Source organism: Mycobacterium liflandii (assembly GCF_022354805.1).
Classification (GTDB): Bacteria; Actinomycetota; Actinomycetes; order Mycobacteriales; family Mycobacteriaceae; genus Mycobacterium; species Mycobacterium marinum.
In genome coordinates this window covers 5187885-5303227 of record NZ_CP023138.1, presented here as the reverse complement: position 1 = coordinate 5303227, position 115343 = coordinate 5187885, and the positions used below count along the sequence as shown (strand labels likewise).

91 protein-coding genes and 9 pseudogenes (1 of these 100 only partly in view) are annotated in these 115343 nt (G+C 65.6%); 52 read left to right on the top strand and 48 right to left on the bottom strand.

The window, feature by feature from the left end; translation table 11 throughout:
- Window positions 1-99: 99 nt before the first annotated feature.
- Window positions 100-903, bottom strand: coding sequence for a trehalose 2-sulfotransferase (gene stf0, locus CKW46_RS23500; RefSeq protein ID WP_482052470.1), 804 nt, complete (start codon window positions 901-903; stop codon window positions 100-102).
- Window positions 904-990: 87 nt separating this feature from the next.
- Window positions 991-2589 carry a PucR family transcriptional regulator gene (locus tag CKW46_RS23495; protein ID WP_482052469.1) on the bottom strand — a complete coding sequence of 533 codons (1599 nt, stop codon included), beginning with the start codon at window positions 2587-2589 and terminating at the stop codon, window positions 991-993.
- 84 nt (window positions 2590-2673) lie between these two features.
- Here CKW46_RS23495 and pruA point away from each other — a divergent pair, with 84 nt between their 5' ends.
- Together pruA and CKW46_RS23485 are read left to right on the top strand one after the other, a co-directional pair.
- The gene (pruA, locus tag CKW46_RS23490) at window positions 2674-4305 is read left to right on the top strand and encodes an L-glutamate gamma-semialdehyde dehydrogenase (protein WP_012395822.1); all 1632 of its coding nucleotides are present in this window, start codon (window positions 2674-2676) and stop codon (window positions 4303-4305) included.
- Window positions 4305-5264 carry a proline dehydrogenase family protein gene (locus CKW46_RS23485; protein WP_015356811.1) on the top strand — a complete coding sequence of 320 codons (960 nt, stop codon included), beginning with the start codon at window positions 4305-4307 and terminating at the stop codon, window positions 5262-5264. Before pruA ends, CKW46_RS23485 begins: the two co-directional genes overlap by 1 nt.
- Window positions 5265-5290: 26 nt before the next feature.
- On the opposite strand, the gene CKW46_RS23480 is transcribed toward CKW46_RS23485, so the two are convergent.
- Window positions 5291-5920: a TetR/AcrR family transcriptional regulator gene (locus CKW46_RS23480; protein ID WP_015356810.1), complete on the bottom strand. Its 630-nt coding sequence runs from the start codon at window positions 5918-5920 to the stop codon at window positions 5291-5293.
- A gap of 7 nt (window positions 5921-5927) precedes the next feature.
- A pseudogene (locus CKW46_RS23475) lies at window positions 5928-6218 on the bottom strand (thiolase C-terminal domain-containing protein); the annotation flags it as partial.
- 144 nt (window positions 6219-6362) lie between these two features.
- Here CKW46_RS23475 and CKW46_RS23470 point away from each other — a divergent pair.
- A pseudogene (locus CKW46_RS23470) lies at window positions 6363-7566 on the top strand (ISAs1-like element IS2404/ISMul1 family transposase).
- A 475-nt stretch (window positions 7567-8041) separates the two neighbouring features.
- A pseudogene (locus CKW46_RS23465) lies at window positions 8042-9245 on the top strand (ISAs1-like element IS2404/ISMul1 family transposase).
- A gap of 20 nt (window positions 9246-9265) precedes the next feature.
- Here CKW46_RS23465 and CKW46_RS23460 read toward each other — a convergent pair.
- The 4 genes and pseudogenes from CKW46_RS23460 to CKW46_RS23445 form a co-directional block, all read right to left on the bottom strand.
- Window positions 9266-10153: pseudogene (locus CKW46_RS23460) on the bottom strand (beta-ketoacyl-[acyl-carrier-protein] synthase family protein); the annotation flags it as partial.
- Window positions 10150-10605 (bottom strand): MaoC family dehydratase, encoded by a 456-nt coding sequence (locus CKW46_RS23455; protein WP_482052468.1) that lies wholly within the window; start codon window positions 10603-10605, stop codon window positions 10150-10152. The gene CKW46_RS23455 and the pseudogene CKW46_RS23460, both read right to left, overlap by 4 nt.
- Window positions 10602-11030, bottom strand: a complete 429-nt coding sequence (locus CKW46_RS23450; protein ID WP_015356809.1) for a Zn-ribbon domain-containing OB-fold protein — start codon at window positions 11028-11030, stop codon at window positions 10602-10604. Before CKW46_RS23450 ends, CKW46_RS23455 begins: the two co-directional genes overlap by 4 nt.
- The gene (locus tag CKW46_RS23445) at window positions 11030-11578 is read right to left on the bottom strand and encodes an FAS1-like dehydratase domain-containing protein (protein ID WP_015356808.1); all 549 of its coding nucleotides are present in this window, start codon (window positions 11576-11578) and stop codon (window positions 11030-11032) included. The genes CKW46_RS23450 and CKW46_RS23445 overlap by 1 nt, the downstream gene beginning before the upstream one ends.
- A 279-nt stretch (window positions 11579-11857) precedes the next feature.
- On the opposite strand from CKW46_RS23445, the pseudogene CKW46_RS23440 reads away from it, so the two are divergent.
- From CKW46_RS23440 to CKW46_RS23425, 4 genes and pseudogenes are all read left to right on the top strand, one after another.
- A pseudogene (locus CKW46_RS23440) lies at window positions 11858-13325 on the top strand (aldehyde dehydrogenase family protein).
- A 181-nt stretch (window positions 13326-13506) separates the two neighbouring features.
- Complete coding sequence (locus CKW46_RS23435; protein WP_012395814.1) at window positions 13507-14415, top strand: alpha/beta fold hydrolase; 909 nt, start codon at window positions 13507-13509, stop codon at window positions 14413-14415.
- A gap of 75 nt (window positions 14416-14490) precedes the next feature.
- Window positions 14491-15243 (top strand): esterase/lipase family protein, encoded by a 753-nt coding sequence (locus CKW46_RS23430; RefSeq protein ID WP_020726260.1) that lies wholly within the window; start codon window positions 14491-14493, stop codon window positions 15241-15243.
- A gap of 44 nt (window positions 15244-15287) precedes the next feature.
- A complete protein-coding gene (locus CKW46_RS23425; protein ID WP_482052467.1) occupies window positions 15288-16706 on the top strand; it encodes an acyl-CoA synthetase in 1419 nt (472 codons plus the stop codon).
- Between the two features lie 2 nt (window positions 16707-16708).
- Here the strand turns inward: CKW46_RS23425 and CKW46_RS23420 are convergent, their stop codons facing one another.
- Window positions 16709-17974 carry an Rv1453 family transcriptional regulator gene (locus tag CKW46_RS23420; RefSeq protein WP_117437523.1) on the bottom strand — a complete coding sequence of 422 codons (1266 nt, stop codon included), beginning with the start codon at window positions 17972-17974 and terminating at the stop codon, window positions 16709-16711.
- Between the two features lie 326 nt (window positions 17975-18300).
- On the opposite strand from CKW46_RS23420, the pseudogene CKW46_RS23415 reads away from it, so the two are divergent.
- The 3 genes and pseudogenes from CKW46_RS23415 (at window position 18301) to CKW46_RS23405 (ending at window position 21579) form a co-directional block, all read left to right on the top strand.
- Window positions 18301-19504, top strand: a pseudogene (locus tag CKW46_RS23415) (ISAs1-like element IS2404/ISMul1 family transposase).
- A 557-nt stretch (window positions 19505-20061) separates the two neighbouring features.
- Entirely contained in the window at window positions 20062-20358 is a 297-nt protein-coding gene (locus CKW46_RS23410) for a PE family protein (RefSeq protein ID WP_015356803.1), read from the top strand.
- Between the two features lie 39 nt (window positions 20359-20397).
- Window positions 20398-21579: a PPE family protein gene (locus tag CKW46_RS23405; protein ID WP_482052466.1), complete on the top strand. Its 1182-nt coding sequence runs from the start codon at window positions 20398-20400 to the stop codon at window positions 21577-21579.
- A 156-nt stretch (window positions 21580-21735) separates the two neighbouring features.
- Here the strand turns inward: CKW46_RS23405 and CKW46_RS23400 are convergent, their stop codons facing one another.
- Complete coding sequence (locus CKW46_RS23400; protein WP_252872300.1) at window positions 21736-22143, bottom strand: hypothetical protein; 408 nt, start codon at window positions 22141-22143, stop codon at window positions 21736-21738.
- A 655-nt stretch (window positions 22144-22798) separates the two neighbouring features.
- On the opposite strand from CKW46_RS23400, the gene CKW46_RS23395 reads away from it, so the two are divergent.
- Both CKW46_RS23395 and CKW46_RS23390 read left to right on the top strand, forming a co-directional pair.
- On the top strand, window positions 22799-24082 hold the full coding sequence (locus CKW46_RS23395) for an MFS transporter (RefSeq protein ID WP_015356800.1): 1284 nt from the start codon (window positions 22799-22801) through the stop codon (window positions 24080-24082).
- Window positions 24083-24952: 870 nt separating this feature from the next.
- Window positions 24953-25453: a MarR family winged helix-turn-helix transcriptional regulator gene (locus CKW46_RS23390; protein WP_015356798.1), complete on the top strand. Its 501-nt coding sequence runs from the start codon at window positions 24953-24955 to the stop codon at window positions 25451-25453.
- 54 nt (window positions 25454-25507) lie between these two features.
- Here CKW46_RS23390 and dapD read toward each other — a convergent pair whose 3' ends face one another.
- Window positions 25508-26452, bottom strand: a complete 945-nt coding sequence (dapD, locus tag CKW46_RS23385; RefSeq protein ID WP_020788272.1) for a 2,3,4,5-tetrahydropyridine-2,6-dicarboxylate N-succinyltransferase — start codon at window positions 26450-26452, stop codon at window positions 25508-25510.
- Window positions 26453-26574: 122 nt separating this feature from the next.
- On the opposite strand from dapD, the gene dapE reads away from it, so the two are divergent.
- Entirely contained in the window at window positions 26575-27639 is a 1065-nt protein-coding gene (dapE, locus tag CKW46_RS23380; RefSeq protein ID WP_015356796.1) for a succinyl-diaminopimelate desuccinylase, read from the top strand.
- Between the two features lie 27 nt (window positions 27640-27666).
- Here the strand turns inward: dapE and CKW46_RS23375 are convergent, their stop codons facing one another.
- The gene (locus tag CKW46_RS23375) at window positions 27667-29811 is read right to left on the bottom strand and encodes an AAA family ATPase (protein ID WP_482052465.1); all 2145 of its coding nucleotides are present in this window, start codon (window positions 29809-29811) and stop codon (window positions 27667-27669) included.
- An 87-nt stretch (window positions 29812-29898) separates the two neighbouring features.
- Here CKW46_RS23375 and log point away from each other — a divergent pair, with 87 nt between their 5' ends.
- The 7 genes from log (at window position 29899) to CKW46_RS23340 (ending at window position 35586) form a co-directional block, all read left to right on the top strand.
- Window positions 29899-30462: a cytokinin riboside 5'-monophosphate phosphoribohydrolase gene (log, locus tag CKW46_RS23370; RefSeq protein ID WP_011739201.1), complete on the top strand. Its 564-nt coding sequence runs from the start codon at window positions 29899-29901 to the stop codon at window positions 30460-30462.
- 70 nt (window positions 30463-30532) lie between these two features.
- On the top strand, window positions 30533-32314 hold the full coding sequence (gene fadD6, locus CKW46_RS23365) for a long-chain-acyl-CoA synthetase FadD6 (RefSeq protein WP_015356793.1): 1782 nt from the start codon (window positions 30533-30535) through the stop codon (window positions 32312-32314).
- Between the two features lie 140 nt (window positions 32315-32454).
- On the top strand, window positions 32455-33279 hold the full coding sequence (gene folP, locus CKW46_RS23360) for a dihydropteroate synthase (protein WP_223161203.1): 825 nt from the start codon (window positions 32455-32457) through the stop codon (window positions 33277-33279).
- Window positions 33276-34259 carry a glucosyl-3-phosphoglycerate synthase gene (locus CKW46_RS23355; protein WP_012395800.1) on the top strand — a complete coding sequence of 328 codons (984 nt, stop codon included), beginning with the start codon at window positions 33276-33278 and terminating at the stop codon, window positions 34257-34259. The genes folP and CKW46_RS23355 overlap by 4 nt, the downstream gene beginning before the upstream one ends.
- A gap of 48 nt (window positions 34260-34307) precedes the next feature.
- Complete coding sequence (locus CKW46_RS23350; RefSeq protein WP_011739205.1) at window positions 34308-34679, top strand: DivIVA domain-containing protein; 372 nt, start codon at window positions 34308-34310, stop codon at window positions 34677-34679.
- Window positions 34676-35254 (top strand): DNA-3-methyladenine glycosylase I, encoded by a 579-nt coding sequence (locus CKW46_RS23345; protein WP_011739206.1) that lies wholly within the window; start codon window positions 34676-34678, stop codon window positions 35252-35254. Before CKW46_RS23350 ends, CKW46_RS23345 begins: the two co-directional genes overlap by 4 nt.
- Window positions 35255-35418: 164 nt before the next feature.
- Window positions 35419-35586, top strand: a complete 168-nt coding sequence (locus CKW46_RS23340; RefSeq protein ID WP_003406247.1) for a DUF3117 domain-containing protein — start codon at window positions 35419-35421, stop codon at window positions 35584-35586.
- 22 nt (window positions 35587-35608) lie between these two features.
- On the opposite strand, the gene glgA is transcribed toward CKW46_RS23340, so the two are convergent.
- Window positions 35609-36772 carry a glycogen synthase gene (gene glgA / locus CKW46_RS23335; protein ID WP_482052463.1) on the bottom strand — a complete coding sequence of 388 codons (1164 nt, stop codon included), beginning with the start codon at window positions 36770-36772 and terminating at the stop codon, window positions 35609-35611.
- A gap of 225 nt (window positions 36773-36997) precedes the next feature.
- On the opposite strand from glgA, the gene glgC reads away from it, so the two are divergent.
- Window positions 36998-38212, top strand: a complete 1215-nt coding sequence (glgC, locus tag CKW46_RS23330) for a glucose-1-phosphate adenylyltransferase (RefSeq protein ID WP_012395797.1) — start codon at window positions 36998-37000, stop codon at window positions 38210-38212.
- A gap of 91 nt (window positions 38213-38303) precedes the next feature.
- Here glgC and CKW46_RS23325 read toward each other — a convergent pair whose 3' ends face one another.
- The 5 genes from CKW46_RS23325 to CKW46_RS23305 all read right to left on the bottom strand — a co-directional run bounded on the left by CKW46_RS23325 (window position 38304) and on the right by CKW46_RS23305 (window position 43595).
- The gene (locus CKW46_RS23325) at window positions 38304-39464 is read right to left on the bottom strand and encodes a PE family protein (protein WP_482052462.1); all 1161 of its coding nucleotides are present in this window, start codon (window positions 39462-39464) and stop codon (window positions 38304-38306) included.
- 212 nt (window positions 39465-39676) lie between these two features.
- Window positions 39677-40351 (bottom strand): methyltransferase family protein, encoded by a 675-nt coding sequence (locus CKW46_RS23320; protein WP_012395794.1) that lies wholly within the window; start codon window positions 40349-40351, stop codon window positions 39677-39679.
- A 28-nt stretch (window positions 40352-40379) separates the two neighbouring features.
- Window positions 40380-42023, bottom strand: a complete 1644-nt coding sequence (locus CKW46_RS23315; RefSeq protein ID WP_482052461.1) for an ABC transporter permease — start codon at window positions 42021-42023, stop codon at window positions 40380-40382.
- Window positions 42020-42967, bottom strand: coding sequence for an ABC transporter ATP-binding protein (locus CKW46_RS23310; protein WP_015356788.1), 948 nt, complete (start codon window positions 42965-42967; stop codon window positions 42020-42022). Before CKW46_RS23310 ends, CKW46_RS23315 begins: the two co-directional genes overlap by 4 nt.
- Window positions 42957-43595: a TetR/AcrR family transcriptional regulator gene (locus CKW46_RS23305; protein WP_020788260.1), complete on the bottom strand. Its 639-nt coding sequence runs from the start codon at window positions 43593-43595 to the stop codon at window positions 42957-42959. Before CKW46_RS23305 ends, CKW46_RS23310 begins: the two co-directional genes overlap by 11 nt.
- Window positions 43596-43801: 206 nt before the next feature.
- On the opposite strand from CKW46_RS23305, the gene CKW46_RS23300 reads away from it, so the two are divergent.
- Window positions 43802-45421 (top strand): PPE domain-containing protein, encoded by a 1620-nt coding sequence (locus tag CKW46_RS23300; protein ID WP_499018344.1) that lies wholly within the window; start codon window positions 43802-43804, stop codon window positions 45419-45421.
- Window positions 45418-45987: a PPE family protein gene (locus CKW46_RS23295; RefSeq protein ID WP_499018343.1), complete on the top strand. Its 570-nt coding sequence runs from the start codon at window positions 45418-45420 to the stop codon at window positions 45985-45987. Before CKW46_RS23300 ends, CKW46_RS23295 begins: the two co-directional genes overlap by 4 nt.
- A gap of 62 nt (window positions 45988-46049) precedes the next feature.
- Here the strand turns inward: CKW46_RS23295 and CKW46_RS23290 are convergent, their stop codons facing one another.
- On the bottom strand, window positions 46050-46724 hold the full coding sequence (locus tag CKW46_RS23290) for an O-methyltransferase (RefSeq protein WP_041300537.1): 675 nt from the start codon (window positions 46722-46724) through the stop codon (window positions 46050-46052).
- Between the two features lie 222 nt (window positions 46725-46946).
- Between CKW46_RS23290 and sigE the strand changes: the two genes are divergently transcribed.
- From sigE to tatB, 4 genes are all read left to right on the top strand, one after another.
- Entirely contained in the window at window positions 46947-47714 is a 768-nt protein-coding gene (gene sigE, locus CKW46_RS23285; protein WP_015356785.1) for an RNA polymerase sigma factor SigE, read from the top strand.
- Between the two features lie 145 nt (window positions 47715-47859).
- Entirely contained in the window at window positions 47860-48264 is a 405-nt protein-coding gene (gene rseA / locus CKW46_RS23280; RefSeq protein ID WP_011742080.1) for an anti-sigma E factor RseA, read from the top strand.
- Window positions 48265-48435: 171 nt separating this feature from the next.
- Window positions 48436-49950 (top strand): serine protease HtrA, encoded by a 1515-nt coding sequence (gene htrA, locus CKW46_RS23275; protein WP_012395787.1) that lies wholly within the window; start codon window positions 48436-48438, stop codon window positions 49948-49950.
- Window positions 49950-50342, top strand: a complete 393-nt coding sequence (gene tatB, locus CKW46_RS23270) for a Sec-independent protein translocase protein TatB (RefSeq protein WP_011742078.1) — start codon at window positions 49950-49952, stop codon at window positions 50340-50342. Before htrA ends, tatB begins: the two co-directional genes overlap by 1 nt.
- 15 nt (window positions 50343-50357) lie before the next feature.
- Here the strand turns inward: tatB and CKW46_RS23265 are convergent, their stop codons facing one another.
- The 5 genes from CKW46_RS23265 to CKW46_RS23245 all read right to left on the bottom strand — a co-directional run bounded on the left by CKW46_RS23265 (window position 50358) and on the right by CKW46_RS23245 (window position 55697).
- Entirely contained in the window at window positions 50358-51518 is a 1161-nt protein-coding gene (locus CKW46_RS23265; protein WP_117435273.1) for an Mrp/NBP35 family ATP-binding protein, read from the bottom strand.
- A gap of 51 nt (window positions 51519-51569) precedes the next feature.
- Entirely contained in the window at window positions 51570-52976 is a 1407-nt protein-coding gene (locus CKW46_RS23260) for a lytic transglycosylase domain-containing protein (RefSeq protein WP_482052459.1), read from the bottom strand.
- 118 nt (window positions 52977-53094) lie between these two features.
- Entirely contained in the window at window positions 53095-53625 is a 531-nt protein-coding gene (locus CKW46_RS23255) for a DUF1003 domain-containing protein (protein ID WP_015356783.1), read from the bottom strand.
- On the bottom strand, window positions 53622-54929 hold the full coding sequence (locus CKW46_RS23250) for a magnesium transporter MgtE N-terminal domain-containing protein (RefSeq protein WP_482052458.1): 1308 nt from the start codon (window positions 54927-54929) through the stop codon (window positions 53622-53624). Before CKW46_RS23250 ends, CKW46_RS23255 begins: the two co-directional genes overlap by 4 nt.
- A 99-nt stretch (window positions 54930-55028) precedes the next feature.
- On the bottom strand, window positions 55029-55697 hold the full coding sequence (locus CKW46_RS23245; protein ID WP_012395781.1) for a DUF4190 domain-containing protein: 669 nt from the start codon (window positions 55695-55697) through the stop codon (window positions 55029-55031).
- Between the two features lie 241 nt (window positions 55698-55938).
- Between CKW46_RS23245 and CKW46_RS23240 the strand changes: the two genes are divergently transcribed.
- The 8 genes from CKW46_RS23240 (at window position 55939) to CKW46_RS23205 (ending at window position 64554) form a co-directional block, all read left to right on the top strand.
- Window positions 55939-56466: a YflT domain-containing protein gene (locus CKW46_RS23240; protein ID WP_012395780.1), complete on the top strand. Its 528-nt coding sequence runs from the start codon at window positions 55939-55941 to the stop codon at window positions 56464-56466.
- Window positions 56467-56476: 10 nt separating this feature from the next.
- Window positions 56477-57913, top strand: a complete 1437-nt coding sequence (locus CKW46_RS23235) for an ABC transporter substrate-binding protein (protein WP_020726234.1) — start codon at window positions 56477-56479, stop codon at window positions 57911-57913.
- On the top strand, window positions 57910-58818 hold the full coding sequence (locus tag CKW46_RS23230; protein WP_015356780.1) for a carbohydrate ABC transporter permease: 909 nt from the start codon (window positions 57910-57912) through the stop codon (window positions 58816-58818). Before CKW46_RS23235 ends, CKW46_RS23230 begins: the two co-directional genes overlap by 4 nt.
- Window positions 58808-59659 carry a carbohydrate ABC transporter permease gene (locus CKW46_RS23225; RefSeq protein ID WP_015356779.1) on the top strand — a complete coding sequence of 284 codons (852 nt, stop codon included), beginning with the start codon at window positions 58808-58810 and terminating at the stop codon, window positions 59657-59659. The genes CKW46_RS23230 and CKW46_RS23225 overlap by 11 nt, the downstream gene beginning before the upstream one ends.
- Window positions 59660-59663: 4 nt before the next feature.
- Window positions 59664-60851 (top strand): ABC transporter ATP-binding protein, encoded by a 1188-nt coding sequence (locus CKW46_RS23220; RefSeq protein ID WP_015356778.1) that lies wholly within the window; start codon window positions 59664-59666, stop codon window positions 60849-60851.
- On the top strand, window positions 60848-61441 hold the full coding sequence (locus tag CKW46_RS23215; protein WP_015356777.1) for a suppressor of fused domain protein: 594 nt from the start codon (window positions 60848-60850) through the stop codon (window positions 61439-61441). Before CKW46_RS23220 ends, CKW46_RS23215 begins: the two co-directional genes overlap by 4 nt.
- A 280-nt stretch (window positions 61442-61721) precedes the next feature.
- Window positions 61722-63167 (top strand): amino acid permease, encoded by a 1446-nt coding sequence (locus CKW46_RS23210; protein WP_117435788.1) that lies wholly within the window; start codon window positions 61722-61724, stop codon window positions 63165-63167.
- A 241-nt stretch (window positions 63168-63408) separates the two neighbouring features.
- Complete coding sequence (locus tag CKW46_RS23205) at window positions 63409-64554, top strand: LLM class flavin-dependent oxidoreductase (protein WP_240274619.1); 1146 nt, start codon at window positions 63409-63411, stop codon at window positions 64552-64554.
- 4 nt (window positions 64555-64558) lie between these two features.
- Here CKW46_RS23205 and corA read toward each other — a convergent pair whose 3' ends face one another.
- Window positions 64559-65659 (bottom strand): magnesium/cobalt transporter CorA, encoded by a 1101-nt coding sequence (gene corA, locus CKW46_RS23200; protein ID WP_012395772.1) that lies wholly within the window; start codon window positions 65657-65659, stop codon window positions 64559-64561.
- Window positions 65660-65842: 183 nt separating this feature from the next.
- Between corA and CKW46_RS23195 the strand changes: the two genes are divergently transcribed.
- The 3 genes from CKW46_RS23195 to CKW46_RS23185 all read left to right on the top strand — a co-directional run bounded on the left by CKW46_RS23195 (window position 65843) and on the right by CKW46_RS23185 (window position 69068).
- Window positions 65843-66832, top strand: a complete 990-nt coding sequence (locus CKW46_RS23195) for a malate dehydrogenase (RefSeq protein ID WP_117435786.1) — start codon at window positions 65843-65845, stop codon at window positions 66830-66832.
- Window positions 66833-67032: 200 nt separating this feature from the next.
- Window positions 67033-68205 carry an NAD(P)-dependent malic enzyme gene (locus CKW46_RS23190; protein WP_117435793.1) on the top strand — a complete coding sequence of 391 codons (1173 nt, stop codon included), beginning with the start codon at window positions 67033-67035 and terminating at the stop codon, window positions 68203-68205.
- A gap of 11 nt (window positions 68206-68216) precedes the next feature.
- Window positions 68217-69068, top strand: coding sequence for a glycine betaine ABC transporter substrate-binding protein (locus tag CKW46_RS23185; protein WP_015356774.1), 852 nt, complete (start codon window positions 68217-68219; stop codon window positions 69066-69068).
- A gap of 36 nt (window positions 69069-69104) precedes the next feature.
- Here CKW46_RS23185 and CKW46_RS23180 read toward each other — a convergent pair whose 3' ends face one another.
- The 3 genes from CKW46_RS23180 to CKW46_RS23170 form a co-directional block, all read right to left on the bottom strand.
- Entirely contained in the window at window positions 69105-69938 is an 834-nt protein-coding gene (locus CKW46_RS23180; protein ID WP_482052457.1) for an SDR family NAD(P)-dependent oxidoreductase, read from the bottom strand.
- 156 nt (window positions 69939-70094) lie between these two features.
- Window positions 70095-73832, bottom strand: coding sequence for a multifunctional oxoglutarate decarboxylase/oxoglutarate dehydrogenase thiamine pyrophosphate-binding subunit/dihydrolipoyllysine-residue succinyltransferase subunit (locus tag CKW46_RS23175; RefSeq protein ID WP_482052456.1), 3738 nt, complete (start codon window positions 73830-73832; stop codon window positions 70095-70097).
- 180 nt (window positions 73833-74012) lie between these two features.
- Window positions 74013-74771: a hypothetical protein gene (locus CKW46_RS23170; RefSeq protein WP_015356771.1), complete on the bottom strand. Its 759-nt coding sequence runs from the start codon at window positions 74769-74771 to the stop codon at window positions 74013-74015.
- 212 nt (window positions 74772-74983) lie between these two features.
- Here CKW46_RS23170 and CKW46_RS23165 point away from each other — a divergent pair, with 212 nt between their 5' ends.
- Entirely contained in the window at window positions 74984-76864 is a 1881-nt protein-coding gene (locus CKW46_RS23165; protein ID WP_482052455.1) for an MFS transporter, read from the top strand.
- Window positions 76865-76872: 8 nt separating this feature from the next.
- Here CKW46_RS23165 and CKW46_RS23160 read toward each other — a convergent pair.
- Both CKW46_RS23160 and CKW46_RS23155 read right to left on the bottom strand, forming a co-directional pair.
- Window positions 76873-80280: pseudogene (locus CKW46_RS23160) on the bottom strand (TM0106 family RecB-like putative nuclease).
- An 82-nt stretch (window positions 80281-80362) separates the two neighbouring features.
- A complete protein-coding gene (locus CKW46_RS23155; protein WP_015356769.1) occupies window positions 80363-80959 on the bottom strand; it encodes an LppP/LprE family lipoprotein in 597 nt (198 codons plus the stop codon).
- A 343-nt stretch (window positions 80960-81302) separates the two neighbouring features.
- On the opposite strand from CKW46_RS23155, the gene CKW46_RS23150 reads away from it, so the two are divergent.
- Together CKW46_RS23150 and CKW46_RS23145 are read left to right on the top strand one after the other, a co-directional pair.
- The gene (locus tag CKW46_RS23150; RefSeq protein ID WP_482052454.1) at window positions 81303-83018 is read left to right on the top strand and encodes a DEAD/DEAH box helicase; all 1716 of its coding nucleotides are present in this window, start codon (window positions 81303-81305) and stop codon (window positions 83016-83018) included.
- Window positions 83015-84157 (top strand): acyltransferase family protein, encoded by a 1143-nt coding sequence (locus tag CKW46_RS23145; RefSeq protein WP_117435780.1) that lies wholly within the window; start codon window positions 83015-83017, stop codon window positions 84155-84157. Before CKW46_RS23150 ends, CKW46_RS23145 begins: the two co-directional genes overlap by 4 nt.
- A gap of 90 nt (window positions 84158-84247) precedes the next feature.
- Here the strand turns inward: CKW46_RS23145 and CKW46_RS23140 are convergent, their stop codons facing one another.
- The 7 genes and pseudogenes from CKW46_RS23140 to tap all read right to left on the bottom strand — a co-directional run bounded on the left by CKW46_RS23140 (window position 84248) and on the right by tap (window position 92917).
- Entirely contained in the window at window positions 84248-84997 is a 750-nt protein-coding gene (locus tag CKW46_RS23140) for a PPE family protein (protein ID WP_011742058.1), read from the bottom strand.
- A gap of 638 nt (window positions 84998-85635) precedes the next feature.
- A complete protein-coding gene (locus CKW46_RS23135) occupies window positions 85636-87696 on the bottom strand; it encodes a PE family protein (RefSeq protein ID WP_499018333.1) in 2061 nt (686 codons plus the stop codon).
- Window positions 87697-87789: 93 nt separating this feature from the next.
- Window positions 87790-88087: pseudogene (locus CKW46_RS23130) on the bottom strand (IS3-like element ISAar24 family transposase); the annotation flags it as partial.
- Between the two features lie 123 nt (window positions 88088-88210).
- Window positions 88211-88792, bottom strand: a complete 582-nt coding sequence (locus CKW46_RS23125) for a TetR/AcrR family transcriptional regulator (RefSeq protein WP_011742055.1) — start codon at window positions 88790-88792, stop codon at window positions 88211-88213.
- The gene (locus CKW46_RS23120; RefSeq protein ID WP_041299506.1) at window positions 88792-90033 is read right to left on the bottom strand and encodes a cytochrome P450; all 1242 of its coding nucleotides are present in this window, start codon (window positions 90031-90033) and stop codon (window positions 88792-88794) included. The genes CKW46_RS23125 and CKW46_RS23120 overlap by 1 nt, the downstream gene beginning before the upstream one ends.
- 205 nt (window positions 90034-90238) lie before the next feature.
- Window positions 90239-91606 carry an FAD-binding oxidoreductase gene (locus CKW46_RS23115; protein ID WP_482052452.1) on the bottom strand — a complete coding sequence of 456 codons (1368 nt, stop codon included), beginning with the start codon at window positions 91604-91606 and terminating at the stop codon, window positions 90239-90241.
- Between the two features lie 57 nt (window positions 91607-91663).
- Window positions 91664-92917, bottom strand: a complete 1254-nt coding sequence (gene tap / locus CKW46_RS23110) for a multidrug efflux MFS transporter Tap (protein WP_240274623.1) — start codon at window positions 92915-92917, stop codon at window positions 91664-91666.
- A gap of 95 nt (window positions 92918-93012) precedes the next feature.
- Between tap and CKW46_RS23105 the strand changes: the two genes are divergently transcribed.
- The 3 genes and pseudogenes from CKW46_RS23105 (at window position 93013) to CKW46_RS23095 (ending at window position 96070) form a co-directional block, all read left to right on the top strand.
- The gene (locus CKW46_RS23105; RefSeq protein WP_036426805.1) at window positions 93013-93840 is read left to right on the top strand and encodes a uracil-DNA glycosylase; all 828 of its coding nucleotides are present in this window, start codon (window positions 93013-93015) and stop codon (window positions 93838-93840) included.
- Between the two features lie 12 nt (window positions 93841-93852).
- A pseudogene (locus tag CKW46_RS23100) lies at window positions 93853-94980 on the top strand (FAD-binding protein).
- Between the two features lie 46 nt (window positions 94981-95026).
- Entirely contained in the window at window positions 95027-96070 is a 1044-nt protein-coding gene (locus tag CKW46_RS23095; protein ID WP_482053464.1) for an LLM class flavin-dependent oxidoreductase, read from the top strand.
- Window positions 96071-96078: 8 nt separating this feature from the next.
- Here CKW46_RS23095 and CKW46_RS23090 read toward each other — a convergent pair whose 3' ends face one another.
- Window positions 96079-96531, bottom strand: a complete 453-nt coding sequence (locus CKW46_RS23090; RefSeq protein ID WP_012395751.1) for a nitroreductase family deazaflavin-dependent oxidoreductase — start codon at window positions 96529-96531, stop codon at window positions 96079-96081.
- Window positions 96532-96541: 10 nt separating this feature from the next.
- Window positions 96542-96970: an HIT family protein gene (locus CKW46_RS23085; RefSeq protein WP_011742049.1), complete on the bottom strand. Its 429-nt coding sequence runs from the start codon at window positions 96968-96970 to the stop codon at window positions 96542-96544.
- 102 nt (window positions 96971-97072) lie between these two features.
- Between CKW46_RS23085 and CKW46_RS23080 the strand changes: the two genes are divergently transcribed.
- Window positions 97073-98461, top strand: a complete 1389-nt coding sequence (locus CKW46_RS23080) for an amidase (protein ID WP_020726214.1) — start codon at window positions 97073-97075, stop codon at window positions 98459-98461.
- A 13-nt stretch (window positions 98462-98474) separates the two neighbouring features.
- Here the strand turns inward: CKW46_RS23080 and CKW46_RS23075 are convergent, their stop codons facing one another.
- On the bottom strand, window positions 98475-99008 hold the full coding sequence (locus CKW46_RS23075; protein WP_117435890.1) for a hypothetical protein: 534 nt from the start codon (window positions 99006-99008) through the stop codon (window positions 98475-98477).
- Window positions 99005-100492, bottom strand: coding sequence for a serine/threonine-protein kinase (locus tag CKW46_RS23070; protein ID WP_482052451.1), 1488 nt, complete (start codon window positions 100490-100492; stop codon window positions 99005-99007). The genes CKW46_RS23075 and CKW46_RS23070 overlap by 4 nt, the downstream gene beginning before the upstream one ends.
- 99 nt (window positions 100493-100591) lie before the next feature.
- Between CKW46_RS23070 and CKW46_RS23065 the strand changes: the two genes are divergently transcribed.
- Both CKW46_RS23065 and abmR read left to right on the top strand, forming a co-directional pair.
- Window positions 100592-101773 carry an adenylate/guanylate cyclase domain-containing protein gene (locus CKW46_RS23065; protein ID WP_373142924.1) on the top strand — a complete coding sequence of 394 codons (1182 nt, stop codon included), beginning with the start codon at window positions 100592-100594 and terminating at the stop codon, window positions 101771-101773.
- 306 nt (window positions 101774-102079) lie between these two features.
- A complete protein-coding gene (gene abmR / locus CKW46_RS23060; RefSeq protein WP_036426801.1) occupies window positions 102080-102667 on the top strand; it encodes an ATP-binding transcription factor AbmR in 588 nt (195 codons plus the stop codon).
- An 11-nt stretch (window positions 102668-102678) separates the two neighbouring features.
- Here abmR and CKW46_RS23055 read toward each other — a convergent pair whose 3' ends face one another.
- From CKW46_RS23055 to CKW46_RS23030, 6 genes are all read right to left on the bottom strand, one after another.
- Complete coding sequence (locus CKW46_RS23055) at window positions 102679-104682, bottom strand: serine/threonine-protein kinase PknH/PknJ (RefSeq protein ID WP_482052450.1); 2004 nt, start codon at window positions 104680-104682, stop codon at window positions 102679-102681.
- Between the two features lie 434 nt (window positions 104683-105116).
- On the bottom strand, window positions 105117-107489 hold the full coding sequence (locus tag CKW46_RS23050) for an FHA domain-containing protein (protein ID WP_015356754.1): 2373 nt from the start codon (window positions 107487-107489) through the stop codon (window positions 105117-105119).
- Window positions 107490-107534: 45 nt separating this feature from the next.
- Window positions 107535-109388, bottom strand: coding sequence for a serine/threonine-protein kinase (locus tag CKW46_RS23045; RefSeq protein WP_015356753.1), 1854 nt, complete (start codon window positions 109386-109388; stop codon window positions 107535-107537).
- 181 nt (window positions 109389-109569) lie between these two features.
- Entirely contained in the window at window positions 109570-110133 is a 564-nt protein-coding gene (locus CKW46_RS23040) for a secretion protein EspD (protein WP_172607302.1), read from the bottom strand.
- Window positions 110134-110254: 121 nt separating this feature from the next.
- The gene (locus tag CKW46_RS23035; protein ID WP_015356752.1) at window positions 110255-110566 is read right to left on the bottom strand and encodes an ESX-1 secretion-associated protein; all 312 of its coding nucleotides are present in this window, start codon (window positions 110564-110566) and stop codon (window positions 110255-110257) included.
- Window positions 110567-110626: 60 nt separating this feature from the next.
- Window positions 110627-111805 (bottom strand): EspA/EspE family type VII secretion system effector, encoded by a 1179-nt coding sequence (locus CKW46_RS23030; RefSeq protein ID WP_015356751.1) that lies wholly within the window; start codon window positions 111803-111805, stop codon window positions 110627-110629.
- 1460 nt (window positions 111806-113265) lie between these two features.
- Here CKW46_RS23030 and CKW46_RS23025 point away from each other — a divergent pair.
- A complete protein-coding gene (locus CKW46_RS23025; RefSeq protein ID WP_015356750.1) occupies window positions 113266-113685 on the top strand; it encodes a VOC family protein in 420 nt (139 codons plus the stop codon).
- 68 nt (window positions 113686-113753) lie between these two features.
- On the opposite strand, the gene CKW46_RS23020 is transcribed toward CKW46_RS23025, so the two are convergent.
- Complete coding sequence (locus CKW46_RS23020) at window positions 113754-114386, bottom strand: LysE type translocator (RefSeq protein ID WP_015356749.1); 633 nt, start codon at window positions 114384-114386, stop codon at window positions 113754-113756.
- A 71-nt stretch (window positions 114387-114457) separates the two neighbouring features.
- Between CKW46_RS23020 and CKW46_RS23015 the strand changes: the two genes are divergently transcribed.
- The 3 genes from CKW46_RS23015 to CKW46_RS23005 all read left to right on the top strand — a co-directional run.
- Window positions 114458-114643: an Lrp/AsnC family transcriptional regulator gene (locus CKW46_RS23015; RefSeq protein ID WP_020788203.1), complete on the top strand. Its 186-nt coding sequence runs from the start codon at window positions 114458-114460 to the stop codon at window positions 114641-114643.
- 21 nt (window positions 114644-114664) lie between these two features.
- The gene (locus tag CKW46_RS23010) at window positions 114665-114883 is read left to right on the top strand and encodes an Lrp/AsnC ligand binding domain-containing protein (RefSeq protein ID WP_252872454.1); all 219 of its coding nucleotides are present in this window, start codon (window positions 114665-114667) and stop codon (window positions 114881-114883) included.
- Between the two features lie 192 nt (window positions 114884-115075).
- Window positions 115076-115343 carry the start of a glycerophosphodiester phosphodiesterase family protein gene (locus CKW46_RS23005; RefSeq protein ID WP_482052449.1) on the top strand. 641 nt of this gene lie beyond the right edge of the window, so the window shows 268 of its 909 coding nt (coding positions 1-268); the start codon lies at window positions 115076-115078; its stop codon lies off the right edge, out of view.

Here is a 115343-nt window from a genome sequence, read left to right as displayed (position 1 = left end):
GTAGCGCCCGCCATTGTGTGGGTGAAATGTGCTGCCGTACTTAATCAATTGCGGACGCGCTCAGGGGCCGAGGTGGCCGCTGAAGGTTGATGTCGGGGGCTACGTGGGTAGGCCCGCTCTTTCGGCATCTGCGCGATAGCGGTCCACCCACTCGTCGGAACGTTCGTTGGCTTGTCGAACCAGCGGTGCGGTGGGCGCCAGCCGTGCGTCGAGCCCCAACGCTTCCAGGATGTTGCCGACCAGCTCGGTTACATTGCGCCACAGCACCGGGTAGGAGATCTCCATCGGTGCAATGCCCTCTTCGGCGAACCAGCTTCGCCAACCCTGTTCCTGCGCGCGGAGCATGCTCACCACATGGGCGATCGCGCCGGCGTGATAGCTGGCACGAGCGTCGCGTGCCGGGTCGGGGTGGCCTCGCCAGACTCCGGTCTGTACCGCGCGCCAGAACGACACTGCCTGCGACACCACATCGGGACGGTAGACATAGACCAGGAGGGGGTTCTCGCCGATCACGTCGCGGATCGCGGCCGACCGCCCGTCGCCCGATCGATTCGGGAGCTGCCTTGCCCGGTTCAGCAGCAGGGGAGTCTGATTCCACATCAGTTTGCCGCCCCAGACCCCGTTGGGTGTTCGCCCTACGGTGCGGACGTAGTCACGCCAGATTTCGGGCGGCGCCAGATCCGGCTTACCTTCGTCCAGCGGATCGAGCAGGCGCAGGATCGAGGCGTCCTCGACGCCGGCGAACCACTCGCGCGGCTGTGGAGGCTGGCTGGTGGTGGGCAGATACTGAAAGAACTCCTGAGGCTCGCCGGCGACGCCGGTGGCGCGCAATGATTCGACCAACAGCGTGCTGCCGCTGCGCTGGGAGGCTAGAACCAGATACGACGACGGGCTATCTGCCACGAAGGAAGACTAACGCGTGGCAAATTCGCGGCAAGGGCGAAAATTGGTTTCACGCTGAAGATTACTCTTGTATGCGACCGCAGTTGGCTAACTGGAGCGGTCGGTAGCCCGTAAGCCCAGCGAAAAGACCAGCCGTACATCGGGATCGGCGAAGGAGGTTGACAACAGCTTCTCGACGCGCCGAATGCGGTAGCGAACGGTGTTGGGATGTACCTGCAGTGACTGCGCGGCTAGGCCGATATCGCCGAAGCTGTCGAGATAGACACGCAACGTGTCGGCCAGCACTGGATCCTTGGCGCGCAGGTCGGGTATCCGGGGATCTATCAGCCGTGCATCGTTGCCGACCAGGGTGACGATCTCGTCAAGCAGCACGGTGGTGCGTGCTTCGGCCAGTGAGGTCACCCGACCGATCGAAATGGGGTGGCGCTCGGCGCTGTCCAGCACGCGATCCACTTCGACACGCGCCGAGGCAAGTCCATCCAGGCCCGCAACCGGTGCGGCGATGGTTGCCCGCAACTCCACCCCCAGCTCGCTGCGCAGCGCGCTGATGGTGCCGCGAACCCAGGAGGTCAGTGAACGCGCGGTCGCGGTCTGCGGCAGCACGACGTAGATGCGCGATCCATTGGTGCCGACTTGGGCGTCACGCCGAAATGCGCTTGCACTCAGCGCTAGTACATCGGCGAGACGGGACTGGTTGTCGTCGGCTTCGATGGTGTCGAACCCGATCAGGGCGGCGTTTCCGTCAGCGGATAGACCGAGTTCGCGCGCGATGGCGGTGACGTCCGCGGGTGCCGCGGTGGGGTCAGGATCGGCTAGGCCCAGTAGCTGCTGCACTCGCCGGGCGTGCGTGGATGGGCGCGATGCCAGGCGTGTCATGATGCGGGCGCCCAGAACCGCCGCGCCGCGCAGCACTTCGTCGGCGTCCTCGGCCAGCGGCTGGGAGCCTTGTTGAACCCAGATGGATCCGGCGAACACCGGTGGGCGCCGTGCGGCGACCGGTGGCTGATGAATACCGATGGCCAATCGCGGACGCAGGCCTAGTACGGGGCGCTCGGCCACGCGCACCACCTCGCTGCCGGAGCGAAGCGCATCGAAGATGCCCCACTCGCCGATCCACTTGAGATGCTCGGGTGGACCCGCACGCCCCAGAATGGAGAGCCGGCGCAGCTCGTCGGCCTCGTCGCTGGAAGCCGAATAGGCGAGTACGTGAGACTGAGCGTCCTCGATGCTGACCATGCCGTGGATACGGTCGGCCAGCGACTGGGCCAGGCCGAACAAATCGGTGCCCGAGTCATCGGTGATCCGGTCCCCGTGGTGCTCGAGTACGTGGTTGACCAGACGGTACAGCCGCTCGCAGCGGGCCTGGGGCTCCACCGCCACCACCGCTGCCCCGGAGCGGACGGCCTTGGCCACCACCGCGTCCGACGGTTGCTTGACGAATATCGCCACCGGGGTCCCGGCCTGCCCGTCGATCCACCGCAACGCTTCGTGGTCGGTGACACCGAGCAGGAAAAAGATGTCGGCCGAGCCAGCCGCCGCCGCCAGACCCAGCCGCACATCGTCGGAATCGACCAAGGCTGCCGAGGCCACCGGAAGGTCTAGGCCACGCGGGGCTTCCACCAGGCTGACCAGCGTCGCATCCAGGGCGAGCAGTAGTTGGCCCAAGCCGACGCCAGCCACTCCCATGTTGTCCGATAGTACTAGTGCTGATCGTCAATCTTGTCCGATCGGCTAATCGATTCGAGCCTGCCGGCAGGGATGCTGGCAGGCATGGACGCGATTACCCAGGTGCCGATTCCCGCCAACGAGCCGGTCCACAGCTATGCGCCGCACTCACCCGAACGGTCTCGCCTGAAAAGCGAGTTGATCGCTTTGGCGCAACAGCCGATCGACCTGCCGCACGTGATCGGCGGTAAACACCGGATGGGCGACGGCGAACGTATCGACGTCGTGCAGCCACACCGGCACGCCGAACGGCTGGGCACCTTGACCAACGCCGTCCACGCTGACGCCACGGCGGCAATAGAGGCCGCCATGGCCGCCAAGAACGGCTGGGCCGCCATGCCGTTCGACGAGCGCGCCGGGGTTTTCCTGCGGGCGGCCGACCTGCTGGCCGGGCCATGGCGGGAAAAGATCGCGGCGGCAACGATGCTCGGCCAGTCGAAGTCGGCATACCAGGCCGAAATCGACGCACCGTGCGAGTTGGTCGACTTCTGGCGCTTCAACGTAGCTTTTGCTCGCCAGATCCTGGACCAGCAACCGGTCAGCGCCAAGGGGGAGTGGAACCGCACCGATCACCGCCCACTGGAAGGCTTCGTCTACGCGATCACGCCGTTCAACTTCACCGCGATCGCCGCGAACTTGCCGACCGCACCGGCACTGATGGGCAACACCGTGGTGTGGAAGCCGTCGGTTACCCAGACCTTGGCGGCCTATCTGACCATGCAGGCGCTCGAGGCCGCCGGACTGCCGCCCGGGGTGATCAACCTGGTCACCGGTGACGGACTGGCGGTTTCGGATGTCGCGCTGACCGATCCGCGGCTGGCCGGCATCCACTTCACCGGGTCGACGGCGACCTTCCAACACCTGTGGCAACAGGTCGGCGCCAACATCGCTTCCTACCAGAGCTACCCCCGGTTGGTCGGCGAGACCGGCGGCAAGGACTTTGTGGTCGCTCATTCCTCCGCGCGCCCGGAGGTGGTGGCTACGGCGCTGATCCGGGGTGCCTTCGAGTACCAGGGGCAGAAATGCTCGGCGGCATCGCGAGCATTCATCCCACACTCGGTCTGGCAACAGATGGGCGACACTTTCCTGGACACCGCCGCCGGGCTGAAATACGGCGACATCACCGACCTGTCCAACTTTGGTGGCGCACTCATCGATCGCCGCGCCTTCATCAAGAACGTCGACGCAATCGAACGAGCGAAGGGCGCAGCCGGCGTCACCATCGCCGTGGGGGGCGAATATGACGACAGCGTTGGATATTTCGTGCGACCAACCGTGCTGCTATCCGACGATCCGACCGATGAGTCCTTTGCGACCGAGTACTTCGGACCGGTGCTGTCGCTGCACGTATACCCCGACGACCAGTACGAACGGATCCTCGATGTCATCGACACCGGCTCCCGCTATGCGCTGACCGGCGCCGTCATCGCCGACGACCGCAATGCCGTGCTGACCGCTCAGAACCGGCTGAGGTTCGCGGCAGGAAACTTCTACATCAACGACAAGCCGACCGGTGCGGTCGTTGGCCGCCAGCCCTTCGGTGGCTCGCGCGGCTCGGGCACCAACGACAAGGCTGGATCGCCACAGAATCTGTTGCGCTGGACGTCGACACGCACCATCAAAGAGACATTCGTCCCGGCGACCGACCACACCTACCCGCACATGGAGTCGGACTGATGACCCGCCTATTCGCCCACACGGTCCGCCCCGCCATGCTCGCGGCCAGCCGGGCCGACCGGTTGCGGCGCACCCTGGAACACTCGTCGGTAACCCGTCGAGTGGTGCGCCGTTTTGTGCCCGGTGAGACCGTCGACAGTGTCCTTGACGTTGTTGGTGCGCTGCGTGATTCGGGCCGCTGCGTCAGCATCGACTATCTCGGCGAGAACGTCACCGATGTCGATGACGCGGCCGAGACGGTTCGGGCCTACCTGAACTTGCTCGACGTGATGGGGCGGCGCAACGATGCCGGGCGCGATGGATTGCGGCCGTTGGAGGTGTCGGTCAAGCTTTCGGCCCTGGGGCAGGCCCTGGAACGCGACGGGCAGAAGATCGCGTTGGACAACGCCCGCACCATCTGCGAGCGGGCCGAGCAGGTCGGTGTCTGGGTCACCGTGGATGCCGAAGACCACACGACCACCGAGTCGACGTTGTCCATCGCCGGCGACCTACGTGTCGACTTTGCTTGGCTGGGTACCGTTGTTCAGGCCTACCTGAGGCGCACGCTCGACGACTGTCAGGAGCTCGCGTCGGTGGGTGCCCGGGTCCGCTTGTGCAAGGGCGCTTATGACGAACCCGAATCGGTGGCATACCGCGACCGGGTCGAGGTCACCGACTCCTATCTGAGGTGCCTGCAGGTACTGATGGCAGGTTCCGGGTATCCCATGGTTGCGTCGCACGACCCGGAGATCATTGCCACTGTTGCCGGTATGGCCCACGAGTCAGGGCGCAGCGCAAACGATTTCGAATACCAAATGTTGTACGGCATTCGTGACGAGGAACAGTGGCGACTGGTCGGCGCCGGTAGCCAGGTGCGTGTGTACGTGCCGTTTGGTACCCAGTGGTACGGCTACTTCATGCGCAGGCTGGCCGAACGCCCGGCGAATCTCGGCTTCTTTCTGCGCGCACTGGTGAAATGACCTCGCGCTGAGGGTATTCGCAGCCGTCAGTGTACTTTCGAAACGCCGCGGGCCGGTCGCCAACGGCTATCGGAGAATCCGTCGACCACGTGCGCGCGGACGAACTCGGTGACGGCCTGGGCGTCATCCATGTCGCGTATCGGTGATGGCGTGCTGAACAGCGAGAACAAAATGCGCGCGAACCATTCGGCGGCCGCCTGGACGTCGAGGTCCTTACGGACCTCGCCGGTGAGCTTGGCCGCGGCGAGGTAAGGGGCGAAAAAGTCGATGCATTCGCGCAGCAGCACGGCGGAATCCTTGGTCAGCAACAGGCTGATCGCGTCCTGGTCGAAGTACTTGGCCGAAGCGATCGCCTGCCGGGACTGAGTCACGAATACGGCGGCTTGGCAGAGCTTTTCCTGCAGCGATCCACCTCGGTCCATCGCTTTGGACATTTCGCGATAGAACTGTTCGGAAGCGCGTTCGGCGCAGCCTTCCATGATGGCGGCCTTGTCGCGGAAGTACTCGTAGATGGTGCTTCGAGACACGTTCGCCAGTCTGGCGATGTCGACAATCGTGGTCTTCTGAAAGCCCTGCCGGCGAAAGCACACATACGCCGACCCGATGATGAGTTCGCGGGTGTCGGTTGCCTGAGGCAGGGCGGCGGACTGGGGCATCACGAGCTCATCCGGCGGGGGCAAGAATCAGTCCACTGGTCGGTACCCCGGTTCCCGAGGTGACCAGTACGTGTTCGACGTGGTCGACCTGGTTGTACGAAGTGCCACGCACCTGACGCACCGCCTCGGTTATGCCGTTCATGCCATGGATGTAGGCCTCGCCGAGCAGGCCGCCGTTGGTATTGATCGGCAGTAACCCACCCAGCGACAGGTTCTCCACTGTGGCGAACTCCTTGGCCTCACCGCGTCCGCAGAAGCCGAGTTCCTCGAGCTGGGTGAATACGAACGGGGTGAAATGGCAGGGCTCCGGCGTTGTTGATTAGCAGGCTTGTGAGCTGGGTTGATGATCTTTGGTGCCGCGCTATTGGGGCCGGAGTGTAGGCACGGGCTATCTGGAGAACGATCGAGTTGGTTACTGTTCGTCGTTGGTCTGGAGTTGCCCGTGCCTACCGTTTCAGTATTGCCTGTGTCGTCGGTTCCAGAGGTGTTCGACCGCTGGAGTCCTGGTGAGCGCAGCGAGCTCATCGGATCGGAGTTTCTCGATGTGTTGGCCTCGGTGCCAGACCCGAGGGACCCACGCGGTCGGAGGTATTCGCTGATGGCTTTGTTGGCGATCGCGGTTCTGGCCACTGCCGCGGGGATGCGCGGCTATGCTGGTTTTGCCACATGGGCGGCCACCGCTCCCGATGATGTGTTGGCCTAATTAGGGGTCCGGTTCCGGCGGCCCAGTGAGAAGACCTTCCGCGATGTTTTGTCTCGGCTAGACCCCGCCGACCTCAACGCCAGGATGGGCAGTTACTTCACTGCACACGTGGCCAGCAGCGACCCCAGTGGATTGGTGCCGATCGCGTTGGACGGCAAGATGCTGCGTGGTGCCTTTACGCGCCAAAGCGACAGCCACGCATCTCGTGTCGGTGTTCGCCCACCGTGCCCGATTGGTGCTCGGTCAACTCGCTGTCGCCGAGAAAAGCAATGAAATTCCCTGCGTACGTGCCCTGCTCACGCTGCTGCCGGGTAGCTTGCGGTGGCTGGTCACCGTGGATGCGATGCATACCCAGGTCGTCACCGCGAAGTTGATCTGCGCCACCTTGAAGTCGCACTACCTGATGATCGTCAAGTCCAACCAAGCCAAAATACTTGCGCGTATCACCGCGCTGCCCTGGGCCGAGGTGCCCACAGCCGCTACCGACGACTCCCGCGGCCACGGCCGTGTCGAGACCCGCACCCTGCAAATCATCACCGCTGCACGAGGAATCGGCTTCCCCTACGCAAAACAAATCATCCGGATCACTCGTGAACGCTTGATCACCGCCACCGACCAGCGCAGCGTGGAGGTGGTCTATGCCATCTGCAGCCTGCCGTTCGAGCACGCCCGCCCTACCGCGATCATGACCTGGATGCGTCAACACTGGGGAATCGAGAACAGCCTGCACTGGATACGCGACGTCACCTTCGACGAAGACCGTCAAAGGGCACATACCGGAAACGGCGCACAGGTCCTAGCAACGCTACGCAACACCGCGATCAATCTGCACCGCCTCAACGGCGCCGACAACATCGCCGAAGCCTGCCGGATCACCGCTTTGACCGCCAACCGCCGCCTAGACCTCCTCAATCCACAATTCCCCAGCTCACAAGCCTGCTAATCAACAACGCCGGAGCCCTGGGTGGCATGACCGAAAAATTCATCACAACATCCCCTTCCGGCCGCAACCATCGGCGACCGCCCGCCCAGTTATTGCGACGGAGTCTACATAGATGTCGATTATCGGGAATGACTTTGAGCCACTTGATAATTCATAGTTGAATGAGATATTCAACGACCTGCTAGAAGCGAAATAGATTGTCGCTTAGATTAGTTCATAACGCGATGAAATGTCGCCAACACTCCATTTGGTGAAATTAACCGGAGTTCTTGATAATTCATGGTGCGTTGAAATACGCACAAGGTGCGGACGCTACCGATTGCCAAGGCGGCCAGGGCTCCGGCGTTGTTGATTAGCAGGCTTGTGAGCTGGGTTGATGATCTTTGGTGCCGCGCTATTGGGGCCGGAGTGTAGGCACGGGCTATCTGGAGAACGATCGAGTTGGTTACTGTTCGTCGTTGGTCTGGAGTTGCCCGTGCCTACCGTTTCAGTATTGCCTGTGTCGTCGGTTCCAGAGGTGTTCGACCGCTGGAGTCCTGGTGAGCGTAGCGAGCTCATCGGATCGGAGTTTCTCGATGTGTTGGCCTCGGTGCCAGACCCGAGGGACCCACGCGGTCGGAGGTATTCGCTGATGGCTTTGTTGGCGATCGCGGTTCTGGCCACTGCCGCGGGGATGCGCGGCTATGCTGGTTTTGCTACATGGGCGGCCACCGCTCCCGATGATGTGTTGGCCTAATTAGGGGTCCGGTTCCGGCGGCCCAGTGAGAAGACCTTCCGCGCTGTTTTGTCTCGGCTAGACCCCGCCGACCTCAACGCCAGGATGGGCAGTTACTTCACTGCACACGTGGCCAGCAGCGACCCCAGTGGATTGGTGCCGATCGCGTTGGACGGCAAGATGCTGCGTGGTGCCTTTACGCGCCAAAGCGACAGCCACGCATCTCGTGTCGGTGTTCGCCCACCGTGCCCGATTGGTGCTCGGTCAACTCGCTGTCGCCGAGAAAAGCAATGAAATTCCCTGCGTACGTGCCCTGCTCACGCTGCTGCCGGGTAGCTTGCGGTGGCTGGTCACCGTGGATGCGATGCATACCCAGGTCGTCACCGCGAAGTTGATCTGCGCCACCTTGAAGTCGCACTACCTGATGATCGTCAAGTCCAACCAAGCCAAAATACTTGCGCGTATCACCGCGCTGCCCTGGGCCGAGGTGCCCACAGCCGCTACCGACGACTCCCGCGGCCACGGCCGTGTCGAGACCCGCACCCTGCAAATCATCACCGCTGCACGAGGAATCGGCTTCCCCTACGCAAAACAAATCATCCGGATCACTCGTGAACGTTTGATCACCGCCACCGACCAGCGCAGCGTGGAGGTGGTCTATGCCATCTGCAGCCTGCCGTTCGAGCACGCCCGCCCTACCGCGATCATGACCTGGATGCGTCAACACTGGGGAATCGAGAACAGCCTGCACTGGATACGCGACGTCACCTTCGACGAAGACCGTCAAAGGGCACATACCGGAAACGGCGCACAGGTCCTAGCAACGCTACGCAACACCGCGATCAATCTGCACCGCCTCAACGGCGCCGACAACATCGCCGAAGCCTGCCGGATCACCGCTTTGACCGCCAACCGCCGCCTAGACCTCCTCAATCCACAATTCCCCAGCTCACAAGCCTGCTAATCAACAACGCCGGAGCCCTGGGTGAAATGGTCGTAGATGAACGCGGTTTGAATGTCGGCAGGCTTGAGGCCCGAATCGCGCCACAGACGCTTGGCCACCACTCCCATCTCCGGTAGTCCGGTGATGTCCTCGCGGTAGTAGCTAGTCATCATCTCGCCCTCGGCGGCCGCCCCCTGGGCGGCCGCGGTGATGACCGCCGCCGGCTGGCGCAGATCCCGCGCCCGCTCGGTACTCGTCACGACCAGAGCGACGCCGCCATCGCTTTCCTGGTAGCAGTCCAGCAGGCGCAGTACGGGTTCGATGATCCAGCGCGAATTCTGATGGTCGGCCAGCGTGATCGGGCGCTGGTAGAACCAGGCGTCGGGGTTGCGTGCCGCATGGGCACGGTCGACGACGGCGATCCGGCCGAAGTCCTCGTTGGTGACTCCATAAGTCGACATGTAGCGCTGTGCGTGCAGCGCGACCCATGCTGCGGGAGTCAGCAGTCCAAAGGGCGCATAATGGGCCATGAAGAGCGGGGTTTCGGTGCTGGTGCGCCCGCTACCCCCGAACCGCATGCCGGAACGTTCGTTGAACGCGCGATAACACACCACCACCTCGGCGACCCCGGTGGCCACCGCCATCGCGGCGTGTGCCACGGTCCCGGCCGCGGCGCCGCCGCCGTGCGGTACCCGGCTGAAGAAGTTGAGGTCACCGATACCCACATTGCGTGCGACATCGATCTCGTCGCTGGCGTCCATCGTGAACGTGACCATGCCGTCGACCTCGCCGGGTGTCACCCCGGCATCGTCAAGGGCTGCGCTGACCGTCTCGCACGCCAGCTGCAACTCGCTGCGCCCGGACTCCTTGGAGAACTCGGTCTGGCCAATTCCCACGATCGCTGCGGCACCGGCCAGCGGGGCAGTCACGGCTGGGCCTCAGCGAGGAGGCTGAGCACCGCGGTTCCGGAAACGTGATTGCCAAGGCTGTTGGCGCCCTGGAAAGTGACTTCAACGAAGTTTTCCCCGTCTTTACCGGTCGACTTGCCGGTTACGCTGCCGGTGAAGTGCAGCGGGTCATCCGGAAAGCAGGGCACGCCAAGGCGAATCGACAGTTTCTTGACCATCGCTTCTGGTCCGGCCCAGTCGGTGAGGAAACGCACGCAAAGCCCGTTGGTGGTCAGGATGTTCATGAACAGATTCGGCGAGCCTTGCTTGTTGGCGTAGTCGCGGTCGTGATGTACCGGCATGAAATCCCGTGACGCGATTGCCCCCGCGACGATCACCGTTGTGGTGATCGGGATCTCCAACGCAGTCACCGCGTCGCCGACGGCGATGTCGTTCCATCCAAGGGTCTGGTAGCGGCCGGTGGTAGTGGTCATCGAACTGCCTCCGAGTCAAGGGCGACGGGCTGGAATTGATGCAGCACAAAGCTTCCGTCTGGCCCATCGAAGTCTTGGTAGAACACCTCGACCGCCATCCCGACCGTGACGTCAGCCGGATCGATGCCACACAGGTTCGAAACCAGCCGGACGCCCTCATCGAGTTCGACCAGCACGACGATGTAGGGGTAATCGAAGAACGGAAACCTCGGTTGGTGGGGCATCACGAAGCTGTAGACGGTGCCGAGGCCCCCAGACTCGACGGTATCCCAGTGCAGACAGCGGCATTTGGGGCACATGGGGCGTGGCGGGTGACGTAGTTCCCCGCATTCGGCGCAGCGTTGGATCAGCAGTTTGTGCTCGCGCAGCCCGTGCCAGAAGAACTCGGTGTCCGGGCTGATTGCCGGCGCCAGTCGGGAGGCCATCAGCGTTGGGGCCTGAATCGCAGCACCCGGAACCGCTGCCGCCCGAGCGCCTCCCCGTGCTGGTCGACATAGGTGGTGACCCAGGTGAGGAAGAAGCCGGTTCCCAGTGCCGTCTTCTTCTCCTCGGAGACCTCCTCATAGACCGTCGTCGCGCTGATCAGGTCGCCCAGGCGTGGGTAGCGCTCGATCTCGAACTCCGAGTTCACCGCCACCGTACTGGTGTAGCCGGCCTCGTCGAGGAACGCGGTTGGGTTGGTCTTGATCTCAACGGGGGCGCCGCCACGCTCCCGAATCCCTTCCAGCTTCGGTGCCGGCATTGTCCACGTCTGCAACATGACCGGCGGTGAAACGATGCCGCCAAACCTGGATGCGGCCGCGAATTCCGGATCGAGGTAGACGGGATTCATGTCGTCGAGCGCATGCGCCCAGTGCCGAATCATCGGCTGGTTCACCGGATCCGGTGCCACTGAGGGCCGTCCCGTTCCACCTGTCGGCTGTCCGACGAGTGAGCGCAGTCTGGCGAGAAACTCGGTTTCGGAGTCAGTCACCCGGTTGTCCTCCTGACTTGTTGACGCGTCAGAACGGCGTCTGGTCATCGGGCGGGTCGCCGTACCCACGCCACCCGGTACCTCCCTGATCGCCGCTGATCGGACACATCTGCGCAATATGTCTGCTGAGTCGTGTCTACTCCCGGGCCCGGCGGCGTGTCAATGCATCTGCAAATCATCGAATTTGGTGGCGATTCATCCTGGGAGGTCATTGACGCCTGAACGCCCGCGGTGTACACCAAGTGCGTATATGACCGACGCCTACGGGTTAGGAATCAGATGGCTGAGCGGGCACTTCCGGAATCCCTGGTCGATACGTATCAGCTCTATATCGACGGGCGTTGGGTCGAACCGGAAAACGGCCGCTACGACGATGTGTCACCGTCGACGGGGATGGTCATCGCGACCGCACCCGATGCGAGCGTCAGCCAGGTAGGCGATGCGGTTGATGCCGCGCGTCGCGCATTCGACGCGGGCCCGTGGCCGGCCATGTCCCACCAGGAGCGCGGCCATTGCCTTGCCCAGTTGGGCGCCGCGCTGCAGGACTACGCCGACGCGTATTTTGCGCTGTCTCAGGTCGAATGGGGCTGCACGGCCAACGAGCGGCGGTTGCAGATCGACGCTTCGGCCAGCGCGGCCCGGCGTGCGGGTCATCTTGCGGGCACACTTGGCGATCAGCCCATTCAGTCAGCGTCCGGCGCCGCGGTGCTGTGCCATGAGCCGCTCGGTGTCGTGTCGATCCTGACGCCTTGGAACTTCCCGCACAGCCTCAACGTCATGAAATTGAGCCGGGCGCTGGCCGGCGGCAATACCGTCGTGCTCAAACCGTCCCCGCTCACGCCGCTCGCGGGCCTGGCGCTGGCCCGAATCATCCACGAGCACACCGATATCCCACCCGGGGTGGTCAACGTCGTCACGCCCGGCGGCATCGAGGCCAGCAAGGTGCTGGCCGTCGACCCCCGTATCGACATGGTCAGTTTCACCGGGAGTTCGGCGGTCGGTCGCGAGGTGATGGCCGCGGCGGCCGGCACGATGAAACGCGTCTTGCTCGAGTGTGGCGGGAAGTCGGCCAGCATTGTCTTGGACGACGCCGAGTGCAGTGACGAACTCCTGGCGCGAATGTTGTTCGAATCCTGCTTGCTGCATGCCGGGCAGGCCTGCATCTTGCACAGTCGGCTGCTGCTACCCGAGGCGATGCACGATGAGATCGTTGACCGGCTCGTCGCGCTGGCCCGTGCGGTCCGGGTGGGTGATCCCGCCGATCCGGATGTGCAGATGGGGCCGCTGATCAGCGCCGCTCAGCGCAGCCGGGTCGAGGACCAGGTAGCCCGCGCGCTGCGGGATGGGGCCACGCTGGCCGCCGGTGGCAGGCGACCGGCCACGCCGGAGGCAGGTTTCTACTACGAGCCGACGATCCTTACCAGGCGTCACACCAGACGCCCACATCGCCCAAAACGAAGTTTTCGGGCCGGTGTTGAGCGTGCTGCGCTACCGCGACGACGACGACGCCGTGGCGATCGCCAACAATTCGCAGTATGGCCTGTCTGGCGCCGTGTGGGGTGGCGACGCTGACCGCGCCGTCAGGGTCGCCCGCCGGATCCGGACCGGCCAGATCGCGGTCAACGGCTTCGGTCCTGGTGACGCGCCGTTCGGCGGCTTCAAGCAGAGCGGCCTGGGGCGGGAGGGCGGCGGAATTGCCGGGCTGCACCAGTACATGGAGCCCAAGGCCATCGGCATGCCTGGCTGACCTGCGGCGGCCAGCGTCACGCCAGCGTGGCCGTGGGAAACGACCGCCACGCTGGCGTGACGCTCGGACAAGGGGGCTCGGTGCTCAGCGTCAGCGCGCTTGATAGGCATTCGTTATCGAATTGTTGCATGCCCTACCAAAAAGGTGCATCGGCGCGTCATCGCATGCGATGCTGCTGGGCATGGCCGTCGCTATCGCCCGACCCAAGCTCGAGGGAAACATCGCCGTCGGCGAAGACCGTCAGATCGGATTTGCCGAGTTCGGAGCGCCGCAAGGGCGTGCGGTGTTCTGGTTCCACGGCACTCCGGGCGCCCGCCGGCAGATACCAACCGAGGCGCGGGTCTACGCCGAACACCACGACGTGCGCCTGATCGGCGTCGATCGTCCCGGCATCGGCTCGTCCACACCCCACCAGTACGGGACCGTCTCGGCCTTTGCCGACGACCTGCGGACCATCGCCGACACGCTGGGGATCGACAAAATGGCGGTCGTCGGCTTGTCCGGGGGCGGCCCCTACACCCTAGCCTGTGCTGCCGGTCTGCCGGACCGGGTAGTGGCAGCGGGGGTGCTCGGCGGGGTGGCGCCGACCCGCGGACCGGATGCGATCAGTGGCGGCCTGATGGACCTGGGTCGACGAGTGGCGCCGCTACTGAGAGTCGGTGGGAGCCCGCTACGGCTGAGCGCCAGCGTGCTGATCCGGATGGCTCGCCCGGTGGCTTCCCCGGCCCTGGATGTCTATGGGCTGATGTCGCCGCAAGCGGACCGGCATCTACTCGCCCGGCCGGAGTTCAAGGCCATGTTTCTTGACGATCTGCTCAACGGAAGCCGCAAACAGCTGGCCGCACCGTTCAACGACGTGATCGTTTTCGCCCGCGACTGGGGATTCCGGCTCGAGGACGTGTCGGTACCGGTCCGTTGGTGGCACGGTGACCACGATCACATCATCCCGTTCTCCCATGGTGAGCACGTCGTTTCGCGACTGCCCAATGCAGAGTTGTTCCACTTACCGGGCGAAAGTCATCTCGCCGGGCTGGGGCGCGGCGAGGAAATCCTGGCTACGCTAATGAAGATTTGGGATGAGGAGGCTTGATCGATGTCTGTGGCTGCTGAGGCTGTGGAATTCCCCACTGCCGCCCCCCACGTTGTCTCCGCGGGCGCCCCGAAAATGGGGCTCTATCTCAGCGACATCCCCCGCGCGGTGGCCGAGTACGGGCAGCTGGTTTCGCTGTTCCCACTGCAGAAGGCGTTGCCGGTCGGTGACGGGCACCCGGTCTTGGTGTTGCCCGGCTTGTTGGCCGGTGACGGCTCCACCTGGACACTGCGGTGGCTGCTGGGCCGCCTCGGTTACCGGGCGTATGGCTGGCGGCTGGGCCTCAACATCGGCCCAACCAGCAAGGTTGTGGACGGGATGAGCGCGCGCCTGGAGGCGCTGCACACCCGCTACAACACACCCGTCAGTCTGGTCGGTTGGAGTCTGGGCGGGATCTTCGCGCGCACCCTGGCGCGGCGTCACCCCGAGGCGGTACGTCAAGTGATCACCCTTGGCAGCCCGTTCCGGATGCAAGACGAATCCCAATCTCGGGCCGCGCGGCACTTCAGGATCTTCCAGCGCCTGCACGCCGAGCGACACGAGTTGCCGTTGCCGGCCGAAGCCGAACCGCTTCCGGTGCCCAGCACCGCGATCTATTCGCGCTACGACGGCATGGTCGCCTGGCAGACCTGCCTCGACACGCCGTCGGAACGTGCGGAAAACATCGCCGTGCTGAGCAGCCACATCGGCTACGGTCATCACCCGGCCACGGTCTGGGCCATCGCGGATCGGTTGGCCCAGCCGGTGGATACCTGGGCCCCGTTCCGGCCCCCGACGGTGTTGCGGCCGCTGTTTCCCCGGCCACATACTCTGCACGCCGCGAGCTAGCCTGCGTTGAGACCGCGGCCGGTGCCACGGGTAGCCTCGCTGACGTGCTGCTGGCCTCACTGAACCCCGCCGCCGTATCGGCTGACGACATCGCCGACGCGGTTCGTATCGACGGCGTCGACCTCAACCGCAGCGATCTGCTCGGCGCCGCAACAGCGGTGGCGGAGCGTATCGCTGGCGCGCATCGGGTTGCCGTACTGGCAACGCCCACCGTATCGACGGTGCTGGCGGTCACCGGATGCTTGATCGCCGGGGTGCCCGTGGTCCCGGTGCCGGCCGATGTCGGTGTGGCCGAACGCCGCCACATGCTGGCCGACTCCGGCGCCGTGGCCTGGCTGGGCCCGGCGCCCGCCCAGGACGCGGAGCCCGACGGACTGCCGCAGATACCGGTGCGTCTGCACGCACGATCATGGCACCGCTACCCCGAGCCGCCGCCGGACTCGGTTGCGATGGTGATCTACACCTCGGGCACCACGGGGCTGCCCAAGGGCGTGCAGCTGAGCCGGCGGGCGATTGCAGCCGACTTGGACGCGCTGGCCCAGGCCTGGCAATGGAATGCAGAAGACGTCTTGGTGCATGGCTTGCCGCTCTACCATGTGCACGGTCTGGTACTCGGCTTGCTGGGATCGCTGCGAGTTGGAAATCGCTTCGTGCACACCGGAAAGCCGACGGCGGCGGGATACGCGCAAGCAGGCGGAACCCTGTATTTCGGGGTGCCCACGGTCTGGTCGCGGGTGGCTGCGGACCGGGCGGCCGCCGAGGCGCTACGGCCGGCTCGGCTATTGGTTTCTGGCAGCGCGGCCTTGCCGGTCCCGGTGTTCGATCAGCTGGTGCACCTCGCCGGGCACCGCCCTATCGAGCGCTATGGCTCTTCGGAATCGCTGATCACCCTGTCTACCCGGGCTGACGGCGAGCGCCGCGCGGGCTGGGTGGGCCTGCCGCTGGCCGGAGTGCAGACCCGGCTGGTCGATGATCACGGCAACCCGGTCCCGCATGACGGGGAAACCGTTGGGAAGCTGCAGGTTCGGGGCTCGACACTGTTCGATGGCTACCTGAATCGGCCTGAGGCCACGGCTGAGGCGTTCGATGCCGACGGCTGGTATCGCACCGGCGACGTTGCGGTCGTTGACGACGGTGGCATGCATCGCATCGTCGGCCGTGAGTCGGTTGATTTGATCAAGTCTGGTGGCTACCGTATCGGCGCCGGGGAGATCGAGACGGTGCTACTGGGGCATCCGGAGGTTCAAGAGGCAGCTGTCGTCGGATTGCCTGACGAGGATTTGGGCCAGCGGATCGTGGCCTACATCGTGGGTTCGGACCGTATCGATCCCGACGTATTGATCGATTTTGTCGCGCAACAGCTTTCGGTCCACAAACGGCCACGCGAGGTGCGGATTGTGGAGTCGTTGCCGCGCAACGCGCTGGGCAAGGTGCTCAAGAAGCAGCTGTTGTCAGAGGGCTGAGCCTAGGCCGGCACTTCGTCGTCTTGGCTGGTGGGGGTGGGGAGCTTGGCGATGTTGTCGCCACGCCACTGCAGTGCTTCCAGAGCGACAGCGACGTGGACGGAGGTATGGGCCAGCGGTCGCGGCAAGAGTCGTTGTGCGGCTTCAATTCTGCGCAATAGCGTGTTGCGGTGGGTGTAGAGGCGCTTTGCGGCGCGGGAAGCGTTGCATTGCTCGTTGATGAACATCAGCAACGTGGCCTGAAGTTCGGGAGCCGCCGATTCCAGTTCACCGAGCGTGCTCGTGATGAATTCGTCAGCGGCTTGCGGATTTTGGGTGATCAGGGCGACGATCTGGACGTCCGAGAAAAAGGCCACCCGTTGGTCGGATTTCAGTCGCGCCAGGGTGCGTTGTGTGGTGAGCGCCTCGAGGTGGCTGCGCCGAAAGCCCTCGATTCCACTTGCCTTGGTGCCGATGGCAATTCGGGCATCCGATGCGTTGTCCACCGCCTGCTCGATCGTATCGATGTCGAGGTTGGTGGCCTCGGCCAACCACACCCAACGGGTAGCCGCGTTGGCGACCACGGTCAGATCTTGCGACGATCCCACGGCGTGACAAAACGCGTCGGCAGCTCTATCCAGATTGCTGTGGTCGCCGTCGAAGTCGTCGCTCCAGATGATGGCGGCGGTGTGGGCTCGAATAAGGGAGTAGCCCAACCGTGTCTCGGCGCGCTCGCGGCTGATAGGGGCGCCTTCTAGCAGGTGGCCCACCACTTCCAGGCGGTCGGCATGGTTGCCGCGGGTCAGCTCGTCGTGTTCCAGTTGCACTTGTGCGGCGATGCCGGCCATCGTGGCCTCGATGAACTCATTGACAGACTTGGCGGAAACGTCGAGCAGCTCGCGCAGTTCCTGCGGATCGGAAGTGAGATCGAAAGCGATGTTGATCCAGAGCCGCCAGGCGATGTATTGGCCGATCCGATATATGTCCAGCGTCAGGGTCTCCAGCCCGCGACGCACTAGATCGCGGGCCATGCGCAACGGCTCCCCGCCGAGATTGGCCGGCACCGGTGCGCCGGGATGACGCACGTTGGCCGCCGCCCAGTGCACCAGATTGGCGCGGTTGGCTCGTTTGACCACCTTTGCCAGCACCGGATCGTTGGCGATGGTCGGGTTGGCCGATACCGTTTCCCGGTCCAGTTCCTCGATCCATTCCGGTCCCGCGTTGAGTGCCCTGCGGGCTCCCTCCCGGATCAGTTCGCGTATCCGGGACGAGGGTCGTTGCCAGGGCACGTGCCGATCCTAGTCACGGCGGCGGTGGGGCGCACTGCATGTCCTCGAGTGTTCGAGTGGAATTAACGCGTTGCGTCCCAAGCGCACTCAGGCCGGTGAGGGCGCGGTCACAGCAGAGGGTCTGATGTTAGCTGTCTCACTGACTGGGGCGGGTCGCCACCGCGGTCGGCTTTGGGCCGGGGGCAGGGCTCCGGCGTTGTTGATTAGCAGGCTTGTGAGCTGGGTTGATGATCTTTGGTGCCGCGCTATTGGGGCCGGAGTGTAGGCACGGGCTATCTGGAGAACGATCGAGTTGGTTACTGTTCGTCGTTGGTCTGGAGTTGCCCGTGCCTACCGTTTCAGTATTGCCTGTGTCGTCGGTTCCAGAGGTGTTCGACCGCTGGAGTCCTGGTGAGCGCAGCGAGCTCATCGGATCGGAGTTTCTCGATGTGTTGGCCTCGGTGCCAGACCCGAGGGACCCACGCGGTCGGAGGTATTCGCTGATGGCTTTGTTGGCGATCGCGGTTCTGGCCACTGCCGCGGGGATGTGCGGCTATGCTGGTTTTGCTACATGGGCGGCCACCGCTCCCGATGATGTGTTGGCCTAATTAGGGGTCCGGTTCCGGCGGCCCAGTGAGAAGACCTTCCGCGCTGTTTTGTCTCGGCTAGACCCCGCCGACCTCAACGCCAGGATGGGCAGTTACTTCACTGCACACGTGGCCAGCAGCGACCCCAGTGGATTGGTGCCGATCGCGTTGGACGGCAAGATGCTGCGTGGTGCCTTTACGCGCCAAAGCGACAGCCACGCATCTCGTGTCGGTGTTCGCCCACCGTGCCCGATTGGTGCTCGGTCAACTCGCTGTCGCCGAGAAAAGCAATGAAATTCCCTGCGTACGTGCCCTGCTCACGCTGCTGCCGGGTAGCTTGCGGTGGCTGGTCACCGTGGATGCGATGCATACCCAGGTCGTCACCGCGAAGTTGATCTGCGCCACCTTGAAGTCGCACTACCTGATGATCGTCAAGTCCAACCAAGCCAAAATACTTGCGCGTATCACCGCGCTGCCCTGGGCCGAGGTGCCCACAGCCGCTACCGACGACTCCCGCGGCCACGGCCGTGTCGAGACCCGCACCCTGCAAATCATCACCGCTGCACGAGGAATCGGCTTCCCCTACGCAAAACAAATCATCCGGATCACTCGTGAACGCTTGATCACCGCCACCGACCAGCGCAGCGTGGAGGTGGTCTATGCCATCTGCAGCCTGCCGTTCGAGCACGCCCGCCCTACCGCGATCATGACCTGGATGCGTCAACACTGGGGAATCGAGAACAGCCTGCACTGGATACGCGACGTCACCTTCGACGAAGACCGTCAAAGGGCACATACCGGAAACGGCGCACAGGTCCTAGCAACGCTACGCAACACCGCGATCAATCTGCACCGCCTCAACGGCGCCGACAACATCGCCGAAGCCTGCCGGATCACCGCTTTGACCGCCAACCGCCGCCTAGACCTCCTCAATCCACAATTCCCCAGCTCACAAGCCTGCTAATCAACAACGCCGGAGCCCTGCTACGTGAATGATATGGAAACAATTGGTGAACAAATAGAAACCTGGTCGGGTTGGTGCGTTTGAGTTGAGCGTCTGGGACGTAATTCCTTTTGCTGGTTGGGCTGTTGCTGCAATCGCGGCGCCTGGCGAGCGCTGGTAGACCCCGCCGTCGCCGCGGGCTAGTGGCCAACGGGGCAGCCCGGTACACCCCCGAATTCTTGTTCGTCGACCTGATAGACCCCTGCGTGGTGCGCAACCTCGTTGCGCCGGCCGAACCCCTGGTGTGACCTTCCACTCGATAGCTGTGTGCAATTTGCACCGCGCGCAACGGTGAATTGAGAACAATTCACCTCCGGCCCGACGGGCGGGTGCATTGTGCACCTTCGGTCCGCACTGTTCGGGGGAATGTACCTATTCCGGGCGCCGCAAGTTGGCAAGCATTGTCGTCAGTTCGTTACCGCCAACCCCCATCCAGTGGCGGAGGACGGGAGCCAACGCCGGCTCAGCGATAACCCGTACCGCCGGGCCAACACCCGGCTCCACGAGGAGGTAAGCACGTGTCTTCTGTTACGGCTCGACCCGAAGCGTTGGCTGCGGCGGCAGGCACCTTGGGGTCTATCGGAGCGGCATTGAGCGCCGGGAATGCCGCCGCCGCTCCAATGACCGGGGTGTTGCCGCCGGCCGCCGATGAGGTTTCCGAACTGCTTGCGACGCAGTTTGCGACGCATGCGGCGATGTACCAGATGGTGAGCGCGAAGGCGGCCGCGATTCACGAGCATTTCGCGGCCACGTTGGCGACCAGTGCCGCCTCGTACCTGAGCACCGAAACCGCCAACGCCGTGGCATCTCAATAGACCTGACCTGACGACATTCGAGGAGAGGGACAGACATTGATGGATTTCGGTTCGCTACCACCGGAGATCAATTCCGCCAAGATGTGGGCCGGCGCGGGTTCGGGCTCGATCCTGGTCGCCGCTGAGGCGTGGGACAGCGTGGCCGTCGATCTGTACAGCGCCGCGTCCTCCTGCCAATCGGTGATCTGGGGGCTGGCGTTTGGGCAGTGGGTGGGCGCGTCGGCAAGTTTGATGGGGGCCGCCGCCGCGCCATATGTCGCGTGGCTCGGTGCCACCGCCACGCAGGCCGAACTCGCGGCCAACCAGGCCAGGGGAGCGGCGGTGGCCTACGAGTCCGCGTTCGCGGCCACGGTGCCCCCGGCGTTGATCCTCGAAAACCGCCTTCAATTGGTCACGCTGATCGCAACCAATATCTTCGGCCAGAACACCCCGGCGATCGCGACTACCGAGGCTGAGTACGGCGAGATGTGGGCCCAGGACGCCGCCGCGATGTATGGCTACGCGGGTTCGGCCGCGATGCTAGCCGAGACGCTGACGCCGTTTGAAGAGGCTCCGGAAGTTGCCAACGCTGGTGGGCTCGTCAACCAGACCGCCGCCGTCGGTCAGGCCATCGATTCCGCCGCGGCCGGCCAGCTGATGTCCAACGTTCCCCAAGCCCTGCAACAGCTCGCCGCGCCTGCTCCGCAAGGGGCGTCGACCGCGACCGCACCGAAGTCGCTGCTTCAAAGCGTTACTTCGAGCTTTTCCTTGTCGAACCTCAGCACCATCGTGGGGATGGAAAACACCCACTTGTCGATGGCGAACTCAGGCGCATCGATCTTCAAGACCATGGGCGATAGCGTCAAGGGTTTCATTCCTTCGGCTAGCAAGGCTGCCGAAACCGCGGTCGAACACGCGGCTAGGAACGCGGTGTCGATGGTTGGCGGGGGAGGTCCCGCGGGGATCGGGGGTTGGGCGCCACAGGGCGGCGTAGGCCAGGCGCTGTCGGTTGGCGGACTGAAGGTGCCGCAGGCATGGGCCGAAGCAAACCAGTCGGTTGTCCCGGCGGCCCGGGCGTTGCCGATCTCGCCGGTAACCGGTGCTGTTGAGGGCGCTCACGGGGCCCCGCTGCCCGGCATGCCATTTGGGCAGTTGGCCGGCAACGGGGGCAACGGCGTTAGCGGTGTGCTGCGAGGCACGCCCAAGGCCTATGTGATGCCACGCCCTCCAGCCGCGGGATAGTGCCGATGGCGGGTTCGTGATGTGCCGGCTGCCGGCGAACATTGCGGCCCTGCCGGCTTGGCGGCCTATGTCGGGATGGTCACCCGGCCGGCCAACGGGGTCTGCCCCCGGCCATTAAGCGATGGTCGGGGGCAGTGTGCCAGTTAGATCAAAGGACTAGGGGGCAAGCGCCCAGACCGGGTGGGCGGCAGACCAAACGGGGTGGGTCACGTCATTGCCGTAGTGGTAGATCGGGTGGTTCTGCGGCGACAACTCGCGCCACTGGCCTTCGCCTTCGCGCCAGGGTCCTTCGCCTTCGCGCCAGGGGCCTTCACCCAGTCGCCACGGGCCTTCGCCAGGGCGTAGCGGGCCTTCGCCCGGGCGCAGCGGGCCTTCGCCGGGACACAGCGGGCCCTCGCCCGGGTGCACGAGACTCGCGCCGGGGTGGATTTGTCCTCCGCCGGGGTGTATCGGCCCCAGGTTCCCGGGGGCAGCGGAGGCGATGGCCGGTCCCACCAGTACCCCTGCAAAAGAGAGGCCCAGGGCGCACAGGACACCCGCCGACAGGGTGCGAATTCTCAACATTTCCCACTCCTTTCCGGGCTGGGGTGTTTGGCTCAACGGAGCCCGTGTTGTCGACACCGAAGAACTCGGGCCCAATGGCTGCATCGCCGTGTTGAGGTCACCGCCAACCCGATGATCGTCATATGTGGTTGACAATCTGAGAGTAAGACCGTTTTCCATCATTGTCAACTGTGATTGACAAGGTGGTTGGTCGGTCGGCGAATCATGCGGCGTCGGGTGTCGCCGACGGTGTGGTGGCGGACCCGCCCGCGTCATTTGGATTCGAGTCGTAACAGGCTAGGGGGCAACGGAATTCCGGAGGGTCGGGAAGTTTGCGGGTGGCGCTTGGTGCGGCTCGAGCCGCCGGTTGGCGGACGCCCGGGTGTGGAATCGGGCGCGAGCACACCCGCTGATCGACCGGGATTCGAATCTTGGTGAGCGCAGCTAATTAACAAGGGGGGTAGGGCATTTCGGGTCGGGATGCGTGACGAGCTGCGGCGCGAGCTGGTGTCGCGGGCGCATACCGTCCAGCATGTTGGCAGTAAACTCACGGCGTGAGAACGGATTAAGCCCCTAGTCGCGGCATATCGTCGTCGCTGTGTACGCAACTGTGGATGCAGCTGGCCTCGCGACGGCCGGCGGCGGGACCGGTGACCCCAGCTCGGGAGCAACACCCATGAGTCGGGTCGCCCTCGCCTGTGTCGTCGGTTCAACAGTCGAGTACTACGACTTCTGCATTTACGGCACGGCTGCGGCGCTGGTCTTTCCGGCGGTCTTCTACCCCGGTCTCAGTCCAGCCCTGGCGACCATCGCATCGATGGGGACTTTTGCCACGGCGTTTCTGTCCCGGCCGCTCGGCGCGGCCGTCTTCGGGCATTTTGGGGACCGGCTGGGGCGTAAGAAGACTCTCGTTGCCACCCTTTTGATCATGGCCCTATCGACGGTGACGGTGGGGGTGGTGCCCAGCACGGCAACCATCGGGGTGTCCGCCCCGCTGATCCTGGTCGCCTTACGGTTGCTCCAGGGTTTTGCCGTCGGCGGCGAATGGGCTGGTTCGGCGCTGCTGAGTATCGAGTCCGCGCCAGCGCACAAGCGCGGGTACTACGGCATGTTCACCGTGCTCGGTGGCGGTGTTGCGCTTGTGGTGAGCGGTCTGACCTTTCTCGGGGTGAACTACACCATCGGAGAGAGCAGTTCGGCGTTTCTGCAGTGGGGCTGGCGTGTCCCTTTTCTGTTGAGCGCGCTACTGATCGCCTTCGCCCTGTACGTCCGCTTGGAGATCAACGAGACCCCGGTATTCGCTCGTGCGATGGCGCAGGCCGATGATCAGGAATCAACCGCCGCCGCGCGGGCACCGCTGGCGGCGGTGTTGTGCCGGCAACGCCGTGAGATGGTGCTGGCCGCGGGCGCCATGCTGGCGGCCTTCGGGTGCCTGTATCTGGCCAGCACCTTCCTGCCTTCCTACGCGCAACTGCACCTGGGGTATTCGCGAAACCTCGTCTTGCTGATCGGTGTGCTGGGCGGGCTGGTCTGCATCGGTTTTGTCGCACTTTCTGCCATTCTGTGCGATCGCTTCGGGCGCCGGCGCGTCATGCTGGTCGGCTGGGCAGTGGGCCTTTTCTGGTCGCCGCTGGTAATGCCGCTGATCGGCTCTGGCGATACCGTCGGGTTCACGGTGGCGCTGCTGGGGCTGTATGCCGTGGCCGCCAGTGGATTTGGGCCTGCAGCCTCGCTTATCCCGGAACTGTTCGCTACCCGCTACCGCTACACCGGCACGGCCCTGGCGCTCAACGTGGCGGGCATCGTTGGGGGCGCCGCGCCGCCATTGATCGCCGGTACCCTGCTGGCCAGCTATGGCAGCTCCGCGGTCGGCCTGATGATGACCGCACTGGTGGCCGCCAGCCTGCTGTGCACCTATCTGCTCCCCGAGACCGCCGGCGCCCCACTGACCGCCGCCTAGTTGCGGCGCCCGTCCCGGCGGCGCGGCGGGTGCTGGCCGTTGCCAAACACAACCCGGACCTTGGCGTGGACCACGGGATCGCGGGCCCGCCGGGCGCCGGTCTCCACTTCAATGAATTCGCCTGCAGGGTAAGCAGTTCGGTGGATCCGAGCGCCCCATGATGGTCGGCCGGCGCCAGTTCGAGTGGAGGTTGGAATGTCATGATGCCGTACGGGGTCATTTCACCGGCGGGGGAGGTGTCCGGAATCGGAATTGACGCTGATTAGCAAGCCCGCCAACGTCTTCACCATTCGCGGCAAAAGGTTCTGCCCCGGCCACTGGGGCTAGCAGTGACCGGGGCAGAACATCGATGCCGACTAGGCGGCAATTAGGGGGCCAGCGCCCAGACCGGGTGCGTGACAGACCAGACCGGGTGGGTCATGTCATCGCCGTAGTGGTAGATCGGGTGAGTGGGGGGAGGGACGGGATGCATCGGAACTCCCGGTTCCGGATGCATCGGGTCTCCCGGGGCGCCCGGACCTGGATGGGGCGCGGCGGCCGGCCCCGGGTGGACGGGGGCCGGGAGCGGGGCCTGGGCCCGGGTCCGCGAACGCCACTGCGGGTGCCACCACGGCTCCCGTCAGCGCTAAGCCAACTGCACACAGAACACCTGCCGACAAGGTGCGAATCTTTGACATTTCACTTTCCTTTCTGGGTGGCAGGGGCTTCCCCAACAAAGCTCGCGCTGTCGACGCTGAAGAACTCGGGCTTGTTGACATGGGTGGCCGGGAGAGCCGGTCGTTGCATGCCAGGTTGTGGAATCCTCACCACCTAACTGTCATCTATGGTTGACAATTTGAAGACTAGAGCCAATCGGCTAGATTGTCAACCATGGCTGACAGAAATGGCTACCGGTCGCCGCAAACACCGCTCTGCCAGGCGCTGCGGATTGCGTGGTGGAGCTACGTTCATCGGGTTGACACCGACATGGAGGCCGCGGGTTTCGAGCGGCGGCGCTTCTCCATGAACTATGTGTTCGCCCTTTATGCGCTGCCGGGACCTATGACGATATCGCAGATGGGCAGGCAGTTCGGCGTCAGCCGCCAGGCGGCCAGCAAGCTCGTCGCCGAGCTGCGCGATCGCGGCTACGTGCAGACCGCCCCGTCGCCGACGGACCAGCGTGAGAAGGTCGTGGAGCTGACGCCAAAGGCGATGGAGTACTTGGCCGCGCGTCAGCGTGCGGCTGCCGCACTCGACCGGGCGATCCAACAGCGTGTCGGTGCCGACGGAGTCGAGCAGTTGCACCAGATCCTCGACGCCGTCGGTGAAGCTGCCCGCGGGGCGGTGGAATTCGATCCCGCCAACCTCTATCGCGAGCCGGACCTGTGGTGATGGTGCGCAACCGCGCACCGCAACGGCATGCGCCTACCGGCCCATGCGGCCCCACTAATTGGCGTGCAGAACCTCGTTGAGTGCGATGCCCTGACCGTCGCGGGCCACCACCTCGACCGCGCCCGTCACCGAGTTGCGGCGGAACAGCAGGTTGCTGCTGCCGGACAGTTCGCGTGCCCTGACGGTGATGCCATCGGGTGTGGTGACCTTGGTGCCGGCCGTGACGTACAAGCCGGCTTCCACCACACAGTCGTCGCCCAGGGAGATGCCCAGCCCGGCGTTGGCGCCGAGCAGGCAGCGCTTGCCCATGGAAATGATTTGGGTCCCCCCACCGGAGAGCGTGCCCATGATCGAGGCCCCACCGCCGATATCGGAGCCGTCGCCGACCACCACGCCCGCGGAGATTCGGCCCTCGACCATGGAGGCGCCCAGGGTTCCGGCGTTGTAGTTGACGAAACCCTCATGCATCACGGTGGTGCCCGGCGCCAGGTGGGCGCCCAGTCGCACCCGGTCGGCATCGGCGATGCGCACGCCGCTGGGCATCACGTAGTCGACCATCCGGGGAAACTTGTCCACGCCGTAGACCGTCACCGCTCCGTGGCGGCGCAACCGTGCCCGCACTGCCTCGAAACCTTCGATTGCGCATGGTCCGCGATTAGTCCACACGACATTGGTCAATACGCCGAACAAGCCGCCGGCGTTCAGCCCGTGCGGCGCCACCAGACGATGCGACAACAGGTGCAGGCGAAGGTAGGCGTCGTACGCGTCGGCGGCGACATCGTCTAGCGAGCCGATGACGGTCCGGACCGCCACCACCTCGGTGCCGCGGTCGTCGTCGCCGCCTACCAATGCGGCCAGCTCCGCGGGAACGTCGGACAACGCCAGGCGTGATGTCGCGCTGGTACCTGACTCGGTCAACTCCGGCGCGGGAAACCAGGTGTCCAGGATCGATCCGTCGGAAGCCAGGGTTGCCAGTCCGATGCCTGCTGCTCCAGTCACGCCTCGACACGCTACTAGATGTGCTGACGCCCGCGAGCAGACGCAGAGTCGCACGCCGGCGCGGCCGCCGCGTGCGACTCTGCGTCTGCTCGGCGCGACGGCGGACCCACTAGGCTTGGTTCGTGCTGGACTTGCGCGGGGACCCGATCGACCTGACCGCTGCACTGATCGACATCCCCAGCGAATCTCGGGATGAGGCGCGCATCGCCGATGAGGTAGAGGCGGCGTTGCGTGCGCAGACATCGGGCTTCGAGATCATCCGCAACGGCAACGCGGTGCTTGCCCGGACCCGGCTGAACCGGCCCTCGCGGGTGCTGCTGGCCGGACATTTGGACACCGTGCCGGTGGCCGACAACTTGCCCAGCCGTCGCGCCGACGGGCAGCTGCACGGCTGTGGCGCGGCCGATATGAAGTCCGGTGACGCGGTGTTTCTGCATCTGGCGGCCACGGTGGCCGAACCGGTGCACGACCTGACGCTGGTGTTCTACGACTGTGAGGAAATCGAGGCGGCGGCAAACGGTTTGGGGCGCATCGAGCGGGAGCTCCCGGAGTGGCTGTCCGCAGATGTCGCCATCCTGGGAGAGCCCACGTCGGGCTACATAGAAGCCGGTTGCCAGGGCACGTTACGAGTGGTCATCAGCGCGACCGGGGCCCGCGCGCACTCGGCGCGTTCTTGGTTGGGGGACAACGCAATCCACAAGCTCAGTGCCGTGCTGGACCGGCTGGCGCGCTACCCGGCGCGCAGCGTCGACATCGACGGTTGCACATACCGAGAGGGTTTGTCGGCGGTACGCGTGGACGGTGGCGTGGCGGGCAACGTGATTCCGGACGCGGCTTCGGTAACGGTCAACTATCGCTTTGCCCCCGACCGGTCGGTTCCGGCCGCCCTGCAGCACGTGCGTGAGGTATTCGACGGGCTCGACGTGCAGATCGAGCAGACCGACGCGGCGGCGGGCGCGCTGCCGGGTCTGGCGCAACCCGCCGCCAAAGCACTGGTTGAGGCTGCCGGTGGGCAGGTCCGAGCGAAATACGGCTGGACGGATGTGTCCCGCTTCGCGGCTCTGGGCATCCCCGCGGTCAATTACGGCCCCGGGGACCCCAATCTGGCGCATTGCCGCGACGAGCGAGTGCCGGTCGCCACGATCACCACTGTGGCGGACACGTTGCGCCGCTACCTGAGCACCTAGCTCATCGAAGCCGCGTCCACCGTGCCGCTATCGGCCGCCGGCACGCTCGGCCTGCGCGGCGGCGTCGGCCGCCGCGGCGTGCATGCCGATCGCGGCCAACTCATCGGCCACCGACGCCAGCGCCCCAGCGTCGTTGTCGGCCAGCGCGCGGGCATGCCGAACAACGATATTGCCTACCTTGCAATCGATCTCGGCGGCCAGCCTGGTTACCGGAGCTAGCGCGCGAGTGTCGCCAAGCCGGACCGCGTCATGCCACACGCACAACGCCACCGTCGACTGCTTGCCCCGCTCAGCTGCCCTTGCCGCCTCGCGAGTATCGAACAGGGCACCGGCTTGGTCCCGGACGGTCGCCTTGGCCCAGGCGCGGGCCAGGCTCAGCTCGGGGGCAAACAACGCAGACTTCGTTGCGTGCCGAGTTTCAGCTCGCCGCAACGCTTTCGCTGTCTCGGCGATGTTGCCTTGCTGGGCGATGGCCGTCGCCAACAACATCAGCGACAGCGGGCCCCAGGAATAGCCGGTGCGTTCGAGTTCGGCCGCGGCGGGCTCGAGCATCGCAGCCGCAGCGCCGAATTCCCCCTTGACGATCAGCACGTGCGCGAGCAACACCTCGCCGATGGCGCGGCCCGGTTGTTGCAGCTCGGCGAAGTCGGTGAATCGCTGGGCCAGCTCCTGCGCCTGGGCCACCTCGCCCGCCATCAGCAGTGTGGTGATCTGGGCCAGTCCCACGGTGAACCGCAGCAAACCGGGATGTTCGGCCTCCGAAGCTCGTTGCGCCAGCTGCGGGACGTCGGCGAAGCGGCCCATCCGGGCCGAGGCCAATGCGGCGGCGCTGGCCGCCCAAGCGATCGCTGTGTCGTCGGCCGAAGGTTCGGCGAGCACCTCGGTGGCCAGCGTGATGGCCCGCGGCACGTTTCCGGAGTTCATGGCAAAGGTTGCCGTCAATGCATCGAGGGTGGTGCGCGCGGTCAGATCGGTGACTCGGTTGCGCGTCGTTTGCAGGAAGGCGGTGGCCCGCTCCGGCTCGCCGAGCATCCAGAACTGATTCGCCGCCTGCGGCACCGCCCAGGCCATCAGCTCCGCCTCGCTCAGCTGGCCGGGGTCCACGGCGGTGAGTACCTGGCCGGCCTCTCGGCCGCGGCCACGCCAGGCCAGCGCCTGGCCCAGCACCAGTCGGGCCTGAAGTCCCCCCGAACGATCCAGCGCGGCCTGGGCCAACCGCTCGGCCAGTGTCAGATCGCCGAGCCGTAAGGCCTGCTCGGCGGACTCGACGACGTCATCCACCGGCTGCAAAGCGTCGGTGTCCAAAGCCAGCGACGCCAGCCGGAGCCGATCGCTGAGGTGCTCGTTGGGGTGCTGAGACAGCAGGGTCACCAATTCGGTGCGGCGTTGTCGCGCACCGTCGTCGCCCAAAGCGACGCGAGCTCGTTTGGCGAACAAAGGATGTGCCGTGTAGACCACCGCAGGCTCGTCGGGTTCTCCGCGCACGCGGGTTTCCGCCGCGCCCAACTCCACTGCCTGCTGCACCGCCCCCTCTCCGGCCAGCACGGTGAGATCGGCCAGCGACAACGGCTCCTCGACGGTGAGATAGTCCAGCACCGCTCGGGCCGGCGCGGGCAGCTCGGCGATGAACTCGTCGACGTCGGCGGGCTCGGATTGCTTGGTCTTGCCGTCCGGCGGTGCGACATCGATCCGATCCAGCAGGTTGTCGGTCCACAGGGCCGCGATGGCTTCGGGCGCGACCTCGGCGCGGGCGGTGACGATCATCCGCGCCGCGCCGGCCAGCGCCAGCTGGTACACCAGCGTGGCCGACAGGATGTCCAGATCGTGGGCATCGTCGACGATGAGAAGGAGCTCGCCCTGGCGCACCTTGCGGCCCAACGACGCTCGGGCCGCTCGCAACAACGCGGCCGGCTTGCCCAGCTCGGCGATCTCCACCAAGTGGCTGAAGGCGCCGAACGGGACCGTGCGTTCGGTCGGGGTTCCGGTTACCCAGCGGATGACGGTGGCCGGGTGCCGTTGGGCGAAGTGCTCGGCGGCCAATCGCGCCAGGGTGGATTTTCCGACGCCGTCAGGTCCGAGGATGACGGCGCCGGGGCGCGCCAGGTCGCTCAACGCAACGTCCAACTGCTCCAAGGCTGCCGCGTGTTGGGGGACGTTCCATCGAATTGGCATTGCCCGGAGTTTATGGCGTCAAGGGTGCGCGTGGCGATAGGGCCCAAAGTTGTCCGGGGTGGGGGACGCTGGTCTACGTTTCGGTATGTGACCGCGAAAAGCGACGAACCCGGCCGTTGGACAGTGGCGGTGTACTGTGCAGCCGCGCCGACACATCCTGAGTTGTTGGAGCTCGCCGCCGCCGTCGGTGCGGCGATCGCCGCCCGGGGCTGGACGTTGGTGTGGGGCGGGGGCCACGTTTCGGCGATGGGGGCGGTCTCCTCGGCGGCGCGGGCGCACGGCGGCTGGACGGTCGGAGTGATTCCCAAGATGCTGGTGCATCGCGAGTTGGCTGACCATGACGCCGACGAGTTGGTCGTCACCGAAACGATGTGGGAGCGCAAGCAGGTCATGGAGGACCGCGCAAACGCGTTCATCACCCTGCCGGGCGGCGTCGGGACCCTCGACGAGCTGTTGGACGTGTGGACCGAGGGATACCTGGGCATGCACGACAAGAGCATCGTCGTGCTGGATCCCTGGGGCCACTTCGATGGGCTGCGCGCCTGGCTGTCCGAATTGGCCGATACCGGCTACGTCTCGCGGACAGCGATGGAGCGGTTGATCGTGGTGGATAACCTCGATGACGCGTTGCAGGCGTGCGCACCCGGCTGAGGCCTATTGACGACCATTCGCTCCCGATTAGGCTGGCCGCCGAACTCTGAGAACGAATCGAGGGATCAGGTTGTCCGATCGCCAAAGTCATGTCCGCACGCGAGTCAAGCTCACCGACGTCGCTGCGCGGGTGCCCGGTCTACTGATCGACGCGCCGTCGATCATGCGGGGGGCGGTGACCGGCCTGTTGCCCCGGCCCAAGTCCAAGGCGTCGATCGGCACCGTGTTCCAGGACCGGGCCGCTCGCTTCGGGGACCGGGTTTTCTTGAAGTTCGGCGACCAACAGATGACCTACGGCGAAGCCAACGCGACCGCCAACCGCTATGCGGCGGTGCTGGCCGCGCGTGGCGTCGGCCCCGGCGACGTCGTGGGAATCATGCTGCGCAACTCGCCCAACACGGTGGTGGCGATGCTGGCTGTCGTCAAGTGTGGCGCTATCGCCGGCATGCTCAACTACCACCAGCGCGGCGAGGTACTGGCGCACAGTCTGGGACTGCTCGATGCCAAGGTGCTGGTGGCGGAGTCCGATCTGGTCAGCGCCGTCAGCGAAAGCGGTGGCGCGGCCGGTGAGGTGGTCACCATCGAAGACCTGGAGCGCTTCGCCGCGACCGCCCCGGCCAACAACCCGGCGTCGGCGTCGGCCGTGCAGGCTCAGGACACGGCGTTTTACATCTTCACGTCGGGCACCACCGGATTCCCCAAAGCCAGTGTGATGACCCACCACCGGTGGCTTCGGGCCCTGGCGGTCTTCGGTGGGCTGGGACTACGGCTGAAGAGCTCCGACACGCTCTACAGCTGTCTGCCGCTGTATCACAACAACGCGCTCACGGTGGCGGTGTCCTCGGTGATCAATTCCGGGGCGACGTTGGCGCTGGGCAAGTCGTTCTCGGCGTCGCGCTTCTGGGACGAGGTGATCGCCAGCAACGCCACCGCCTTCATCTACATCGGCGAGGTCTGCCGCTACCTACTCAACCAGCCGACCAAACCGACCGATCGCAAGCACAAGGTGCGGGTGATCGCCGGCAACGGGTTGCGGCCCGAGATCTGGGGTGAGTTCACCAAACGGTTCGACATTGACCGGGTGTGTGAGTTCTATGCCGCCAGCGAGGGCAACTCGGCCTTCATCAACATCTTCAACGTGCCCAAAAGCACCGGGATCTCGCCGATGCCGCTGGCCTACGTGGCCTACGACCCGGACACCGGCGCCCCGCTGCGCGACGAGTCCGGTCGGGTCCGTCGGGTGCCTGCCGGTGAACCCGGACTGTTGCTGAGCCGGGTCAACAGGCTGCAGCCGTTCGACGGCTACACCGACCCGGCCGCCAGTGAGAAAAAGCTGGTCCGTGATGCCTTCCGGAAGGGAGACTGCTGGTTCAACACCGGTGACGTGATGAGCCCGCAGGGGATGGGGCACGCGGCGTTTGTCGACCGGCTCGGTGACACCTTCCGTTGGAAGGGCGAGAACGTGGCCACCACTCAGGTGGAGGCGGCGCTGGTGTCTGACCCCTCCGTCGAGGAGTGCACGGTCTACGGGGTTGAGGTGCCCAACACCGGAGGTCGCGCCGGGATGGCTGCGGTCAAGCTACGCGACGGCGCCGAGTTCGACGGTCAGTCCCTGGCCCGCGCCGTCTACGATCAGCTGCCCGCCTACGCACTGCCGCTGTTCGTGCGGCTGGTGCAGGCGATGGCGCACACCACGACGTTCAAGAGCCGCAAGGTTGAGCTGCGCGAGCAGGCCTACGGCGCCGACGTCGATGATCCGCTGTACGTATTGGCCGGCCGCAGCGAGGGCTACGTGCCCTATTACGACGCGTATCCCGACGAGGTAGCGGCAGGTAAGCGGCCCCAGGGCTAGCGTGATTCGGCGCGCCGAGGCCGGGCCAGACCGCGGCTAGCCGTGGACGCAGGCTCGATGGCTCTTCGTGCACCAGGCACTATGTAGGCGTGCAGGCAACGCTGTGTGGCCGCCCGGTGGCAGGGGACCGCCCGCTGATCATGGCGATCGTGAACCGCACCCCGGACTCGTTCTATGACAAGGGCGCGACCTTTTCTGACGCGGCCGCTCGCGACGCGGTACATCGAGCGGTCGCCGAAGGCGCCGACGTCATCGACGTCGGAGGTGTCAAGGCCGGGCCCGGCCAGGACGTCGACCCCGACACCGAGATCGGTCGGTTGGTGCCGTTTGTCGAGTGGCTCCGTGACGCCTACCCCGAGCAGGTGATCAGCGTCGACACCTGGCGCTCGGAGGTGGCCCGGCGGGCCTGTGCGGCAGGTGCGGACCTGATCAACGACACCTGGGCCGGGGTTGACCCCGCGATAGTGGAGGTGGCCGCCGAATTCGGTGCGGGCCTGGTATGCGCGCACACCGGGGGAGCGCGACCACGCACGCGTCCCTTCCGGGTGAGTTACGGTACGACTACCCGCGGCGTGGTGGACGACGTGATTCGCGAGGTCACAGCGGCCGCCGAGCGGGCGGTTGCGGCCGGAGTTGCCCGCGACCGCGTGTTGATCGACCCGGCTCACGATTTCGGCAAGAACACCTGGCACGGGTTGCTGCTGTTGCGGCACGTGGCCGATCTTGTTAAGACCGGGTGGCCGGTACTCATGGCGTTGAGCAACAAGGACTTTGTCGGAGAGACTCTGGGCGTGGATCTGACCGAACGGCTCGAGGGAACGCTGGCGGCCACCGCATTGGCGGCGGCCGCCGGTGCGCGCATGTTTCGGGTGCATGAGGTCGCAGCGACCCGCCGGGTCCTGGAAATGGTGGCGTCGATCCAGGGGACCCGCCCGCCGACACGCACGGTGAGGGGACTCGCATGACCGCATCGGATCTGGTCACCGGGGACCTCACCAGTGAGGGAGTCCTCATCCCGGCCCGGCCGGGGGACACCTGGTTATGCGACCGCAGCTGGAACCGTCCGCGCTGGAAGATCGACGAATTGGTCGAGGCCAAGGCCGGGCGCTCGATCTCGGTGGTGCTGCCGGCTCTCGATGAGGAAGAAACCATCCAATCGGTGATCGACAGCATCTCACCGCTGGTGGATGGCTTGGTCGACGAACTGATCGTGCTCGATTCCGGCTCTACCGACGACACCGAGATCCGAGCGATTGCCGCCGGGGCTCGAGTGGTGAGCCGCGAACAGGCGTTGCCGGAGGTGCCGCCCCAGCCCGGTAAGGGCGAGGCGCTGTGGCGCTCGTTGGCGGCCACCAGCGGCGACATCGTGGTATTCATCGACTCGGATCTGGTCAACCCCAACCCGATGTTCGTGCCGTGGCTGGTCGGCCCGCTGCTCACCGGCGAGGGGATCCACCTGGTCAAGAGCTTTTACCGACGCCCGCTCAGTGTCGGTGACGCTAGCGGCGCCGCGGGCGCTACCGGCGGCGGGCGCGTCACCGAACTGGTGGCGCGGCCCCTGTTGGCGGCGCTGCGACCCGAGCTGGGCTGTGTATTGCAGCCGCTGAGCGGTGAGTATGCGGCCAGCCGCGAGCTGTTGACGTCGCTGCCCTTCGCTCCGGGATACGGGGTGGAAATCGGCCTGTTGGTCGACACCTTCGACCGGCTGGGGCTGGACGCGATCGCGCAGGTCAACCTGGGTGTGCGGGCGCACCGTAACCGGCCCCTGGCCGAGCTGGGTGTGATGAGTCGCCAGGTCATCGCCACGCTGCTGTCCCGGTGCGGGATCCCCGATTCTGGGGTGGGGTTGACCCAGTTCTTCGCGGAGGGCGACGGCTACACCGAATGCACCTCGCCGGTGTCGCTGGCCGACCGGCCCCCCATGAGTGTGCTCCGCCCCCGGTGAGCCCCGGCCTACGCTGACCTGTCGGTCCGGTAGGGCAAGATCGACGGTGTGGCGTTGGTGTTGCTGTACCTGGTGGTACTTGTCTTGGTGGCGGTCGTGTTGTTCGGCGTGGCAAGCCTGCTGTTCGGGCGTGGTGAGCAGCTGCCGCCGCTGCCCAGGGCGACGACCTCGACCGTGCTGCCCGCCTATGGCGTTACTCGCGCCGACGTCGACGCGGTCAAGTTCACCCAGGTGCTGCGCGGCTACAAGACCAGCGAGGTCGACTGGGTGCTGGATCGATTGGGGCGTGAGCTGGAGGAATTACGCGAGCAGCTCGCCGCGGTGCACACCTCGTCGACCAGCGAAAGTCCGGCCGGGCCCGAAGACAGCGACGCGCCGGGCAGCCAACCCGCGGTTTCGAATGGAGCCGATTCCACGTGAACGATGGCCTGCGGCGCTGTGACTGGGCCGAGATTCGTCCGGGACCCGACGCGCAGACCTACCGTGACTATCACGACCAGGAGTGGGGACGCCCGCTATATGGCCAGGTCGCGCTGTTTGAACGGATGAGCCTGGAGGCCTTCCAGAGCGGCCTGTCGTGGTTGATCATCTTGCGCAAGCGGGAGAATTTCCGGCGGGCGTTCTGCGGATTCGACATTGAGAAGGTGGCCGGCTACACCGACGCCGACGTGCAGCGGCTGCTCGCTGACGAGGGGATTGTGCGCAACCGGGCAAAAATTGAGGCCACGATTTCCAACGCGCGCGCCGTGATCGGCCTCGGATCGGAGCAAGACCTGTCGGAGTTGTTGTGGTCGTTCGCGCCCCCGGCGCGGCCGCGGCCCGCCACACTGGCTGAAATACCCTCGGCCACTGCCGAATCGAAAGCGATGGCGCGCGAGTTGAAACGCCGCGGGTTCCGGTTTGTGGGCCCCACCACCGCATATGCGCTGATGCAGGCGACCGGAATGGTCGACGATCACCTCCGTGGTTGCTGGGTCCCGCCGATAGTCCGGTGACGCCACAAGTCGGGTCTTGTGCACCTTGTGACCTGGATAGGGAACAATGGGGGGGTGATTTGGCAGTTCAATGTCGGGTATGGCTGGAAATCCATTCATGGGGCATGCTCGGCGCCGGCCAGGTCTGCCACGGCAGGCCAGCTCGAATCTGGAGGGAGCACTCGATGGCGGCGATGAAGCCCCGGACCGGCGACGGTCCTCTGGAGGCAACAAAAGAGGGGCGCGGCATCGTGATGCGGGTACCACTTGAGGGAGGTGGCCGGTTGGTCGTCGAGCTGACACCCGATGAAGCCGCGGCGCTGGGTGACGAGCTCAAGGGTGTGACGAGCTAGCTCAGATCGCGAAAAGTGTGCCCTATCGGCACACTTTTCGATAGATATCCAGCGTCTGCTCGGCAATCTGTGTCCAGGAGAATTCCTCGATACAACGCTGCCGTCCGGCTTGGCCGTAGCGTTCGGCTTTGGCTGGGTCCGCGACCAGTGCATTTACCGCCTGTGCCAGCCTGGATTGATAACCGGCGGGGTCGTCGGCCGCGTAATGCACCAGCGTGCCGGTGATTCCGTCGGCGACCACCTCGGGGATGCCGCCGACATCGGAGGCCACCACCGCGGTCGCGCAGGCCATTGCTTCGAGGTTCACGATGCCCAATGGCTCGTATATCGATGCGCAAACAAAAACTGTTGCGGCCGAAAGTATTTCGCGAAGCTTCTGCACGGGCAGGATGTCGCGGATCCAGAACACCCCGCTACGAGTGCTGGCCAGTTGAGCCACCGCGGACTGCACTTCATTGGCGATTTCCGGGGTGTCGGGAGCACCCGCGCACAGCACCAACTGGACGTCCGGGCTGAACTGGTGTGCCGCTGCCAGCAAGTGCGGTACGCCCTTTTGCCGGGTGATCCGCCCGACGAACGCCACAATGGGGCGGTTCGGGTCGACCCGGAGTTCGGCGAGCACCGAAGCGGTACCAACCGGTCCGGCCGGAAACCACACTTCGGTGTCGATGCCGTTGCGGACGACATGCACCATCCCTGGATCCAGCCCGGGGTACAGGCGCAGGACGTCATCACGCATTCCGGAGCTGACCGCGATTACCGCGTCGGCGGCCAGGACGGCGGTCTTTTCCACCCAGGACGAGATCTGATAGCCGCCGCCGAGCTGCTCGGTTTTCCAGGGCCGCATCGGTTCGAGCGAGTGGGCGGTCAAGACGTGCGGAATGCCGTAGAGCAGGGCGGCCAGATGCCCCGCCAGGCCGGTGTACCAGGTATGTGAGTGCACCACGCTGGCTGCGTCGGCGGCATTGGTCATCACCAGATCCGCGGACAATGTGGCCAGTGCCGGGTTGGCGTTCGCCAGCCGCGGATCGGGCTGATGGGCCGACGCGTCGGGGCGGGGTGCGCCCATGCAATGCACGTCGACGGTGCACAGGCGCTGTAATCGAGCCACCAGCTCGGTGACATGTACCCCAGCTCCGCCATAGACCTCCGGTGGGTACTCCCGAGTCAACATCGCCACCCGCATACCCGGCACCGTAGTGCGGTGGCCGCACCGCTCGCACCTCGGGCCGACCCGCGGTCGGCGGCTTTGCGGGAAAGAGCGACAAAATGCGCCTAATCGGCTGGATTCATACCCGTCGAAGTGGTCAATTGGCCTGACGGACAGCCGGACAGCCGGACAGCCGGACAGAACGGGCACAGGCCGGGGATCCGCTGGCAGCGCTTCGCGGGTGCCGTTAGGTTTGAGGCCATGAGGGAAGCACCACACGTGCTTGGCATCGTCTTGGCCGGCGGTGAGGGCAAGCGGCTTTATCCGCTGACTGCCGACCGCGCCAAGCCCGCGGTTCCCTTCGGCGGCGCCTACCGACTGATCGATTTCGTGCTCTCCAACCTGGTCAATGCTCGGTATTTGCGGATCTGTGTTCTCACCCAATACAAGTCGCACTCGCTGGACCGGCACATATCGCAGAACTGGCGGTTGTCGGGTTTGGCCGGTGAATACATCACCCCGGTTCCGGCTCAGCAGCGACTCGGTCCGCGCTGGTACACCGGCTCCGCCGACGCGATCTACCAGTCACTCAATCTGATCTACGACGAAGATCCGGACTACATAGTGGTTTTCGGGGCCGATCACGTTTACCGGATGGATCCCGAACAGATGGTTCGGTTTCACATCGACAGCGGGGCCGGGGTCACGGTGGCCGGTATCCGGGTGCCGCGTGCTGATGCGAGCGCGTTCGGCTGTATCGACGCTGACGATGCGGGGACCATCCGCGATTTCGTGGAGAAGCCGCTGGAGCCGCCCGGCACACCCGACGACCCCACCAGCACGTTCGTCTCGATGGGCAATTATGTCTTCACTACCAAGGTGCTGATCGATGCGATTCGGGCCGACGCCGACGACGACCATTCCGACCACGACATGGGTGGGGACATCATCCCGAGACTGGTCGCCGACGGGATGGCGGCGGTCTACGACTTTTCCAACAACGAAGTACCGGGCGCTACCGACCGCGACCGGGCATATTGGCGTGACGTCGGGACCCTGGACGCTTTCTACGACGCGCATATGGACCTGGTGTCGGTGCATCCGGTGTTCAACCTGTACAACAAGCGCTGGCCGATCCGCGGTGAGTCGGAGAACCTGGCGCCCGCGAAGTTCGTTAACGGCGGCTCTGCGCAGGAGTCGGTGGTGGGTGCGGGCAGCATCATTTCGGCCGCCTCGGTACGCAATTCGGTGTTGTCGTCCAACGTCGTGGTCGAGGACGGCGCGATCGTGGAGGGCAGTGTGATCATGCCGGGCGCGCGGGTTGGCCGCGGCGCGGTGGTGCGGCACGCGATCCTGGACAAGAACGTCGTCGTCGGGCCCGGCGAGATGGTCGGCGTGGACTTGGACAAGGACCGGGAAAGGTTCGCGATCAGCGCCGGCGGCGTGGTGGCCGTGGGCAAGGGCGTCTGGATCTAGGTCACCTTTCCCGCGCGAGCAGACACAAAATCGCGCCTTTTCGAACTCAACAGGGCGATTTTGCGTCTGCTCGCGACGCGGATCTGCTGGCTCAGGCCCCCAGCGCCGCGGACAACAACCCATCGGCGCCGCTGTGTCCGTCGGCACCGGGGGGTGCGCCGGTTCCGCCGGCGCCGTTCTGAACGCCTGATCCACCGAAACCGCCATTGCCGCCAGCACCGCCGGCCCCGCCGTCTCCGTAAAGCCAGCCGCCGTTGCCGCCGTCGCCGCCGTCGCCGCCGCGGCTGCCGCTGCCAAGCAGTAGGCCGCCGTTGCCGGCGGCGCCGCCAGCTCCGCCCATGCCGCCATTTCCGCCTTGGCCGCCCGTTTGGTCGCCGTAGCCGCTGTCGCCGCCAGCTCCGCCCATGCCGCCATTGCCGCCGTTGCCGCCAATGCCGATGAGCCCGGCGTTGCCGCCACCGGCACCGATGCCGCCGGTGCCGCCGGCCCCGCCGGGTCTTCCGGCCGAGACATTGTCGGCTCCCGTCCCGCCGGCGAAACCGGCTCCGCCCTGGCCTCCGGTCCCGCCGTTGCCAATCAGCCAGCCCCCGTTGCCGGCGGTGCCGCCATTGCCGCCGACACCGCCTGCCCCGCCGTTGCCGAACAATCCGGCGGCCCCGCCGATCCCACCGGCCCCGCCTGCCCCACCGCCCCCACCGATGCCCGGTGTCGCGCCGCCGGCTCCACCGGCCCCGCCATTGCCGAAGAGCCACCCGCCGGCCCCGCCGTTGCCGCCGACGGCGCCGGCCCCGCCCGCGGTGGTGCTGGTGCCGCCGTTACCGCCGTTGCCGTAGAGCAATCCGCCATCCCCGCCGGCTTGTCCGGGGGCCCCGTCGGCACCGTTGCCGATCAGCGGGCGCCCCAGCAACGCCTGGGTGGGCGTATTGATCACCGCAAGCAGCTCCTGTGCCGCGGTCTGCAATGGCGAGGCGTTGGCCGCTTCGGCGGCCGCATACGCGCTTCCCGATCCGGTCAAGGCCTGGATGAACTGGGAATGAAAAGCCCCGGCCTGGGCACCCAGCCATTGGTAGGCCTGCGCGTGCCCGGTGAATAGCGCCGCGACCGCCGCGGATATCTCGTCGGCCCCGGCCGCCAGCACCGCAGTGGTCGGCGCCGCTGCCGCCGCATTGGCCGCGGTGATCGTCGAACCGATGTTGTCTAGATCCAACGCCGCCGAGGCCAACATCTCGGGCACCGCCACCAGGTACGACATCGTTGACCTCCACCGAACGGTCCGCAACGGACCAGCTACGAGCAACAACGTAGCGCGACCCGCAACGGTGGTCTGGTGATTCCGCCAGACTCATATCCGCTGCGCCGGGTGTGGGTGGGTGCTTCGTCAACGTCGTTGCGTGCTGGGGGAGGGGTGTGCCCGTTAGGCGCTGTCGGCAGGCAAGCGGCTTTCCTGGCGCTGATCCCAGTTCGCTACCACACCCGCGGCAGTAATCGATACCGCACCTGTTGCATGTAGTCGCGATACCCGTCCAGTTGGTCAACCAGTGCGCTCTCCTCGTCGAGGATGCGAAAGGCCAGAACCAGCACGCTCGGCGGGACAATCACCAGACCCCAGTAGGAACCCAGTGCCAGGGGTATGCCCAGCATCAGGATCACATTCCCGACATACATTGGGTGTCGCACCAGGCTGTAGAGGCCGGTGGATACCACCTTTTGATCGGATTCGACGGTGATGGTCGCCGCCGCATAGCCGTTCTGGATGACCACCAGCATCGCGATCCCTAGCCCGGTCGCGATCAGCAGGTCGCCGATCAGGCACACCGCCGTCGGGACCGACGACCAGCCGAATCGATGGTCGAGCGCGCTGAGCGCCACCATCGCGAACAGCGCAACAAATGCCGCCGTGATGATGACCTTTTGGATACCTCGACTTTCCGCTCGAGGTCCGGCGTGCATACGTCGCTGCAGCGCAGCGGGATTCGTTCGTCCCAGGTAGATGCTGGGTACCAACGTTGCGACGGCGAAGACTGCCATGAAGACCCAGGCCTGCCAATAGTCGAATGTGCCGGCCGGGATGAACACGATGAGGCCGAACGCGACCAGGCCGACGATTGATGACAGCGCCACTCGAACAACGGTTTTCATCTTGCTCCCAGTCAGGTCGGCCGTTATTTCAGCAACGTAGATCGCGCCGCCGCAAAGCCAGGGCGCCCAGCAAGATCAGCGTGATATCGATGGCCAGCAGCCACAGCAGCGGTACGGCGGTGAAATCACGGCCGATTCGCGGAACGTGGGCGAACGGCTCCAGGTCGAGCAGCCACTGTGGAACTCCCGCGAGTGAACCAAGTAGGTACAGTGCGACGAATCCGATCAGCACGCCCCACACGACCGGCGTGAATCGTGGAGCCAGACCGAATAGCCCAACGGCTACCGCCGCCAGCAGCCACACGGCGGGAAGCTGTACCGCAGCGGCGCCGACAACGGTCGCTAGTTTGGCGCCGACATCGCCTGCCGCGATGCCATAGGCGATTCCGGCGACCAAACCGGAGAGCACGGTGGCCACGGCCGACCCGGCCAGTGCCATCACCAGATGGCTTGATAGCCAACGAGTCCGGGAAACCGATCCGGCCAGCAGCGGCTCGGCGCGCTGGCCGGTCTCTTCCTGATGCAAGCGCAGGGTCAGCGAAATGGTAAATGCGGCGGCAACCATGCCGACGAGGGTGAAGGCCAGCGTGACGAAGGCTTCCTCGAGCGCAGCGGTGCCACCCATCCGGGTGACGATCTCACGCACCGCGGTGTTGTCGCCCAGTTGATCGCCGATTCCGTGCACCACGCTGCCCATCACCAGGCCGTTCAGGCACAGCCCGATGGTCCACAGCAGCAGTGCGCCGCGGTCGAGCCGCCAGGCCAGCCCGAACGTGTTGCTCAGCATGGGCGCGGCGGCTCCGGCGCCGGCGCGCTCGGCGATGAGCCCGGCGCCGACGTCGCGGCCGGCGCGCAGCCGATAGGCCAGCACGGTCAGCGCCGCCGTTGTCGCCAAGGGCAACAGCAACACCCACCACCGCTCACCTGCATAGGGTCTGACCAGCAGGGACCACCCCAGCGGGGAGAACCAGGACAGCGCGCCGGAACCGGCATCACCGATCGCCCGCAAGGTGAATGCGGTGCCCAGCACGGCGAACGCGGCGCTGCGGCAGGACCGGGCACTTGGCGACAGCTGTGCGCAAACCGCGGCAACGGAGGTGAAGACCAGCCCGGAGGCGGCCAGGGCGGCACCGAACGCCAGTGACCCGGCCGCGGGCACGTCGGTGGTGAGTAGGCCCGCCGCGCCGATCGCACCGGTGGCGACCGACGCGCCGAACGACAGCAGCAGTGCGGCAGTGAGATTCGCATACCGGCCCACCGCGGTGGACTCGACCAGTTCGGCACGGCCGGTTTCTTCGTCGGCTCGGGTGTGACGAATCATCGTGAGGATGACGGCCACCGCGATCAGGGTGTGGAACATCCCGGCTTTCCAGACCCCGACGGCACCGAGGCTGTCGTTGTAGACGGGGCCGTAGAGCGCGCGCTGGGCGGGGCTGGCCATGATGGCGGCCGCGGCGACGGCGCGGGCCGCCTGGTCGGGGTAGACCGCTTGAATACTGCCGACGCTGACTGTGGCCAGCGGCACCGACAGCAGCATCACCCACAGCGGCAACCCAACTCGGTCGCGGCGCAGGTACAGGCGCAATAGCCGGAGCGTCCCGGCGAGCCCCGATGCGCGTTGCGGTCCGCGATGTGCGGGCCGGCTTGGCCGGTCCAGGACCGTGGTGCTCATCGCGCTGCGACTCCGGTGCCGCTGCGGTGTTGGGCCTCGCCATCGGGGCCAACGCTGTAGTGACGCAGAAACAGCTCTTCCAGAGTCGGTGGCTGGCTGACGAGACTGCGTACGCCGGCTTCGCCCAGTACCCGCACCAGCTCGCCCAGGCTCTCGCTGTCGACCTGGACATGTAGCGTGTTGCCGTCGACGGTGACGTCTTCGACTCCTTGGATCCTGGTGAGATCTCCTGGATCGCCGATCATTTCAGCCTTGATCGAGGTGCGGCTGAGGTGGCGCATGGAGGCCAGCGAACCGCTCTCCACGGTTCTTCCGGCCCGGATGATGGTTATCCGCTCACACAGCGCCTCGGTTTCGGCCAGGATGTGGCTGGACAGCAGCACCGTCACCCCCCTGCCGCGCGCTTCGTCGACGCACTGCTGAAACACGTTTTCCATCAATGGGTCCAAGCCGCTGGAGGGTTCGTCCAACAACAGCAGCCGGGCCCGTGAGGAAAAGGCGGAGATCAGCGAAACCTTCTGCCGGTTGCCCTTCGAGTACGTTCGGGACTTCTTGTGTGGGTCCAGGCCGAAGCGCTCGATCAACTCCGCACGACGATCTTGATCGATACCTCCGCGCATCCGGGCGAGCAGATCAATGATCTCGCCGCCGGTCAGCGACGGCCACAGTGTGACATCACCGGGCACGTAGGCGATCTGGCGATGCAGCTCGACTGCGTCGGTCCACGGATTGCCGCCCAACAGGCGCACACTTCCGCTATCCGCCTTCACCAGGCCCAGCAGGATGCGGATGGTCGTCGACTTCCCGGCGCCGTTGGGGCCCAAGAAGCCGTGAACCTCTCCCTCGCGCACCGTCAAGTCCAGTTCATCGAGTGCGCGCAACGAACCGAAGTTCTTGGTTAGACCCCGGATCTCGATGGGTGTCGAGCCGATGTCAGTGGCCATGAGATTCTCCTTGGTTGTCCTGCGCGAGGAAGGCGTCGTACATGGTGCTGTCGGCCATCAGGCCTTCGGTATAAATCTCGAGCGATGGCAGCAGCATGTCCCGCGCGTAGTCACGCAATACCGCACGCAAATCGGTTGGCGTCTGGTGCATTTGCAGATACAGCAGAAACCCCCCAGCCCCGGTGATGGCCAGAAACTTCGCCCTGGCTTTCGGGTCGCGGCTGGCTTTGATGGTGCCGGCTCGAACGCCCTCCGCAAGGTATTCCTCGGCGTTGTCGATCATCTGCTGCCACAGCATCATGGCCAGCTCGCTGCCGGACTGCATGCTGCGTACCAGGTAGGCCATCAGCGGTGCGTATGACTCGACTTGGGCAAGTTGGCCGAGCCAGGTGGCCGGGTCGTTGGACTGCATCGCCGTCAACTTCTCGCTGCGGATCTCTTCGGCGACGTAGTTGTCACAGGCCTTGCGCAGGCCCTCCTTGGAGCCGAAGTGGTGGATGACCAGCGCCGCGCTCACTCCCGCACCTTCGGCGATGGCGCGCAGGCTGACACCGAAGCCGTGCTGACCGAACTGCTCGATCGCCGCATCCCTGATGCGCGCCGCCGCAGTCAAGTCGACTGAACGCATGTTCAACACACTAAACCTACGTTCAGGGCATCGTCAAGGACTGGCTACCTGGTGGAAATCGCCGGCGTCGCAATAGCCCGAATGCGGCTGGTGAACTTTGATCAAACGCGGCCAAAGCTCGCCCCGAGCGGGGTACGGTAACTCGCGTTACCGATCTTGATATCGCCAATATCGGCGAAGGCCGGTCTACGAAGTTCGGGGGAGCGGTGAACTTTTCGATATTGCCGCCGGAGATCAACTCGGCGCGAATCTTTGCCGGGGCGGGATCCGGCCCGATGCTGCAGGCCGCGGCCGCCTGGGATGGGCTGGCGGCGGAACTGAGTTCGGCCGCCGACTCTTTTGGGTCGGTGACATCGGGCCTCGTCGGCGGATCCTGGCAGGGGCCGGCGGCAGCTGCGATGACCGCCGCCGCGGCCCCGTATTCGGCTTGGCTATCGGTGGCGGCGGCCCGCGCCCAGTCCGCGGCTGGTCAGGCCAAGACCGTGGCGTCGACATTCGAGGCCGCCTGGGCGGCGATGATTCATCCAGTCGCGGTGGGACAAAACCGATCTCAGTTCGTGTCGCTGGTGCGCTCGAATCTGTTCGGCTTCAATGCGCCGGCGATCGCGGCGGTCGAAGCCCAGTACGAGCAGATGTGGGCGCAGGACGTGGCTGCGATGTCCGGCTACCACGCGGGGGTTTCGGCCTCAGCGGCAGCGCTGGCGCCGTGGCAAACAGTGCTGCAAAACCTGCCGGGTCTGTCGGGTGTCAATCTCGGCATCGGCAACATCGGGAACTTCAACGTCGGTAGCGGCAACTTCGGCAGCTACAACTTCGGTGGCGGCAACAGCGGTCCCAGCTCCACCAGTGGGGGCATCGGCAACATCGGTTTCGGCAACTACGGCAACTCAAACGTGGGCGCGGGTAACGGAAATGCGGCTCTGGGCGTCCCCGGCTCGTCCTACCCAGGGGCGTCCTCCTACAACGTGGGTGCCGGCAACATCGGACAGTTCAACATCGGTCTGGGCAACTTCGGCAGCGGCAACATCGGCTTCGGTAACGGGAATCTGGTCACCGCCGTGGCCGGGAACCCGTCTGCGTCCAACGTGGGTGCCGCCAACATCGGCAGCCATAACTGGGGCATTGGCAACATCGGTATCAACAACATTGGCCTCGGCAACGTCGGCAACAACAACATCGGTATCGGGCTTTCCGGCGACAATCAGATCGGTATCGGCGGGTTCAACGCCAACGGCGCCGGCTGGAATCTCGGGTTCGGGAACGACGGCAGCTTCAACATCGGTCTCGGCAACACCGGCAACGGCAACATCGGCCTGGCGAACACGGGCGACGGCAATATCGGTATCGGGCTGACCGGGGACAACCAAATCGGTTTCGGGGGCTGGAACTCCGGCGCCGGCAACACTGGCTTGTTCAATTCGGGCGCCGGTAACAGTGGCTTTTTCAACTCGGGCTCTGACAACTGGGGCCTTGCCAACACGGGCAGCACCAACTGGGGCGCAGTGAACTCGGGCAGCCTCAACACCGGCATCGGCAACACCGGCAGCACCAATACCGGCTGGTGGAACGCGGGCAGTGTCAACGACGGCCTATTCAATGCGGGCAACGCCAACCTCGGCTTGGCGAACTCGGGGAACGGCAATCTGGGCGGCTTCAACTCCGGCGGCGGCATCTCCGCGCTCTTCGGTCATGACATCGGCTTTTTCAACGCGGGCAACCACAACGTAGGCATGTTCAACGCGGGCTTCGCCAACGTGGGTTGGGCCAACGCGGGTATCGGCAACACGGGCGCTTTCAACGTCGGGGCAACGGCGCAAACCCGGTGACTGGGGCCGGAACCATCGGACAGGCCGGCAACACTGGCTTCTTCAATGCCGGCTACGCCAACACCGGACTTTTCAATGCGGGCGACAGTAATACCGGTCTGTGGAACACGGGCAACGTCAACACGGGTGTGGGCGGCACAGGCACCCACAGCGGCAATTCCGGCTTCGGTAACTCGGGAACCGGAAACTCCGGCTTCTTCAACTCCGGTAGCTACAACTCGGGCCTGATCAACTCGTCGGCCGGGGGGTACAGCTCCGGTGTCGGAAACTCAGGCGGCGGTGGATACAACGTGGGTTTCTTCAATTCCAGCGCCGGTGGCACCGACACCGGCTTCTTCAACTACGGCGACGGCGGCCTACACGTCGGCTGGCTGAGCTCCGGGGACCACGTCGTGGGCTTGGCCAGCACCGGCTACTACAACACCGGTCTTTTCAACTCGGGTGACCACAACACGGGCGTGGGCAACCAGGGCGGCAATAGCTCGGGCTTCGGCAATTCGGGCCACTACAACTCGGGCGGATTCAACGCGGGCGACTACCAGTCGGGCTTCTTCGGCCGCTCGTGACGTCCTAGTCGGTGCGACCGTCGATCGCCGCGCTCACGGCGAGATCCGCAAGCCCGCCTCAACTAGTCGCGGACCGCGGCCAGCACACCGTCACCTAGCGGCACCAGCGCCGGGGTGAGCCGTTCATCCTCGGCGATCAGGCGTGCCGCCTCCCGTACCGCGGTCACCTCGGCGTCGCGCGCGGCCGGATCGCCGGCCCGGCCGCCAAGAGCGGCCCGATGCACCACGATCACCCCGCCGGAGCGCAGCAACCGCACGCCCTCGACCACATAGTCGGGCTGATCGATCGGGTCGGCGTCAACGAACACCAGGTCATAAGAGTCATCGGCGAGTCGCGTCAGCACCTCTTGAGCGCGGCCGCTGATGAGCCGGGTGCGCGAGGGTCCGATACCGGCTTCGGTGAACGCCTGCTTGGCGACCCGCAGATGCTCGGGCTCGATGTCGATCGTGGTCAACACCCCGTCATCGCTCATGCCGGATAGCAACCACAAGCCGCTGACACCGGCGCCGGTGCCTACTTCCGCCACCGCCTTGCCGCCACTGAGCTTGGCCAGCATGCTCAAGAGCGCGCCGACCGCGGGTGTTACCGCCCCAACGCCGATGTCGACAGTCCGGTCCCGGGCGGTCTTGAGGATCGTGTCTTCCGAGATCGATCCCTCAGCGTGGGCAGACAGCAATTCGGCTCGACTCGGGGCCGGCTGGCCTGGGGTGTCTGAGCTGCTATCGGTGCCATGCATGCCCGCAGCGTATGTCGGATTGGCGACGCAGTCGGGCAGGCGCGCCCGTTGCCAGGAGTGGCGTCGCGACATCGCGCAAGCCGACACGCCCAAGGCTGACGATGCAATCGAGCTTCATAACGAGTGTATAATTGCAGGATAACGCAGGTAACGAATTGGTTTCTCAGCTAAACCTCAGTTTGCTCATATGCCGCCCATACGCCGGTACGCGACGGTAACGGCATGGAACGTGGAGGACGCGGGCTCGGGAATACAGAATGGCAACTGCGCGTTGCCGCCGGTGACGAACTGCCGATTTCTGATGGCAGGGAAAAGCCGGAGGAACACACCATCACCACCTTGAGCACCACGACCATGTCTCACCCCCAACTGGTCCGCGACGACGAGTGGGCCGAAACCTCTGATGGGTTGCTGGGCACCGCGGTATTCGATGCGACCGGTGACAAGGCTGCGATGCCGTCGTGGGATGAGTTGGTGCGCCAGCACGCCGACCGGGTGTACCGGCTGGCCTCTCGCCTGTCGGGCAATCAACAGGACGCTGAGGATCTCACTCAGGAAACGTTCATCAGGGTGTTCCGGTCCGTCCAGAACTACCAGCCGGGCACCTTCGAGGGCTGGTTGCACCGCATCACTACCAACCTCTTTCTCGACATGGTCCGCCGCCGGTCGCGCATCCGGATGGAAGCGTTGCCCGAGGACTACGACCGGGTGCCTGCCGACGACCCCAACCCCGAGCAGATCTACCACGACTCACGGCTGGGACCCGACTTGCAGGCGGCGCTCGATTCACTGCCGCCGGAGTTCCGCGCCGCGGTCGTCCTGTGTGACATCGAAGGTCTGTCCTACGAGGAAATCGGCGCCACCCTGGGCGTGAAGCTGGGCACCGTGCGTAGCCGGATTCACCGCGGACGGCAGGCGTTGCGTGACTACCTCGCCGCGCATCCCGAACACAGCGAACTGAGCCCGAGGCTTGTCGGTACCGCCCGATAGCTCGTCGAACGTGCGTCGAACCATCGGTTTGGCTTCCGCATGGTTGCCAACTGATCCCAAATCCTGGGGTTCTACTGGCCAATAATGGTTATCAGGCACCGGACCGCGCTACATTCGACATATCGATGGCGGGAAGGAGCTGGTGATGGCCGACCGGGGGCATGTGTTTCGGCGCGCGTTCTCCTGGCTTCCTGCTCAGTTCGCTTCTCAAAGCGATGCGCCGGTAGGTGCGCCTCGTCGCTTCCGCTCTACCGAGCACCTGTCCATCGAGGCGATTGCGGCGTTTGTCGACGGTGAGCTGCGGATGAACGCACACCTGCGGGCCGCGCATCATTTGTCGATGTGTCCGCAATGCGCGGCCGAGGTAGAGGACCACACCCGGGCGCGGGCGGCGCTGCGTGACTCCCACCCCATCCGCATCCCAACCGCGCTGCTGGGAATGCTGTCGGAGATTCCGCATCATCCTTCGGAGGGCGCCCCCGAGGACACCACCGGGCTCGCCGACTCGTTCGCCGAGCGCCAGGCCCGTGATCAGCGGAAGCGGCGCTAGCTTGGCAGCTGCGCGCCGATACGCACGGCCCGGGAGTTGCTGCGTGCGGGTTCATGCCGACTAGCCGGGATCCATGGATACTAGGGTGGACACCGACAACGCCGTGCCAATAGGACGGCTCGTGTTGACTCCCGTCTCGAACGCTCAATTGAGGATGTAGAAGAGGATCACGTGACCTCCGACCAAGGCAACAACAGTGGCCAAGACGGCGGCCCCCGCCTGGCGCCCCGTCCCATCTCCCGGCCACCAGTCGATTCCGCGGCGCGGCAAACGTTCGGGCGTCCATCGGGGGTCCAGGGATCGTTTGTGGCCGAGCGGGTGCGCCCGCAGCGGTATCGCGACCAGTCCGAGTACGAGCCCCACGATCAACCGGCGGACCCGGTATTGGAGGAGGCCTTCAGCCGTCCCGTCGGCGGTGCCGACTCGCTGCAGCGCCACCCCATCGACGCCGGCGCCTTGGATGCCGAGAAAGACGGTGGCCAGGCGGACGAGGCTGATGACCCATGGCGCGATCCGGGTGCTGCGGCAGCATTGGGTACCCCCGCGGTAGCCGCGCCGTTACCGCAGGGCGCGCTGGGCCGAACCGGCAAGCTCGGCGTTCGTGACGTGTTGTTCGGCGGCCAGGTTTCCTACCTGGCGCTGATTGTGCTGGCCGTGATCGCGCTGGTGATTGGGGCGCTCGGCGGTGTCATCGGCCGCAAGACGGCCGAAGTCGTCGAGGCGTTCACAACGTCGAAGGTGACCTTGTCCACCAACGGCAACGCCCAAGAGCCGGCGGGCCGGTTCACCAAGGTGGCGGCCGCGGTCGCCGACTCGGTGGTAACTATCGAGACCAAGAGCGACCAGGAGGGCATGCAGGGTTCCGGTGTCATCGTCGATGGGCGTGGCTACATCGTCACCAACAACCACGTGATCTCCGAGGCCGCCAACAACCCCAGCCAGTTCAAGACGACCGTGGTGTTCAACGACGGCAAGGAGGTGCCGGCCAGCCTGGTGGGCCGCGACCCCAAGACCGACCTGGCGGTACTCAAGGTCGACAACGTCGACAATCTGACCGTGGCCCGCCTCGGCAATTCCGACAAGGTCCGGGTTGGCGATGAGGTGCTGGCGGTCGGTGCGCCGCTGGGCTTGCGCAGCACGGTGACCGAAGGCATTGTCAGTGCGCTGCATCGCCCGGTCCCGCTGTCGGGGGAGGGCTCCGACACCGACACGGTCATCGACGCCATCCAGACCGATGCCTCGATCAACCACGGCAACTCCGGCGGTCCGCTGATCGACATGGACTCCCAGGTGATCGGCATCAATACCGCCGGCAAGTCGCTGTCGGACAGTGCCAGCGGGCTGGGTTTCGCAATCCCGGTCAATGAGATGAAGTTCGTCGCCGAAACCCTGATCAAAGACGGGAAGATCGTGCACCCGACGATCGGGATCACGACGCGCTCGGTGAGCAACGCGATTGCCTCGGGTGCGCAGGTGGCCAACGTGAAGGCCGGAAGCCCCGCGCAGAAGGCCGGAATCCTGGAAAACGACGTGATCGTAAAGATCGGCAACCGCAGTGTTGCCGACTCCGATGAATTCGTCGTCGCCGTGCGTCAGCTGACCATCGGGCAAGACGCCCCGGTGGAGGTCGTCCGCGATGGTCGCCATGTCACGCTGACCGTCAAACCCGACCCCGATTCCAGCTAGTGTTCGCCAACATCGGCTGGGGGGAAATGCTCGTGCTCGTCGTGGTCGGGCTGGTCGTGCTTGGGCCGGAACGGCTCCCGGGCGCCATCCGCTGGAGTTCGGGCGCGTTGCGTCAGGCGCGTGACTATCTCAGCGGGGTCACCAGCCAACTCCGCGACGACATGGGGCCTGAGTTCGATGATCTGCGCGGGCAGCTCGGCGAGTTACAGAAGCTGCGGGGGATGACGCCGCGTGCGGCGCTGACCAAACACCTGCTCGACGGCGACGACTCGATCTTCACCGGGAACTTCGACAAGGCGGCGTCTGCAACTCCGGCCGTGGATGCGGTGGCATCCGCCCAGGAGGCGCCGGATGAGCCGGTTCGCCCGCCGTTTGATTCCGACGCAACCTAGACCGTAAGCGAGCGCTCAGCGCCGCTTCGGGTCCAATCGCAGCGACATGCCGGTCAGCCCACGGCGTCGCGAGGCCAGGCTGTCGGCGATGCTGAGCAGCTCCTTGCCCACCGCGGAGTCGGGTGCGCGCAGCACCATCGGCATTCCCGAATCCCCGGCGTCCACCAGTGCCGGGTCCAGCGGGATCTGTCCGAGCAGCGGCACGTCGGCGCCGACCGCGCGGGTCAGCCTTTCTGCCACTTGCCGGCCACCGCCCTCACCGAATACGTGCATCGTGGTGCCATCGGGCAGCGTCAGTCCAGACATGTTCTCCACCACGCCGACAATCCGCTGGCGGGTTTGTAGCGCGATGCTGCCGGCGCGTTCGGCCACCTCGGCAGCGGCCAGCTGCGGCGTCGTGATGACCAGGATCTCAGCATTGGGGATCAGCTGAGCCACCGAAATGGCGATATCGCCCGTACCGGGCGGCAGATCGAGCAGCAGCACATCCAGGTCGCCCCAGTACACGTCGGCCAGGAACTGCTGCAGGGCCCGGTGCAGCATCGGTCCCCGCCACACCACCGGTGTGTTTTCCTGGGTGAACTGGGCGATCGAGATCACCCGCACCTCATGGGCGATGGGCGGCAGGATCATCGACTCGACCTGGGTGGGCCGGTCGGTGGTGCCCATCATCCGCGGAATGGAGTGGCCGTGGATATCGGCATCGAGGACGCCCACCGACAGGCCGCGGGCGGCCATTGCGGCCGCCAGGTTGACGGTGACGGTGGACTTCCCCACGCCGCCCTTGCCCGAGGCGACCGCATATACCCGCGTCAATGAGCTGGGTTGGGCGAACGGGATGACCGGTTCGCGCGCGTCCCCGCGTAGCAGCTTGCGCAACTCGGTGCGCTGCTCGTCGCTCATCACATCCAGACTGACCCGCACGTCCCCGGTACCGGGCACGTCGGCCACCGCTTGGGTGACGCGCTCGCTGATTTCGGTCTTTTTCGGACACGCACCGGTGGTGAGGTAGATCTCGACGTGCACCGCGCCGTCGGGGGCGACCTCGACGCTCTTGACCATTCCGAGTTCGGTGACGGGGCGGCGCAGCTCGGGATCAACCACCTTGGCCAGTGCGGCCCGGATAGCTTGGGTTGTCGAGGACTGATCGGCGGCGTTATCTGGGGTTCCGGACATCACTGCCGAGTCTATGCGGCTGCGGCTACGGCCCTGCGGCCAGCCAAGTGGTCAGTGGACCGGGGTGAGTACCGGTTCGCCGGGAGCCGGCCCGCTGGGTGTGGGGGTGGGAGCAGGCCCAGCCGGCGCCGGTGCGCCGGGTGCCGGTGCCGGGCCAGCGGGTGCAGGTGCCGGGCCGGCCGGTGCCGGACCACCGGGTACCGGCGGGCCAGCCGGTGCGGGTGCGGGAGCCGCCGGCGGACCGCCGACCGGGGGAGCGCCCAGTGGAGCCAGTGGATCTGGCGGTGGCGGCGCGGCGGGGGCAGGCGGTGGCGGCATGAGTCCGAACGGCATCGGAGCGGGTGGCGGGACCGCCTCGGGCGGGTTGGTGACGCAGATCAGGGTGCACCCGGGCTGTGGCGCCAACGGCTGCGGCGTGGGCTGCATCCACGGGAACATCGGCGGGGGAGGCGCCGGCATCTGCGGCGGGGCAAAGTCGATCAACGGCATGTGGGAGAGCGGGTCGGCGGGCCCCAAGCCGTTGGCGTTCAACGGCAAATTCGGGCCGAGGCCTTCCGGATGCTCCAGGTGAGCGTCGCCAATCGGTGGGGGCGGCCCGGTAATCGGCGGCAGGTCGACGGGCAGCACGCCGGTGGCGTACGCCGCGGCCCAGCCCAGCACGTTTTGCGCGTAGGGCATCGAGTTGTTGTATCGCAAGATTGCGGCCATGACCTGACCTGGATCCCGTAGGTTCAGCCCGCCGCTGCACAGGTACCGGGCGGCGGCCAGCGTGGAGTCGAAGATGTTTTGTGGGTCGGGCACCCCGTCGCTGTCGCCGTCGGAGGCATAGCGCGCCCAGGTGCCGGGCAGGAACTGCATTGGGCCCATTGCCCGGGCGTAGGTGACCCGGTTGCCGACCTTGCTTTGGATGATCACTTCGTTGCCGGGCAGGGTGCCATCCAGGGCGGGCCCATAGATCGGGTTCACCGCGGTGCCGCGTTCGTCAACGGCCCCGCCGTTGGCGTGCATCGATTCGATGCGGCCGATGCCGGCCAGCAGGTTCCAGCTGATGCCACAGGCCGGAGCGGCGGTGGCCATTTTCTGCTCGGCATTTCGATAGGCGGTCAGCGCCATGATGGGAATGCCCAGGGCTCCGGGGGCATTCACGACTCTCGCCGGCGGTGGGGCCGCGGTGGTGCCCGCAGCGATGTGGAAGTTGGTCGGAGGGCGCTCGACGGTGACGATGCTCGGGCCGGACAGGTCGATGGCGGGCGACGGTGCCACCGCCGCCACCGGCGTGATGGCAGCCCGAACGGCCGGTGTCTTCCCGTATGACGCGGGAGCCGTGGCGCCGACCGCGCCCGCGAATACCAATGGGGTGATCATGGCGATGCCGAATACCGGCGTTTTGGCACGGAGTGCTCGTTGCCGCACCGATGCGACGGCCGGGTGAGCAACCCAGCGGCCCCCTATGCGCACCTCGACCGTCCTCGATGTTTATGTATAGCGTCGGGAAACTTACATATCGATAACTTCGTGAACTAGATCACCATACATAACTCCTGTGACGCGAGTGGCGCAATGAGATACTCGGATCTCAGTAGGTTTTCTTGGCCCGCCGCTCAGTCCCGTCGGTTTCCGTATCGGGTTGGTCCGACTGCAGTTCCGCGACCAGGTCCCGCAGACTCTCCAGCTCGTGGCGCAGGTAATCCCGAGTCGGTACCGCGCCGATGGCCAGGCGCAAGGCGGCCAGCTCGCGGGCCAGATACTCGGTGTCGGCCTTGGTCTGCGCGGCGCGGCGGCGATCACCGTCGAGCAGGACACGGTCGCGGTTCTCCTGCCGGTTCTGGGCCAGCAGAATCAGCGGTGCCGCATAGGAGGCCTGAGTGGAGAAAGCCAGATTCAGCAGGATGAAAGGGTACGGATCCCAGCGCAGCTTGACCGCGAACAGGTTCAGCGATATCCAGATCACCACGATCAGCGTCTGCACCAGCAGGTAGCGCCCGGTTCCGAAGAAGCGTGCGATGGACTCGGTCGTTCGCCCGACCGCCTCGGGATCCAGTCGCGGTGCAAAGGCGCGTGATGTCCGAGGGGTGTACAGCCGTCGTGCCGCTGGGGTCTTGCTCACAAGGCTCCTCCGGATCTGGCAGGTCTGCCGGCGGGGTCGAGCTGCTGGACGTCCACCCGCCAGTCATGGGGCAGCAAGTGGTCGAGCAGGTCGTCGACCGTGACGGCTCCCAACAGGTGGTTCTGGTCGTCGACCACAGGCCCGCACACCAGGTTGTAGGCGGCGAAGTAGCGGGTCACGGCGGCCAAGGGGGTCTCTGGTGTCAGGGTCAGTAGGTCGGTATCCACGATTCCGCCGACCAGCTCGGCCGGTGGTTCGCGAGGTAGTCGCTGCAGATGCACGTAGCCCACGTAGTGGCCGGTGGGCGTCGCCGTGGGCGGGCGCGCCACGAAAACCATGGATGACAACGCTGGGGTCAGGTCCGGATCACGCACCCGGGCCAGCGCCTCGGCAACCGAGGTGTCTGGGGTCAGCACCACCGGATTCGAGGTCATCAGCCCACCCGCGGTGTCGGGAGAGTGCTGCAGCAGGCGGCGCACCGAATCGGAGTCGTCGGGGTCCATCCGAGTCAGCAAGACCTCGGCATCGGTTGGATTCAGCACACCGAGCAGGTCCGCGGCGTCGTCGGGATCCATCTCCTCGAGCACATCTGCGGCGCGCTCGGTACCCAGCTGGGAGAGCACCTCGGCCTGATCCAGCTCGGGCAGCTCCTGCAAGATGTCGGCCAACCGCTCGTCGTCGAGAGCCTTGAACACCTCGTAGCGGCGCTTCGACGGAAGCCCGCGGATGGCGTCGGCGACGTCGACCGCCCGCCGCCCCTCGAACTGGTCGAGCAGCTGAGCCACGTCCTGATCGGGCATCGCTAGGGCCGATGGAGTCAGCCCGCGCACGTTCTGCCAGTCGACGACGTGTAGCGGCCCGCGGCGTCCCAGCCGTCGCGGGCTGCGGACGGCGACTCTGGTGACCATCCAGTCGCGTGTTCGGGTTTGCTCGATCCCCAGGTCAGTGATCACGATGTCGGCGTTGGCCAGCTCCGGCAGGTCGGGGTCGTTCACCCGCACCGGCGTGACAAGCACCTGGCCAATCGCCAGCACTTCGCCCGGCCGCTGCTCGAAGTGGCGCAGCGACACGCTCGCGGTGCTCAGTGTCACCGCGTTCGGCTCAATTGCGGCAACCCGCAGCATCGGTATGAAGATGCTGCGACGGGTGGCCAAATCGACGACCAGCCCCAGCACTCGCGGTTGCTGGCGCACGATGCTGATGCTGATGACGACGTCGCGGACCCGCCCGAAGGTTTCCCCGAATGGCCTCAGCACCATCATTCGTGAAAGCCGTGCCACGTACACCCTGTTGACCGATCCCATGGTGGAAAGCGTAGGCAGCCCCCCTCGGCGGGGTACCGAGCCGGGTTGCCGATTGCCGCGAACGTGTCGCTAGTTGACCGCTGTCGCGCCGATGAACCGCTAGTGAGAGGGAATGCTGAAGATTCCGACTACCAGGTAGATCAACAGCGTCGCGACCGCGATCACGATGCCGGCCACCGCCAGGCCGTAGCCATCTTCGCGGGTTTGCTTGATCTGGTTGATTGCGATGGTGCCGACCACGATCGCCACGACCGAGCCGATGCAGCAGAACACACCGACCAACGAGGACACCAGCGCGACGATCGCCATGGTGTTCATGCCGGGCAGCGCCGGTCCATAACCCGCCATCGGATCCGGTGGCGGGTAGTACCCGCCGGGGTAGGACGGCGGCGGGTAGTTGGGTGGCGGCGCGCCGTAAGGTGCCGCCATGGGCGCGGGGGGCGGCGGGGGCGGAGGGTACGGGGTGCCCCCGTACTCGCCCGCGGCTGCGCCGTAAGGCGGGTACCCGGGCGGTGGGTAGCCGGGCGGGGGTGGGTACCCGGTCGCGTAGTCGGGTGGGTATCCGCCCGGTCCGACCGGCTCCGGCGGGTAGGCGGGCGGCGGATAGGACGGCGCTGGGTAGTCGTCGGCTGGTGATGCCGCTTCCGGGGCAGCCCAGGGGGCGTCGGGCGGTGGGGAAAAGGGTTGTTCGGAAGGCTGCTCACCGGGTGGGGGTGAGGCAGCGCCGTCGTGGGCACCCTCGTCGAAGGAGCCGCCGGGTGCTGTCATGGTGACAACCTAACCTATATGTACGCCGTGGGTTGTGTCCGTCAAGCGACCTCCCGCGCGGCCGGCCCGGGGCCCTATCCAGGCATGATGCGCCAGGTCCAGGCGGTTTACCGGTTACTCGGGGTCACGCGATGCGTGCACGGACATCCCGAAGGTGAAACGATGGCCAAGGCATACAAAAATGAGGACTAATACGGACCGATAAGGACCGACAAGAACCAATGAGGACCAATGAGGACCGATGACTAGCCCCTTCCAGCCCGGACAGGTTCCCGGCTCAACGTCGCCCGCCGGCGCTGCGGGCCGGCGCGGTGTGCCTGGATTGCCCACCCCGCCAAAGGGCTGGCCGGTGGGGTCCTATCCCACCTATGCCGAGGCGCAACGCGCGGTCGACTATCTGTCTGAACAGGACTTCCCGGTCCACCAAGTGACGATCGTCGGCGTCGATCTCATGCAGGTGGAGCGGGTCACCGGTCGGCTGACTTGGCCCAAGGTGCTCGGCGGTGGGGTGCTCAGCGGAGCGTGGCTGGGTCTGTTCATCGGCCTGGTACTCGGTTTCTTCAGTCCCAACCCATGGGGTGCTCTGGTCACCGGCTTGGTTGCCGGGGTGTTCTTCGGCTTGATTACCTCAGCGGTTCCGTACGCAATGGCGCGCGGGACCAGAGACTTCAGCTCCACCATGCAATTGGTGGCCGGCCGCTATGACGTGCTCTGCGATCCGCAGAATGCTGAGAAGGCGCGAGATCTGCTGGCCCGCCTGGCAATCTGACACCCGCCGGATGCGCGCAGGTCAACCGCGCAGCCATCGCGGGCGGGTGTGGCCGCCGGGCACGGCCGTGTTGGCGGCGCTGACCATCGCATCGGCGCTGTTGGCGCTGCCTGCCTGCCGGTCCGGCAACAGTGGCCTGGTAATCGGCTTCTACACGCCGTCCGCCGATGCGACCACGTTCGCCGCGGTCGCGCAGCGCTGTAGCGAACGAGCCGCCGGCAGGTACACCATCGCGTACGTCGGCTTGCCCAGATCTCCCGATGAGCAGCGGCTGCAACTCGCTCGGCGGCTGGCCGGAAACGACCGCACCCTCGACGTGATGGGCTTGGACGTGATGTGGACCGCGGAGTTCGCCGAAGCGGGGTGGGCGCTGCCGCTGTCGGAGGATCCGGCGGGACTCGCCGAGACGGACGCGACGATCGATACCTTGCCGGGTCCATTGAAGACCGCCACCTGGAAGCATCGGCTATACGCCGCTCCGGTCACCACCAATACCCAATTACTCTGGTATAGACCAGATTTGGTTGCTCAACCGCCGGAGACCTGGAACGCGGTGGTGGCGGAAGCGGGTCGGCTGCGTGCGGCCGGTCAGCCAACCTGGATCGCGGTGCAGGCCAACCAGGGCGAGGGTTTGATGGTCTGGTTCAACACCGTGCTGAGCAGCGTTGGTGGCCAAGTGCTTTCCGACGACGGCACCCGGGTCACCCTGACCGATACCCCCGCGCATCGCGCCGCAACCGTTGCGGCCCTGCGGGTCCTCAAATCGGTGGCGACGGCGCCCGGAGCCGACCCGTCGATCACGCGCGCCGAGGCGGGAACGGCCCGGTTGGCTTTCGAACAGGGTAAGGCGGCCCTCGAGCTCAACTGGCCCTATGTGTTCGCCTCGATGCTCGAGAACGCGGTGAAGGGGGGCGTGCCATTCCTGCCGCTTGACCGGCTTCCCGAACTGGCCGGCAGCATCAACGACGTCGGGACGTTTGTGCCTACCGACGAGCAGTTCCGCATCGCATATCTGGCCAGCCAGAAGGTGTTTGGCTTTGCGCCCTATCCCGCGGTATTACCGGGACAGCCGGCCAGGGTGACCATCGGCGGGCTGAACCTGGCGGTGGCCAGCACGAGTCGCCACAAAGCGGAAGCGTTCGAAGCCGTCAGGTGCTTGCGTGACCCGCAGAGCCAGAAACGTCTCGCCATCGAAGGCGGTCTGCCGGCGGTGCGGACGTCTTTGTACGCCGATCCACAGTTTCAGGCGAAGTATCCGATGTACCGGATCATTCGTCAGCAGCTCACCGAGGCCGCAGTGCGGCCCGCGACGCCGGTCTATCAGGCCGTGTCGCTGCGGTTGTCGGCGGAACTGAGTCCGGTCACCGAGATCGACCCGGAACGGACGGCCGACAAGCTCGCCGCGCAGGTCCAGCAGGCCATTGACGGCAAGGGCCTGCTTCCGTGACCGCCTTCCTGCGCTCCAGGGGACGCCGTGCGGAACGGCGCCTGGCGTTCGCCCTGGTGGCGCCCGCGACGATATTGATGCTGCTGGTGATCGGCTATCCCATCGGCTACGCGATGTGGCTGAGTCTGCAGCGCAACAACTTGGCCACCCCGAACGAAACCCGGTTCATCGGCTTGGGCAATTACCAGACCATCTTGGTCGACCGCTATTGGTGGACGGCTCTTGCGGTGACCGCCGCCATCACGGTGGTCTCGGTAGCGTGCGAATTCGTGCTGGGCCTGGCTCTGGCACTGGTGATGCACCGCAGCCTGGTGGCCAAAGGATTGGTGCGTACGGCGGTGCTGGTTCCCTACGGAATCGTCACGGTGGTCGCGTCATACAGCTGGTACTACGCGTGGACGCCGGGCACCGGCTATCTGGCGAACTTGCTGCCGCAGGGGATTGCGCCACTGACCCAGCAGATTCCGTCGCTGGGCATCGTCGTGATCGCCGAGGTATGGAAGACCACGCCGTTCATGTCGCTGCTGCTTCTGGCCGGGTTGGCCATGGTTCCCGAAGACCTTTTGCAGGCGGCGCAGGTCGACGGTGCGGGAGCCTGGCGACGACTGACCAAGATCATTCTGCCGCTCATCAAACCGGCTGTGCTGGTGGCGCTGTTGTTCCGCACCCTGGACGCTTTCCGGATTTTCGACAACATCTACGTGCTAACCGGGGGCGACAACGACACCGCGTCGGTATCGATTCTGGGCTACGACAACCTGTTCAAGGGATTCAATGTGGGCCTCGGCTCGGCGATCAGCGTGTTGATCTTCGGTTGTGTCACTCTCATTGCGGTTGTCTTCATCACGCTGTTCGGCGCCCATCAATTCCATTCTGCGCCAGGTGGTGTCACCGATGCGCGCTGAGACTGGGACCGTGTCGACGGGTAGCGGGCGGCGAACGTTCTGGGTGGCCATCGACACCATGGTCGTGGTTTACGCCCTGCTCCCGGTGCTGTGGATCTTGAGCCTGTCGCTCAAGCCGACATCAACGGTCAAGGACGGCAGACTGATTCCGTCGTCGGTCACCCTCGACAACTATCGCGGCGTCTTCGGCGGAGACCTGTTCAGCTCGGCGCTGATCAACTCGATCGGGATCGGATTGACCACCACCGTGATAGCGGTGCTGCTCGGTGCCATGGCGGCCTATGCCGTCGCGCGGCTCGATTTTCCGGGCAAACGACTGCTCGTCGGGGTCACACTGCTGATCACCATGTTTCCGGCGATCTCGCTGGTGACCCCGTTGTTCAACATCGAACGCCGGATCGGGCTGTTTGACACCTGGCCCGGACTGATCCTGCCCTACATCACTTTCGCACTGCCGCTGGCCATTTACACGCTGTCGGCGTTCTTCCGGGAGATTCCATGGGACCTGGAGAAGGCCGCGCAAATGGACGGGGCGACACCGTATCAGGCGTTTCGTAAGGTGATTGTGCCGCTGGCCGCGCCCGGGCTGGTGACGGCCGCGATTCTGGTGTTCATCTTCGCCTGGAACGATCTGCTGCTGGCGCTGTCGCTGACCGCGACCAAAGCATCGATCACCGCACCGGTTGCGATCGCCAATTTCGCCGGTAGCTCTCAATTCGAGGAACCGACCGGATCGATCGCGGCGGGCGCGATGGTGATCACGGTGCCGATTATCGTCTTCGTACTGATCTTCCAACGACGGATTGTCGCCGGGTTGACCTCTGGCGCTGTGAAGGGGTAGCGCAATGGCCGAGATAGTGCTCGAGCACGTCAACAAGAGCTACCCCGACGGCCACACGGCGGTAAGAGACCTCAACATCACCATCTCCGATGGCGAATTCCTGATCCTGGTAGGACCTTCCGGCTGCGGTAAGACCACGACGCTGAACATGATTGCCGGCCTTGAGGATATCTCTTCGGGGGAACTGCGGATCGGCGGCGAGCGGGTCAACGAGAAGGCGCCCAAGGACCGCGACATCGCCATGGTTTTTCAGTCTTATGCGCTGTATCCGCATATGACGGTGCGACAAAACATCGCCTTTCCCCTCACGCTGGCCAAGATGAAGAAGGCGGCGATTGCGCAGAAAGTGGAAGAGACGGCGAAGATCCTCGATCTGACCAGCTTTCTCGATCGCAAACCGTCGCAGCTGTCCGGCGGCCAGCGCCAGCGCGTCGCCATGGGCAGGGCAATCGTGCGCCATCCCAAGGCGTTCCTGATGGACGAACCGCTGTCGAACCTGGATGCCAAGTTGCGGGTCCAGATGCGTGGGGAGATCGCCCGGCTGCAGAAGCGGCTGGGCACCACCACGGTCTATGTCACCCATGATCAGACCGAGGCCATGACATTGGGCGATCGGGTTGTGGTCATGCACGCCGGCGCGGCACAACAGATCGGCACTCCCCAAGAGCTGTACGAACGGCCGGCCAATCTGTTCGTAGCCGGGTTCATCGGCTCACCGGCCATGAATTTCTTCCCAGCGGTTCTGACGCCGACGGGGCTGACCCTGCCATTTGGCGAGGTGACCTTGGATCCGCAAGTCCAGCAAGTGATTGCCCAGCATCCTCGACCCGCGAACATCATCGTCGGAATCCGGCCCGAGCAGATCCAAGACGCCGCATTGATCGATGCCTACCAACGTATTCGGGCGCTGACTTTCGAGGTCAACACGGACTTGGTGGAGTCACTGGGCTCGGACAAGTACGTGTACTTTTCGACCGCGGGTTGTGATGTGCACTCGGCTCAGCTCGACGAGCTGGCAGGCCTGGAGGGAGACTCGGAAGTGATCGAAAATCGTTTCGTGGCACGGGTTTCTGCCGAATCCAGAGCGACCTTGGGGAGGCCGATCGAGTTGGCATTCGACACCACCAGGCTCACCGTTTTCGATGCCGACACGGGTGCCAACCTGACCAACCCGATCGCTGCGGTCCAGTGACCCAGATTCTGGACCAGGTGCGCACTCACCTGCACGGCTACTTCGAGTCCGAGCCCGACACGGCGAGTGTGACGTTTCTGGGCGCTGATCCGATCGAGGTACTTCGGTTCCGCTCCGCGGCGAGCGGATTGGTCCACTATGTGTCGCTAGGGTGTTCGCGTCAGTCGATGAACGATCCGACCCAGCTGGTCGCCGATCCCCACCGTGGACCACGCGCCGAAGTTGTGCTGAGCCTGCGCAATCCGGAGCCGGCCAGCGGTCTGGCGCGCAGCATCGCGATACTGGCTGCGACCCCCGCGGTCGACGGCGTGGTGCTGGTCGCGGACGCGTTGATCGATCTCGGCACCCCGTTGTGGGCACGCCCATCGGAGCGGGTCGCTTTCACCGCGGTCTTGCTGGGCCGCAGCGACATCCCGGATCTGCCGCAGCAGCAACCGCGCGACCCGGTGCAGTTTCTCTGCGCGACGCCCATCACCGCGACCGAGGCGGCCTGGGTGCGGCTCAAGGGCGCTGAGGCCATGCGCCAGGCGTGGCGCAACGATGGGGTGGATGTGCTGGACCCGCACCGCAAGGCCGCCCAACCCGGCTGACCCTGCCGGGCGCGGACCCGGAATTCGGCGCTGATCAGCAGTTAGATCCGCCACAGGAGGCTGCCGCGGGTCGGCGATGCCCGACGCGGGTCAACGGGCCCTGACCCGCGCTGAACTGCCAAAACGCCAGCACCCGGGCGCCTGGCCGGCAGGTCCGGCGGTCGCGGAGTTTCGCGCGACATGAGCCGATGGGTTGTCTAGCCCGGCCAATCTTGACAGCTTTCCTCAAAACCTGGCCGCGTGGATTCGTTCCGTGCGCAGGGGATCCGATGGAGGCAACATGGCAGGTGCGGATACCGAGCACGAGATCGCGTTGGGCAAGGGCCTGCGCCAGCGTCATCTGAGCTTGATAGCACTGGGTGGGGTCATCGGAGCGGGCTTGTTCGTCGGAAGCGGGGTGGTGATTGCCGGCACCGGACCCGCGGCGGTCATCTCCTTCCTCATCGCCGGTCTGATCACGATGTTGATCATGCGGATGCTGGCCGAGATGGCGGCGTCTCAGCCTGTGGTCGGGTCCTTCTACGTCTATGCGCGCCAAGCGTTAGGCCCGCGCGGGGGCTTCGTGACCGGCTGGATGTATTGGTACTTCTTCGTTGTCGTGGTCGCGGTGGAAACCGTCGCGGGCGGCCGCATCCTGCAACTGTGGGTGCCGCAGATTCCGCTATGGGTGCTCAGCCTTGGCTTGCTGTTGGCGTTGACCGCAACGAATCTGGTGTCGGCCAGGTCTTTTGGCGAATTCGAATATTGGTTCTCGTCCATCAAGGTGATCGCGGTAGTTGTCTTTCTGGGTCTGGGGTTGTTGTGGACCATGGGATTATGGCCCTCTGCCACACCCGGATTGGGCAAGCTGGTCGACTTCGGTGGTTTCGCGCCACTGGGTTGGGGCGCGATGCTGGCCGCCGTGGTGCCGTGCGTCGCGTTCTATACCGGTGCCGAGATCGTCACGGTGGCCGCCGCGGAGTCCGCCGAGCCGGAGCGCGCGGTTTCGCGAGCGATGAAATCGATCGTCGCGCGCATCATCGCCTTCTATGTCGGGTCCATATTGGTCGTAGTCGCCGTGGTGCCGTGGAACACCAAAAGCGTTGGGGTGAGCCCGTATGCGTCCGCGCTCGCGGTCATCGGCATTCCCGGGGTTACCACGGTCATGAACGCGATCGTTCTGACTGCGGTCCTGTCCTGCCTGAATTCGGCGTTGTACACCACTTCGCGGATGGCGTTTGCCCTGACCATCCACGGTGACGGACCACGGTTTTTCACCAAGCTTTCCCGCAGCGGCGTGCCGCGGCGAGCGATCATCTTGGGTACCACCGTCGGCTATGCGTCGGTCGTTGCGACCTACGTCTGGGGCGATGTGGTATTCGAGTTCTTGGTCAACTCCTACGGTGCGGTAGCGCTTTTCGTCTACCTGATCATCGCGATCTCGCAGGTGATCCTGCGCCGCCGCGCCGAACGTGAAGACCCCGGGGGGTTGCGGCTGAAGATGTGGCTTTTCCCGTGGTTGAGTTACGCCACCATCGCCCTGATGGCCAGCGTGATCCTGGCGATGGCGGCGTTGTCGGCCACCCGGTCACAGTTCCTGATGAGCGGGGTAACCCTGGTGCTCATTCTGGCCACCTACGAGGTCCGTCGCCGGCGCCGGGTTGCGGTCGCCAGGAACGCGACCGTCGCGGCGCGGGCGTTCCAACCGGGCGTGCCGATGCCTGCCTGTGCGCAAAGATGCGGGTAACCGGCGTGCCAGACGAAGTGATCCACCCTGATGTCGGCGCGGGCGCGGCGCCGGCGTTACCGGCCGCAGGGCTTGGCATCTCAGACAACCCGATGCGCCGGGTCGAGCAAACCGTGCCGAATATCCCGTGCCGGCGGCATCGCTGACGCCCATTCGGATTGCATCCGTACAGATTTGAAATCGTGACGACGCCGGCTGGCTAAGCCAGCATGGGTCGATCGAAGTTAGGAGAACTAGGTACATGGCACTGTCATTTCATTGGTTCCTGCCCACCTACGGCGATTCACGCGGGCTTGTCGCCGGCGGGCATGGTCTGCCGATGTCGGGCAATCGGCCTGCGACCCTGCGGTATTTGAATCAGATTGCGGGCGCGGCGGAGAGCAACGGTTTCGAGGCGGTCCTGACGCCGGCCGGATTGTGGTGCGAGGACGCCTGGTTGACCACGGCGATGCTGGTTGGGACCACCGAAACGTTGAAATTCCTGGTAGCACTGCGGCCCGGACTGGTCAGCCCGACCTTGGCCGCGCAGATGGCCACGACCTTTCAGCAGCAGTCGGGGGGACGGCTGCTGCTCAATGTCGTCACCGGCGGGGAGGCACACGAGCAGCGCGCTTACGGCGACTTCCTGGACAAGCAACAGCGCTACCGCCGCACCGGGGAGTTCCTGCACGTGGTTCGCCAACTCTGGGCTTCCGGTCAACCGGTCACCTTCGAAGGCGAGCACATCCACGTGCACCAGGCTCAGTTGGGGCGCCTGCCCGACCCGCCGCCGCCCGTGTTCTTCGGCGGCTCGTCGGAAAGCGCCGGGGCAGTGGCGGCCCGCTACGCCGACACCTATCTCACCTGGGGTGAGCCCCTCAGCGCGGTAGGCAAGAAGATCGATTGGATCCGGGGTCTGGCCGCCGACCATGGTCGGGCGCTGTCGTACGGACTGCGCATCCATGTGATCACCCGAGATACCGCCGAAGAGGCGTGGCGAGTGGCAGACCGGCTGCTGGCCGGAATCGATCCCGCCGACATCGAACGGATGCAGGCCAATCTGGCGCGCAGTGAGTCCGAGGGACAGCGACGGATGGCCGAGCTACATGGGGGCGTCCTCGATCAACTCGAGATCGCGCCCAACCTCTGGGCCGGTGTGGGATTGGTGCGTGGGGGAGCCGGGACGGCCCTGGTCGGCTCGCACCAAGAGGTCGCCGAACGCATCATCGAGTACGCCCGGCTCGGAATCAGCCACTTCATCTTGTCCGGATATCCGCATCTGGAAGAGGCCTACTGGTTCGGTGAGGGCGTGCTGCCGATCCTCGAACGCAAACGACTATGGCATCGGCCGCACGGGTCATCGCCGCATTCGGCTGCGCTGCCGGTGGCTCACTCGTCGGTCAACTGAGCGTTCACAGCCAGTTTCGGTGCCGGAAGCTGCGGTAGAGGATCAGACAGATGATGGCCATGGTGCCGATCACTGCGGGGTAGCCCCACCATGCATCCAGCTCTGGCATGAAATGGAAGTTCATCCCGTAGATGCCGGCGATCATGGTGGGCACCGCGATAATGCCCGCGTAGGCCGAGATCTTGCGCATGTCCATGTTCTGCTGCATGCCGACCCGTGCCAGTGCGGCCTGCACCAGCGAGTTGAGCATCTCGTCGTAGCTGGAAACTTGCTCGGCGGCCTCGGTCTGGTGGTCGGCGACGTCGCGCAGATAGCGCCGGACCTCTTTGGAGATCAGATCTTTGTTGTCGGTCTGCATGCGCCCGAAGGCGACCGACAGCGGGTGCACGCACCGGCGCAGTTCCACCACTTCGCGTTTTAGTAGGTAGATCGGTTCTACGTCGAGTTTGCGGCCCGGCTGGAAGGCCACTACCTCGATGCTGTCGATGTCGGTTTCCATCAAAGACGTGACCGACAAGTAGTGGTCGACGACGTAGTCGGCGATGGCGTGCATCACCACGAAGGGCCCCAGCTTCAGATGTTCGGGGTCAGCGTCCATTCGTTTGCGCACTTCCGACAGGCCGCCGTGTTCACCGTGGCGCACGGTGATCACAAAATCCTTCCCGACGAAGATCATGATTTCGCCGGTCTCGACGATCTCGCGGGCCAGCACCACCGATTCGTGCGGAACGTAGTTCACGGTCTTCAAGACCAGGAACAGCGTCTCGTCATAGCGTTCCAGCTTGGGCCGCTGGTGGGCGTGCACGGCGTCCTCGACCGCCAGCGGGTGCAAACCGAAAACATCGGCCACGTCTTGCATCTGTTTCTCGTCGGGCTCGTGCAGCCCAATCCAGACGAATGCTTCCTGGCCCGCCAGTTCGATCTCGCGCACCTCGTTCAAGGCATCGGCGTACTCATACTTGCCGGGTATTCGCCGACCTTCGACGTAGACGCCACAGTCGACCAATGTCTGGGCCCGCGGCGCGGGCTCGGCATCAGTCTGTTGTGGTCGAGGTCGTGCGACGGTCCTAAGCGATTCGGGCAGCGCGTCAAATCCCTGGAACATGTCACCTCCGATCGCAGTGCAGGTTTGACCGGGCGGTGCTCCATGCTACGCCGTTTCGGCACGTCAACGTGGGACCGGAGGTATCGGCATGGGTCTGGATACTCCGGGTCGGTGCGGGTGCGCTAGTTTCGACCCGAAACCCAAACCCCAATATGCAGACTTCTCCATAAGGAGTACCCCGACGTGAGCGCAAGTCCCCTCAAGGTTGCCGTCACCGGTGCCGCCGGCCAGATCGGCTACAGCCTGTTGTTCCGCCTGGCCAGCGGCTCGCTGCTGGGCCCGGATCGTCCGATCGAGCTCCGCCTGCTCGAGATCGAGCCGGCGCTCAAGGCGCTCGAGGGCGTCGTGATGGAACTTGACGACTGTGCGTTCCCGCTGCTGTCCGGCGTGGAGATCGGCTCGGACGCGAACAAGATTTTCGACGGTGCGAATCTGGCCCTGCTCGTCGGCGCGCGTCCGCGCGGTCCGGGCATGGAGCGCAGCGACCTGCTCGAGGCCAACGGCGCGATCTTCACCGCTCAGGGTAAGGCGCTCAACGAGGTCGCCGCGGACGACATCCGCGTGGGAGTGACCGGTAACCCGGCCAACACCAACGCCCTGATCGCGATGACCAACGCCCCCGACATCCCCCGGGAGCGGTTCTCGGCGCTGACCCGCCTGGACCACAACCGCGCGATCTCGCAGCTGGCCGCCAAGACCGGTGTCGCGGTCACCGACATCAAGCAGATGACCATCTGGGGCAACCACTCGGCCACCCAGTACCCCGACCTTTTCCACGCCGAAGTCAAGGGCAAGAACGCGGCCGAGGTGGTCAATGACCAGGCGTGGATCGAGGAGTACTTCATCCCGACCGTCGCCAAGCGTGGTGCGGCGATCATCGACGCGCGCGGCGCATCCTCGGCCGCTTCGGCCGCGTCGGCGACCGTCGACGCAGCCCGTTCCTGGTTGCTCGGCACCCCCGCCGACGACTGGGTTTCGATGGCTGTCCTCTCCGACGGTTCCTACGGTGTGCCCGAGGGCCTGATCTCCTCGTTCCCGGTCACCACCAAGGACGGCAACTGGAGCATCGTCAAGGGCCTGGAGATCGACGAATTCTCCCGCGGTCGCATCGACAAGACGACCGCTGAACTGGCCGACGAGCGCAAGGCGGTCACCGAGCTCGGCCTGATCTAGTTCTTCGCGCAGCACCGGCCATGACGGGGTAGGCATCACCCGACGTGGCCGGTGTTGCCGTTTCGGCCCCGCGCGCCGGCTCTCCCGACTATCGATCTCTGATCAGGCATAACGTGGCCAGTGGATAGTTTCGCCTATGCGGCCAGTACCCTAGGGCGGTGCCAGATACCGCGACTTCAGCGCTGAAACCAGCGAAAGCCCTGAGTAGCCCATCCTCACTGAGCCCGCAGGTTGTCATCGACAACGACGAGATCTTCCGGGCCCACGTAGACGGCAAGCTTTCGGTAGCGCTCAAGGCGCCGCTGGACACCCAGCGCGCATTGTCGATCGCCTACACCCCGGGGGTGGCGCAGGTCAGTCGGGCGATTGCCGCCGAAACGGCTCTGGCCGCCCGCTACACCTGGGCCAACCGGCTGATTGCCGTCGTGAGCGACGGCAGCGCGGTCCTGGGTCTCGGCGACATCGGGCCGGCCGCAGCGCTGCCAGTAATGGAAGGTAAGGCCGCGCTGTTCCAGGCCTATGGTGGCTTGAACGCGATCCCGATCGTGCTGGACACCAAGGATCCCGACGAGATCGTTGAAACCCTGGTGCGGTTGCGGCCCACTTTCGGCGCGGTCAACCTCGAGGACATCTCCGCACCGCGCTGCTTCGAGATCGAACGCCGGGTCATCGAGGCGCTGGATTGCCCCGTCATGCACGATGACCAGCACGGCACTGCGATCGTCGTGCTGGCCGCGCTGATGGGTGCCAGCAAGCTGCTTGGCCGAGACATGACCTCGCTGCGGGCGGTGGTTTCCGGCGCCGGAGCCGCCGGCGTCGCGTGTACCAACCTGCTGCTTGCCATGGGGGTCTTCGACATCACCGTGCTCGACTCGCGCGGCATTCTGCACACCTCGCGCGGCGACATGAACAGCGTGAAACTCGACCTGGCCCGGCGCAGCAACCCCCGTGGCCTCACCGGCGGTATGGCCGAAGCGCTCGACGGGGCCGATGTGTTCCTCGGGGTGTCGGGCGGCCTGATTCCCGAAGAACTGATTGCCACGATGGCTCCCGGCGGCATCGTCTTCGCGCTGTCTAACCCGGACCCGGAGATACATCCCGATATTGCCGCCACGTATGCGACGGTGGTGGCTACCGGCCGCAGCGACTACCCCAACCAGATCAACAACGTCCTGGCGTTCCCCGGGGTGTTTCGTGGCGCGCTCGATGCCGGTGCGCGCCGGATCACCCAACGGATGATGGTTGCCGCCGCCGAGGCGATCTTCTCGGTTGTCAGTGACGATCTCGCGGTCGACAAGATCGTTCCGAGTCCGTTGGATCCCCGGGTCGGGGAAGCCGTCGCCGCCGCAGTGGCGATCGCTTCCGACGTCTGAGGCACCCGGGTGTGAAAATCGGCAGGCTGGCCGCGCTGCTGCTGACGGCGGCGCTTGTGGTCGCCGGTTGTGGGAGTGGCGACCGTCGCGGCGCCGCGGAGCTGGTGGTCGGAGCCACGGCCGACTCCGAGTCGACGCTGCTGGCCGACATCTACGTCGCGGCCCTGCGGTCATACGGATTCCCGGCGCGGGCCGCAACCGCCGCCGACCCGATGGCGAAATTGGACTCCGGTGACTTTACCGTGGTCCCCGCCTTCACCGGTGAGGTCTTGCGGGCGCTACAGCCAAGCGCCACGGCGCTTTCTGACAAAGAGGTCTACCGTGCCATGGTCTCGGCGCTGCCGGAAGGCATTGCCGCTGGTGACTACGCCACCGCCGCCGAAGACAAACCCGCACTGATGATCACCCAAGCCACCGCCGACGGGTGGGGGAGCAGCGAACTGTCCGTGCTGGCGCGCCACTGCGACGGGCTGGTGGTCGGGAAGCTGGGCGGCGGCGCCACCCCGGCGATGGTGGGCCCGTGCCGGCTGCCCGCGGCGGGTGAATTTCCCGACGGTGCCGCGATGTTCGCCCGGCTGCGCGACGGACGGCTGACCGCCGCATGGACCAGCACCGCCAACCCCGCTGTTCCCGCCGGCCTGGTCATGCTGACCGACGGCAAGCCCGCGCTGATCAGGGCCGAGAACGTGGTGCCGCTGTATCGGCGCAACGCGCTCAACGAACGTCAGCTGCTGGCGGTCAACGAGGTGGGCGGTGTGCTGGACACCGCGGCGCTGGTGGACATGCGCCGCCAGGTTGCCGGGGGTGCGGACCCGCAGGCGGTGGCCGCCGGTTGGCTGGGCGAGCATCCGCTGGGGCGTTGAGCGGTTTCACCGTCCTAAGCGCGGGGCCCGCAGACCTCAGCGGTGCGAGGCCGGCACCAGCCGGCCCAGCACCGGCATGAACAGCCGCTGATATCCAGAACCGGTCAGACGCACCACGATGTCCAGGGCTTTGGCGTCCGGGCCGACCAGCACGCGGGCCTTGTTCTTGCGGACCGCCCCCAGGATTATCTTGGCGGCTCGTTCCGGACTGGTGCGGGCCACCCGCTTGTCGAACATCTTGGCCAGTTCGTCGGAATCCAGTCCCTCGGCGGCGGTGGCGTTGCGGGCGATCGCTGTCTTGATGCCGCCCGGGTGCACGGTGGTGACCCCGACCGGATGGCCGGCCAGGATCATCTCCTGGCGCAGCGCCTCGGTGAAGCCGCGCACCGCGAACTTGGCCGCGTTGTAGGCGGCCTGTCCAGAAACTGAGAACAACCCGAACACGCTCGAAACGTTGATGACGTGGCCGTCTCCTGAGGCGATCAGATAGGGCAGGAACGCCTTGGTGCCGTTGAGCACGCCGCCGAAGTCGACGTCCATCACCCGATCGATGTCCTTGAACGCGCAGACCTCGACATCGCCGGTGTGGCCGATGCCGGCGTTGTTGTAGATCTGGTTGACCTTGCCGAAGTGCTCGTTGACCGCGTCCGCGTAGGCCAAGAATGCCTCACGCTCGGTCACGTCGAGTCGATCGGTCTTGACCTCAGCGCCGAGCGTCGTCACCAGCTTCTCGGTCTGCGCCAATCCTTCGGTGTCGACGTCGCTGATCGCTAGCTTGGCACCGGACCGGGCCAACTCGATCGCGAGCGCCCGCCCGATACCCGATCCCGCCCCGGTAACGACGGCGACTTTCCCGGCGAAGCCCTCCATGAACACCCTTCCTCGCGTCAGCCCACTTGTGATCGAGGTTAACCGGTACCGGCGGTCCTCGTTAGTAGGGGTGAGAACGGGAGCCGGCCCTCAGCCGGACTCCTGACGCCGGGAGCACGTCCAGCCCATGGTGGGCAGGTCGCGGGCGGCATGTCCTCAGCCGAACGCGGTGTCCAGGATCTCCTGCTGTTCGACGGCGTGCACCTTCGACGAACCTGATGACGGTGCCGACATGGCCCGGCGGGAAATGCGCTTGACGCCGCTCAGCTTTTCGGGCAGCAGCTCGGGCAGCTCCAGGCCGAACCGTGGCCACGCCCCCTGGTTGGCCGGCTCCTCCTGCACCCATAAGAACTCCTTGGCGTTGGGGTAGCGGTCCAGCGTTTCGCGCAGCCGGCGCCTGGGCAGTGGAGCGAGTTGCTCGACCCGCACGATCGCCACGTCCTCACGCTTGTCCTTGGCCTTGCGGGCCACCATCTCGTAGTAGATCTTGCCGCTGGTCAGCAGGATTCGGTTCACCAAGTTGCGGTCGCCGACGCCGTCCTCGTAGGTGGGTTCCTCGAGCACCGAGCGGAACTTGATCTCGGTGAAGTCCTTGATGTCACTGACCGCGGCCTTGTTGCGCAGCATCGACTTGGGCGTGAAGACGATCAGCGGGCGCTGAATCCCGTCGAGAGCATGCCTGCGCAGCAGGTGGAAGTAGTTCGACGGAGTCGACGGCATCGCGATGGTCATCGAGCCCTCCGCCCATAACTGCAGGAAGCGTTCGATGCGCCCGGAGGTGTGGTCGGGGCCTTGCCCCTCGTGCCCGTGCGGTAGCAGCAGCACCACGTTCGACAGCTGGCCCCACTTGGCCTCGCCGGAGCTGATGAACTCGTCGATGATCGATTGCGCGCCGTTGACGAAGTCGCCGAACTGCGCTTCCCACAGCACGACGGCGTCGGGGTTGCCCACCGTGTAGCCGTACTCGAAGCCCACCGCCGCGTACTCCGACAGCGGTGAGTCATAAACCAGGAACTTGCCGCCGGTCGGGCTGCCGTCCTTGTTCGTGGTCAGCAGCTGCAGGGGGGTGAATTCCTCGCGGGTGTGGCGGTCGATGATCACCGAATGACGCTGCGAGAAGGTGCCGCGCCGGGTGTCCTGCCCGGAGAACCGCACCAGCTTGCCTTCGGCGACCAGCGAACCAAGCGCCAGCAATTCGGCGAAGGCCCAGTCGATCTTGCCTTCGTAGGCCATTTCCCGGCGCTTTTCCAGCACCGGCTGGACCCGTGGATGGGTAGTGAACCCGTCCGGCACGGCCAGGAACGCGTCGCCGATGCGGGCCAGCAGCGATTTGTCCACCGCGGTGGCCAGCCCCGCCGGAATCATCTGGTCGGATTCGACGGATTCGCTGGGTTGGGCACCGTGCTTCTCGAGCTCGCGGACCTCGTTGAACACCTGCTCCAGCTGGCCCTGGTAGTCGCGCAGCGCGTCCTCGGCTTCCTTGATCGAGATGTCGCCACGGCCGATCAGGGCTTCGGTGTAGCTCTTGCGGACCCCTCGTTTGGTGTCGACGACGTCGTACATCCGCGGGTTGGTCATCGACGGGTCATCGCCCTCGTTGTGTCCGCGCCGGCGGTAGCACAGCATGTCGATGATGACGTCTTTGTTGAACCGCTGCCGGAAGTCCACCGCCAGCCGGGCCACCCACACGCATGCCTCGGGGTCATCGCCGTTGACGTGGAAGATCGGTGCCCCGATTGTCTTGGCGACGTCGGTGCAATATTCGGTGGACCGCGAGTACTCGGGCGCGGTGGTGAAGCCGATCTGGTTGTTGACGATGATGTGGATGGTGCCGCCAACACGGTAACCAGGCAGATTCGCCAGGTTCAGTGTCTCGGCGACCACGCCCTGTCCGGCGAAGGCGGCGTCGCCGTGCAGCATCATCGGCACCACCGAGAAAGCGCGTTGATTCTCGGTGTCGGTCTCGCCATGTTCGAGCAGGTCCTGCTTGGCCCGGACCAGACCCTCGAGCACCGGGTCCACGGCTTCCAGGTGTGACGGGTTGGCGGTCAACGACACCTGAATGTCGTTGTCTCCGAACATCTGTAGATAGACGCCAGTGGCACCGAGGTGATACTTCACATCGCCGGAGCCGTGCGCCTGCGACGGGTTCAGATTGCCCTCGAACTCGCTGAAAATCTGCGAGTACGGCTTGCCGACGATGTTGGCCAGCACGTTGAGCCGGCCGCGGTGCGGCATGCCGATGACCACTTCGTCCAGGCCGTACTCGGCGCACTGGTCGATCGCGGCGTCCATCATCGGGATGACACTCTCGGCGCCCTCGAGTGAGAAACGCTTCTGGCCCACGTACTTGGTCTGCAGGAACGTTTCGAAAGCCTCGGCGGCGTTCAGCTTGCTCAGCACGTATTTCTGTTGGGCCACAGTCGGTTTGACATGCTTGGCCTCGACGCGTTGCTGCAGCCACTGCTGCTGTTCGGGTTCGAGGATGTGTGTGTACTCGACGCCGACATGACGGCAGTAGGCGTCGCGCAGGATCGACAACACGTCGCGCAGCTTCATGTTCTGCGGTCCGGCAAAGCAGCCGCCGACCTTGAACGATCGGTCCAGATCCCACAGCGTCAGCCCGTGGGTGCACACGTCCAGGTCGGGGTGACTGCGGAAGCGGGTCTTGTCCAGGCGAAGCGGATCGATGTCGGCCATCAGGTGACCGCGGTTGCGGTAGGCGGCAATCAGCTCGATGATCCGGGCGTTCTTGTCGACGATCGAGTCCGGGTTGTCGGGGCGCCAGCGCACCGGCAAGTAGGGAATGCTCAACTCGCGGAAGATCTCGTCCCAGAACTCGTCGGCGAGCAGCATCTGGTGGATGGTGCGCAAGAAGTCGCCGGATTCCGCACCCTGGATGATGCGGTGGTCATACGTCGAGGTCAAAGTGATCAGCTTGCCGATACCGAGTTCGGCGATGCGCTCCTCGCTGGCCCCTTGGAACTCGGCCGGGTATTCCATGGCGCCGACACCGATGATGGCGCCCTGACCGGCCATCAGCCGCGGCACCGAATGCACGGTGCCGATGGTTCCGGGGTTGGTCAGCGAAATCGTCACGCCGGAAAAGTCTTCGGCGGTCAGTTTGCCGTCGCGGGCCCGGCGCACGATATCCTCGTAGGCGGTGACGAACTGCGCGAACCGCATGGTCTCGCACCGCTTGATCCCGGCCACCACCAACGCGCGTTTGCCGTCTTTGCCCTGCAGGTCGATAGCCAGGCCCAGATTGGTGTGCGCCGGCGTGACCGCGTTTGGCTTGCCGTCGACATCGAGGTAATGCCGGTTCATGTTGGGGAACTTTTTGACCGCCTGCACCAGGGCGTAGCCCAGCAGGTGCGTGAACGAGATCTTGCCGCCGCGATTGCGCTTGAGCTGGTTGTTGATGACGATCCGGTTGTCAATCAACAGTTTGGCCGGCACCGCGCGGACGCTGGTTGCGGTCGGCACGTCCAGCGATGCGGACATGTTCTTCACCACCGCCGCGGCGGCGCCGCGCAGCACCTGCATCTCGTCGCCCTCGGCGGGTGGCGGTGCGGGAGCCTTTGCTGGAGCCGCGGCTGGCTTGGCGCTGGGTGCCGCGGCGGGCGAGCCGTTACCCGCCGCGGGCGGGCCGGCGGCGGGTTTGGCGGGCGCCGGTGCGGGCGCGGGCTTCGCCGGAGCGGCGGCGGGCTTCGCCGGGGCTACGGCGGGCTTTTCCACGGCGGGTTCCGTCGCTTCCTGAGTCGACTCGGGGTTGTAGTCAACCAGGAACTCGTGCCAGCTTGGATCGACCGACGAAGGGTCGTCGCGGAACTTGCGGTACATCTCCTCGACCAGCCATTCGTTTTGTCCGAATGGTGAACTTATGTTGGCCACGGCCGCTGTTCGCCTCAATTCCTTGTTCTAAACGTCCTGCAAGCGCCAACGCGCGACGCCTGCGACTTCTTCCAGCCCCGGATTGGCGGGGCGCTTCACATCCCCGGCGGTTCGGAACGTCTCGCCCCATAAAGGCTAACGCTTTGCTGACGATTCGCCAGAGAGACCAGTCAAGCAGCGCTAGCTGGCATCACGAACGTTGGGCAGTACATGCAGGGTCACCGGCCAGCGTGCCGGCGGGGCGCCGAACGCCGAGCGGGCATTGCGGACCAGCTTCCTGCCGACCAAGCGATTGCCGATCGCGCCGATGATCGCCCCGATGCCGGCGGGCAGCAGTTTGCCGAACAACAGCACGCCACGCTTGAGCGCGAAACGCTTGACGAAGTACTTGAACATTCGCGTGTTCAACTTCGATATGGCCGGCAGCGGCAGCGAGGCCATCGATTCCGATACCCAGACCCCGCTCGTGCGGCCGGACCCGATCACCTCGGCCACCGCATTCTTGCTGTTGTCGCCGACCAGCACCGCCAAGACCAGCGCGCGCCGCCGTTCCCGGTGATCGAGCGGATTATCGTAGACCGACGCCAGCGCGAGTACCAACAGCGCGGTGGCCTCGAGGAATACCGCCGTCTCTCCGGCGGCCGCAGACAACGCGGCCAGGGTCCCGATCCCGGGCAACGTCGCTGCCGCGCCCACGGCGGCTCCACTGGCGGTGACCACAGCCAGGAACCGCTTCTCGATCTTGCTGACAATCTCGGCCGGGCTGGCCGCCGGATGGGCGCGACGCAGTCGGGCCACATATGCCTCCGCCGCCGGGCTCTGTATGTGCGAACTCCGCTCGATGACCTGCGCCAATGCCCGCGTTGACGCTTTGGGCCGGCCCATGATCCCGGTCGGCTGCGCGGCCGGCTCGGACTGTCTTGTTCGTCGGGCGCTCATGTTGCCTCTCTAGAGAACGACTTCCCTTCAGGCTAGCGCCCGGCGCGCGAATTGCAGACCGACTGAAGTAACGGACCGGGCAAGAGTCGCCCGCGGCAATGATTTGGCGGCCCCTGGGCGACCGAACGGCCCCTTGGCACACCCGGAATAATGCACGCTGGACTCCTGGGCGACCTCAGACCAACCGTCAGGAGCCGAAACGAGGTGCGTACATGACCGCGGTGACCAGTCGAGTGCTCGACAAGGGCTACTCGGGGAACCCGTGGAACGCGCTGTCGGCGATGATGATCGGCTTCTTCATGATCATGTTGGACTCGGCCATCGTCTCGATCGCCAACCCGACCATCATGGCTGAGCTGCATATCGGCTATGCCGACGTCGTCTGGGTGACCAGCGCCTACCTGCTGGGTTATGCGGTGGTGTTGCTGGTGGCGGGCCGGCTCGGCGACCGGTTCGGTCCCAAGAACCTCTACCTGATCGGCTTGTCGGTGTTCACCGCCGCATCGATGTGGTGTGGCCTGGCCGGCACCGCCGCCATGCTGATCGCCGCTCGGACGGTGCAAGGCATCGGTGCCGGGCTGCTGACGCCGCAGACCTTGTCGACCATCACCCGCATCTTCCCGGCAACCCGCCGCGGCGCCGCCCTGAGCCTGTGGGGAGCCGCGGCCGGCGTCGCCAGCCTGGTCGGACCGCTGATTGGTGGGGTCCTGGTCAGCGGTCTGGGCTGGGAGTGGATTTTCTTCGTCAACATCCCCATCGGCCTGGCCGGCCTGGTGGTGGCCTATTTGCTGGTCCCGGATCTGCCCGTGCACGCGCAGCGCTTCGATCTGATCGGAGTCGGGTTGTCCGGGGCGGGCATGTTCTTGCTGGTTTTCGGGCTTCAGGAAGGTCAGGCCGCGGACTGGGCGCCGTGGATCTGGGCGGTGCTGGTCGCCGGTGTGGGGTTCATGGCGATGTTCGTCTACTGGCAGGCGCTCAACCATCGGGCGCCGTTGATCTCGCTGGCGATCTTTCGGGACTGGGAGTTCAGCCTGTGCAACATCGGGGTAGGGATCACCGCATTCGCGACGACGGCGCCGATGTTGCCGCTGACGTTTTATGCGCAGTCGGTGTGTGGGCTGTCGCCGGCTCGGGCGGCGGTGCTGATAGCTCCGGTGGCGCTCGCCAGCGGTGTGCTCGCACCGGTGGTCGGAATGCTGGTGGATCGGTCGCATCCGCTGCCCGTGCTGGGATTCGGTTTCTCCGCGCTGGCGATCTCGATGACCTGGCTTTCGATCGAAATGGTGCCCGAAACGCCAGTCTGGCGGCTGGTGCTGCCGTTTGCCGCGATGGGTGCCGGGATGGCGTTCGTCTGGTCTCCGTTGGCCGCCACCGCGACTCGCAATCTGCCGGCGCATCTGGCCGGTGCGGGCTCGGGTGTCTACAACGCCACCCGCAAGCTCGGGGCGGTACTGGGCAGCGCCAGCATGGCTGCGTTCATGACGTGGCGGATCACCGCCGAGATGCCGCCGGGGTTCGACGCAGACCGCGGATTCAGCGGCGGCGACGGTGGGCTGCAACTGCCTGAGGTGGTGTGCACGCCGTTCTCGGCGGCGATGTCGCAATCGATGCTGCTGCCCGCATTCATCGCCGTGTTCGGCATCATTGCCGCCCTGTTCCTGGTCCGCTCGCGCACGGTGCTGGTGCGCGCGCACGATCGGGCCAGCCACGCCGATGACGACCATGTCGACCGCGGCGACTATGGCTATGGCGACTATGGCGAGCAAGACGACTTTGGCGAGCAAGACGACTATGACGACTATGTCGAGTTCGTCCTGCGGCCGGAGCCTGCCGTCGGGACACACCGGCACACCGAAATCCGACGTCCCCTCAGCGGGGCGAGCGGGAATGGGCCAGCGGTGGCCGGCCGCGGGCAACAACCACACTCGGCCAGGTTCGAAAAGTGGCGCGACGATGCCGCCGATGGTCACGCTGCCCCGATCGAACACAATGGCGCCCGGGTCGATGCCAGGCGCCGATTTCGTCCGGTCGCCGACTTCTTGCCGGCCCCCGACCAGGACGACGCCGCCGGGTCCGGGCACTCGTTGCCCTGAGCGCGTTCTCAGCCTGGTTCGGTCAGAGCCAGAAATGCGCCCAAATCCACCAGGCCGGCTGGTGTGCCGGGCAGATACCGGGTCAGCAGCTCGGAGCGCAGGATCACCGCGGCATACTGCGCCCGACTGATGGCGACGTTGAGGCGATTCCTGTTGAGCAGAAACGAGATTCCGCGGGGAACGTCGTCCACAGATGAGGCAGTCATCGAGACGAAGACGACGGGGGCCTGCGCGCCCTGGAACTTGTCGACGGTGCCGACCCGAACCCCATTCAGGCCGGCGGACAGCAGTCGCTGCCGGATCAGGGCCACCTGGGCGTTGTACGGTGCCAGCACCAGCAGGTCGCGGGTGGCCAGGGGGCGGGTGCCGTGTTCGTCGGTCCAGGGCGAGCCGAGTAGCCGCTGGATCTGGGCCAGGATCGCCTCGGCTTCCTCGGCGCTCTCGATCGAATTGCCCTGGTGCTCGACGGCAAGCACGTGGACGCCGGGCGGGCTTGCGCTGAGCCGACGCGCGGTGGTGCGCTCGGTGTGGGAATGCAGCTTGCCCGCGTAGGACAGCATCGAGACGGCATGGCAGACCGCGGGATGCATGCGGAACGAGCGATCCAGAAAGTATCCCCGCTCCTCGGGTAGTGTGCGCTGGCCGTCAACCAGCCATTCCAGTGCTGAGACATCGACGGGTTCGGGATGTTTGCCCTCACTGACCTGCGGTAGCTGCTGCGGGTCTCCCAGCAGCAACAAGTTCGCCGCCGCCGGTGCCATGGCGACGGTATTGGCCAAGCAGAACTGGCCGGCTTCATCCACCACCAGCAGATCCAGACTGCCCGGAGGCACCCGATTGCCGTTGGCAAAATCCCAGGCCGTACCGCCGACGACGCATCCTGGGTCGTCGGCGATGAAGGCCGCGTAGTGGTTGCCGTCGATCTCCTGCCAGCGGGGTGCGCCGTGGTCGTAACGCTTCTTGGCTATTCGTGCCGGGTCGAGCCCGGCATCAATCACGCAGTCCAGCAGGTTTTCCACGGTGGCGTGCGATTGCGCGACCACGCCCACGCGCCAGCAATGTTCTTGCACCAGTCGCCCGATCACCCGCGCGGCGGTGTGGGTCTTGCCGGTGCCCGGCGGCCCGTGCACCGCCAGGTAGGACGAATCCAGGTCCAGCACCGCGGCGGTGATGTCGGCGACCGTATCGCCGCTACGCGGTAGTGGCGCCGCGCTGCGGGTGCGTGGCGGGCATCGCAGCAGCACGTCGATCAACGCGGTGCGGGGGAGCCGCGGTAACTCAGCGGCCGCGGCCGCGGCGGTGGCTTCGATGGAATCGCGCAACGCCCTGGTCGGTACCGGTGGCCCGGGGGTCAGTGCGAACGGCAGCTGCTGAAAGGTCGCGCCGTCTGCGCCGGTCCGTTCAAGGATGACCACGTCGGTGGGCAGACTCGGATCGTCGAGTTCCACAATCTCGGCGTGGCCTGCGGCTCGCAGGTCGGGGTCGGCGGTCATGCTGGGCGGAGCCGGGGGTTGGTAGAGCGCAAACACGCTGGTCTTGAGATCTCCACGTGCGAGCTCTCCGGTCAATCGGACTCGCCGCTGTGGTTTGCGAGCTCGCGCAGGCGTATGCCATGTGACGGTGACCGAGGCGTGATCGACAATGAAAACGTCTGTGCTGTCCGACCATTCGTCGATGGGATAGTTCAGCCGGTCGAAGTGAGACCACCAGAACGGCTTGTCTTCCCGGCGGTGATAGCCGCGGGCGGCAGCCAGCAGTGCGACCGCCGTCTGTTCGGCGGTGCGGTTGCCGGACGCTGCGTCGCCGGCGAAATCCGACAACGTTGCCGCCAGTTCGTCGTGGTCTTCGATCGCGTCCCGCCTAGGAACGGGTTGCACCCCGATCGGTGTGACTCCGGCCTCCCAAGCGCGGATCAGCAGCCAGTCCCGCAATTCGCGGGTGGAGCGGCAGTCATAGTGGTTGTAGTCTTCGATCTCCTTGAGCACGGTCGCGGCCTCATCCAACCGCCCGTCGGCACGCAGTTGGCTGTAGCGGGCGTAGGAAGTGATCGAGTCAGTGGCGGTGGTGACCTCGCCGGAACGTAGCTGTGTCCCCATGTACAGCGGCTCGAGCGCCTTCAAACTGACCGACTCTGCGCCAACCCGAAAGCTCTTGCGCACCACAGGGTATAGGTCAACCAACACTCCGTTTCGGAGCAGATCATCGATGGCGTCCTCGCCGACTCCCTAGCGGCCGGCAAGCCGAAGCAACGCCGTCTTCTCATACGGCGCGTAGTGATAGATGTGCATGTTGGGGTGACGCTTGCGACGTTTGGCCACCAAAGCCAGAAAGTCGGTGAGCGCCTTGCGTTCGTCCCTGCGATCATGCGCCCACAGTGGGCGGAAGGCTCCCTTCTTTCCCGCTTCCAACACCCCGAACAGGTACTCCAGGCCCCACTCGTGGCCGTCCGCCGTCCACAGCGGATCGCCCTCAAAGTCGAAGAACAGATCGCCAGGATTTGGTTCGGGTAGCAGCGCCAACGGCTGCGGGTCGCTGATCTCATACTGCGGTGTACCGGTATCGCGTTGCTGCACTTGAACTTTGGCTTGCGCGGCAAGTTTGGCTAGGGCGTTCGCTGAGAGTTCGGGCACCGCACCGGTGTGGCTTGCCAGCCCGCCGATTGTGGTGATGCCGGCGTCCAGCAGCTTTTCTCGCTGGCTGACCCGCATCCCCGCGACCAGCAGCAGATCATCGCGACGACGCAGCTCCTCCATGCAGAGCTCACAGCGGAAACATGCCCGCACACCGTGGTCGTCCCAGCACACCGCGGTGTCCGCGGCGTAGTGCTCGTCGAGCAGCCGCTGCAGCTCGGCACGCTGGGCCCGGTAGACCGGGATCAGATCGCTGACCCGGAAATGCACCACCGTGCCGTCCCCGAGTTCCAGGTCGGCCTCCGGGGCCACCGGTACACCCGCGCCGGTCAGGGCATCGGTGTAGGCCCCCAGCTGCATCAGCGCGGTGACCTTAGGTGAGCGCGCCAGCTTGGTGTCGGTGATCCGATAGCGTTCGCGGTCGCGAATCAGGAAATCGGCAAACCCGACGAAGCGGCCGTCGAACATCGCGGCTTGATACACCACGGGCGCGCGGTCGGCGATGGCGCGTTGGGTGGCCTCAGCGGCAGCTGTCAGCCCAGCCAGGGTGTATGCCGGATGGCCGATGACCGCGATCTCACCGAACTGGTCGCGCAGCCGGTCGAGTGTGCGTCTTTCATGTTCATTCCCGAGCTCGGTGGTGCGCGCCAGCAGATCGTCCTCGGCGGAGATGGCGGGGCCCCGGCCCAATTTCGAGTCAAAATGGCGCAGGAACGCGAATTCGCACCGCGCGGCGGCAGCAAGATCCGAGGCGCTGTAGACGACGACGTCGCCGGCGACGAACACAGCAGCCACTCTAATGAGGGCCGGTCGAGACCGATCTGCATCGGTCTCGGCGGCTTAGCGCTCAGGGGTGCGGCCGGTTTGGTTACCCGGTCTTATTGCTGATCAGCTCGACGCCGTTGCCATTCCATCGGAACTTCACGACGCTGCCCAACCCGCTGATGCCGGTGGCGTACGTCAACGCAACCGTGTCACCGGTGCACTGCGAGGTGTCAATCCCGTTGAACCCGTAGGTATCGGGCACGCCCTGCGGGATGAATTTGCCTTGGTGGAACAGCACCGCTCTGGTGGTCGGATTATCGCCGTTGGTGTTGGCCCTGATGACTACCGCCGACAGCTGGGCACACTCGTTGTAGTTGCCCGCCAGCGGTTCGGGATTCCAGGGCTGCTCACTGCGCGGATCGCGGGGTAATTCGGAAACAACCTTTGCGATGGTGGGCGAGGCGAGGTTGACGGCGCAGGGGTCGGCCGGCGAGGGGCTGCTCGGGGGCTCGGCGGCCGCCGGGGGTGGGTCGGCCGCATTCGGTTCGTTGGAATTGACGGCTGAGGTGGTGGTTCTGGCTTCTGGAGTCTTGGCGACGATCGAGTCTCCCGAGCCGCAACCGGTCAGTGTCGCGGCAACCAATGCGAGCGCGCCGGTAAGCGGCGCGACTGGGCACGGGAGCGACTTCACACCGCGCACCGTACCGTCGCGGGGCCCTCAGGTGTGGCAGGCGTGGCCGCGCGATCACCCTCTTCTGGTGGCGACCCGCGGCGCCCGGCGTCGCCGGGCTTGCGATCCCCGCGGGAGTTGATGGTGGTGACCCGCGGCGCCCGGCGTCGCCGGGCTTGCGATCCCCGCGGGAGTTGATGGTGGCGACCCGCGGCGCCCGGCGTCGCCGGGCTTGCGATCCCCGCGGGAACTGTTGGTGGTGACCCGTGGCGCCCGGCGTCGCCGGGCTTGCGATCCCCGCGGGAACTGTTGGTGGTGACCCGTGGCGCCCGGCGTCGCCGGGCTTGCGATCCCCACTAAACTCCATGTCTTGATGGCCAACCCCGAAAACCCGCCTGCGGTACCCCCTGCCACCTTCGCCGACCTACAGATTCATCCGTCGGTCATGCGAGCAATCGCCGACGTCGGTTACGAGTCCCCGACGGGGATTCAGGCTGCGACCATCCCCGCGCTGATGGCGGGTTCCGACGTGGTGGGGCTGGCGCAGACCGGCACCGGCAAGACGGCGGCGTTCGCGATCCCGATTCTGTCGAAAATCGACACCACCAGCACCGCAACCCAGGCGCTCGTGCTGGCCCCCACCCGCGAGCTGGCCCTTCAGGTGGCTGAGGCGTTTAGTCGGTACGGCGCCCATCTATCGCGCCTCAACGTGCTTCCGGTTTATGGCGGGTCGTCGTATGCCATACAACTGGCCGGTCTGCGGCGCGGCGCGCAGGTTGTGGTGGGGACACCCGGGAGGGTCATCGACCACCTGGAACGACGAACGCTTGATCTGTCCCGGGTGGACTACTTGGTGCTCGACGAGGCAGACGAGATGCTCACCATGGGCTTCGCCGAAGACGTTGAACGCATCCTGTCCGAAACCCCGGAATACAAGCAGGTCGCATTGTTCTCGGCGACCATGCCGCCGGCAATCCGAAAAATCACCACTAAATATCTGCACGATCCGCTGGAAGTCAAATCCGAAGCGAAAACCGTTACCGCCGAAAATATTTCGCAGCGGTACATCCAGGTGGCCGGTCCGCGCAAGATGGATGCGCTTACCCGGGTGCTCGAGGTCGAGCCGTTTGAGGCGATGATCGTGTTTGTCCGCACCAAACAGGCCACCGAGGAGGTTGCCGAGAAGCTGCGGGCACGAGGGTTTTCCGCGGCGGCCATCAACGGCGATATTCCGCAGGGACAGCGCGAGCGAACCATCACGGCGCTGCGCGACGGCGGCATCGACATCCTGGTCGCCACTGACGTGGCCGCGCGCGGGCTGGACGTCGAGCGGATATCGCATGTGCTCAACTACGACATCCCGCACGACACCGAGTCCTACGTGCACCGAATTGGGCGCACCGGTCGGGCCGGGCGTTCGGGTGCGGCATTGTTGTTTGTCTCCCCGCGGGAGCGACACCTGCTCAAACTGATCGAAAAGGCCACTCGGCAAACACTGACCGAGGCCGAGTTGCCCACCGTGGAAGACGTCAACGCCCAGCGGGTGGCGAAGTTTGCCGATTCCATCACCCACGCGCTGAGCAATACGGGCATCGAGTTGTTCCGCAGGCTGGTCGAGGACTACGAGCGCGAGCACAACGTCCCGATGGCTGACATCGCTGCGGCGCTGGCATTGCAGTCGCGCGACGGCGAGGAATTCCTGCTGGCGCCCGATCCGCCACCAGATCAGCGCGAGCGCCATCCCCGCAATGAGCGCAAGGAACGTCCGGAGAGGCGCAGAAGCGGCGGCGCCTTCAGCACGTATCGCATCTCGGTTGGCAAACGGCACAAAGTCGGTCCGGGCGCGATCGTCGGCGCCATCGCCAACGAGGGCGGGTTGCACCGCAGCGACTTCGGCCACATCACTATCGGGCCGGATTTCTCGCTGGTGGAGCTGCCGGTCAAACTGCCCCGCGAAACACTGAAAAAGCTCGAACAAACCAGGATTTCGGGTGTGTTGATCAACCTTCGCCCCGACCGCCCCGCCGATAAGGCGTACAAGGCGCGCCGCAACGATGGTGGCAAACCTCGGCGGAAACGCCTCGGATGACCCTGCCCGAAGCCACCGACGCCCAAGGCGGACTCGAGCAGATCTCGCACGTGGATCGGGTTGCGTCGCTGACCGGAATCCGTGCGGTCGCCGCACTGCTGGTGGTCGCCACCCACGCGGCTTACACCACCGGCAAGTACACCCATGGCTACTGGGGCCTGGTGTCGGCCCGGATGGAGATCGGCGTGCCGATCTTCTTCGTGCTATCCGGCTTCCTGCTGTTCCGCCCGTGGGTGCACTCCGCGGTCACCGGCGCTCCTCCGCCTTCATTGCGCCGCTACACGGCACACCGGGTGCGCCGCATCATGCCTGCCTATGTGGTCGTCGTGCTGATCGCCTACGTGATCTACCACTACCGCATCGCCGGACCGAACCCCGGACACAGCTGGATGGGGTTGGTGCGCAACCTCACGCTGACCCAGATCTACACCGACGGGTACCTGGGTTCATACCTGCATCAGGGATTGACCCAAATGTGGAGCCTGGCGGTGGAGGCCTCCTTCTACGTATTGCTCCCGTTCCTGGCCTACCTGCTGCTGGTGGTGATCAGCCGACGCCGCTGGCAGCCGAAGTTGGTGGTCGGTGCGTTGCTCGCGATGGCCACCATCACCCCGGGCTGGCTGGTGCTGATACACACCGTTTCGTTGTTTCCCGACGGAGCTCGCCTGTGGTTGCCCAGCTATCTCGCCTGGTTCTTGGGCGGCATGTTGCTGACGGTCCTACAGGCGATGAAGGTGCAATGCTATGCACTCGCGGCGCTACCGTTGGCCACCATCTGCTATTTCATCGTCGCCACGCCGATCGCGGGTGCCCCCACCACGTCGCCCTCGGCGCTGACCGAAGCCGTGGTCAAAGCCTGCTTCTATACCGTGATCGCCACGCTGGCCGTAGCGCCATTGGCCCTGGGGGATCAGGGCTGGTATTCCCAACTGCTGGCCAGCCGGTCGATGGTCTGGCTCGGTGAAATCTCCTATGAGATCTTCCTGGTCCACCTGGTGACGATGGAATTCGCGATGGTCTGCGTGGTCCGGTACCGGGTGTACACCGGCTCCATGCTGAACCTGTTCATCGCCACCATGGTCATCACGATCCCGCTGGCCTGGGTGCTACACCGCTTTACCCGGGTCAGGTCCGAGTAGACCCATCGCGACGGCGGGCCAGCTCACCCGAAATCAAGTGGCGGGTCTGGTGGGTCAGCGGATCACCGGCGCAACGTCAAGCACTGCCGACTACATCGTGGGTAGCACCGTCACCGGCGCAGGTTCAACCGGTGTCGGTTCAGGCGCGGGCTCGGGTGCGGGCGCTGGGGTCGGCTCGGGCGTGGGTGTCGGGGTCGGGTCAGGTGTCGGTGTCGGCGTCGGGTCAGGTGTGGGTGATGGATCAGGGTTGGGGTTCGGTGTCGGCGACGGGGAACCGCCCGACGAAGACGGCGCTTTGCAACCGGGCAGCAGGCGCAGCAGTTGCTGAAGCGGGGGCCACTGCGACAGCTGTGACCATATCTCCGACACGGTGGCGTGGTAGCCGCTCATCACCGCGACATCCTGGGCCCACATCTCCTCATAAAGACCTTCGGCGGCCGCGATCGCGGGAAAGTTCAAACCGAAGAAGTTCGTATTGGCCAGCAGGGCGGTTAGCGCGCGATTGGCGTTGATGATGACCGGGGACACTATGGCGGTACGGGCCGCCTCGAATGCCGTCGCCACCGCGCCCGCCTGACTGGCAGCGCTCTCGGACTGGGCGGCCGCGGTGCAAAGCCACGCGGCATACGGTGCGGCAGCCTGTGTCATCGCGGTCGCAGCGGGGCCTTGCCATGCCCCGCTGGCCAGGTCTGACGTGATCGATGCGAAGGACTCCGCCGCCGCGCGCAACTCGCTGGCTAACCCGCACCACGCCGCCGCCGCTCCCAGCATTGGCGCCGATCCCGGGCCGGCCTCGATGAGCGCCGAATTGATTTCCGGAGGAAACATGGGATAGGTCATCGCTAATCCTTACCGTACGGACCCAATTGAGTGGCCGCATTTTCCGGCTGCCTGATCGTCGGCTATCCGGCTCCCGGGCGCAGATGCAATGTGAGATGCGCTGAGCGGGAACGGCTTCCGGTATACCGCTGACATGTCGTCTTGCACCTCCGTGACGACATTGCATTTCTGACGGCCGCCTGACGGTGGCCGATCAGTCACAAGATATCGCCGCTAGGTGAGTTCGTCAGCGATTTGGACGAAATATGTTGACAGGCTGTTCCGTGCCGGTGACTGTGTCCGGTCATTCTGGGGGCAGGCGCGTTGCAGATCCCGTCGTCGCAGACGAGCGCATGGTGGGGGAGGGCGATCGGCCTCTGGAATTCGAGTCAGTAGCCAAGGGCGACAGCATGTTTCGTGATCTGGTGTTGGTGCGGATCGTTGCGGCCGTCAGAATGTCGGGATTGAGCCGGTTCGGTGAGAAGTGGCGTGCGGCGGCTTCGTAGCTTTCGTCGACCGGTGTGGCCGCAGGCAAATGATCACGATCATTGAACTCTGGCTGGTAGCTCGGGAAAAGGGCGGACCAACAAGCGCCAGCGCTGCTGATGCGACAAGGATGGGCAACGGCCAACGAACGACCGTAGGTGTGTCTTGTCAGGCTACGCGGGTCCGTTCAAGCCCATATTGCCGAAAAGCTGACCACCCGTGCCGCCGTCGCCGCCGAGCCCGCCAAAGACGCCAGCTCCGCCATCACCGCCGTTGCCCACCAGTTTTGCGTTGCCGCCCTTACCGCCGCCAGCCGGACTCAAGTTACCGCTGCTACCGGCGTCGCCACCAGCACCGCCGTTACCGACTGCACCGCCTGCGCCGCCGTTGCCGCCAGTGCCACCGCTGCCGAAAGCACCGACTCCGCCGGCCCCGCCCACCCCACCGTTGCCGATGACACCAACAGCATCACCACCGTTGCCGCCGTTGCCTCCGGTACCGGCCAGACCAATGCCGCCGTCGCCGCCGAGACCACCGTCCCCGATCAACTTGCCGCCGACTCCGCCATTCCCGCCGGTCAAACCCGCCTGGGTGGTGACGTCATAGCCACCGGCTCCACCTGCGCCACCGTGGCCAAACAACCCGAGTGCGTTGCCGCCCGCGCCGCCAGCCGATCCATTTCCAACAATGACGCCGTCGCCGCCGTTGCCGCCATTTCCGGACAAGTAGCCGCCATCCCCGCCACCGGCACCGGCACCGCCGTTACCCCCGCTTCCAATCAGGTATCCGCCCCTGCCGCCGGCCCCGCCGAGCCCAGACAAGCCAGGAGCCCCGGCCCCGCCGTTACCGCCATCTCCGAAAAGCCTTGCTGCACCGCCATTCCCGCCGACGCCTGGCGCGGGTTTTCCCACAGTGGCGCTCGCCGCGCCACCCGCACCGCCGTTGCCGCCGTTGCCAATTACGCCACCGCCGCCGCCGTTGCCGCCGGACCCACCGATGGGACCAAGGCCTCCGGCCCCTCCGGTCCCACCGTTGCCCACCAGACCCACGGCGCTGCCACCCGTACCCCCGGACCCGGCTAGTCCCGCAGTGCCAATGCCTCCGGCCCCACCATCACCGCCGTTGCCAAAGAACTGACCGCCGATGCCGCCATCGGCGCCGTTGCCGCCGGCACCCCCGACCGCGCCTGCCCCGCCGTTGCCCCCGTTCCCGAACAGGCGGGCGTCGCCGCCATGGCCGCCAGAGCCACCGTCGTTCATGACACCGAACCCGCCACCACTGTTACCGCCGACCGCACCATTCCCGCCGACGCCGCCGTCCCCCCACAACCTTCCCTCGCCTCCAGCAGCGCCGTTGCCGCCGATACCGCCGTTGCCGCCGGTACCTCCGATACCGCCGTTGCCGCCGGCTCCGCCGTTGCCGAACACACCGCCTGCGCCGCCGTTGCCGCCGTTGCCGCCGTTGCCGCCGTTGCCGCCGTTGCCGCCGGCGTGCCCGGGGACTGTGGGGCTTCCACCGGCGCCGCCATTGCCACCGGCGCCACCGACGCCCCACAGTCCAGCGCCGCCGCCACTGCCGCCGTTACCGCCGCCACTAAGACTGCCGAAACCGTTGCCGGTCCCGTCCCCGCCGATCCCACCGGCCCCGCCGTTGCCGTACAGCAGGCCACCGTGACCGCCATTGCCGCCAGCGAAGGCCGTCCCGCCGCCACCGCCGGCTCCGCCGTTGCCGATCAGCCCGGCATTACCGCCATCGCCGCCAGCGACATTGTTGTTCCCGGTCTGCGCGAACCCGTTACCGCCGTTGCCATATAACAGGCCACCGTCACCACCGTTGGGGTTCGCCGCGGTGCCATTGGCGCCGTTTCCAATCAGCGGGCGGCCCACCAGAGCCTGAGTCGGTGCATTGATGATGCCCAGTGCGTCTTGCTCCAGGGTCTGCAGTGGCGTGGCATTGGCCGCTTCGGCTCCGACGTAGGACTGCGCTCCAGCGTTTAGCGCCTCTACGAACCGCTGATGAAACGCCGCGACCTGGGCGCTCAGCACCTGATAGGCCTGCCCATGACCAGAAAACACCGCCGCGATCGCCGCTGACACCTCGTCAGCACCAGCAGCCAGCACCGTGGTGGTAGGGCCAATAGCCGCGGTGTTCGCCGCCGCCAGTTGTGAGCCGATACCGACCAAATCACCTGCCGCGCCCGCCAACATGTCAGGGAATACCGTCAAATACGCCATCGCCCGTCTCCCATCAAGTTCTCATCGCCCCAGGCGTTTCGGCAAGATAACCTCACTCCCAGCGGCCCAGCGCCGCTATCAGGCACTTCCCAGCCATCCCACAGGTCGAGTTTCGTTGCAGCTGAAGGCGTTGAGGACTGCACAGCAGAACAGCCCTCCTTCTCAGGTGCAGGGTTGGGTGATGTCGTTAACCCACAACTCATTTGGCCGAAGCCGGTGGAACTTGCGGTTGACCAGATCATCGGCGGTGGCCAATCCCTGCAGCCGTTGAGGCGCACCGGGTCAGGCAGGCCGCAGATGCCAGCCTGGGTCATCAGGACCGACACGTGCCACGGAAGGCGACGTGCACTTCGCGGATCAGTCCGATCAGCCACTGGCGGCGCGGCTCTGTTCTCGCCCAAGAGACTTGGCCGACTGTCACCCGATGGACAACTCGGTCCCCGATTCCCTCGTCGGGACGGCCCAGGCGTACGCCGGCCACCGGGGGCATGCCCAGATCATGGGCGTTGGTGGCCTAACGGCGGGTGGGAAACGGCGTTACAACCGGAGCGACGAATTCCTCGAGCATCGCCCGCTCGTCGGCTTCGTCCTGGCCGGGGAACATCAACAGCGAGACGATCACCCGCACGGTCCAACGAGCCCGGCGCTCCACCGCGGCGGGGGCTTCGGGGCCCAAAGACTGCAGGAATGCGGCGGCCAGTCCCGCGATCACCTCGGATTGTCCGGCCAACTCACCGCCGATCGGTGGTCGGGTGGAGGCGAACCACGCCGCCAGGGCCGGCCGCTGGCGGACCATTCGCAAGGTGGCGGTGATGCTGGTGATCAGCTGATCGCGTGGATCATCGATGTCGCCGATCTGCTGCATGATCTCGCGCCCCAGCCGGAGCGTCTCGCGGTGCACGTAGGCGGTTCTGAGCGCCTCACGACTCTCGAAGTATCGATACAGGGTGGCCCGGGAACAGCCTGCCGCCCTGGCGATTTCGTTCATCCCGATCGAAGCCGGGTCGTGCTCGGTATAGAGCCGCTCGGCGGCGTCGAGTATCCGGTCGGCGGCGACCTCGCTGCGGTGCGCTGCCAGCCAGTCGGTTCGGCCCATCAAGACCTCACTTCAAACGGCAGCGACAGCGGGCGCCGGACGTAGCTGCCGCCGGACCACACGATGCGTGACTCGTCGACCTCGAAGTCCGGGCAGCGCGCCAATAGTTCGGTCAGCGCGACCCGGGACTGCATCCGGGCCGCGGCCGCGCCCAGGCAGTGGTGCGCGCCATGGCTGAACGTCAGGATGTTGCGCGGGCAGCGCCGTACATCGAGTTCGCCGGCATCAGGACCGTATTGGCGCTCATCCCGGTTGGCCGAACCGTAGAGCAGCAGCGCTCGGCGACCGGCGGGGATGGTGACATTCCCGATCGTCACGTCGTGGGTGACGGTGCGGGCCAGGCCCTGCACCGGCGAGGTGAGCCGCAGCAGTTCCTCGACCGCATCGGTGATGAGCTCTGGATTGTCGGTCAGAAGCCGGCGTTGGTCGGGTCGCCGGTGGAGCAAGGGCATGGAGCCGCCGAGCATTCCGGTAATGGTGTCATTGCCGCCGGTGATCATGGTGAATGTGAACGCCAGGATCGACAGCGTGCCCGCGATGTCGCCGTCCGCGCCGACTCCGGCGGCCACCAGGTGAGAAATCGTGTCGTCCTCGGGTTTGGCGCGGCGGCGCTCGATCAGCGAGGTGAAGTAGGCCATCATCGACCCGACCGCATCGCCGACCGTGGCCAACGCGCCCGCGATGCCGCCCTCGGCGGTGTTGGCCGCGACGATGGCCTGGGTCCACCCATCGAACTGTGCCCGGTCCTGTTCGGGTACCCCGAGATAGTGTGCGACCACCATCGACGGCAAGGGCTTGAACAGGTCGGTGACGATGTCGCCGCCCCCCTGGGCGCGCAGCCGCTCGATTCGCTCGACGACGAAATCGCGCACCTTGGGCTCCACCGCTTCGACCTGGCGCGGGGTGAAACCGCGTGACACCAACTTCCGGAACTCGGTATGGGCTGGTGGATCCTGCATGACCATGGGCGGGTTATCTTGCAGCCCAATCATTTCCAGATCGCCATAGTTGACGGTCAAGCCCTGCGCCGAGGAGAAGGTCTGGTGGTCGCGGGCCGCTGCCCACACGTCGGCGTGGCGCGACAGCACGTAGTAGTCCTGGTCGGGCTGGTGGGTCGGGATGACGTGGTGCACCGGATCCTGATCTCGCAGCGCCCGGTACATCGGCCAGGGATCCGGCCAGGTTGCGGCGGTGGCCAACTGGAACGCAACAGGCGCGCGGTGAGACACATCCACTAACATGTCTTATTGGTACGACAGAGTTGTATAGATGTCAACACCTGCGCATAGCCGGTGTGCATCCTTGGCTTCCACCGTGCAGTCCGGGCGCAACCTGCCCGAGATTCCCGACCTGAGCGCACGCTCAAGGCCGTGACGGCACACTCGATGCCGCACCCGCGTCGAGCGCCCGCACCCGCGTCGAGTGCCGAGTGCAGAACGCAGAGATCTAGATCCCGCTGCCGGGGTTGAGGATGTCCAGGGGGTCCAACGCCTGTTTGATGCGGCGGTTGAGGTCCATCACGTCGGGCCCGAGATAGCCTTCCAGCCACGGCCGCTTCAACCGGCCCACGCCGTGTTCGCCCGTGATCGTTCCGCCCAGGCCGACCGCAAGATCCATGATTTCGCCATAGGCGAGCTGTGCGCGTTCGGCCATGGCGGCGTCGGAGGGGTCGTAGACGAGCAAGGGGTGCGTATTGCCGTCACCCGCATGCGCGATCACCGAGATCATCAGGTCGCGCTCCTGCGCGATCCGGGCGATTCCGGTGACCAGCTTGCCCAGATTGGGTAGCGGCACGCCGACATCTTCGAGCAACAGGGATCCCTTGGCCTCTACCGCCGGGATGCAGAAGCGGCGGGCCGCGACGAACGCCTCGCCCTCGTCGGGGTCGGTAGTGGAAAACACTTCTGTTGCACCATGTTCGGCAAATACCGCGGCCATCAGTTCGGCATCGTCGCGGCCGGCCTGTCCGCGCTCGTCGGAGCTGGCCACCAACATCGCCGCGGCACCGCGATCCAGGTCCATGCGCAGCGTGTCCTCTACCGCGTTGATCGCCACCGAATCCATGAATTCGAGCATCGAGGGACGAATCCGCGCGGAAACACCGAGCACCGCGTCCACCGCGGATTCCACCGACGCGAAGCTGGCCACCACGACGGCGGCCGCGTTTTGCGCGGGAAGCAGGCGCAGCGTCACCTCCGTGATGACGCCCAGGGTGCCCTCGCTGCCGACGAACAGTTTTGTCAGGCTCAGCCCGGCGACATCCTTGAGCCGCGGACCGCCCAACCGCACCGCGGTGCCATCGGCGAGCACGACCTGCATGCCCAGCACGTAGTCAGTGGTGACGCCGTACTTCACACAGCACAATCCGCCCGCATTGGTGGCGATGTTGCCCCCGATGCTGCAGATTTCGAACGACGACGGATCCGGCGGATACCACAGTCCGTGTTCGGCGGCGGCCTTCTTCACCTCGGCGTTGAACAGGCCGGGCTGACAGACCGCGGTGCGGGTGACCGGGTCGATCGTGATATCGCGCATCTTCTCGGTGGACAGCACGATTCCGCCGTCCAGGGCGGTGGCCCCGCCCGACAACCCGGAACCGGCTCCGCGGGTCACCACGGCAACGCGGTTCGCGCCGGCCCACCGCAGGATGGTCTGCACCTCTTCGGTGCATCGTGGCCGGACCACGGCCAGCGGCTTGCCCGCCGACGGGTCAAGGGCACGGTCCTGTCGGTAGCCCTCGGTGACGGTGGGATCGGTGACCACCATGCCGTCGGGCAAGCCGGCGATCAAGCTGGCCAGCACATCCGCGTTCACGAGGCACTCACGGCCCGATCCTACGGGGCCTGCGGCCCGCGGGGTCAGCGAGCGCGGCTACAGCAGCGATGTCTCGCTGATGTCCTGGGTGGGCGCGTGATCCAATTCGCGCAGCGACGGCGGTCGGATACACATCAGCCCGGTGATGGCGATGGGCAGTGTCAAGGCGAAGAAAGCCACCTTCAGCCCGGCCGCGTCCGCCACCGGACCCGCCAGCAGCAAGCCCAACGGGCCGGCGGCATAAGCCAGCGACGTCATCACGCCGACCACCCGGCCACGGAGATAGTGCGGCGCCCTGGTCTGCATCACGTAGTTGTAGATCGGTTGGATGGGGCCATAGACCACGCCGATCAGTGCGCACAACACCAGGATGACCGGTAACGGGGGCAGCAGCGCGATGCCGGTTGTCGCGGCACCCAGGGTCAGCACCGCGGTCAGCATGATCGTTCGCCGCGACACGTAGTTCGACAGCATCCCGTAGCCCAGCGCGCCGACCAGGCTGCCCAGCGACAGCGCCACCAGGACCGAACCCAGCTGTGCGGGCTGTTGGCGGTCGCTGAAGTACGTCGGGAACAGCACGCTTTCCATCGGCAGATACAGCGCCGTCACGGTGAGGTCGATCAGCGCCAGCGCTCGCAACACCCGCAGGTTCCACACAAAACGCAGTCCCTGCGTGACGCCGGAAACCAGCCCGTCGGGTCGTGTCTCGTGGTGCGGTCTGCCCGCTCCCTCGAGCCGCAACGCGCCAATGGCGAGGAGGGACAACCCGAATGCCCCGGCGGTGATCCACATCGTGGTAATCCCGCCGACGGTGGCGATCATCAGGCCGCCGATCCCGGGGCCCACGACAAACGCGAGGTTGAGGATCGCCTCGTAGCTGCTGTTGATCCGATCCAGTGACCACCCCGCACGGGCGGCGGCCTCGGGCAGCATCGACTGCCGGGCGGTGATCCCGGCCGGATCGAAGGTGGCCGAGCAGGCGCCCAGCGCTGCCAGCACCGCGACGCTGACCGCGTCGTCGCCAAACGCCCACGCGATCAACGGAACGATGGCCACGGCCGACCCGGACAGGGCGTCGGAAACCATGGATACCGGCCGGCGTCCGAAGTAATCGACGGCGGTGCCGGCGACCAACGTGGAGAACAGCAGCGGCAGGGTGATCGCTCCGGCCACGATGGACGCTTGCCCCGAGCTGCCTTCGCGCTCGAGCACCAGCCACGGGAACGCGACTATCGAAATGCCATTGCCGGCGCAGGCCGCCAAGGTGGCGAAAAGGATCAGGAATGCCGGGCCTCGGCTGCTGTTTCTCATGGATATCGCGGTGCTGTTTCTCATGGATATCGCGGCTGAATCTAGCGGCGATCCACCATCGGAGCCACCGAATTATCGCGGCGACCGATGGCGCCATGCAGGATGATCGTGTGCTTACCCATCCGAGGACGGGCCAGCCGTTCGGGTCGCCGGTTCGTCCCGGCACCGGCTGGCCGGGGGATCCGGCGTCATCGCAGACCCCGGTCGCGGCCGAGGCGGCGCGTGTCGCCGAACTGGCCGGCCGGGCGGGCTCGATCGCCGAACTCGACGCTGCGATAAGTGTGTGCCGGGCCTGCCCACGACTGGTGACCTGGCGTGAAGAGGTCGCGGTGGCCAAACGGCGCGCCTTCGCCGACCAACCGTATTGGGGACGCCCGGTGCCGGGCTGGGGATCGGAGCGGCCATGGCTGTTGATCGTGGGCCTGGCGCCTGCCGCTCACGGCGCCAACCGGACCGGGCGGATGTTCACCGGCGACCGGTCCGGTGATCAGCTGTACGCGGCGTTGCACCGTGCCGGCCTGGTCAGCCAACCGACCAGCGTCGACGCCGCCGACGGCTTGCGGGCCGAACGGATCCGCATCGTCGCACCGGTGCGTTGCGCACCCCCGGCCAATGCCCCGACACCGGCCGAACGAAAGACCTGCGCGCCCTGGCTCGACGCCGAATGGCGGCTGGTGTCCCACGATGTCCGCGTGATCGTTGCGCTGGGCGGATTTGCGTGGAAGATCGCGCTGGGATTGCCTGGGTCGCTGGGTGCCCCCAGGCCCCGCTTCGGCCACGGTGTCGTGGCTGAGCTGGGGTCGGGTGTGCAGTTGCTCGGGTGCTACCACCCGAGCCAACAGAACATGTTCACGGGTAGGTTGACTCCGGCGATGCTCGATGACGTGTTCCGCGATGCCAAGAAACTTGGCGGGATTGGGTAGAAAGTGGTCGGGGTGCAAAAAGTTCTGATTTCCGGAGCCAGCGTGGCTGGCTTGACGACGGCATATTGGCTTGAACAACAAGGCTACTCGGTCACAATCGTGGAGCGCCACCCTGGGCTGCGGCCTGGCGGCCAAGCGATTGACGTCCGAGGCCCGGCGCTGACTGTGCTGGATCGGATGGGGATATTGGACGCCGCCCGGGACCGAAAGACCGGCATCCGGGGAGCTTCGGTGGTCGACCGGGACGGAAACGAGCTCTCCCGGGATACCGAGTCGACCCCCACCGGCGGTCCCATCGACAGCCCCAACATCGAGCTGCTGCGGGACGATCTCATCGAATTGCTCTACGGCACAATTCAATCGACGACCGAGTTCATCTTCGACGACAGCATTGCCACATTGCAGGATGACGGCGCGGCCGTCGAGGTGACCTTCGTCCGGTCCGGCACCCGCACCTTCGACTTCCTGATCGGAGCCGACGGTCTGCATTCGAATGTGCGCCGCAAGGTGTTCGGCCCGGAGGAGCAGTTCATCAAGCGGTTGGGTACCTACGCGGCGATCTTCACCGTGCCCAACTTCCTGGAATTGGACTACTGGCAGAAGTGGCACTACGGCGACAACACCATGGCCGGGGTCTACAGCGCCCGCGACAACTCCGAGGCTCGCGCGGCGCTGGGCTTCATGGACACCGAGCTGCAGATCGACTAACGCGATACCGAGGCTCAATTCGCCGAGCTGGAACGGCGGATGATCGAGGACGGCTGGGTACGTGCGCAGCTGCTCCACTACATGCGCAGCGCACCGGACTTCTACTTCGATGAAATGGCCCAGATCGTCATGGATAGCTGGGCGAAGGGCAGGGTGGCGCTCGTCGGCGACGCCGCCTATTGCTGCTCGCCGCTGTCGGGCCAAGGGACCAGTGTCGCCGTGTTGGGCGCCTACATCCTGGCCGGTGAGCTGGCCGCCGCCGGAAACGACTACCAGCGCGGTTTCGCGAACTACCATGCCGAATTCAGCGGCTTCGTCGAGCGCAATCAATGGCTGGTCACCGACAACATCCCCGGCGGAGAGCCGATACCCGAGGAAGCGTTCGAACGCATCGTCAACTCGTTGGAGCTCGAGGACTACCGGCAGGGCTGATCGGATCGGTGGGAAGGTTCGGGCTGCCGTAGGCGTTGTGGGCAGCGTGCGTCTTTCCGTTCTCGATCTCGTCCCGGTGCGCACCGATCAGTCGACCCGGGATGCGCTGGCAGCCACCGTGTCGCTGGCACAGACTGCCGAGCGCCTCGGCTTTACACGCTACTGGGTTGCCGAGCACCACAACATGGCATCGGTGGGCGCCACCAGCCCGCCGGTCCTGATCGCCTACCTGGCCGCGCAGACCACGCACCTGCGCCTGGGATCGGGCGGGGTGATGCTGCCCAACCACGCGCCGCTGGCGGTGGCCGAGCAGTTCGCTCTGCTGGAGGCGGCCGCCCCCGGTCGTATCGATCTGGGCATCGGCCGCGCACCCGGCTCGGACCCGGTCACGTCCTACGCTCTGCGGGGTGGCCGCTCACCGGCGCAACAGGAACGCGATATCGAGAGTTTTCCCGACTACCTCGACGATGTGGTCGCACTGATGAGTGCGCGGGGCGTGCGCGTACCGCTGCAATCCGGTGACTACATCCTCAAGGCCACGTCGGCGGCGCTCACCCAGCCGCGACTGTGGTTATTGGGGTCATCGATGTATTCGGCGCGGCTGGCCGCGGCAAAGGGGCTGCCCTACGTGTTCGCGCATCACTTCTCCGGCAAGGGCACCGAAGAGGCGCTCGAGTTGTACCGATCCCGCTTCGTCCCCAGTGCGCTGGCAGCCCGGCTGGTGACCTTCCTGACCGTCAATGCCGCGGTGGCCGATACCCGCGAGGAAGCGACCGCATTGATGATGCCCAATCTGCACATGATGGCGCGGCTGCGCACCGGCCAGCCGCTCGGGGCCGTGCAGCTCGTCGAAGAAGCCCAGGACGCCAGGTTGACCCCCGAGCAGCAACGCATCGTGGACAGCGGACTCGAGCGGGCTGTCGTCGGCTCACCTGAGAAGGCCGCCGAGCAGGTGCGCGCTCTGGGTCAGCGGTTCGGTGTTGATGAGGTCATGGTCCACCCCGTTGCCTCCGCGCATCGCGGCACCGACCCGGCCACGGCACCGGCGCGGGTGGCGACGTGTGAGCTACTGGCCAAGGAACTGTTCTAGCCGCAGCCCTACGCCGCCGGTGTCAACGCGAAGATGGGGATGGGCCGTGACGTCCGCCGCTGGTAGCTGTCATAGCGGTTGGCGTTGTTCTTGTTGACCAGCTGCCACATCCGCTGGTAGTCCGCATCGTCGGGGGTGACCCGCCGCGCGGTCACCGCGATTCGTTTCGGGCCGACGTTGATTTCACAATCGGGACGCTTACGCAGGTTGTGGTACCAGCCCGGATAGCGCTCGTCACCGCCGTTGGAGGCGACGATCAAATACGAGTCGCCGTCACGCGCATACGTCAGCGACGTGGTGCGCGCCTGGCCGGTCTTGGCGCCGACGGTGTGCAGCAGCAGGCTGGGCGGCACACCCGGGATGCGATGGCCGATTCGGCCGTTGGTCTTGCGGTAGATCGTGTCGTGCAGACGCAGGATGGGGATGCCCACGTATTGCTCGAACGGCGTGAGATTGCTCATGAGGCCAGTCTTACTGACTGGCCTCGATGCGGGCCAGCGCGTCGCGCAGGATTCGGCCGGTGGCTTCCCGATCGTTGTCGCGGCGCAACAGTAGGCCCTTGGCGACCGATAGCTTGTCCCCGTCGCGCCGTGGTAGCACGTGCAGATGGATGTGGAACACCGTCTGGAACGCCGCACTGCCGTCATTGATGCCGATATTGGTTGCATCGGCCAGCTCGGTGGCCCGGGCCGCCTTTGCGATCCGCTGTCCGATGGTGGCCATCTGAGCCAGGGTTTCCGGCGGAGTGTCGGTCAGATCCACGGTGTGTTTCTTGGGCAGCACCAGGGTGTGTCCGCGGGTGAACGGCCGAATGTCCAGGATGGCCAGACAGTTGTCGTCTTCGTAGATCCGGATGGCCGGAGCTTCGCCGGCAGCGATCGCGCAGAACACGCAGGACATGTCGCCACGGTACTGCTCCGGTGGCGGGGGCCGGGCCTGGCCCCGCCGAGCCGGTCGGGGATGGCCGATTTGCAGGTTGGTGCAGCGGGATACGCTGCGGCAGTGGACCCGTCCGATCTTGCCTTCGCCGGAGCAGCCGCCCAGGCCCGGATGCTCGCTGACGGTGAAGTCACCGCGCCCATGCTGCTCGAGGTCTACCTGGAACGGATCGAACGCCTCGACAGCGAGCTGCGGGCCTACCGGGTGGTGCGCTACGACGCCGCGCGCGAGGAGGCCGAGGTCGCCCAACAGCGCCTCGACGCCGGGGAAAGGCTTCCGCTGCTCGGTGTTCCGATCGCGATCAAAGACGACGTCGACGTCGCCGGTGAGGTGACGACCTACGGCAGCGGCGGGCATGGCGCGCCGGCGGGCTCCGACGCGGAAATGGTGCGGCGGTTGCGGGCAGCGGGTGCGGTCATCATCGGCAAGACCAATGTGCCCGAGCTGATGATGATGCCCTACACCGAGTCGCTGACCTTCGGGGCCACCCGCAATCCGTGGAACCCCGCTCGCACACCTGGGGGCAGCAGCGGGGGCAGCGCCGCCGCGGTCGCCGCGGGACTGGCGCCGGTGGCCTTCGGATCCGATGGCGGCGGATCAATCCGCATCCCGTCGACCTGGTGTGGTGTGTTCGGTTTGAAGACCCAGCGGGATCGGATCTCGCTAGAGCCCCACGACGGTGCCTGGTACGGATTGAGCGTGAACGGGCCGATAGCGCGTTCGGTGCTCGACGCTGCGCTGCTGCTGGACGCGACGACAACAGTGCCGGGTCCCGACGCCGAGTTTGCCGACGCTGCTCAGCGCGAGCCCGGCCGACTGCGAATTGCCCTGAGCACAAAGATTCCTACGCCGCTTCCGGTCCGGGTCGGCCAGGCCGAGGTGGCGGCCGTGTATCGGGCCGGTGGGTTGTTGCGTGAGCTGGGCCATGAGGTGATCAACCGCGACCCCGACTATCCGGCCGCCCTCTACGCCAATTACCTGCCCCGCTACCTTCGCGGTATCAGCGACGACGCGGACGCGCTGGCCCACCCGCATCGTCTCGAAGCGCGCACCCGTGCCATCGCGCGGATGGGTTCGTTCTTCTCGGACCGCCGGATGGCGGCCCTGCGAGCCGCCGAGGCCGCGCTGAACAAACGGATCCAGTCGATTTTCGACGACGTCGACGTCGTCATCACTCCCGGCACTGCCAACGGTCCGTCCCGAATCGGCGCCTACCAGCGCCGGGGCGCGGTGTCGACGCTGCTTCTGGTAGCGCAGCGGGTTCCGTATCTGCAGGTCTGGAATCTGACCGGCCAGCCCGCCGCCGTCGTCCCGTGGGACTTCGACGACGACGGCATGCCGATCTCGATACAGCTGGTGGGCAAGCCCTACGACGAGGCGACACTGCTGTCGTTGTCCGCGCAGATCGAAGCCGCCCGACCGTGGGCCGATCGGCGACCTCCGGTGTCGTGACAGCGGGGTGCGGTTAGGTCGGTTTGAAGGAGTCGATCAGCCAGGTGCCCTGCACCTTGGTCAGGCCGAACCGAACGGAGCTGGTAGCCCTTTTCGGAGACGGTTGGTCCCGAGTGGTGGTGGATTGGTCGACGAACGCCAAGATCGAGGCCCGCTGACTGGTCAGGGACTCGACTCCGGCACCGCTCACGGTCGCAGTGGTGCTGATGCCCTCGCGCCGGGCCGTGGGGACCACTGTCTGGCCGGTGAATTGCCGGTAATAGGACAGGAATTCGCCGGTCAACAGCCGTTCGGCGGCGCTCGCGACCTCTTCCACGTTCTGAGGTGTGTACGTAAGGGTCTTGGCCACATTGGTTTTGGCGACCTTCAGGACGGCTTCTCGGGCGCCGGGTTGGTCGGCGACCAGTGCTGGGCCGGCGACGGGCGGCAATTGCCGGTTCTTGGCCAGCATCTGCCAGCCGCCCAGTGCTGCGGCCATCATCGTCGCGGCGGTGAGCGCGAGGACGACCACCCACCAGGCGGCCCGCGGTGCTCCATGCTGGGTCACGTGACGAACTCCACCCGCGACGCCAGATAGGCGTCGTCGATCTTCTCGATCTGGATTCGCAACCTCCACTGCCGTGGCTCTTGTTGTACGCCGGTACTTTTGGTGATGTTCGAGGTCACCGACACAACTACGTGGGCGGTGGTGCCGCTGATGGACTCCAGGCCTGCGCCGGTGGCCTTGCCTTGGGTCGCCGAGCCCGCGTCCACTATTGACTGCTTGAATTGGGCGCTCTTGTCGGCAAAATCGCTGTGAAATGCTCCGGTTGACCCGTCCAGGATGCGTTGGATGTCGGCATCGATGGTCTGCGGGTTGACGCTCGTCAAGGAGATCGCGAACTGTTTGGCATGGTCGACGTAGGGCTGCCACTGGGGCGCCTCGGCCGGGGCCGCGGTTGTCTGCCGCGGGTCCGGCCGTAACACCTGGGTGACGGCGAACGCGACGGCAGATACCAGCAGCAGGGCCGCAACCACTGGAACCACAATCGTGCTGACCTGGCGCCGTGGCCGCGCCGGTGCCGGCGCCGTCGGGTACCACGGCATCGGTGCGGGGGCGGCTTGGGTGGCGGCAGCGTATTCGGGAGGCACGGAGATGGCGGCGGGCAAGGTGGGATCCGACGGCGAAACCGCTGCGGCCGCGCCCTGGGGTGACGCGACTTGAGATAGCGCCTGGGCAAAATCGGCGCATCGCCAATAGCGTTCGTTGGGCTGTTTGGCCAGCGCGGCGGCGAACACTCGGTCCAACGGCGCAAGCTCGGGGCGCCGATCGCCCAACGCCGGTGGTGGTGCGGTGAGATGCTGGCTGATCACCGCGACCGAATTGGCATGCTGGTATGGCGGGGCCCCCGTGAGAAGGTGAAATGCGGTGGCGGCCAGCGCGTACTGGTCGGCGCGGCCGTCGACGTCGGCGCCCGTCAACTGCTCGGGCGCAGCGTACGCGGCCGTGCCTACCGTCAGGTTTGTTGCGGTGATTCCGCTGATGTCGTCAAGCTGGCGGGCTATCCCGAAGTCCGCCAAGAAGATTCGCGGCCCCCCGGCGTTGTCCGGCCCGGTGAGCAGGATATTGGCGGGTTTGACATCGCGATGCAGCAAGCCGCGCTGGTGGGCGTAATCGAGCGCTCCGGCCACGGCGGTCACGACGGCGACCACCTCGGCGACGGGCATGCCGGCCGGATACTGGCTGCGGATTAGCGCGGCGGCGTCCGTTCCCTCGATGTAATCCATCGAGATCCACAGCTGGCCGTTGAACTCGCCGCGGTCGTGCACGCCGACGATGTGTGGGTGGAACAGGGTGGCGGCCAGATCCGCTTCGCGCTGGAATCGCTCGCGGAACGCGGTGTCCGCGGATACGTCGGGGGGCAGCACCTTTAGCGCATCACGGCGGGGTAATCGGGGGTGTTGCGCAAGGTATACCTCGCCCATTGCGCCGGAGCCGAGCAATCCCGCGATGGTGTATCCGGCAAAAGCGGAGCCGGGGGGCAACGGCATGATCGGATGTTACCGCCGCCGGCCGGCCCCGGGGCGGTGTCGTGCCGCGGGGCGGGCATCAGCGCGCCCGGTGGCGTCGCGGCGTTATACGTTGACGTCGTGGAGGACAGCGTGGACCGGGCACCCGAGCCGGCCGGCCAGAACACCGACGATCTACTCGAAGGACTCGAGGGTGCCGCCCGCGCGGAACGTGCCGAGCTGATCGACTGGCTGTTCGGCCAGGGCATCACCGCAGCTGAGATCCGCACGACCAACCCGCCGCTGCTGCTGGCCACTCGCCACGTCATCGGCGATGACGGCACCTACGTGTCCAGCCGCGAGATCAGCGAAACCTACGGCATCGACCTGGATTTGCTGCAGCGCGTACAGCGTGCGGTCGGCTTGGCGAGAGTGGATGACCCGGACGCCGTCGTCTACATGCGCGCAGACGGCGAAGCCGCCGCATACACGCAGCGGTTCATTGAGTTGGGGCTGAACCCAGATCAGATCGTGCTTGTGGTGCGCGTGCTCGCCGAGGGCCTCTCCCGCGCGGCCGAAGTCATGCGCTACACGGCGTTGGAGGCGATCATGCACCCGGGAGCCACCGAACTGGACATCGCGAAGGGGTCGAAGGCGCTGGTGAGTCAGATCGCGCCATTGCTGGGGCCGATGATCCAGGAGATGCTGTTCATGCAGCTGCGGCACATGATGGAGACCGAAGCCGTCAACGCCGGTGAGCGGGCGGCCGGCAAGCCGTTGCCAGGTGCACGTGAGGTCAGCGTCGCTTTCGCCGACCTGGTCGGCTTCACCAAGCTGGGTGAGGTGGTATCGGCCGAGGAGTTGGGCCAGCTCGCCGGCCGGCTGGCCGATCTGGCTCGGGAACTGACCGCCCCGCCGGTGCGGTTCATCAAGACGATCGGCGACGCCGTGATGCTGGTCTGTCCGGATCCGGCGCCGCTGTTGGACACGGTGCTGAATCTGGTCGAGGTCGTCGACACCGACGATGCCTTCCCTCGGCTGCGGGCCGGGGTTGCGTGTGGTCGGGCGGTGAGCCGGGCCGGCGACTGGTTCGGCAGCCCGGTGAACGCGGCGAGCCGGATTACCGGGGTCGCGAGACCCGGCACGGTGCTGGCCGCGGATTCGGTGTGTGACGCCGTTCGTGACACGGCCGCCGGTGCTGGATTCGAGTGGTCATTTGCCGGGCCGCGGCGTCTGAAGGGAATCAAGAACGAAACCAAGCTGTTCCGGGTCCGGCGAAACCTTGCGGACCTTGCGGCCGACACCGCAACAGAGGGCCGTTAGCGGTGGGCTGAGGTTGACTCGACGTCATATGGGCAGGCCCGGAGCGACTCCCGGGGGCGTTTGGTCCGTCTTACGCGGCGCTTACGCGGCCGGATTCCACCCCATTCTCCGGCACTTGAGTTCGGTCTGTTCCGGGCCTGCTTCGCTAACAAAAACACAACCATGAACCGCTGATAGCAACGGTTTTTGTGCTGTTGGGTGCAACATTTGCGAGGCGGCGGTGGTCCGTTGGGGGTTCGCCGCCGGCGAACAACGATTGCTTTCACTTGTAACTATGTAATCATGTAATCATGTAATCATGTAATCATGAAAGCACATCATCACATGCACGGGCGCCGGCACGGGCGCTCCGGCGGCTGGCAGCAAGCCCAACAACCTGACGCCAGCGATGCCGCCGATTGGTTTGCTGGACGGCTTCCGGAGGACTGGTTCGAGGGCGCCCCCGCCGTCGTTGTGGACCGGGAGGAGATCACTGTGATCGGCACGTTGGGGGCACCCGAGAATTCCGGATCGGAGCAGAGCAAGGCGCATTCAGAAGGGCGAGCCTCGCGATTCCGCGAAGAGACCCGGGCCGAACGGATGAATATCGCCGACGAGGCACAGGAGCGCTACGCGCGCAAGGTGTCCTGGGGCGTCGACGTTGTCTCCGACGCCGGCACGGAGCGAATCCTGTTCACCCACATCGCGGTTCCGGTGATGACGCGCCTGAAGCAGCCGGAACGCCAGGTGTTGGACACGCTTGTCGACGCCGGCGTCGCCCGGTCCCGCGCCGATGCTCTCGCGTGGTCGGTCAAGCTGGTCGGTGAGCACACCGAGGAGTGGCTGGACAAGCTGCGGACCGCGATGTCAGCGGTCGATGACCTGCGCGCGCAGGGGCCTGATCTGCAGGCCTGACCGCCCAAAGCTCAGTACTTGGTTTCCTTGTGGATCTTGTCGACGATCTTGTCGGCGAGTGCACCGCCCTGGTCGGTGATGTGGTAGCCGCACGAGTTGATGTCGACGATCACGTTGTTGGCCACGCTCATCGCGCGCTGGCACTCCCAGCCTTCGGCGCCTTCCTGGGTTTCGAGCATGGTGATCCGAGGCGGGCTACCAACAACCTGGGCGAACGTCCATCGGTAGGTCTTGGATTTGTTCGTCACCGTCACCGTCTTACCGGCACAGTTCTTCCACTTGCCCGCCATGGTCTCCACAAACGAGCTGGCTTTGGCGGCCGAGGGAAACGACACCACGGCCTGATTGACCCAGTGGTCGTTGTTGTCGCCGGGTTCCGAGGCCACCAGGCCACTGATAGCCGTGTATCCGGTGCCCGAGTAGACCGGGTCTTGGCTGGTATACAGGGCGCCTTGGCATTCCGGCAGCGACAGCGTCACCGGTGACGCATCCATCGAGGTGATGGGTTTACCGGGTTGGATATTGGATGCCCCCATCACGGAGTTGACTTCGGCGGGGCTCAGCAGCAGAGAGCTCAGCCGGTCCTCGGCTATCGGTTTGGGCGGCGGCGAGGGCTTGGGCGGTTGGGTGATCATCCAGACACCAATTCCACCGACGATGAGAACCAGCACGATCGCCACGGCGGCCACGATCGGCCATGGGTTGCGGCCGCGCGGTCCCGGACCCTGCGGGCCCTGATTCCAGGTCGATGGGCCGGCGGGTTGGCCGGGCGGCGGTGCTCCGCCCCAACCGGCTCCCTGGTAGTACGGCGGGCTGGGGGTGGGCTGGCTCGCGGGGATGGGGCCGCTCGCCTTCTGCCAGCCGGGCTGGCCGGCCGCCGGGGGCCGGGGTATCGGCCCGGACGGTCCCGCGGGTCCGGACGGCGCCACGCCGCGGGGCGGCCCGGCGACCGCCGAGGGGCCTGAAGGGGGCGAGCCGGCAGCCGGAGCTGCGGCGGCCGGGTAGTAGGGCGGTTGTTGCGGCGTGGGCGCAGGTCGCGGCGGGGTGGCCGCCGGGCCGGGCCGCGCCGGAGGAGTGGCCGCGGTGGCCGGCATGGTCGGGGGAGCGGCGGGGTCGGGAGGGCCGGGCAGGGTTGCTTCCTGGCTCCGGCGCAGGATGTCGGCGGCGTGATCCTGATCGGGGTTGCTCAGCGCCTCGTGGGCGGCCAGCGCCAGATCCCCCGCGCTGGCGTAACGGTCCCCGGGCTGTTTGGCCATGCCGCGCGCGATCACCGTGTCGAAGGCCTTGGGGATGCCGGCGCGGACGGTGCTGGGCTGCGGGATGGGATCCATCATGTGCGCGGTGACCAGCATGCTGGCGCTGTCGGCGCGATAGGGCGGGCTCCCGGTCAAGCACTCGTGCAGCACGCACGCCAAAGCATAGATGTCGGCGCGGTAGGTGACTTCGTCGTTGGAAAACCGTTCAGGCGCCATGTATTTCCAGGTTCCCACCGCGGTGCCCAGTTGGGTCAGCTTCTCGTCGGTGGTGGCGCTGGCGATGCCGAAGTCGACCAGGTAGGCAAAATCCTCGCGGGTAACCAGGATGTTTTGCGGTTTCACATCGCGATGCATCACGCCCGCGGCGTGGGCCGCGTCCAGCGCGGAGGCAACCTGGGTGATGATCGCTACCGCGCGTGGCGGGGTCAGGGGGCCAAAGCGCTTGAGCAAATTGTCCAGATCGGTGCCCTCGATCAGGCGCATCTCCAGGTACATCTGCCCGTCGATTTCGCCGTAGTCGTGGATCGGCACCACGTGAGGTTCCTGCAACCGGCCGGTGATGCGGGCTTCGCGCTTCATGCGCTCCCGAAACACCGGGTCCTTGCTGAAGGTTTCCGACATCAACTTGACCGCGACGGTCCACTCTTTGACGGTGTGCTCGGCCTCGTAGACTTCGCCCATCCCGCCACGGCCCAGCAGCCGCGTCAGGCGGTAGGGCCCGAACGTGGACCCCACTCGCGAGCCCTGCGCGTCGCTCATCGTTGATCCTCCCAATCAACTCGCAATGTCGCGACCCTACCAATTTCCTGGGAACGGCGGCGTCACTCGCAAATCACCAAGGGGGAAGCCGCCGGCGGCGAGCGGCGACCGTTCGACCCGCGCAAGACGGGCAGCGCCGCGCCCAAAATCCCTGGCCTCGGCTGACCGATGGGCCGGCAAGGATCCGTCAATAATGCGGCAAGCGCTGCGGCACATGCTTTCCCGAACGCCGAACCCCGCCGACCCTGTCGGCGGACCCGCTATTGGAAGGAAAGACGATGCTGTCGCTGCGGTGGGGTGGCATTGGCGGGCGCGGTTGGTCATACGTTGTCTACAACGTCGGGTATCGGCTGTTGTCGCTGCAACTGTCGTGCGGGCCGCTGGCCGTGTGCGCAGTCCCATTCGTCGTGAAGCACGTCTGAGACAGCCCGGTTTCACCTGCGGGCTTTTCGTTGCGGATCGAGCTGCCTGAGTCGCCAGGCGATCAGGGTCACCAGTACCGCCGCCTGCACCACACACGCGCCGGCCGCGATCAGCCAGCTGCTGACCTTGTAATCCCACAACGGATCCTGGTCGCCGCCCGCGGCGCGACGCAGGTCGTTGAGGTCGACGGTGGAAGCGGCCATCGCGTAGGCCCAGCGCGACGGCGACAGCCACGCCAACTGCTCCAGCGGGATCCGGCCCTTGACGCCGAACATTCCGCCGCACAGCACCAGCTGGGCCATCACCACGAGCACCAGCAGCGGCATGCCCCGATCGGCGTTGCCGATCATCGCCGAAATCAGCAGGCCGATCATCATCGACACGACGGTGACCGCGACGACCGCCACGGCCACTTCGACCGTCGGCCAGGGCATGACGATGGACTGGTCGGGCGCGGGTAGAAACGCCGGGCCCAGGAACCCGAGGATCAGGCCCTGCGCGGTGGTCAGCGCGGTGAGGACAACCAGCTTGGAGGCCAGGTAGGCGCCGCCGGACATGCCGATGCCATGTTCGCGGCGATATATTGCCTGCTCCTTGACGATTTCGCGGATCGACGCGGCGCAGCCCATGAGCGCGCCGCCGATGATCAGCAACACCAGCAACTGCGCGGGCTGGGTCGACCGCAGCTCGATCGCCTTGGCCAGCGAGAGCCCGGCCTTGCCGGGCACGGCATGGGCGAACAGGCTCAGCAGCAACGGCAGGACCAGCAGGAACACCGCATACTGACGGTCGGCAGCGATGACCGCCACGTATCGTCGGCACAGGATCGCGAATTGCGCGAACGCGCTTTGCTGTGCGACCGGCTTGGTGGTGCGCGCGGCGGCGGGGTGCGCCGGGCGTTGGGCCGGGTGCGGGGTCAGCGCCGCGCGCAGGGGTGAGGCATTGAACCGGGCCGTCCAGTCGGTGGCTTTGTCTTGCTCGAGAAGGGTGAAAAGGTCGGCGAAGTCTGTGCAGTTGAAGTAGCTCAAGGCTTGCTGCGGCAGACCGAAATAGGCCAGACGTCCGCCAGGAGCCAGGATCAGCAACCGGTCGCACATGTTGAGATGGGCGATGTTGTGGGTGACCACCACCACGGAGCGACCATCATCGGCTAGGGAGCGCAGGGTCTGCATGACCGACTTCTCATAGCCGGGATCCAGCCCTGAGGTGGGCTCGTCCAGAAACAGCAGCGACGGTTTGGTCAGCAACTCCAGTGCGACGCTGGTGCGCTTGCGCTGGCCCCCCGACAGGCTGTCGATGCGCTGGTCGGCCTGCGTCGTGAGCCCGAGCTCGGCCAGGACTTCTTCGATGCGCTGTCGGCGCTCCTCAGCGGAGACGTCTTGGGGAAACCTAAGTTGCGCCGCATAATTCAGCGCCCGCCGCACCGTCAGTGGGATGTGCAGGATGTCGTCTTGGGGAACGAATCCGATGCGGTGTCGCAGCTCCGCGTAGTTGTCGTAGAGGTCGCGTTCGTCGTATCGCACTGTGCCGCTGGTCGCCGGGTGGAATCCGGTTAGGGCGCCCAGCAGCGTGGATTTGCCCGCGCCACTTGGCCCCACCACGGCCAACAGGCTGCGCTGTGGCAGCACGAAGCTCACGTCGGACAGCAACACCCGACCCTTCTTGGTTACCACCCGCAGGTTGGACGCTTCATAGGAGACGTCGCCGGTGTCGACGTACTCCACCAACCGGTCACCGGAGAGGTGCATCAGCTGGTGCCCGATGCCGACAATGTCGTTGGGTCCGATCAGCGCGCGGGTAATGCGGTTGCCGTTGACGTAGGTCCCGTTGGCGCTGTGGTTGTCGACCAGCTCCCATTGGTCACCGGAGCGCCGCAACACGGCATGGCGCCGAGACACCAGCAGGTCGTTCAACAACACGTTGTTGTCCGCTCCGCGGCCGATCGTGACGACGAGCTGGTCGATGGCGTGCACCGTGGTCGGCGCCCGGGCGACTGTCGTTCCGTCCAGCGGGTCTGGCGCAGCGGCGACGTTGCGCCCCGGCTGCGCCTCGGGCGCCTGGATCGCGGGGTGGAGCTCGATCGCCTGTCCGGAAGACGCGGACCCCAGCAGCACCGTGACGGGCTGGTGGATCGGCACGCGCTGCACCGGCGTGCCGCCGACGAACGATCCGTTGCGGCTGCGGTTGACCAGCACCCATCCCGCCGGCGTCGGCTCGAGGACCGCGTGCAGTCGCGAGACCCGTGGATTGTCCAGGCGGATATCGGCTTCGGCGGCCCGACCGATGGTCCAGGCCCGGTTTGGTGTGGCATGCCAGGTGCGTCCGGCGGCCCGGAGTTCCAGGCGGGGCGGATTCGTCGTCGCGTCACCGATCCTGTCGTGCATGCATCGCCTCCGGTGCGTCTACCCAGCTCCGATTGTCGTGGTTGTTCATGAGTGTGAGGACCACCAGTCGTAGAGCTGGTCGAGGTTGGGTCCGGGCGGTTTTGCGGCGACGAGTGCGAATACCAGCGTTCGCTCGTTGCTCCACATCACCTGCGGTTCGGCACCCTTGTAGATGCCGCAGGCGACCTGGCCGAGGACGGTGTTGGGGTCCTGCGTGTGCCACCACGTTCCTGGTGACGCCTTTCCATCGGGGCAGGTGAGGATCGAAAAGGTTCCGATGAACGCGGTGAATGCGTTCTTGAGCGCCGAAAGGTTGGCGTACAGCCCGTAGGCGGCCACGGTAGGCCCGTCGGCATCGGTGTTCTTCTTGCACTTCACCGATGCCACTGCGCCCGGCATCGGCCGCGTCTCGGGCGTGCACGCACCCGCGGGGTAGCCCGACGGCAGCAGGCCCATCAAGCGGGTTTGGGCGTCGGGGCGCCGCGATGTGGTCGACGGTGCGGGTGTGGTTGTGGCCGTGCTGCCGGTTGTGGTTCGTGCCGTGGTGGAGGTGGTTCGTTGTCCGGTTGGTTGCGGGTTGTCATCGTGGGTGGCCGCCCAGATGACGATCGCGACGAGGATCATGACCAGGATTGCTACGGCGACGCCGGAGACAATCGCCCAGGGATTGCGAGCACGCGGCGGCCGCTGTGGGACACCTGGATTCCATACCGGCGTACCGCCAAGCTGTTGCGGCGCCAGCGCGCGTGGCGCCGCGCCGGGGGACATGCCGCCATCCCAGGGCGGGGGCGCAACGGGGGAGTGTGCCGGGGCAGCGGGATGCGCGCCGGGGGACCAGGCCGGCTGGCCGATGGGACCCGACGGCGGGTGGGTCGGCCCTGAGGGCCCCGACCTGGGGATCGGTTCGGAGCTGTAGGCGGGCATTGGGCCAGAGCTGTGCTGGGGGTTGGCCGGCCCGCAACGGGGCTCCCGCCGGTGTTCGAGGGTAGGTTGCTCGACGACCTGGCCTGGCAGGGTGGATTGCTGGCTGCGCCGCAATATGGTCTCTGCCTGGTTCTGATCGGGGGTGCTGAGCGCCTGGTGGGCGGCGGGGGCCAGGTCCCCGGCGCTGGCGTAGCGGTCTGCGGGTTTCTTGGCCATGCCGCGCGCGATCACCGCATCGAAGGCCTTGGGGATTTCCGGGTGGACCGCGCTGGGCTTGGGGATGGGCTCCATCATGTGGGCGCTGATCAACAACCCGGCGTTGTTGGACTGGTAGGGCGCAGACCCGGTCAGGGATTCGTGCAACACGCATGCCAGCGCGTAGATGTCGGCGTGGTGGGTGACCCTGTCATTGGTAAACCGTTCGGGGGCCATGTATTTCCAGGTGCCTACCGCGGTGCCCATCTGGGTGAGTTTCTCGTCGGTGGCCGCGTTGGCGATGCCGAAGTCGACCAGATAGGCGAAATCGTCGCGGGTGATCAGGATGTTGGGCGGTTTGACATCGCGGTGCATCACCTCGTCGGCATGCGCGGCGTCCAGTGCCGAGGCGATCTGGGTGATGATCGCTACCGCACGTGGCGGGGTCAGGGGGCCGAAGCGCTTGAGCAAACTGTCCAGGTTGGTGCCCTCGATCAGGCGCATCTCCAGGAACATCTGTCCATCGATTTCGCCGTAGTCGTGGATCGGCACCACGTGGGGTTCCTGCAACCGGCCGGTGATGCGGGCTTCGCGCTTCATGCGCTCCCGAAACACCGGATCGCTGCTGAAGGTTTCCGACATCAACTTGACCGCGACGGCCCACCCTTTGACGGTGTGCTCGGCCTCGTAGACCTGACCCATCCCGCCACGGCCCAGAGGGCGGATGAGGCGGTAGGGGCCGAACATCGACCCTGCGCGCGCACTGGGCGCCTCGCTCATCGTTGACCCTCCAAACCAACCGCGACCCAGCCGACACTATCAACGTTGGACCCAGGAAACGGGTGTCAGGATTGTGTCGGGTCGTGGTGGCTACTCGGTCGGGGCAACCATGCGGGCTCGAGTTCGCCGTGCGCGGGTCAGCGAGCGGGTACGCACCCGTTGCGGCGGTCAACCTCGTTGGTCAGGCGAAACCACATTGCTCGCTGGCGCTGTCGTGGGCGGAGCGGTCGTCGCCGTAGCGGGTCGCGAACACCTCAGCCTCCGCGGCGGCCGCTTCCTCCGGCGATGGCAAGCTCCACGTGTTGCCAACGAAGTCCTGCAACTGTTGGACGCGTTGTTGATCTCCGTCCGCGGCGTGCGTGAGCTTGTTGAGGATGAAGGCATATTGCGCCGCCTGCGCCTTCTGGCGAGCCAAGTCTGCCAGCACCAGGATCTCGGAGGCGAGCTGCGACTCGCTCATCCGTGCCACCTTCTTCGACAGCTCTATATCTTCGGTCCGGCCGTCCATCAACGCCGAAACCGCTACGCTTCCTTGAGGATTCGTTACGGTGAATACTGCGATCTCGTCTTCTTCCGGTTGCTCCTGTGGTGCGGGGGAGTCATCCGCGCTGGCTTCGCTGTCCTGGGCCCCTGCCCCGGCGAAGCCGACAATCGGGTCGGCTGTCCACCGCTGCTTTCCGTCTGGGTCCCAGAGATCTACGGCATCGAAATCATCGCTGTCGAAGTCGTTTCCGGGCAAGTTCACCACCGCGTCCCTTCTGACCTTGGTGTCGAGCATGGCGAAGTTGGCTTCGCGCGCACGCGTCGGCCAAATCGAAAAGCTGCCCCGTGCGTACACCGCAGCGCGACGCACGCACCGAAACTGTTCAGCTGAATAACGATCCGAGCGCCTTGCTCCACGTGTCGTCGGCCTCGGTGTATGCGCGTGCCGCCGTGCGCAAATTCTTGGCGAGGTCGATACCGGCGCTATTGAGCGAGGAGCCAAGGGCGGAACGGGTACTTTCATACATCTTCAACGTGGTGTTGAACTGCGAGCAGTACGAACCGTGAGTGACCGTCACCGATTCGCTTAGCCCAGAGGTGACTTCGGTCCCGGAGGTGGCGCTGGCCGCCGCATTGTCGTGGTGCGACGCCAGCACACCGAGGAGCTCGGGCTGCACTTTCAGGTTCTCCGTCATTGGTGGTATCCCTTCCGTCTAGCGTTGCTTTGCGCGGTCGATCCGGCTGGTCAGGTGGGGCTAGCCGGCGCGTCGCTCCGCGATCCGCGCAGCGGCACCCACCCCAACTTCAACTGGCGCGCGTTCGGCATCTTCGGTGCCCGCCGCGGCGCCTTCCGAGTACTTCTTGCTGGTCGCGCCTTTCGATCCGGCCGACGCGGGATGCATCCCGCCCATGCCCTGGCCCCCCTGCGCGGAAGCCGCTTGCGCATGTTCGCCGACCGGTTCGCTGGAGACTCGGGTTGGGCCCTCGCTGGTCAGACGCGGATCCTGGCGTGTCGCGGCCGAACGCAGCTGGGCCACGTTGGGCATGGAGCCGAAGCCGGACCCGCCGCCAAGGCCGAGCCCGCCGGGCAAGCCGGCCGAGCTGACCAGGCTGGCCGAATCCGCCGCGCCGACCGACCCGGCCGAACCGGCCGAACCGGCTGCCCCGGCTGAGCTGAAGAAGCTGGTCAATTGGGACAAGCCGCCGCCCATACCGCTCAAGCCGGGGATGCCGCCAAAGAAGGACTGCAGTTTTGATCCCCATTGCGACAGCAGTGAGGAAGCCCAGGAGACGAGCTTGTTCAGCAGGTCCTTGAGGAATTCGAACGGGTGGGTCAAGAATTCCCACACCTCTTCGAGGATGCCCTTGATGATGTCGACCACGTCCGAAACGACGTCCGCCACGGCCTCCGCCAACAACTTGGCGAGTTGGGCCAACAGGCTGACCAACTTCATCGAGTTGATCAGGGTTTTCACGACCAGATAGGCAAGCGCTCCGCCGACGACGGCCATCGCCGCCGCGCACACCGGTGCCTGGAACGCGGCCGACATGGCCCACCCGACAATCGGGATGTAGGTCAGGTCCACGGCGACCGGACGGACGAACTCGAGGCCTTTCTTCGCGTCCTCGAGGATCTCGCGCGTTGTCTTGACCGCGCTGGCCTGATCGGCGATCAGCTTCTGAAGCTCACGATCCAGCTCCGCCAGCTCTTTGAAGAAATTGACGTGCTTGCGGTTCTTGCCGGAGTAGTGATCGGCGGCCGAACCCAGCCAACCATCGCCGGGGAACGCCGACCCTAGGTCATCTAGGGCCTTGCCAAAGAACGACAGTGCGGAGTCGATGATGCCGCCGTCTTCGGGCAATCCAATCCCAAGGAGAGCGTGCAAACCGTTGATCGCGCTAATCGTGGGATCGATGATGAAGGCTCTGCTCATGGCTACTACCTGCCCAACGGTTGTCGATTCCGCGCACACCGCATGCGCGGATTGATTACAGGCTTGGCCTTTCTTGGTAATCCTGATTCCGGCAGATGTCAACGATTTTTTTGTTGACGATCCTGAAGCTGGCGTCGTCCTCGGCTTGGTGATCGACGCGATGGGCTTCGGTTGCCAGGTGCTTTGCTGTGACTTTGCTGAGTGTCGTGTCGGGTTGCTGGACCCGGGCGCTGGCAACCGCTCCGCGGGGCATTGGCGGACGTATCGGAATCGGTATCCGCCTCGAGTCGATGCATCAGATACGGGCGTCGCGCGTGCGAGATATGTTGCTATAGAGTTGATTTAGGCGCTGGTGGGGCCGCTTCTCGCGGCGGCTTCACGGCCAGCGTGCGTTCGTGGGGCCGGCGCATCGGCCTGGGGAAGCGTCCTCGGCCGAGCCGCCTCGGCGTCACGCTAGCGGCCGGTGGCGGAGTTGCGCTGTACGATCGTCCCAGTTACCTGGGCGTCGCGTGCGCTGGGCGACTCGGCCGATGCCGAAATGGTCCGCAATACCTTTGGGGATGGGGAAAGTGTCCGCGGCTGACGTCCGTCTCGGTATTTGGGTCGACAGAGCTTCGCGGCACACTATTAATGGCATCGAACTATTAACTATTATCGATCTCTGGTGTATAAATGTCGCGAATTATCGCGGCGAATACCATTGCGAATTGCCGCAGCTGTGGTTCGCGTTTAGCGGGTTCCGCGAGCAACCGGAAATTCGAAAGGCTTTGGAGTGGACGTGCCGAGGTGCCCGATATCCGTGGCGGTTTGCTACCAAGCCATTGCGGCAGTTCTGCATGGTGAGACGGGTTTGCGACGTGCTGGACCGCAATGGAGTCCCGGCCTTGCGGGCCTCGCGCGAGGCCTGGGTTTCACCCAGGTGCAGTTACCGTCGCTGCTGGCCAGAAGATCAGCGATCAAGATCACATTGGGCGGTGCGGCGTGACTCGCAGGCAAATGTTGCCATGGGACACAGATCCTGAGAGCTGCTAGCGATGTATGCGTGAATGATATGAATGCAGCAAACCCATCCGGGCTGTCGCCGCTGCGCCGCGTCGTCGTGCCGAAAAGGGTTGGGGTGCAGCTTTGCTCCGGGCCGGACGTGGCTCGCTGGCGGGTGAGTTCGCGGCCTCTGCGGGCTACCCGGTGCCCAAACGATGCCGGGAGCGTGCCGGACATGCCGGCCAGACGGGCGGGTGGCCGGAGGAGTCCGTTGCCATACTGTGGGTTGCATTACCCAATGTGGTCGACAGGGCCGATTGCGGGCGACATCGTCGGCGTTGCACCGGGTGCTACGCGCGCCCTCGAGTTGGGCCGTCACATCGCACCCGCACCGCGCCGCCAGCCGTGCTCCGTGCGCCGTGTCCCGTCCCCCCTCGGGGCCCGCCGAGTAACAGTCGGCACAGACGGATAGGGAAGCCATGAAGATTCACCGCCTCGACCACCTAGTGCTCACGGTTGCCGACATCGACGCCACCATCAGGTTTTACACGCGGGTGCTGGGCATGGAGCAGGAAACGTTTGGCGGCGGGCGTAGAGCGCTGCGATTTGGCTGGTCGAAGATCAACCTGCACCAGCGGGGCGCCGAGTTCGAGCCGAAAGCCCAGCGTCCCACCCCCGGAAGCGCCGATCTCTGTCTGATCGTGGAGGATCCGATGGACGCGGTCGCGGCGCAACTGCACGCGGCGGGAGTGCCGATCGTGGACGGGCCGGTACAGCGAACCGGCGCCTGTGGGCCGATCATCAGTGTGTATGTGCGCGACCCCGACAATAACCTCGTCGAACTGTCGAACTACCTGGACGCTGATGGCGGGCCGGACCAACGGCTCACTGGCGTTTGACGATTCGTCCGTGGACATCAGTGGACATCGTCGGTCGGTTTGTCCGTGTGGCGCCGGCCGGTGAGGCATCACCGGGCCGCGGGGGCCAGCATGACTACCCCGAGGGCGCCGACGACGACGTTACCCACCAGGATGGTCAGGCGCCGGGTGCGGGCAGTGCTACCAGCGCCAACGACCGCACCGATCCAGACCAGCAACAACTGCCACAGCAGTGACGCCAGCCCGACGCCGGTGACAACGGCGATCGCGGCGCTGCCCCCCAGCGACTGTTCCAGCGTGGCGGCTATCGCGGTGAAATAGACCAACGTCACGGGGTTGATCGCGGTCAGGCCAAAAAAGAACGCGAATCGATCGCTAGAGCGCGGTGATTGCCAGTGCTGAGTCGCCGGCTCGCAACGCCGCAACCCTCGTGCGATTCCCGCCGCGGCCACCACAACCAGCAGGAGTGCGCCGATGACTTCGGGCCAGGAGCCCAAGCCTTCGACCGCCGGCCCCGCAAAACGTCCGACCAGCATCGCTGCGGCGCAATACATCACATCGACACACGACACCGCGGCCGCCGCCACCGCGGCGCGACGAACTCCTCGCTCGACTCCCTCTCGCAGCAGCAGCACGCCAATCGCGCCTAACGGCACCGCGACGCCAAGCCCGGCGGCCAGTCCGACTCCGAACGCCGAGGCAATCCCCGCAACAGCTGACATGGCTACCCACTATCGCGCCGAGTCCAACCTTGCGATGACAAATGTCTCAGCTCAGCCAGTAAATTCTCAGTATGGACGACATTGACAGTGAAATTGTCGACATCTTGGCCCAGGATGGCAGAGCATCTTTCAGTGCCATGGGGCGCGCCATCGGACTGAGCACGAACGCCGTCGGGGCAAGAGTCCGACGGCTAGAGACCACCGGCGTCATCCTCGGCTACCGGGCAGTGCTCGCCGCAGAAAAGGCTCCGAGCTGAGGAATCGAGGCATTCGTCGACGTGCGTCTTCGATCAGAACAGGACGGCGACCAGTTTCTGGCATGGGCGGCCAAGGACCCCGCCATCAGCGACGCTGTCCACATAACCGGGCCTTATGACTACCTCCTGCACATCCGGGTTCGCGATACCGCCGACCTAGATCGCCTCCTGCGGAGGCTGAAAGCCGCCGCAGGGGTGGCCCAAACCCAAACACGCATCGCACTGCGATCCCAGCACTGAACCCAAACCCATTGCGGGAGCGGACCGTGTCACCGTTTCCATCCGGCAGCTAGGGTATGGCTCGAAGAGCAGTCCGGTCCGGGCAGATGCGCTGTCGGGCAGTTACTTTGGTCACAATGACCGCGCATGGTTGACCCTCGCTGCGCAGCGGTGTGGCGCTGTAGGGCGGGGACTCGTGAAGGGAATCGACGAATGAGATCGGCAATTTTGGGTGCGGTCGCGGCGGTTGCCGTGCTGGGAGGCGCTTGCTGCGTGGCAGGGGCGGCGCCGTCCACTGCGGCTTCCGGGCCGATGATCATCGCCCATCGCGCGGGCGCGGCCGACTTCCCGGAAAACACCCTGCTAGCGATAACGAACGCGGTTTCATCCGGTGTCGACGGTGTGTGGCTGACCGTGCAGGCCAGCGAGGATGGGGTGGCGGTGTTGTACCGGCCGAGTGATCTGGCGACGTTGACCGACG

Coding starts and splice junctions, on each gene's coding strand:
- CKW46_RS23015 (WP_020788203.1), top strand. CDS start 114,458: ATGGACGACATTGACAGTGAAATTGTCGACATCTTGGCCCAGGATGGC.
- corA (WP_012395772.1), bottom strand. CDS start 65,659: ATGTTCCAGGGATTTGACGCGCTGCCCGAATCGCTTAGGACCGTCGCA.
- CKW46_RS23140 (WP_011742058.1), bottom strand. CDS start 84,997: ATGACCTATCCCATGTTTCCTCCGGAAATCAATTCGGCGCTCATCGAG.
- CKW46_RS23165 (WP_482052455.1), top strand. CDS start 74,984: ATGACCGCGGTGACCAGTCGAGTGCTCGACAAGGGCTACTCGGGGAAC.
- CKW46_RS23290 (WP_041300537.1), bottom strand. CDS start 46,724: ATGCATGGCACCGATAGCAGCTCAGACACCCCAGGCCAGCCGGCCCCG.
- sigE (WP_015356785.1), top strand. CDS start 46,947: ATGGAACGTGGAGGACGCGGGCTCGGGAATACAGAATGGCAACTGCGC.
- CKW46_RS23355 (WP_012395800.1), top strand. CDS start 33,276: ATGACCGCATCGGATCTGGTCACCGGGGACCTCACCAGTGAGGGAGTC.
- CKW46_RS23145 (WP_117435780.1), top strand. CDS start 83,015: ATGACCCTGCCCGAAGCCACCGACGCCCAAGGCGGACTCGAGCAGATC.
- CKW46_RS23400 (WP_252872300.1), bottom strand. CDS start 22,143: ATGTTGAGAATTCGCACCCTGTCGGCGGGTGTCCTGTGCGCCCTGGGC.
- CKW46_RS23340 (WP_003406247.1), top strand. CDS start 35,419: ATGGCGGCGATGAAGCCCCGGACCGGCGACGGTCCTCTGGAGGCAACA.
- pruA (WP_012395822.1), top strand. CDS start 2,674: ATGGACGCGATTACCCAGGTGCCGATTCCCGCCAACGAGCCGGTCCAC.
- CKW46_RS23135 (WP_499018333.1), bottom strand. CDS start 87,696: ATGGCGTATTTGACGGTATTCCCTGACATGTTGGCGGGCGCGGCAGGT.
- CKW46_RS23125 (WP_011742055.1), bottom strand. CDS start 88,792: ATGGGCCGAACCGACTGGCTGGCAGCGCACCGCAGCGAGGTCGCCGCC.
- folP (WP_223161203.1), top strand. CDS start 32,455: ATGGCGATCGTGAACCGCACCCCGGACTCGTTCTATGACAAGGGCGCG.
- CKW46_RS23020 (WP_015356749.1), bottom strand. CDS start 114,386: ATGTCAGCTGTTGCGGGGATTGCCTCGGCGTTCGGAGTCGGACTGGCC.
- CKW46_RS23390 (WP_015356798.1), top strand. CDS start 24,953: ATGGCTGACAGAAATGGCTACCGGTCGCCGCAAACACCGCTCTGCCAG.
- rseA (WP_011742080.1), top strand. CDS start 47,860: ATGGCCGACCGGGGGCATGTGTTTCGGCGCGCGTTCTCCTGGCTTCCT.
- abmR (WP_036426801.1), top strand. CDS start 102,080: ATGAAAGCACATCATCACATGCACGGGCGCCGGCACGGGCGCTCCGGC.
- CKW46_RS23395 (WP_015356800.1), top strand. CDS start 22,799: ATGAGTCGGGTCGCCCTCGCCTGTGTCGTCGGTTCAACAGTCGAGTAC.
- CKW46_RS23170 (WP_015356771.1), bottom strand. CDS start 74,771: ATGAGCGCCCGACGAACAAGACAGTCCGAGCCGGCCGCGCAGCCGACC.
- CKW46_RS23120 (WP_041299506.1), bottom strand. CDS start 90,033: ATGTTAGTGGATGTGTCTCACCGCGCGCCTGTTGCGTTCCAGTTGGCC.
- CKW46_RS23305 (WP_020788260.1), bottom strand. CDS start 43,595: ATGCGTTCAGTCGACTTGACTGCGGCGGCGCGCATCAGGGATGCGGCG.
- CKW46_RS23485 (WP_015356811.1), top strand. CDS start 4,305: ATGACCCGCCTATTCGCCCACACGGTCCGCCCCGCCATGCTCGCGGCC.
- CKW46_RS23045 (WP_015356753.1), bottom strand. CDS start 109,388: ATGAGCGAGGCGCCCAGTGCGCGCGCAGGGTCGATGTTCGGCCCCTAC.
- CKW46_RS23150 (WP_482052454.1), top strand. CDS start 81,303: ATGGCCAACCCCGAAAACCCGCCTGCGGTACCCCCTGCCACCTTCGCC.
- CKW46_RS23220 (WP_015356778.1), top strand. CDS start 59,664: ATGGCCGAGATAGTGCTCGAGCACGTCAACAAGAGCTACCCCGACGGC.
- CKW46_RS23480 (WP_015356810.1), bottom strand. CDS start 5,920: ATGCCCCAGTCCGCCGCCCTGCCTCAGGCAACCGACACCCGCGAACTC.
- CKW46_RS23210 (WP_117435788.1), top strand. CDS start 61,722: ATGGCAGGTGCGGATACCGAGCACGAGATCGCGTTGGGCAAGGGCCTG.
- CKW46_RS23085 (WP_011742049.1), bottom strand. CDS start 96,970: ATGTCCTGCGTGTTCTGCGCGATCGCTGCCGGCGAAGCTCCGGCCATC.
- CKW46_RS23455 (WP_482052468.1), bottom strand. CDS start 10,605: ATGACCACTACCACCGGCCGCTACCAGACCCTTGGATGGAACGACATC.
- CKW46_RS23265 (WP_117435273.1), bottom strand. CDS start 51,518: ATGTCCGGAACCCCAGATAACGCCGCCGATCAGTCCTCGACAACCCAA.
- CKW46_RS23325 (WP_482052462.1), bottom strand. CDS start 39,464: ATGTCGTACCTGGTGGCGGTGCCCGAGATGTTGGCCTCGGCGGCGTTG.
- CKW46_RS23105 (WP_036426805.1), top strand. CDS start 93,013: ATGCAGGATGATCGTGTGCTTACCCATCCGAGGACGGGCCAGCCGTTC.
- CKW46_RS23055 (WP_482052450.1), bottom strand. CDS start 104,682: ATGAGCGACGCGCAGGGCTCGCGAGTGGGGTCCACGTTCGGGCCCTAC.
- CKW46_RS23090 (WP_012395751.1), bottom strand. CDS start 96,531: ATGAGCAATCTCACGCCGTTCGAGCAATACGTGGGCATCCCCATCCTG.
- glgA (WP_482052463.1), bottom strand. CDS start 36,772: ATGCGGGTGGCGATGTTGACTCGGGAGTACCCACCGGAGGTCTATGGC.
- CKW46_RS23245 (WP_012395781.1), bottom strand. CDS start 55,697: ATGACAGCACCCGGCGGCTCCTTCGACGAGGGTGCCCACGACGGCGCT.
- CKW46_RS23240 (WP_012395780.1), top strand. CDS start 55,939: ATGACTAGCCCCTTCCAGCCCGGACAGGTTCCCGGCTCAACGTCGCCC.
- CKW46_RS23180 (WP_482052457.1), bottom strand. CDS start 69,938: ATGGAGGGCTTCGCCGGGAAAGTCGCCGTCGTTACCGGGGCGGGATCG.
- CKW46_RS23025 (WP_015356750.1), top strand. CDS start 113,266: ATGAAGATTCACCGCCTCGACCACCTAGTGCTCACGGTTGCCGACATC.
- CKW46_RS23050 (WP_015356754.1), bottom strand. CDS start 107,489: ATGCACGACAGGATCGGTGACGCGACGACGAATCCGCCCCGCCTGGAA.
- CKW46_RS23035 (WP_015356752.1), bottom strand. CDS start 110,566: ATGACGGAGAACCTGAAAGTGCAGCCCGAGCTCCTCGGTGTGCTGGCG.
- CKW46_RS23310 (WP_015356788.1), bottom strand. CDS start 42,967: ATGGCCACTGACATCGGCTCGACACCCATCGAGATCCGGGGTCTAACC.
- CKW46_RS23430 (WP_020726260.1), top strand. CDS start 14,491: ATGGGGCTCTATCTCAGCGACATCCCCCGCGCGGTGGCCGAGTACGGG.
- CKW46_RS23235 (WP_020726234.1), top strand. CDS start 56,477: ATGCGCGCAGGTCAACCGCGCAGCCATCGCGGGCGGGTGTGGCCGCCG.
- tap (WP_240274623.1), bottom strand. CDS start 92,917: ATGAGAAACAGCAGCCGAGGCCCGGCATTCCTGATCCTTTTCGCCACC.
- CKW46_RS23250 (WP_482052458.1), bottom strand. CDS start 54,929: ATGGGATCGGTCAACAGGGTGTACGTGGCACGGCTTTCACGAATGATG.
- CKW46_RS23450 (WP_015356809.1), bottom strand. CDS start 11,030: ATGGCCTCCCGACTGGCGCCGGCAATCAGCCCGGACACCGAGTTCTTC.
- CKW46_RS23225 (WP_015356779.1), top strand. CDS start 58,808: ATGCGCGCTGAGACTGGGACCGTGTCGACGGGTAGCGGGCGGCGAACG.
- CKW46_RS23435 (WP_012395814.1), top strand. CDS start 13,507: ATGGCCGTCGCTATCGCCCGACCCAAGCTCGAGGGAAACATCGCCGTC.
- CKW46_RS23030 (WP_015356751.1), bottom strand. CDS start 111,805: ATGAGCAGAGCCTTCATCATCGATCCCACGATTAGCGCGATCAACGGT.
- CKW46_RS23315 (WP_482052461.1), bottom strand. CDS start 42,023: ATGAGCACCACGGTCCTGGACCGGCCAAGCCGGCCCGCACATCGCGGA.
- glgC (WP_012395797.1), top strand. CDS start 36,998: ATGAGGGAAGCACCACACGTGCTTGGCATCGTCTTGGCCGGCGGTGAG.
- CKW46_RS23375 (WP_482052465.1), bottom strand. CDS start 29,811: ATGCCAATTCGATGGAACGTCCCCCAACACGCGGCAGCCTTGGAGCAG.
- CKW46_RS23205 (WP_240274619.1), top strand. CDS start 63,409: ATGGCACTGTCATTTCATTGGTTCCTGCCCACCTACGGCGATTCACGC.
- CKW46_RS23070 (WP_482052451.1), bottom strand. CDS start 100,492: ATGCCGTTGCCCCCCGGCTCCGCTTTTGCCGGATACACCATCGCGGGA.
- CKW46_RS23495 (WP_482052469.1), bottom strand. CDS start 2,589: ATGGGAGTGGCTGGCGTCGGCTTGGGCCAACTACTGCTCGCCCTGGAT.
- CKW46_RS23405 (WP_482052466.1), top strand. CDS start 20,398: ATGGATTTCGGTTCGCTACCACCGGAGATCAATTCCGCCAAGATGTGG.
- CKW46_RS23320 (WP_012395794.1), bottom strand. CDS start 40,351: ATGAAAACCGTTGTTCGAGTGGCGCTGTCATCAATCGTCGGCCTGGTC.